The following is a 115,343-nucleotide window of genomic DNA, read 5'->3' as shown; positions in this document are numbered from 1 at the left end:
GATCGTTCCTGTATTTAATGCAGAAGATCATCTTATGAGAACTATTACTTCTATTTTAAATCAAACGTACTCTCATCTTGAATTGATCTTGATTGATGATGGTTCTACAGACCGAAGTTTTCAAATTTGTCAACAATATAAAAAAACAGATCACAGAATCCGTGTTATACAGCAGGAGAATTCAGGTGTTTCAGTGGCTCGAAACGTAGGGATAGATGCTTCAGTAGGAGAGTTGTTAATATTTGTCGATAGTGATGATTACATTGAAGAAAATATGATGGAAGTTTTAATAAGTTGTTCTAGTGAATCCAACGAGCTGGTTGTTTATGGATATTACATCCACAACTTGGACAAAGGGAATGAGGTTTTATTAAATTCCGGAAATAGAGAAAACAAAAAAATAACGGTAGCCGAAATGGTTTCTGATTTCTGGCGTTATTATGAGAGTGGTGTTACAAATTCTCCATGGAATAAACTGTATGTATCATCCATCATTAAAGAAAATCAGATTTACTTTCCTGTAGGTGTAAAATTGGGAGAAGACGTTGTATTTAATTTAAACTATTTTAATCAAATCAGTCATATTAAAGTGATTGATAAGTATCTTTATCATTATTTATTGTATCCAAATCAGTCCACTAGACAAGTTAACTTAAACATCAGTGAGGACATGGTTTTCTTCTTAACACAGATTGAATCCTTTATACAGCATTACAATGGATTCAAAAGTCACCCTAAAAACTTGGAACATCATCAGCAACAACTTTATAAGCATATGTTAACTGCTCTGAAAATGGCTTACCAAACGAATCAGATTACCCGTCAAGAGCGGTTGAAATATGTTGAAAAGACAGTTATTCTTTTTAATACTGTATTTCAGAATGAAATGGACTTTCCTCAAAATAAATTTGATAAATTGATGGTCCACCATTTAAAAGACCATAACTATCGGAAGATTCATCAGTTGCTGACAATAACCGAATTGGTGAAATCTAACACCAAGCGGTTAAAAAACAACAAAAGAATAGGAGGGAAAATGTGAATCTATTTTTAGATGTTTATCTAGAAAAAAATCTAGGGGATGATTTATTTGTAAGTTCCGTACTGATGAGATACCCCGAGCATACTTTTATTATTTTTACTCAGTTAGACTATTCAGAGTTCGAAGACAAATATGCTAATTTAAAAGTAATTAAAATCAATAAATATGTTAAATTTGTAATAGAAAAACTTAGAGGAACGAATCTTTTAAAAAAATGGCTAATTAAAAAATATAAGATAAATGCTTTTGTTTGTATAGGCGGCTCTATTTTTATTCAATATGAAGGATGGGAGAAACTTTTTCAAGAAAGAATGGATTTATGGGGATATATGAAAAAAAGAGACATAAAAATTTTTATTATTGGTTCAAACTTTGGTCCATACTCATCGGACCACTTTTTAAGTCGGTATGATAAAGCTTTTGATTATGTAGAAGATATTTGTTTTCGGGACAGTTATTCCTATGATTTGTTTAAACATCGGACAAATGTACGGCAAGAAGCTGACGTAATCTTGAGTTATCCGACAGAAGCATTTAAAACCGTAAAAGAAGATTCAGTTGGAATTTCTATTATAAATTTAATCGGTAGAAAGAACATTAGTCAATATCAAGATGCCTATGTCTATAAAATGGTGAGTACAATTAATCATTTTACTTTACAAGGGAAAAAAGTTTACTTGTTGTCGTTTTGTGAGCGTGAAGGTGATGAAACCAACATTGAATTCATCATGGAGCAAATAAGTGAGAGAAAACAATTGGTGGATAAAATTTATTATAAAGGCGATATTGATAAATTCTTAGTATCTTTTTCAAAAATAAAGCAAATTATTGCCTGTAGATTTCATTCAATTATTTTAGGATATCTTTTTAATAAAGAAATTTATTCACTAAATTATAGTAAAAAATCTTCTAATTTTATCGAAGACTATCAATTAAATATTCCTATGAAATCTATTGAGAATATTGAGAAATTAAACCCTGAAATAATAGATAAATCTTTTGAAAAAGCCAAAAAAAATACTGAACTGACTGTTTCAGGATCGAAACAATATTTTGAATTAGATAAATTTTTTTTAAAATAATAGTGAAATTTTAAAAAATAAAAAGTAAGGTATTAAGAGCATATATTGTAAGTGCTCTTTTTTTATAAAGACGGATAATCAAGTGTTTTATGGAGGAATACGAATGACTTTAAAGAAACATGCTTATCTTATTATAGCTCATAATGAGTTTGATATACTAAAAAGTTTGATTGAAGTTTTAGATGATGAAAGAAATGATATCTATATTCATATCGATTTAAAATCAAAATTAAGTGAAAAAGAACAAAGGAAGTTTACTGTAAATAAGAGTTCTATTTACTTTATTAATAGAACAAGTATAAACTGGGGTGGATATTCTCAGATACAGTGTGAAATAGAACTTTTAAAAGCTGCAACAAAAAAAACATACTCTTATTACCATCTTTTATCCGGTGTAGATTTTCCACTTAAAAATCAAAATGAAATTCACAACTTTTTTGAGAAAAATCAGGGAAAAGAATTTGTACATTTTGATAGGAAAAGTATACAAAAAAGTACTTTAAATAGAATAGAATTTTATTACTTTCTCCAAGATAATGTTTTTTTTTCAAAGAACAAATGGACAGGGTTTATAAGAAGGAAAATAAATAGTTTAATTATCTATATACAAAAAAAAATTAAAATAAATAGATTAATTAGTAACGACATCACTTATATGAAGGGAGCAAATTGGTTTAGTATAACAAATGAATTTGCTACATACGTAGTGTCTAAGGAAAATTGGATTTCAAAAACATTTAGAAACACACTTTGTGCAGATGAAATGTTTCTTCAGACGCTTTTATATAATAGTAAGTTTAAAAACAACTTGTATTTCAAGAAACTTAACAATGATTATTTATCTATAATGAGGTATATTGATTGGGAAAAAGGAAATCCATATACGTGGAGAGCTGAAGACTTTAATATTTTAAAAGAATCACCCTATCTATTTGCTAGGAAATTTAGTTCAAGGATAGATAGTAAGATAATTGATGATTTGAAAAATTATTTATTATCTAATGATGAATGATATATGCTCGGAAATTATATTTTTTCACTTAATTTGTGTTAATTTATTAGTGTTGTTAAATGATCATAGTATTATAATTTTCGAGGATCAATCATTATAGTATTTACTAATTGAATAAATCTTACTTCTAAATTTTTATCTCATTTTGGGCGCGTGAATCCCTTAAAAGTGGACGGATTTTTAATTCTTTTACTAACAAAGTTGCGAGATCTTTCCAAAAAATGGTAAAACAACTCTTGATAAACAAGAGAGTAACTCAATTTTAGAAATAATTTCCGACTGCTTTTCACCGCTTTACCAGCTGTAAATTTTCCTATGGTTTTAAATAGAGTGTCTTCATAAAATTAAACAAGAAATAAGCCAACAAGCTTATCACCATACGGTATGATTTTCTAGTAAGATTGGGCTATCGATTTTATAAAAAAAAGCTGTTCTATGCTTCTTTGACAACCTTTTGGCTTTGTAATTAGTGGAATAGTAAGTAACTTCCTTTACTCCCAAGCATAATCATCGCCAATCCCTATAAAAGATTCTGCTAGTTTCGAAAAAATTTTATTCATAATGTGAAAAAAATTTACAGATAATTGGAATAAATTAAATCAATCTTTATAATTATAGTATTCACTTCGTGATAAGAATTTTGAATATAAAAAGAAAAATGGTAGAATGAAATTTTTGAATGAAGAAACCTTTGCAAATAATGTTTATCCGTTTTATTAAGTATACAATCTAAATTAGTAAAAGATAGGCTAGACATGGCAGTGAATACGTTACATTAATGTAGTTAATCAAATTATTCAATGAAAATAAAAGGCATTAGCTTACTCTTTTAAAGTATAAATTCCACTTAAATAATGGAATCTATACTTTTTTTTGAAAAAAATACACATTATTCCTTCCAACTGGTAACTTTGCTTATGCGAAATTTTTCTTTACTATGTTATACTAATTGTAAACACATTGACAAGGAGTAGTAACATGAAAGTAGTCATTATAGGAGCATCTTTTGCTGGGGTAGCCACAGCTTTAGAGATACGAAAAAAACAGTCCAATGCAGAAATTATTTTGCTGGAAAAGCAGTCTACTTTAGGTTATATTCCGAATGGACTACATTTATACTGGGAAAATAAAATTGCGGACTTAGATGTAGCATACTTCATCACGAAGGAGCAATTGGAAAAACAAAATATCTGTTGTTGCTTAGAAACTGTTGTTGAAAAAATTGATTCAATCCATAAAAAAATTAACTATCTCCAACATGGAAAAGAAGCGACAATCACTTATGATAAATTAATCATTGCAACGGGTTCGAGTCAGTTGTCGCAAAAAATCAGTGGCAGTGATGGCGAGAACGTCTTGAAATACAAACGGCATCATGAAGCAGAAGATGCTCTATCTAAAGTTGATGCTAGCAAGAATGTAACGATTATTGGTGCTGGTCAGGTCGGAGTAGAAGCAGCTGATTTGCTAAGCAAGCAACAAAAGCACGTTACGCTGATTGAAAATATGGACTATGTGTTATTCAAATATTTTGATAAAGAAATGATACAGCCACTGCAACAAAAAATGCTTGAACAAGGAATAGATTTGCGTTTGAACCAAACAGTCTCTGCGATTGAGGCAGATGCTGATCAAACGGCTACGATTCGATTTGGAAATGAAATGGTTAAGAGTGAGGCTGTTATCTTAGGTGTGAATGTGAGACCGGACTTGCACTTTTTAGATGAACACATCCGACTTCATATGGACCAAACGATTGCAGTTGATCGCTATATGCGCACATCAGTAGAAGATGTTTTTGCTGTGGGCGATTGTATCCAACTCGCTTATGGAGAAGAAGAGGAAACAGTGTATATTCCACTTGTAAATAATGCTGTCCGTACAGGAATCGTTGCTGCTAATAATCTTATCCAACCCAAAATGGTTTTCAAAGGCTCTTTGCGTACGATTGGGACGTATATATTTGGGTATTATATTGCTAGCACAGGTATGACGGAAGCTGAGAGTGTATTTACGGGTCAAATGGTGAATACTTATCGTCAAGAAGTGCGGTTAACTAGTCTACCAACTAGCGATACTGTAACCATTAAATGGGTTTATGATGCAACAAGTCATATTTTGCTTGGTGCTCAGATGATTTCAACTTCGAATATGTTAGAAAAAATCAACACATTAGCGTTAGCCATTCAAACGAAACAAACCTTGGAAGATTTGCAGCAAAAAGATTATTTCTTCCATCCCTCGTTTTCCCAAATGATTTCGTCTACCAACTTTGTTTCGTGGGCAGAAGTGAGGGATGACGGAAATGAAAATTGAATACTTCTTGGAGAAAAATGAAATCAGAGAAGTTACGATTTTTAAACAACTCGTACTAAACGGTGGGAAACTCTCTTATGCGGATATGTTAAACTATCTATCCGTTGCTAGAGCTTCACTGGATAAAGACTTGGAATCCATCTCTTTTCGAATTCAATCTCTTGAAGATCAAGTACAGGTCAACTATGATGGACAATACATTTCCTTAACCATGAGCGATGAGTTTTCTTTGCCGCAAATTCATCAACTCTATTTGAATCAATCCATCAAAGTGAAACTGGTTCGGTTTTTATTTAAGCATCAGGAGTTCTCGATTACTCAATTGACACAAAAATTGATGATCAGCGATTCATCCTTATTTCGTAAAATTAAAGAATTGAATAGCTATTTAAAAGAGTTTGGTGTCAAAATCCGTAATGGACAGTTGCACGGTGAAGAGTTGCATATTCGGTATTTCTATTTTCAATTTTATAGCTATATCGAGGATAAAGAATCCCTTATGAATTCATATAACGACAAGCAGATCACTCAAATGGTACAGGCGATGGAAAGTTCCTTGCAAGTTACGATTGAACCAGAAAACAAACAACGTCTAAATGTTTGGATGCTCATTAGTAAAAATCGCATTACGAGCAAAGAGAAGAAGTATGCACATTTACGCGAACTGATGCAACCTTACTTAAAAGATTCACTATATCAAAAAATTCGGATGATGGTTTTGCGTTACTTTAGTCGTTATTCTATTGAAGTCGATGAAGAGGAAGCTATGCTACACTTTGCTTTTTTATTAGCTTTTCCTATACTGAGTGAACACGATTTTCATGAGTATACGTTGGAGCGTGACCGTCGTGCACCTATTGCGACAATGGATGCGTACATTGTGGAAACCATTATTATCCAATATAAATTCCGCAAATTGCCTTATATGTTGGAACGTGATATGCACTACCATCTTTCTCATATTCACACAAAACTGTACTTCTTCCAAGGAGATATGGAAATTTATGATTATGAAGGAATGTTGGCTAAAGAAAAACAATTTACCGGCAGAGATCTCGTTTCATTTGCAGAGACATTGATTGCTATCAGTACAACTAAATTTGGCATAAAAGAAGTCGAAGACAATAGTTTATTGAAAATAGGATTGCTAAAATACATCAGTTTACTGGCGATTGTTACGTTGAAGATGACGACCATTTTGCAAGTGGGAATTGATTTGAAAATGGAAGCTATTTTTACGGAGACACTGAATCAGTTGCTTATACTGAATATGAGGCATATCAATGGCATACATGTTGAAGCTTATCAGCCAGGTAAAGTGTACGATCTCATTCTCACTAATGAGCAACCAGTTGATAAGGACCTTTACGGTAAATCTAGGGTATATGTTCTCTCTGAAATTCTATCTTCTTTCGATATGAGAAATATTCAAAAAATCATTCAAGAATTCAATTTATAGAACAAGCTCAGTGAAAATACTGCAGCTTGTTCTTTTTTTTCCTGACGCAAAATTTATTCGAAAAGACAAATCCTCTCAAAAAATTTCAAAAACTAAAAAAAGATGACGTTTTCTTTCGAAGAAAAACGGTTACAATAAGTTTATCAAGAAATCGCTTGCAAAAGCATAGGAGGAAATTTAACATGACAGAGAAAAAATACATTATGGCCATTGATCAAGGAACAACGAGTTCAAGAGCAATTATTTACGATAAAAAGACAAACACAATCGGGAGCTCACAAAAAGAGTTTACTCAAATTTTTCCACAAAGCGGTTGGGTAGAACACAACCCGAATGAAATCTGGAATTCAGTGCAATCGGTTATTGCTGGTGCATTTATTGAATCCGGTGTCAAACCTGCAGAAATCGCTGCAATCGGAATTACGAACCAACGTGAAACAACAATCATTTGGGATAAAAAAACAGGTCGTCCGATTTACAACGCGATTGTTTGGCAATCACGCCAATCAGCACCTATTGCGTCTAAATTAAATGAAGATGGACATTCTAAAATGATTCATGAAAAAACAGGTTTGATTATTGATTCTTATTTCTCAGCTACTAAAATCCGCTGGATCCTTGACCATGTAGAAGGCGCACAAGAACGCGCTGAAAAAGGTGAGTTGATGTTTGGAACTGTGGACACATGGTTAGTATGGAAATTAACAGGTGGAGATTCATTCGTTACAGACTATTCAAATGCCAGCCGTACAATGTTGTTCAACATTCATAAATTAGAATGGGATCAAGAAATTTTAGACTTATTGAATATTCCAAGCGTTATGATGCCAGAGGTGAAATCCAACTCAGAAGTTTACGGAAACACAACGAACTACCATTTCTATGGAGCGAACATTCCAATCTCAGGAATGGCTGGAGACCAACAAGCTGCTTTATTCGGTCAAATGGCTTTTGAACCTGGAATGGTGAAAAACACATACGGTACGGGTTCATTTATCGTCATGAATACAGGAGAAAAACCACAATTATCAGAAAACAATTTGTTAACAACGATTGGATATGGAATCAATGGTAAAATATACTATGCTTTAGAAGGAAGTATTTTTGTATCAGGATCGTCAATCCAATGGTTGCGTGACGGATTAAAAATGATTGAAAATTCAGCCGACTCAGAAGCACTTGCTAAAGCGTCTAAAAACGACAACGAAGTATTTGTGGTACCAGCCTTCACAGGACTTGGAGCACCTTACTGGGATTCAGACGCACGTGGATCAGTATTTGGATTGAACCGTGGAACAACGAAAGAAGACTTTGTTAAAGCAACTTTACAATCGATTGCTTACCAATCACGCGATGTTATTGATACAATGAACAAAGACGCGGGTATTGATATTCCATTATTGAAAGTAGATGGCGGAGCTGCAAACAACGACTGGTTATTGCAATTCCAAGCAGACATCTTAGGTACCAAAGTTCAACGTGCACACAACTTAGAAACGACTGCTTTAGGTGCAGCTTACTTAGCTGGTTTAGCAGTTGGATTCTGGGAAAGCATGGATGAAATCAAAGACATGTATGAAGAAGGTGGTATCTTTGAACCGCAAATGCCAGATGCAGAACGCGAAAAATTATACAAAAACTGGAAATTAGCTGTTAAAGCTACACAAGTGTTTAAACCAGAAGCTTAAAAGGAGGAAACGATTTATGGTTTTTTCAATTGAACGAAGAAAACAAGATATCAAAGCATTAAAAGAAGAAACATTAGACGTTTTAATTATTGGTGGAGGGATTACAGGTGCTGGGACTGCTTTGCAAGCCAGCGCCTCTGGTCTTAAAACGGGGCTTGTGGAGATGCAAGACTTTGCTGAAGGAACCTCTTCACGCTCGACCAAGTTAGTTCACGGTGGTTTGCGCTATTTGAAAAACTTCGATGTGGAAGTTGTAGCGGATACCGTTCAAGAACGTGCTGTCGTGCAAGGAATTGCACCACACATTCCAAAAGCTGACCCAATGATTTTGCCAATCTATGATGAACCTGGTTCAACGTTTTCTATGTTCTCTCTAAAAGTAGCGATGGATCTATACGATCAACTAGCTAGTGTTACTGAAACAAAATATGCGAACTACACATTAACAAAAGAGGAAGTTCTAGAACGCGAACCACAACTGAAAAGTGAAGGTTTATTAGGTGCAGGAGTTTACTTGGATTACCGCAACAACGATGCTCGTTTAGTGATTGAGAACATCAAACGTGCTGCTGCAGATGGCGGACACATGCTTAGCCGTATGAAAGTTGTCGGTATTCTACATGATGAAAACAATAAAGCTAGTGGAGCAACAGTAGAAGACTTGTTAACGGGCGAAACATTTGACATCAAAGCTCGCGTTGTCTTGAATTCAACTGGTCCTTGGTCGGATACAATTCGCCAAATGGATGCTAAATTAGACGCTGTACCACAAATGCGCCCTACAAAAGGGGTTCACTTAGTTGTAGACAGCAAGAAATTATACGTTCCACAACCGACTTACTTCGACACTGGTAAAAACGATGGCCGTATGGTATTTGTTATTCCTCGTGAAGAAAAAACATATTTTGGAACAACGGATACTGATTACAAAGGCGACTTTGCACATCCAACTGTTGACCAAGAAGACGTTGATTATTTACTAGAAATCGTTAACAATCGTTACCCATCAGCTGAAATCACGATTGATGATATCGAATCAAGTTGGGCAGGATTGCGTCCATTGATTTCGTCAAATGGCGGATCCGACTACAACGGTGGAAACAGTAAGCCAATCAAAGACGAAAGTTTTGATAAAGTGATTTCTACGATTGAGCAATTCCAAAAAGGGGAAGTTGATCGTTATACCGTAGAAGATGTATTGAAAAACATCGAAACAGGCAATTCAGAATCAGAAGATAACCCTTCAGCGATTTCTCGTGGAAGTGCGTTGGATATTGATGAAGATGGCTTGATTACAGTAGCGGGTGGTAAATTAACAGATTACCGTAAAATGGCTATCGGAGCAATGAAAGCTGTTGTTGAGATCTTAGAAAACAATTTCAATTTATCTTATGAATTGATTGATTCTGCTAAATATCCAGTATCTGGTGGAGAAATCAACCCGCAAGAAGTGGATGAAGAAACAGAAAAATTTGCCCAAATGGGTATTGAAAAAGGCTTAAGCGAATCCGAAGCAAGTTACCTTGCTAACCTTTATGGATCGAACGCGCCGAAAGTATTTGCTTTAATTGATGAAATTGAACAGATTGAAGGATTAACATTGGCAGATACCGTAAGTTTACGGTATGCTATTGATGAAGAGATGGCTTTAACACCAGCGGACTTTTTAATCCGTCGCACAAATCATATGTTGTTTATGCGCGACACTTTAGATGGTATAATAGAACCAGTGATTGCTGAAATGGCCCGCTATTATGGCTGGACAGATGAAGCAAAAGCTGCTCACACAGTAAAATTAAACACTGCAATTGCAGAGTCTGATTTAAAAAAATTAAAAGGAGATGGAAATAGATGAGTGGAGATATGTTACAAATTTTCAGTGAGTTCTTAGGAACAATGATGTTAGTGTTGCTTGGGGACGGAGTATGTGCGGCCGTTAACTTGAAAAAAAGTAAAGCTGAAGCATCAGGATGGGTTGTCATTGCACTTGGATGGGGAGCAGCCGTAACGATCGCAGTATATGTTGCAGGATCAATGGGGCCAGCACATTTAAACCCAGCTGTAACACTTGGTATGGCTATTATTGGTAATTTTGATTGGGCATTAGTATTGCCGTTTATTATTGCTCAAGTACTTGGAGGTATTTTGGGAGCTGTTTTAGTTTGGTTAACTTACTTACCACACTTTAAAGAAACAAAAGACCAAGCTAGTATTTTAGGAACTTTTGCAACTGCTCCAGCTATTCGCAACACTGTTGGCAATATTATGTCAGAAACAATTGGGACTTTCGTATTGGTATTTGCACTTATGATGTTCGGAAAAAACACATTTACTGATGGATTAAACCCATTAGTAGTAGGGGTATTAATTCTTTCAATTGGTCTTTCTCTAGGAGGATCAACAGGGTACGCAATCAACCCTGCACGTGACTTAGGTCCGCGTATTGCTCATCAATTATTACCTATCGCAAACAAAGGAAATTCAGACTGGGGTTACTCATGGATTCCAGTAGTAGCACCAATGATTGGTGGAGCTATCGCTGCATTACTTTATATAGTTATTACTTAAATTATAATCAATAAGAAGTCTTACGTTTCTACAATTAAATTGTAGTAATGTGAGGCTTTTTTTTTTGAATAATTAAGAAATTAATTTAGTAATTTTATTTTTTATAGGATGAATTATTAGTTAAGAAAAAAATAAGAAGAACTGGACCATCTAGCTTTTTTTTAAGGTTTGATTTATAATGAGCTATAATTTAAGTGAGCAAAACTAAAGGAGAAAAATACATGATTGATTTACATTGCCATATTTTACCAGGTATAGATGATGGGGCAAAAGATATGGAAGATTCTATGGATATGGCGCGTGAAGCTGTAGCCGAAGGAATCACACATATTTTAGCTTCACCCCATTATAAAAATGGACATTGGGATAATGAAAAACAAGATATTTTGAGCTTAGTCGATGAAGTGCAGCAAGAACTAGATGCCAGAGGTATTCCACTAACTATTTTCCCTGGACAAGAAGTTCGCATCAATGGAGAATTTTTTGAAGATATTGAAGAAGATAAAATCCAATTCATTGATGAAGGAAATCAATATGTTTTAATCGAGTTTCCGACACCAACAATTCCACAATATGCTGAAACGCTTTTTTTTGAAATGCAAAGAGAAGGCATCACACCAATCATCGTTCATCCAGAACGGAATCATGCAATATTGAAAGATCCGAATAAATTATTGCCGTTTGTTGAAAAAGGAGCTTTGGCGCAAGTAACAGCTGCTAGCTACACTGGAGGGTTCGGTAAAGAGATTCAAAAAGTGAGTAAACAATTGATTGAAGCTAATTTAGTCCATTTTATTGCTTCAGATGCACACAACATTAGATCACGCTCGTTTCTTATGAAAGAAGCGTATCAAAAATTAGAAAAAGAATTCGGTTCTGAAAAAGTAGCAGAGTACCATCAAGTTACTAAAGATTTGATCAACGGGGAACTCATTTATACTGCAACACCTAAAGCGGTAAAAAAAGTTAAAGTTTTTGGGTTGTTTTAATGAGAATGTTATAGGAATTTAAATGAACGTTTATTACATGTGATGTGATAAGCGTTTTTTTGTACATTTAATGAAATATACTTTTCAAATAGTCGAAAAGTTGCCTTATTTTACCGCTGTAAAACATGGTATACTTCATGGACTAATAGTTGGAGGGCTTTATTATGAAACTAACGAATAAATCACATCAAAAAAAATGGATCTTTGGAATAGTTGTTTTTCTGATGGCTATTTTTGTCATCTTTTTTAATGCTACTCAAAAAAATAAAACGTTAGCTAAAGTGACTGAAAATTATCAATTATCCGATACATATAAGCAAGAAAGTTTGTTAGACCGTTCAAAATTTGTCACGGAACGAGATGGAGAAGTGACTGTCGTTGTCTTGGGTAGCAGTGTAACTTTTGGAAAAGGTGCGACTGAAGCACAACCGGTGTGGGGTAAGTTACTTGAAAATAATTTAAATGAGCGAGACAGCATCAAAGCAAGAGTGATCAATCACGGTTACAATGGCTATAGTACAGCCGATCTGATTTCAAGAGAAAAAATTGATGCGGTTGTCAAAGATAAACCAGATATTATACTTTTCGAGTTGTGTTTGATCAATAATAATCGTTATCCGCAAAATAATGTTGAGCAAACAAAGTTAGATATTCAATGGATTATGGATCGCTTCAATGAGGAGTTGCCGGATACACTAGTTATTTTGCAAACGGCAAATCCTACTCTTTTTAATGATGTATTCCTAGAAGATGGTAAAGTGACTTACGAACAGTATAATAATGAAATTGCTGAGTTTGTAACAGCACAACAATGGCCTTTTATTGATACCTATCATTTGATGCAAACTAAAATGGAAGACAAAAATCTAACAATTGAAGAAGTATTAGCAGATGATGTCCATCCAAATGGACTAGGTTATGGTTTGTGGTTCGAGTTGTTGAATGAACGGCTAAATGTACCGATTAAAATGATGCATTAATAAAAAAGAAAGTCTCAAGAATTCCTATTCTTGAGACTTTCTTTTTTCGGATGGAGTAACGAGCCTTAGTTCGGTTAACTCAGAGCTGTTTTCCATTTGAGTAGGCATAATAAGATTTAATTCGATTGACTCAGAGCCGATTTCCATTTGAGTGGGCCATAATAAGCCTTAATTCGATTGACTCAGAGCCATTTTATATTTGAGTAGGCACAATAAGCTTTAATTTGATTGACTCAGAGCTGCTTTCTGTTTGAGTAGAAGCAATAAGCCTTAATTCGATTAACTCAGAGCCCTTTTCCATTTGAGTAGGCACAATAAGCTTTAATTCAATCAATTAAGAACAATATTCTAATAGAATAGACCTAATTTAAATGATTATACCAAAAAGAGCTTAAGCGGGTGATACTCGTCTGGTGACGAGTATCTACGTCTTTTATAAGGCTTTTTTATTTATAATAAGAACCATGAGTGGCTCCGCAAATTTTATAATTTTTTACTAATATCTTTCGAATTCTTGCCATTGGAATAGTAGAACCGATCCAATCATACATAGCAGGAGTAGTTACTTTTGAATCAGGAAATAATAATTTGAAATCCTCTATTTGACGCAATGCTATTTCTTCGACTGGGGCTCTATGACCGCACGCTTTGCAGGAACAGGACCGTTGGGTAATTGCTATATCAGGGGAGCCGCATTCGATACACCATAATCCTTTTTTGAGGAGATCATAAGTATAATTCGGAAACTTCTGTTGAAAAGCGGATTCGTTCTGGTGCTCTTTTATCATTTTATCTGCAAAATAATGATGTTTTTTCGATAGTGGCAAAGCACGCTGGTTCATTCGAGAAAAGTGCTCTCGGATTTGTGTAGGAAAAATGATTGGGCTGCCGGTTGGCGCGTTATATAGTGTGAAAGCAGGATTTACAAAAATGAGTGCAGGATCAAACGTCAGATTAACATTCCATTTACTCAATAGTTGCCGCATCTTTGTAGAAGTCTCATCTAATTTATTCAATGGATTCCCAACTTCTTTGCCGGAAAATGTCAAGAGGTGGTGCGAGTTGAATTGAAAATTTCCTTCATAATTTTTAACCTCAAATAACAAGACTTTGTCGCCCGTCAGAATCAATGAATCAACTTGAAATGTGCTTCCTTTTTCTGTAAAAAGTAAATCATTCAGCACCAGTGCGTCACCGTCTAAACATTCTTCCAATAGCGAATCAAATAAGACTTCTCCTTCAAATCCTTTTTGCATATTCAACAAATGAAGTGTCTCTTCATCAGAAAGTAACATCCTTTTATCCAGAGCTTCCAAAATACGCAAATAGTTTGATTTTTTTCGCTTTTTGACTGTTATCATATTTTTCTCCTCCTCTTTATTAAGTTACGCAAAAAATAAAAATACAATTTCCTATTTCTATCTATAACAGTAACCCTTCAAAGTAGTTATTGAAATATTAGGGATTTGTCTTTCTAACAAGGTAAGCTATACTAATAAAGAAGACTTGGTTTCGCTGTGTGATTATTAAAAAGATGGAAATAGGAGATTAGTTATGAAAAAACGTGAATTTGTAGTGCAAGATATTTTAAGTAAAATTTATCAAGAACATTATTCGGATGGTAAGTTGCCTACGCAAAGAAGTTTAGCTACTCAATATGAAGTTTCGCGATATACGATACAAGAAGCTTTCAATAGCTTAAGCGATATTGGAGTGATTAAAGTCGTTCAAGGATCAGGAACCTTTATCCGTAAAGATGCTAAACAAAATCCTTTAATTTATAACTCGTTGACAAGAAATTCCTATAATAGAATTAGTTCAAAAATAGTTTTTTTGGAGAAACAACCTGCTTTAGAAGAGGATCGTCAGATTTTTGAATTAGATGATGAACAATATGTTTGGGTCTTTCAGCGTATTCGTATTGTAAACTATAAAATAACACAAATTGAAACGTCGAAATTACCTGTTTCTCTCTTCCCTGATTTAACTTCTAGTATTGTTGAGAATTCTATTCAAAAGTATGTACAGCAATCAGGATATGATATTTCACATTATATAACGAGTTACACTCCTGTTTTAATCACTAAGAAACAAGCTGAATTATTGCTTTGCAAGAAAGGTACTCCAGCAATGAAAATCATCAACCGTGGTATTTTGAAAAGTGGACAAGTTTATGAATACAGTGAAGTAACAGCCATAGATTATTCATGTACCTATATTATCCCGTTTAATAAAGAAAGTCACCAGACAAGGCAAAATGATTGAACACAAATAGCCTACTACATATACAGATGTAGTAGGCTATTTGTACTGTATTTTTTGATTAAGGTGTAACGATTGTGCCATCAGGAGTACGACTTTGTGTCCATTCATGAGGACGGTACTCAATTGGATATTCTTCAGCTAATTCTTCATTGAAATCAACACCGATCCCAGGTTTATCAATAGGATAAAAGTAGCCTTTTTCAGCTACTGGTACATGTGAAAAGAGGCTGGCTGTGTTTTCAGGAACTACTATATCTTCTTGTACAGCAGCATTATGAAGATGGATGTTCAAGTGCGTATTTACAGCAATACCAATGGGTGTAATATCAGATGGAGTGTGCCATGCCATCCGTATCCCCATAGCATCACAAAAATGAGCTAATTTGATTGCAGGCGTGATTCCGCCTAATTGTGAGACGTGTGCACGCATATAATCTATTTCACGGTTCTTAACTAGAGACTGCCATTCCATTGGATTATTAAATAATTCGCCGGTAGCAATTGGCGTAGACGACTGAGAACGAATCTGTTTTAGCCATTCATTTTGATCAGGTGGCAATAAATCTTCTAAGAAAAATAAATTAAATTCTTCAGATTTCTTAGCAAATTGAACGGCTTGGTTAGGATAAAGACGTTCATGGACATCATGGAGCATTTGGAATGAGTTGCCATATTTATTTCGAATAGCAGCAAACATTTTCAAGGTTGTATCCATGTATTGGTATTGATCGAAATAGGAACCTTCAGAAATATTTTTAGGCGTATTCAATTCAGTAGCTGGCCCGCCATAGAAACCTAATTGACAGCGGATATATTGATAACCTTCAGCAAGGATACTGTCGATCTCTCCATAGAGATCTTCTAAATTATCTGCAACAGCATGAGTATAACTGGCAATTGCGTCTCTAGATTTCCCACCTAGCAATTGATAAAGTGGCATATCGCATAATTTTCCTTTAATATCCCAAAGAGCCATATCCACTCCGGAAATGGCATTGTTAATTACTGGTCCGTTTCTCCAGTAAGAATTAACGGTCATCATTTGAAACAAATCTTCAATATTATTAGCATCTTTACCAATTAATAAAGGTTTTAAATACTCGTCAACCATACCTTTGACTGCTAATGGGCGTTGTTGGAAAGTTGCACAACCATAACCAGTAACCCCTCTGTTTGTTTCTACTTTTACGACTACTAAATTATGGCGATCTGGTTTGATGGTATAGCTTTTGATAGCTGTGATTATCGTTGGTTTCATGTCCAAACCTCGTTTCTTTTTTTTAAGACTACATGTATATTGAAACATGTAATAGGAACGACTGTCAATTTGGTATGAAAAGATAGGGATATATGAATAAAAACCAGTCCAATTATAAAAAATAAATCAAGAAACGCTGTTACATCAAAGGATAATAGGTGTTTTTCTACTTTTAGGACTGTTTTTATAATTTGGGATATTGTGCTATTATTCAAGTTGTAAACGGAAACAAAAACTAATCAAAGAAAAAGGGTGGGGAATCAAGTGAAAAAAGAAGAGGTTGCAAAACAAATTGTTCAATATGTTGGTGGCAAAGAAAATATCAATAACGCTTGGCATTGTATGACTCGTTTAAGATTTAATCTTAAGGATAAAGAAAAAATAAACTATAAAGAATTAGAAAAGATACCCGGTGTTGTTGGTACAAAATACCAAAGTGATCAATTGCAAATTGTTATTGGGACAAATGTAGTTGATTATTATGAAGTATTAGTTAAGGAATTAGGTATTGAAAATGAAACAGATAGCAACAGTAGTCAAGGTAGTGAGAAAAAAGGATTAGTTTCTCTATTTATGGATACGGTTTCTGGCGTTTTTGGTCCAATTGTTCCGGCAATTGCTGGAGCTGGTATGATAAAAGGATTGATGGCTGGTTTAGTTGCTTTGAATGTTATTTCTAATGAAACACCGACTTTCCAAGTAATTGATATGTTAGCTAGTGGAGTATTCACGTTCTTACCATTTTTTGTAGCGGCTTCTGCAGCACGCATTTTTAAAACCAATCAATATCTAGCTATCGCAATTGCTGCAACATTGCAATTTCCGACAATGACTGCAGCTGCAACAGCTGGAGAAATTTCGAACTTCATGCTTTTCGGTATCCTTCCTGTGCCCGTATTTAACTATGCTGGAACGGTCATTCCTATAATTTTTGCCATTTTAGCTTTGAGCTATATTTATCGCTTGGTTGACAAAGCCTTGCCAGAAATCTTACGCACCGTATTTACGCCGACAATTTCATTATTTGTTGGAGGATTATTTGCTTTAACGGTAATAGGACCTATCGGAATCTATGCGGGTAATCTCCTTGCTGATGGAGTAAGTTGGTTGTTTACCATTTCGCCAATTTTAGCTGGTGTGGTAGTTGGGTTAATCAGACCAATTGCGATCCTTACGGGTTTACATCATGCTATGACGCCAATTGCGTTACAAAATTTTGCTAATCAAGGTTACGATATGTTAATGCCAATGATGTTTATGGCTAATATGGCTATAACTGGAGCAACGATTGCATTATATAAAAAAGTTCAGACAAAAGAAGAAAAGTCGATTATCCTATCAGCAGCATTTTCAGGTTTGTTAGGTATAACTGAGCCCGCTTTATTCGGGGTATTAACTAAGTATAAAAAAGCGTTTCTTGCAGCGACTATTGGTAGTGCAGTTTCTTCTGCTTTCATAAGTTTCTTTGGAGTAAGAATATATGGTTACATTTTATCTAGTATCTTCAGTTTACCGGCATATATTGGACAATATTTTATTTATGCAGTGTTAGGAATTGTTATTGCAATCGGAATTTCATTTGCCATTACTAACTTTTTAGTACCAAAGCAAGCAGTAGAATACACTTCAAACGAAGTTCAACTGAATGCCGTTACTGATGGCTTTTATGTTCCTTTAGAAGATGTGGATGATGATGTATTTTCAACAAAAATGGTTGGTGATGGATATGCTATGAAATCGACATCAGGAGATATTTATTCTCCAGTTTCTGGTACAGTTCAAACTATTTTCCCAACAAAACACGCAATTGGTTTAGTAACAGAAAATGGACTTGAAATTCTTGTTCACATGGGAATTGACACAGTGAGTTTAGATGGAGAAGCATTTGAAATCTTTGTCAAAGTAGGAGAATCAGTAACTTCTAGAACGAAAATTGCTCATGTTGATTTAGAAAAAATTAGACAAGCGAAAAAAGATGATACGATCATTGTTGTCGTAACCAATATGGATAAAGTTGAAAGTTTATCTGGTCAACATGATCTTGAAGGTGAACATCTTGCAGGAAGTACATTAGGAAATGCTACTTTATCTTAAAAATAAAGAATGATTTTAAAGGGGTTAAAGAATGAAAAAAGTGAATATTTTGCAACGAATAGAAAAAGCGGGAGTCATAGCTGTTCTTAGAGGCGAGACAAAAGAAGAAGTTTTAGAAACGAGTCATGCGGTGATTAAAGGTGGAATTAAGAGTATAGAATTAACCTTTACTGTTCCTGAAGCCAATGAAATTATAAAAGAACTAGCCGTTCACTATAAAAATCAAGCTGAAGTTGTCATAGGAGCTGGAACGGTTCTAGATGCAACAACAGCACGACTAGCTATTATGGCTGGTGCTCAATATATTGTCAGTCCAAGTTTTAATCCGGCTACTGCAGAAATGTGTAATCTTTACCAAATCCCTTACTTGCCAGGCTGTATGACGATTACTGAAATGGAAACGGCTCTTAAAAGCGGTGTTGATATTGTTAAATTATTCCCTGGAAGTGTGTACGGTCCTAGTGTTGTCAAAGCGTTCAAAGCACCATTGCCTTATCTAAATATCATGCCTACTGGTGGAGTAAACATAGATAATATGGCAGAATGGTTCAATGAGGGCGTAGTGACTGTTGGAGTTGGTGGAAACTTATTGGAGCCAGTAAAAAGTGGTGATTTTGATAAAGTAACAGAATTATCAAAACAATATATGGATAAATACTACGAAATAAAAGGACAAAAATAATATGGGGAAAGTTGTAACACTGGGCGAAATCATGATGCGACTCTCAACAAATCCTGGAGAACGTCTTGCACAAGCTCAACAATTTGAGGTCTGTTATGGAGGCGGAGAAGCCAATGTTGCTATTTCGCTTGCTAACTATGGTCATGAAGTATCTTTTGCCAGCAAAGTTCCCAATAATGCTTTAGGCCAATCCGTTAAAAAATTTCTGAATAATTATGGAGTATCCACTACTCATTTACTTTTTGGCGGTCAGCGTCTAGGATTGTATTACATGGAAGCAGGGGTAGGAAAGCGATCAGCAAATGTAATTTATGATCGATTGGGTTCAAGTTTTGGCGATATGAAAAAGATTGAATGGGATATAAATGCTCTTTTTGATGATATTGATTTATTTCACATCTCTGGAATTACTTCTGCACTTTCGAAAGAATGGAAGAATCTGACAGTAGATTTAATCAAAGTTGCTAAAAAAGCTGGAGTTAAGATTAGTTTTGATATCAACTACCGTTCTAAGATGTGGAGTTTAGAAGAGGCAAGAGACACAATTAAATTAATTCTACCATATGTTGATTACTGTTCAGCTGGAGATATGGATGCCAGATATATTTTAAATATTCCTAAGTATAGTGGAGAGATAGACGGTAAAGATGAAATGGTTTATTACTATCAAGAAATGCAGAGACTGTTTCCTAATATTGAAGTTTTTTATTCAACCAAAAGAATGATCCATTCAGCAACTGAAAATGATTTAATCGGTAATTTATGGATGGATAAGAAATATTATGAATCTGATTGTCATAATATAAATCCTATTGTTGACCGTATAGGAGGAGGCGATGCCTTTTCCGGTGGAATCTTGCATGGTCTTTTATGCCAACACGATCCTCAAGGGATTATAAATTTTGCAGCAGCAGCATCTGCATTGAAACATACAGTCTATGGTGACTGTAATCAATTTAGTGTCTCTGAAGTAAATAATTTTTTAGAAACAGGAAATGGGAAAATAAATCGTTGAAGACAAAATTTAGTTAGAGGATAGATTAATAAGTAATACAAAAATTTTGGTTCTAAGAAAGTGTAAACAATAACTGGTCATATATGGATATCTATCATTTGATGCAAAATAATTATAACCATCTAGGTAGCTTAAATTATAGCATTTAAATTGAACTGATAAATGAACGATTGAGTGTTCCCTGAAAATATTACACTCATATTATAAAGAAACTCAAAAAGGCAGTCACTTTTGACTGCTTTTTTGAGTTTCTTTAGTTTCATTGTTTGAACATGGTTTCCGTTCATCAAAAATCCTTTAACTCCTGTTTGAAGAGTCTTTTTTATATTTAATCACAAAGAAAAATGTGAAATAAAAGAGTATGAAAAATATAATTCAAATTGTGATGACCCATAGTGGATTATCAGCTATCCCGATGTTTTCAAGATAATCAATCATACTTGCGCACCATGAAAATCCAAGACGTACATTAAACAAATAAAGAATAACACCTGCTAAACCAGTTAAAAAGTAAGTACCAGCTCCAGAACTCATCACTGTTTTAGTTTGGTTTTTGTCATATCTAGCAGTCTTGTAAATTGCTAATGCAATAGCTGGAACTCCGAACTTCATTACTAAGTAGAATCCGCCAATGAAGTAAACCACTGTTGGATCTCCATTTAAGAAACGTGTAATTTCACCATGAACTACTTCACCAGAAGCGATAGTGTAGGAACCCATACCAAAATAGATGTACGTGTTTAATACATGATGAAGTTCAATAGAAATCAAAGGAATTCCTTTTTATAATCTATCATTTTTTATTTTTATTATTTTAAGTTATGATGTGTTAGATAGAATAGTTATATAAATGTTATGTAGGCTTCATTAAGATAGGAAATTATTTTTACTAATAAGTAAATTAAACATAGGAGAGTGAGAAAGTTTGTCAGAGGCTAATCTCTTTTTTAAGAAATTATTGGTTAAACGAAAAAAATTGAGTACATTAGAGTCTCAAGTATTAGAATACATGTTGAGATATCCAAATAAAGTATCAGAACTAAACATAGAGGACTTTGCTAACACTATCTATGTATCGACTGCTACTGTTAGCCGTACATGTAAGAAATTAGGTTTTAAAGGTTACCAACAATTAAAATATGCTTTAGATCAGTACAAAGGAATAAAAGAAGAGAAACATCAAGAAAAACAAGGAGTTGGAGAAATAGCTAGACACGTTAGTCGTTTTAAAAACGAAATGAATCAAACGGTGAATGCTTTAAATACAGAAAATATATTACAAGCAGTTGATTTATTAAATGCCAGCCAATTAGTGGAGTTTTTTGGTGTAGGAGCGTCTTTTTCATTTTGCAGTGAGACTGCAAGAAAGCTGACATTTGCAGGGAAAATAGCTTCTGCTAGAAATGACTGGGATGAGTTAAGAGCAGTTGCTAATCATTTAAAGCCTACAGATATTGCTATTTTAATATCTCATAGTGGTGAAACCTTACATCTGATAGAATACGCTACTATTTTAAAACAGAGGCGTGTACCAATGATTCTTTTAACAGGTACGCAAGGCAGTCAAATAGAATCTTTTGCTGATTTAACCCTTATGGCTTATTCAGAAAGTCATTATTACGATGAAATTGATATGAGTTCTAGATTTACTCTTAATTTGTTAATGGATCTAGTAATCATTGAGTACATCAAGCAACACAACAAATAAATAGTTGCTTTTTGTATGTCCTTACATTTCTTGTAACACTTTTCAAAAATTGTGTAAACGCTTGCTAGAGGCGTGACGAAAAGGTATCTTGAAGATACAAAAGAGTAAGGGAGAGAAAATAATGAAAAAGGGTAAGGGAAGTTTTTGGGAGTTTTTTCAAGGCTTAGGCAAAACATTCATGTTGCCGGTCGCTTTATTAGCGTTTATGGGATTGATGTTGGGAATAGGCAGCTCATTTACAAGTGCAACGACTCTTGAAATTATGCCTTTTCTTAACAATGAGTATTTGCAAATATTCTTCCGTTTTTTATCTACTATAGGCGGATTTGCTTTTACGTATTTACCTGTCTTGTTTGCAATGGCGATTCCTTTAGGACTAGCCCGCTATGATAAAGGAGTAGCAGCGTTTTCTGGACTAGTTGGATACATCATCATGAACTTATCCATTAATTTTTATCTAACTGAAGCCAATATCTTGGCTGATCCAGAATTTTTGAGAGAAGCAGGGCAAGGAATGGTAATGGGCATCCAAACGATTGAAATGGGTGTTCTAGGTGGGATTATTGTAGGTATTGTTGTTTCATCGCTACATAAACGGTTCTCTGAGATTCAATTACCAGATGCATTCGCATTTTTTGGTGGAGCTAGGTTTGTGCCAATCATTACATCTTTAGTTTTAGGTGTAGTTGGTCTGCTGTTGCCAATGATCTGGCCAATATTTGGAGCAGCAATTACAGGTATTGGAAATTTAATTCAAAGTGCTGGGAGCTTTGGCCCATTCTTGTTTGGTGCTGGAGAAAGACTGTTATTACCAACTGGATTACATCATATTCTAGTATCTATGATTCGTTTTACAGAAGCTGGTGGAACACAAATTGTAGATGGCAATACTGTCTCAGGTGCATTAAATATTTTTTATGCTCAATTGCAAGAAGGACTTCCGATTAGTGCCGATGCTACTGCTTTTCTATCACAAGGGAAAATGCCGACCTTTATGTTCGGTCTGCCTGCTGTCGCATTAGCCATGTATAAAACAGCTAGACCTGAAAATAAATCGGCAATTAAAGGGTTATTAATTTCTGGTGTTTTAGCAACTTTTGTAACTGGGATTACCGAACCGATTGAATTCTTATTCTTATTTGTCTCTCCATTATTGTACTTATTCCATGTGATTATGACTGGATTAGGTTTTATGGTAATGGCTTTACTGAACGTTAAAATCGGAAATACCGATGGAGGAATTTTAGACTTCCTTATTTTTGGTGTATTACAAGGAAACCAAACAAAGTGGTATTTGGTCTTGTTAGTAGGAGCAGCTTGGTTTGCTCTCTATTATTTCGTATTTAAATTTGCTATTGAGAGATTTAACTTAAAAACACAAGGAAGAGAACTCGTTAATAAAGACGATACAAATTATTCAGAAGAAGAGTTAAGCCATAAGAAAAAAGGTAAATATGATGCTCCTGTTATTCTATCTGCTTTAGGTGGTACCGAAAATATTGCTTCATTGGACAATTGCGTTACACGGTTAAGGTTAGTGGTTCATAATATGGATGAAGTTGATGAAGAAGTATTAAAGGCTAATGGAGCATTGGGAGTGATGAAATTAGACGACCAGAATCTTCAAGTCATCATTGGAACACAAGTAGCTTCATTAAAAAATCAATTAGAACGATTAATCTAACGAAAAGGGTGCGGTAGTGTTGGAAAAAAATGAATTTGATGAATTAATTGACAGGAAAGGAACGTACTGTACGCAGTGGGACTATATAGAAGACCGTTTTGGGGTGAATGATTTATTGCCCTTTACTATTTCTGATATGGATTTTGCTGTCCCTAATGTTATTAATGACGCGCTAAAGAAGAGAGAGTCTCATCCAATATACGGCTATACTAGATGGAACCATATTGACTTTAAACAATCAATTGTCTCATGGTATAAAGAACGATTTGCAACCCAAGTTGATTTAGAGTGGATCGTCTATTCACCTTCTGCCATTTATACTATCTCACGCTTAATTGAATTGAAATCGGATGTAGGAGATCAAGTAGTCATTCAAACACCAGCCTATGATGCTTTTTTTAAAACGATTCGTACGAATAAACGAGAGATAGTAGAAAATCCACTTTACTATGTTAACGGAGTTTATTCAATAGATTTTGACGACTTAGAGCAAAAATTAGTTGATGAAAAAACTACGATTTTCTTATTGTGCAGCCCTCAGAATCCAACAGGTAGAGTTTGGACAAAAGAGGAGTTAACTAGAATGATTGAGTTGTGCGATCGTTACCATGTATTCTTGATTTCCGATGAGATTCATATGGATATTGTTCGAGAAACTTATCAACATCTTCCAGTTGTTTCATTGGCCACAAAGTTGGAACAAATAGCTATCTGTTCTTCCGCAAGTAAAACGTTTAATACTTCGGGTCTGATAGGTTCCTATGCCTTGATCCCAGATAAAAGATTACAAGAAGATTTTTTAGAAGTATTGAAAGATAGAGATGGTTTGTCATCTGCGAGCATTATGGGTATTGAAAGCATCATGGCAGGTTATAGTAATGGACAAAATTGGGTAGACGAATTGAATGAGTATATTTCAAATAATCTAAATGTCGTAGCTAATTACTTAAAATCACAGATTCCAGAAATTAGGTTTACCATTCCAGAATCAACATTCTTAGCCTGGATCGATATCAGTGGATTGCCTTTCGAGATGGAAGAGTTGCAACAGGCTCTTATCGAAATTGGAGAAGTCGCTATTATGGACGGATCAATCTATGGAATACAAGGAAAAGACTTTCTTCGAATGAATATTGGTTGTCCACGAAAGAAAGTAATGGATGGTTTAGAAGGATTAAAAAAAGCTGTGGATTATTTGAAAATGAATAAAAATCAATTATGAATAGACAAAAGCAAACAGTTGAAACAGCAAGAAGCACCTACCACAATTTTGTATGTGGTAAGTGCTTCTTTGTACTTTCTGATCCAAAGGTAATCACCTGAAGTAAGTAGAGTTCTATCCGTCATTCAAGACAAAATTTGGAATAATTGTTAATCTATCGTACAAAATTGATAAGAAAATTGAGTCTATTATTAGTTATAGAGGTTCTTCCTCATAATCCGGTATACAAATTTGAGCAAATGCTGAAGTATCAGTGTTCTAGCTCATTATTGGATAAGAAATCGAAAGGGTTTATTAGCTAGACCCTTTCTAGCTAATAAAAGATTGTAGAAATTGCCTTTAATTTATCGTTAGATGGGTGTTACCTCATAATTGGGATAAAAAAAGAGTTTACATTATGAGGTAGTTTGTCATTTAATCGAAAAATAGCTTAAATTACGTATAGTATATATGAAAAATAAAATAAAAATAGGAGTGGTAGATGGATGGCTTTTAAAGAGAGAGAAAAACCGTTTCGATTATTAGTCATGGAGTCTTTGGCGAATCGAATGGATTTGTCAAGAGACGACCGCAATAAATATGCGAATTGGGTCAAAGGATACAGTGGGGAAATGAAGTTTGATTCTATAACTGAACAATTGAAATGTGAGTGTCTAGTTTTAAACGATTTGTATTTAACAGTGAGAGGGAAGAAATTCCAACTGGATACTTTGGTGATTACTGCAAAGTGCCTTTTTGTATATGAAGTGAAAAATTTTGAAGGCGAATATTATTATGAAAATGACAAACTGTACTTTGAACGAACTAAAAAGGAGGTGTTTGATCCTCAATATCAAATCAAAAATGCGGAATCAGCGTTGCGTCAACTAGTGGATCAAATGGGATATAATTGGAATATTAAGAAATTCGTTGTCTTTATAACTAATGACTTTACTTTGTTTCAAGCTCCAAGAAATAGTGGAATAGTGTTGCCGGGGATGTTGAAATCGCACTTTTCAATGGTTAATGAGATTTCGGGAAGGTTAAATCAGAATCATTACCGTTTTGCAGAAGAAATCAAACCAATGCATATGGAAGATTTTTCTTTACATAATGTACCTTATTATGAAAATGAGCTGTTAAAGAAAGGAGTTACTTGTTTTTATTGTGGTTCTTTTATAGAAGTATTCAAGAAAAATAGGACATGTATATGTAAATATTGTAGCAAAGAAGAGAAAGTCTCACAAACCATTATTCGACATGCACAAGAATATATACGATTATTTCCAGAGCAAAAAATTACTACAGCAGCTATTTGCAATTGGTGTGATAATCGGTTGTCTATTTGTCGAATAAGATATATTTTCAACAAACATTTAACAGCTAAAGGAACAGGTAGATGGAGATACTACGAATTTAAAAAATTAGACTTATTTGGGATTATTGAAGTTAATTGATGAGTACGGTTACTTTTTCTGTTGCATTAATTTCTATTTATGATATTATTATTGAGTAAACGATTACTCAAATGAAGTGAGGTAGCTATGAAAAAGCAGCTTTCTATAAAAGATATTGCAAAATTAAGTAATGTATCTACTGCGACGGTATCAAGAGTTTTGAATGATAACGGAAGATTTTCAGAAGAAACTAGAAAAAAGGTATTAGATGTCGTAAAAGAATTTGGGTATTCTACTAACTCTGTAGCAAAAACGTTGCGTGAGCAGAAGTCACATACAATTGGCATGATTGTCCCAGATATCAGTAATGAATTTTTCTCTTCTTTGATCACACAAATTGAAAGTTATTTCTTTGATAAAGGGATTTCTACTATTATTTGCAACACGAACAAAGATGCGGAAAAAGAAAAAGCTTATTTGAAATCGCTTGATTCTAAATTAGTGGACGGGCTTATTTGTATCTCTGGACAAGAGGAAATTGATGAAACACAACTTTCAAGAGATATTCCGATTGTGTGTATTGACCGTAAACCTAAAGTAGCTAGTAATATAGCCATTGTAGGTTCGGATCATTCTGAAGGTGGTTATAAGGCAACCCGATTTCTACTTGATAAAGGTTGTAAAAGAATTTTACTTTTAACTAAAGACAATAATACAACATCTAGTAATGATCGAATCGCTGGCTATAAAAAAGCACTCAAAGATGCCAATTTAAAACTGGAGTCTGAATTAATCATTCATGCATCTTCAAGTAGTTTATCGAAATTTGAAATTGCTCAAAAATCTATTGAAGAAGTTTTAAATAGAGGATTGGTATTTGATGGTGTATTTGCTACAAACGATTGGTTGGCATATGGGGCGGTTCAAACATTGAAGAAGAATCACATTTCAATTCCTGATGAAGTGAAAGTTGTTGGTTTCGATGATGATAGTATCTCTAAGTATACTTCTCCAAGTATTACAACGATTCACCAAGAAACGAATGAAATTGCTGAAAGAGCTGCTGATATACTTTATCAATTGATGACCAAACCAGATACGACATTAAATAATCATGATATCAAAGTATCTACCAGACTAATTGAAAGAGAAACGACATAAAAATCGTTTTTTGTCTATTGAGTAATCGTTTACTCAATAAAATGATTTTCTTTAAATTAAAACCCTAAATAAGAAATAAAATGAGATTATCTTTTTGCTTTTGAGTAATCGTTTACCCAAAGGCAGGAATTTGAAATTGAAAGGAAGAAAATAATGGAAAAATTAATTTGTCCATCTATGATGTGTGCGGATTTTGGCTCTTTAAAAGATGAGGTAACGAAATTAGATCAAGCAGGAGCGGACGTTTTTCATATTGATATAATGGATGGTGTTTATGTTCCTAACTACGGTATGGGGTTGCAAGATTTTGAATTTATTCGCAAGGCTACTAATAAAATAGTGGATGTTCATTTAATGGTTAAAAATCCAGCAGATTATGTCGAAAAATTTATTGATATGGGAGCGGATATTATTTATTTTCATCCTGAAACAGATCAGCATCCGGCAAGAACGCTTGATAAAATACGAGCTAAAGGAAAGAAAGCAGGAATTGCTATCAACCCAGGAACGTCTATCGAAACCGTTCAAGAATTGCTTTATCTAGCAGATTACGTCTTAGTAATGACAGTGAATCCTGGATTTGCTGGACAAAAGTATTTAGACTATGTAGACCATAAAATTAAAAAACTGAGTTCTATGAAAGTTGAATATGATTTTGAATTAGTAGTAGATGGAGCCATTTCAAATGAACGAGTGGAAACATTGAGTTCACTTGGTGTAAAAGGTTTTGTATTGGGCACTTCAGCTTTATTTGGAAAAGAAGAAAGTTATCAAGAAATCATTAAAAACTTAAAAGGAGAGGGTAAATAATGAAACTAGCAATCGGCGGAGATCACGTAGGACAATTATTAAAACCAGAAATTATCAGCTATCTTGAAGAATTGGGACATGAGGTAAAAGATTATGGTCCATTTACAACTGAGAGAACAGACTATCCAAAATATGCTGAAAAAGTAGGAACAGAAGTAGCTAAAGGTAATTTTGATGGCGGAATTTTGATTTGTGGAACAGGCGTAGGAATCTCAATTGCTGCTAATAAAGTAAAAGGAATTCGTGCAGTTGTTTGTAGTGAACCTTATTCTGCAAAATTATCAAAAGAACACAACAATACAAATATTTTGGCATTTGGCTCTCGTGTGGTTGGATTAGACTTGGCTAAAATGATTGTAAAAGAATGGTTAGATGCAGAATTTGAAGGCGGCCGTCATGGAAATCGTGTAAATATGATTGAAGATATTGAATGTCGTTATATAGGAGAATAAGTTTTTAGAATTTTTATAAACCATTTAAATTGAGTTGTGACTGTTAAACCCCATTGCAGTCACAATTTACTAGTTTATTGTTGATGAAAAATAATACATATAAATAGTTGATTAAATATCTATTTGAAACTATTTGAAATAATATGAAATTAATTGATAAATAATGATTGATTTTGAAATTAAATGATGCTAAACTAAATTTATCAAACGAAGCGGAGGACTTAAATATGAAATTAGCTACTCGAATAAATTCATTTTTACCAGTATACGATAACGATTTAAAACAAGTTTTTTCAAAATTTAATGATCTAGGACTTACCCATGTTGACTTGAACTATCCAGAACACATGACAGGATTTTCTAGTGAGGAAATGAAAGCGTTGTTAGATGAAAACGATTTAAAAGCAAATGGTGTAGCCTTGCGTTTCAGAAATGAATTTATCAATGGTGAATTAGGAAATTCAGATGAAACAATTGCTCAAAACGCTTTAGAACTTTGTAAAGAAGCTGCTGATTACTGTAGAGAAGTTGGCGGGGAAGTTGTCACAATCTGGTTAGGTTTTGATGGATTTGATTACAGTTTCCAAATCAATTATCAAAAAGTATGGAATCAACTTGTAAATGCATTTAAAGAAATAGCAAACTATGCACCTGATTTGAAAATCAGCATTGAATACAAACCATTTCAACCTAGAGCGTATGCCTTTATCGATAGTATGGGTGTTGCCGGAATGATGTTGAATGATATTGACCGTGAAAATGTTGGGGTCACACTTGATTACTGTCATATGTTAATGAAACATGAGAATCCAGCTTTTGGTGCTGAAATTTTTGGTAGTCGCAATAAATTGTTTGGCGTTCATATTAATGATGGTTATGGTCTCAACGATGACGGTTTAATGATTGCTACGTCAACACCATTCAAAACACTAGAATTTCTGTACTATGTTAAAAAGCATAACTATGATGCACCATTTTACTTTGATACATTCCCAATCATTGAACACGCAGTAAAAGAATGTGAACAAAACATTAAGATGATCAAATTATTAAATGGTCTGATTGATAATGTTGGTTTGGATCAAATTCAAGATATTATTGACCGAAACGATGCAATTGGAGCAAGCGAACTTATGATGAAATTTTTATCAAATAACTAGTCTCAATAAAAAAAAGAGGTGTGAGGAAATATGGTAATGAATTATAAAGATGGTGCTAAAGATATAATAAACCTTATTGGAGGGAAAGAAAATATCTCTGGCATGACTCATTGTGCTACCAGATTACGGTTTAATTTAAGAGATACATCGAAAGCAGATACAGCAGCAATAGAAAAAGTTGATGGCGTGGTAAACGTCATCAACAAAGCTGGACAATATCAAATCTTAATTGGAACGAATGTACCAAAATTATATGCTGAAATAGAAGAATTAGTTGGTGAGACTAAATCAGCACCAACTAATACTGAAAAAGCTGATAGATCAGCACAAGGCATAATTGGATCCGTTTTCTCAGCTATTTCAGGTATATTCGCTCCTTTATTACCAGCTTTAGCAGGTTCAGGTATTTTAAGAGGGTTGCTCTTATTAGTTGTCCAGTTAGGTTGGTTAAGTGAAGCAAGTGGGACTTACCAAATATTGTCAGCGGCTTCAATGACCGTGTTTTATTTCTTACCAGTGTTACTTGCCTTTACATCAGCTAGAAGATTTGGGGCAGATATTTATATTTCAGCATTAATCGGTGCGGCGTTATTGCATCCTGATTTTATTGCCTTACTAGGAGATGTTGGTAATGGAGCGACAACCACGTTCTTGGGTATTCCAACTGTATTAATGAATTATAATTCAACAGTGGTTCCGATTATTCTTTCTATCTGGATTTTCTCATACCTATATAAATGGCTTGATAAAGTGATTCCAGAAACACTTAAACTGGTTGTATTGCCTTTAATATCAATTGTCATTATGGTACCGTTGACAATTATTGTAATTGGTCCTTTAGGTGTTTATGGTGGAGAAGCAATTGGAAGTGTAGTTAATTGGTTGATTGCAAGAAGCAGTATTCTTGCCGGAATCGTGGTCGGTGGTGGCTGGTCTGTTCTAGTTAGTTTAGGCATTCACTGGGCAGTTAACCCAATCATGATCAATAACATTGCGACTTATGGTATGGATTACATCGTACCGTTTACCTTTGCCTGTAACTTCGCAACCATTGGTACAGCATTAGGTGTACTTCTAAAAGCGAAAGATTCTGATATTAGAAGTTTCTCAATTACTGGGATGGTTACGATTGCTTTATCAGCAATTATTGAACCGACTGTGTTTGGTTTATTGCTTAAAAATAAAAAGCTGTTCTTGGCACAAATTATTGGTGGAGCAGTGGGTGGAGCATACCTAGGTTTGACTAACGTATATGCAAATGCATTTGTTTTTGGAAGCGTTACTACTTTCCCAGCATTTGTGGGTGAGAATCCATCAAACTTCATTAATGCTATGATTGGTCTGGCTATTTCATTAGTTGTAGCAGCTGTCATTTCGTACTTTGTTACAAGAATTGATGAAAAACTAATCAAAAACTAAAATAATTTAAGATAATCGTTATAAAAGCTTGTCACCTTGTCATTTATATGAAATGATAAGGTGACAAATTTTTTTTACTGAGGTGTGTTTATAATGATTCCGTATGAGAGAAAAAAAGTGATTTTAAACAAATTAAACGAGCAAGATATTGTTATACTGGATGAATTACAAAACGTATTATCCGGCGTATCGGTTTCGACTATTCGTCGAGATTTAAAAGATTTAGAAAAGGCAGGTCACGTAACATTATTGCCTGGCGGTGCTGCAAAATTATTTTCCCGCTCTACAGATGTTCCAATTACAAAAAGAACGACTTTAAATCGTAATGAGAAAAAAGAAATTGCCTTGTTGGCAGTTAAAGAAGTTAAATTAGGCGAGACAATATATGTAGACTCAGGATCAACCGGTGAAGAATTGCTATTAGAGTTAGCAAAGAAAAAAATAACCTTGATTACTTCGGTTACAAATTTCAAAATCCCTCTTCAAGATGTAGAAGCGCAAGTCTATTCTCTTGGTGGTTTTGTCAATTTCACAAACAATTCGCTTAAAGGCGATTTAACCGTGCAGAATATTGATTATTTTAATTTTGATCGTGCGTTCATTGGCGCAAATGGAGTGGATAGTAAATTTGGCTACACCACACCTGATTTAAGTGAGGCACTTAAGAAAAGAAAAGTAATTGAAAAATCGCAAGAAGTTTACTTTGTTTGTGATTCCAGCAAATTCCATGAGGTCTATATGTCTTCGATTGCACCTTTATCAGATTCAGTTCTCATTACGGATGAAAGAGATGAAGCAATTGAAAAGAATCTTAAGCAATTAATCTGCTGAGTTTTTATTACTAGGTACTTATAGCTTTAAAAATTAATTTAAAGGATGGTTAAGAATAAATCTTAGCTATCCTTTTTATATTTCTTGATTTTATGAGAGAGTTGGTTCTTTGAACATATAGTAGTTAAAATTATCAATAGACAAGCAACCATATATTTACTCTAAATTAACTTTAGAGAATAAAAAACATTAATTATAGTAGACAGTGGACAAATAACTTATAATAGCATCCTGTTTGTCCAAAACAGTAATGAATGGAAAAATAGCGAGTATCTGTATTTAGTTTATTCTGTTCTTTGAGTGTTCTATTCGTCCAGGTGTCAAAGGTATGATATGATTTAGGTAAAGACAGAAATTTTGGAGGAAAGACAATGAAAATGACTCTTTATCGAACTATTAATGTGAAAAGCCCTGAAAAAATAATTACTTTACAGAAACCTTTTGAATCAGGCAATGTCCCACAAAAAGGAGACCTTATTAAAGATTCTATGTTTGTGGATCCTGATGAAATTGAGGTAATTTCAGTAGATAAAAATGAAGCAGAACAAACGGTTGCTATCCATTTAAGACCAATAGAAATGAACTATGCGACCGATGAACACAATCAAAACATGGTGAATGCTTATAAAGTAAACGGTTGGACAAGTGACGTGTACTAAATGATTTAAAGATAAAAGCTGCCTAGAGATTTTTTCTCTAGGCAGCTTTTTACGTTTATGCTAAAATTTCATCTTTGATTTGATCAACAGGGTAACTTGAATAAAGATTTAAAAAGTTTTCTGGATCCTTTAATACTAACTCTTTTAAGTTTTGTTTATTTAAGCTGTCAAGAATACGAACGGCTCTATCGATGAGTCCTGGTTCAGATAGATCACCGATTTTTTTCATACAGACTTCTTTGCGAACCAAGGCAGTCGCCAACATAACCGCATCATCCATCTGAGCACTTTCAGATTCCATTTGCTTGATGTAAAACAAAGTTTGTTCGTATTTTTGATCCATCATTAGTAGATTTGTTAAATGCAGTAAGAAACTGATTTTTAAAGTCCTTACTTCATCAAGATGTTTGTATTGAGTTAATGTTTCAAGTGCTCTTTCAGTGAGTAGAGCAGCAGTATCACTGTCAAATAAATACAAAATATTATTGATGATGTGCAGTTCAGCTAAGTACCATTTATCCAGTATTTCCATCCTATTCCACACTTCTTGAGCATAATCTTTAGCTTTAGCTAAATTTTGTTCCTCAAATAATACTGCATATCCACGACAAGCATTTAAAATATCGAGAGTCAACTGATCGTAGCGTTCCTGCACCAATTTTTCGCCCTTTTCAATGATCTCATAAATTAATTCAAGTGTTGGATTTTTATTTAATTGTTTAAATAAATAAAGGATCGTTTCTTTCTGTCCTAATTCAAAATCATTTAAAAGGTAGCTGAATTCCTCATGAGACATATCCATATGATCTAAAATAGCGAGATATTTGGAAAGGGTAGGAGTGATATCATTATTTTCAAACTTTGTATACGTTGAACGAGCCATGGTATGATCCGAAATTTCATTTTGTGTATAGCCTTTATTTTCTCTGATCTTTTTTAATGTTGAGCCAATGGGAATATTTATGTCAGACATATGACAACCTCCTAGAAATAAGTCCAGTTATTATTGTAACGCTTTGTGGCAAAGCAGTGTATAGTCGGTATACTTGATTCAAAGCAATTAGTTTAACTAGGAAAGAAAAAGCGTTTAAAGTAATAATAAGACGTTTACCACCTGCACAGAGGAAGAAGGAATGACGTATTACAAATAAAGAACATTTAACCAAACCAACAAATCTTCCACAACTGCAGTATTTTTATGTGATTAAAGGAAAAGATCAAACGATTCGACTAGATATAGAAGAATCGGACATTTTTCTAAATGCCGATGGTGTATTAGATTGTCCAATTGATACGGTGTTGCGCAAAAATCAGTATTCGTTTGAGGACTTAAATAGTTGGTTTGCTAAAGAAATTCAATTCATTGCCGTTAACAATGGTATTGAGCAAATTCTTCATACCATTCAATTAAATGTGAACCTTTAAACGACTTCAGATTATTTTAGCATAAAATCCTATAATAAAAGATTAAAAATTCATAAAATGCTTTGTAAAGCGAATCCATTATGAACAAATTATGACAAATCCAAAAAGTCCTTGTCTTCGTTATAAAAAGGATTTATTATTTTTAGTGAAAATGATCTGTTTTATCATTTGTTTATGAATAAAAAAAATAAATATTCATAAATATTTTGAGAGATGAATCTCAAAATAGAGAGAGCAGCTATTAAACAATTAAAATTTCTGTTAAAACTGAGAGAACTGATCTCGGTTTTTTTTTGTCTATTTGGTGTCAATTGTGGTAAAAGGATTGATTAACTGTTGGATTGCGCTAAACTAGCTAAGGGACCATTAGATTACATAGAGAATGGAAGATACATAAAAAATGATATTAAAAGGTATAAGATTTCTGCTGATGGTAAGTTTACTGGTGCTTATATATTTTGAAAGTCCATCGGTATTGGCAGCTACAAACAATGAGACAGAATCAAGTGAAGCAGTAGAAAGTGTTCCATCAAATGAATTCAACGAACCTGTAGAAATCCAAAAACCTATTCCAAAGAATGAGGCGATTGTGAGTGAACAGGTATCCATTGAACCTAAAATAGCTCATGCTGGTGAGCAACGATCATTCAGTCTGACGCTACCGGAAGAATTAAGGTTTGAAACGATTGTTTTAAGTTATTTGGCTGGTGACACAAAAATAGAAACAACCGTTGTATTAACCTATGATACTGAATTAAAACAGTATGTAGGGCAATTGGAGACGACTAAAGAGACAGCTATCGGACAGTGGTTATTGACAAAAGTGGTTGGAATTGATGAAAACGAAGTCCCAAGTGTATTGGAAACGAGATCTTTAGCAAACGAAGATCCAGAACTAAAAGCAGGCGATTTTGAAGTGCTTGCACACCCAGCTTCTCTAGTAGATCTTACGTCGATTAAAGTTGAACCAAAAGCCGTTAAAGTGGGCGAAAAGCTTCAGTTTAGTTTGCATTCAGTTGGAAATGAACGGTTGACTAATGTAACAGTTGTTTATCGCTTGTTGCCTAAAGATGGTGAATCAATAGATCAACAGTTGCTGCTCTCTTTAACATTTAATGAAGCAACAAAAGTCTATGAAGGAGAATTGGCTTCTATCACCAATGAGTTAATGGGCGATTGGGTGATTGATCACCTAAGTGGTAGTGATGAGCAAGGCAATCCATTTAGCTTATATAACCAATTTGTCATTGGATTAGATAAAGAACAGTTACAAAAACAAATTGATGAACTAAACAAACAACTACTAGCACAACAAACAGCAGAGATAGAAGACACAGACGAACAAGAAAATAGAGACGTATTGCTAGAAAAGATTCAACAACTGGAAGCAATGATAGAAGAAAAAGAAAAATTACTCCAATCAGATCTTTCGATGGGGAATTTTACTATAGAAAAACAGTTGAAAGAAGAACTTGATGCAGTGGATGAAGAGACGCCTATATCAAGTGAAGAAGAAAGTAGTGCATTAGAAAAAGAAGCAGAGTCAAGTTTGAAAGAGTCTAAAACGGACGTTAGTAAAGAAGAACGGACAACAGAGTTGAAAGATACACAAGAAAAGACTAATGTGAACAGCTCCCAAAATGAAAATCAAGATTCAACTAAAGAGTCTGCTCAAGCGATAGATGCAACATCCGTTTCAGAAGAAAATGTAACAGACGAAAAAAAGGAAGCAACCGCATTTTCGAAAAGTTCCTTATTTATTGTGTTGGCTGCTTTTGTCATTATTAATGGATTTATATTTAAATTTTAAAAAAGTAACGATGGCTTTCAAAGTCTCTTTAATAAGAGATTTTGGAGGCTTTTTAGTCTAGTTTGGTTTCTTGTCGGTTTTATGAGTAAGCCTTATTCTATAAGGGTACAAGGCCTTGTAACACCAGTACAAAGGATTTGAACTAGATGATAAGAAGACTAAGTGAAGAAAATGAAAAAGGTTTTTTTGATCAGCATTCAGGAATCGTCTATGGGGTATTGAAGAAATTAGGTGTGAACCGCAATCATTCAGACTACGATGATTTTGTGCAACAAGGTTTGCTGAAATTGGTAGAAGCGTACGAAACGTTTCCAAAAGATTTAGAGCAGGCCGAATATCTGTATCAATTTACTGGTTTTGCATACACTAAGGTTCGTTGGAAAATGTTGGATTTGTTAAGGAAACAACAGCGAAAATGGGAAAGTGAAATGCCTTGGCCAGAAGATTTTGTTAAGCAGCAGCCAGATACTCATTTGCCATTCGAACAAGCGTATCAAGAGATGGATTTATTGAAAGAAATGCTGCCATTGCTCACTAAAAACGAACAAGCCTATTTAGTAGACACGGTAGTCACTCGTTTATCGGTTACAGAAATTGCTAAAAAGCAAGGAGTGAGTCGGAAAACAGTCTATCAATGGAAAAAGAGAGTAGCTGAAAAGTTAGCGCATTTTTTACTTATCTTGAAAGACTAACAGAACGTTGAATGATAAAAACAGCTTATGCGAATCAAAAATACTCGCATAAGCTGTTCGTTTTAGTCATGGAAATAGGTTGGTTTAAACTTTAAACTTAGAGAAAAATCTTCTCTAATCTCATCAATATACGGATTCCCTTCTCCGAGAATTGTTTCAAGCGATTCATTTGCACGATAGATGGTTAAATAATTGATAAGTGATTCTATTGGAGAAAGTACGGATAGGAAAGTAGAAGCTTTTACACGCCTTTGCACAATATTTAGCTCATCCGTAAATTGAGGTGTGTGGGTAAAGTGTAAAAGTCCAACGATCTCATCAATGACATTTTGCTGAAGAAAAGAAAGTTTAGCGGATCGTTCTACTTGTTCATTAAAGCTGCGAGCTGAAATTAAAAGCTTCAACTCATGGCCGTCTCGAAAATAAACGTGTATACTATTTCCTTTTTTATCTTCTACAGCATCAAGCGCATGATGGAGCCCATACCAGCTGGTAGAATCGTTGGATGAGCCTTTCTCAGGTACAAATATTTGATAGCCTGAGACAAACGGACAGCGGTGATGAAAACCTAAACTTTTACCAATCGATTGAACGGTCTGGTAATTTATCGGACGTTTACTGAAGTAACGGTTCATAATGGTACGAGAATGTTCCTTTGTTTTTAAAGGTGGTGTTCCTAATTGGAAAACAATGGTATTAAATAAAGTGTCTTTGACATCACGAATATCTTTTATGTAATAGGTGTTTTCATTCAATAAAATATGGGAATGTTCAAAACTCATAGCTAACAAGGCGGAAAGAGTCGTGTCTGTAATCAACAAAGGCTTGATCGGTATCCGAGTAAATGACGTTTCATAATAGTAATGCGAGTCACTTTTTTCGTTTTGAAGAGGCGTATAGTCAGTTGTCGCTATTCTTTTATTAAATTGATAATAAGTCGTTCTCAAATTATTATAATATTCTTTGTGCTGATTACAGTCAAAATCTTCTTTCATCCTGCTGGCCCCATTTCATGTGTCAATTTGTTAAAAGCGTAACATAACTTAATTGTAAACGCTATCATTTAGAGAAACATTAACTAATCAATTATTCTAATTAAATTATCACTGTTTTTTAATTGTTTTTCATTAATCTAGCCTGTATTTCCTCTTAGGCAATACAATTGCAAAACTTAGATGATAAAGTTTAATTGTATCTACTCAAATGACAAATGATTCTGAGTTAGTCGAACTAAGGCTCGTTGCATCAACTCAAATGAGAAATGGATTTGAGTTAATCGAATTAAGGCTCGTTGCATCGACTCAAACGAGAAATGGATTTGAGTTAATCGAACTAAGGCTCGTTGCATCAACTCAAAGAAGAAATCGATTTGAGTTAGTCGAACTAGGATTCATTGTGCTTACTCAAATGAGATTCTACTTTAAGTCGGCCAATAGTATCTTAATTTGCTAAAATTATTAATAAAAGTAGCATGCTTTAAAAATTGGGAAATGACAGTCAAGATGCTTTTACAATTATTTTTTTCAAGCGTATACTGAATGAAAGAGATGAGGAGGTATACTCATGAAAAAAATTGTTACGCATCTTTGGTACGATAAAGAGGCTCTTGAAGCAGCAGAATTTTACACAAATTTATTTGATCATTCTTCTATTGATAGTGTGGTAACTCTTAATGACACTCCTTCTGGATCGGCAGAGAGCATTGTGTTCACGTTAGCTGACCAAACTTTTATGTCCATTTCAGCTGGTCCAATATTTAAGTTGAATCCATCTGTTTCTTTGCAAGTCGTTTGTAAAACTTTAGCGGAAGTAGATCATTTATGGAAGCAACTATCTAAGGGAGGTTCCATAATGATGCCGCTTGATGCTTATCCATTTAGTGAAAAATATGGCTGGACAGAGGATAAGTACGGCCTCTCTTGGCAAATTATGTATTTGCCCGATCAATTAATTTCACAAAAAATCACTCCAACTCTGTTATTTACAGATGAACAGTATGGTAAAGCAAAAGAGGCAATCGAATTTTACACGTCAGTCTTTACTAATGCTGCCTTTGACGGGTTGAATTATTATAGTGAGGATGATGAACAAGGTCAAGGTGGAAAATTGATGTATGGAACGTTTAATCTGGAAGGACAAAATTTTGTAGCGATGGATAGTGCCGTTGCACATGGATTTGAATTTTCTGAAGCCATTTCTTTTCTAGTCAACTGCGATACACAAGAAGAAATTGATTACTTTTGGGAAAAACTTTCTTTTGTGCCTGAAGCTGAGCAATGTGGCTGGTTGAAAGATAAGTTCGGATTCTCATGGCAAATTTCACCAACGATCATGAATGACATGATGAATACAAAAGACCGTGTACAATTGGACCGTGTGACACAAGCTTTCCTTCCAATGAAAAAAATGAACATTGCCGAATTAAAAAAAGCGTATGAAGGGTAAAAATGAAACGCCAAACTTTTTATAAGATTGGCGTTTTTGTTAAAGGAGATGGTAGGATGAGACGGATTGTTATGAACTTAGCCATGAGTTTAGATGGATTTATCGCCAATGAAGATGGCAGCTTTGAATGGATCAAAGGGTACGAAGACAATACGTTAAATACAGACAATCCATACAATTATGAAGCATTGTTAGAAGATATTGATATTGTTGTGATGGGGAAAAGGTGTTATGAACAAGATATGCATTTGGAATTTAAAGCGAAAACCGTTTATGTAGTTACTCATTCGACGATCACTGATTATGATAACATTAAGTTTTGTGGCGAAGACATCATTGAGGTCATCAAGGAAGAGCAACGAAAGACTGGTAAAGATATTATGCTATTTGGTGGCGGAAAACTCATCAATACCTTTTTACAAGCTGATTGTATTGATGAGTACATTATTGGGCTGATCCCAGTTATTCTAGGAACAGGCCGTCCGTTGTTTTATGGCGGGTATCCACCAATTGAGTTAAAGCTGGAAGAATACATGGTGGATAAAGGAATCGTTATTTTGAGGTATGTGAACAGATAAGTGAGTATTACTTATAGGCATTCAATTGAATGCTTATTTTTTTTGAAGAGCAATGTATATTATTGGTAGGATTGAGGGAAATGGACGAATAATCATAAAAATAGGACAAATGATTGCAAAATAGGGGTTGGTTTGTCTAAAATAGTAAAGTAAGTAGTCATTAGGTTGTAAATTAAATAAATAATTTGGAAAAATCAAAAGAAAACGCTTGCACATATTTTAAATAGATGGTAAGATTCATGTGTAATCGGTTCCACAAAAACTTTTAAAAGAGCGAGGGATAGCATGACAACGATAAAAGAAGTTGCAAAATTAGCAGGTGTATCGGTAGCTACTGTTTCTAGAGCATTAAACAATAGTGGCTATGTCAGTGAAGACGCTCGAAAAAAAGTGGAGGCAGCCGTTAAAGAATTAAATTTTTATCCTAATGAGGTAGCAAGATCTCTCTATCAAAAAAAATCAAAACTAATTGGCTTACTGTTGCCAGATATCGCAAATCCTTTTTTTCCTTTGATTGCTAAAGGAGTAGAAGACGGCGTGAATCAACGAGGCTATAGCTTGTTACTGGGAAATGTGGAAGAGGATCTTGAAAAAGAAAAAGATTATTTGAAAATTTTTTCGCAAAATAACATTGCTGGAGTCATCTCAGCGGTTCAAGGCAATACGAAAGATTTTCAACATATGCCATTTGTTTTATTAGACCGAGTGAAAAGCGACCATGATTTTGCTGTTCATTCAGATGATTACACAGGTGGAATGATGGCTGCTGAAGCGATCGTAGCCAGAAGTCCAAAAGAAATCATCATTATGGTGGGTCCAAAGGAAGTGCCCAGTTCAGCTGTTCGTTTAGCTGGAAATAAAAAAGTATTGCAAGAAAGTCACTTAGATTATCAAGTATTTCAAACGACTAGTTTTCAATTAGAAGAAGCAGAGGAAACGGCAGAACAGTTTTTTGGAAAATTTCCTAATGCGGACAGCGTGATTGCTTCAAATGATGTTTATGCAATGGCAGTCATGAAAGAAGCACTTAAAAGAGGTCGTCGTATTCCAGAAGATTTTCAGATTATTGGCTATGATGATATGCCGTTTAGTAGAATGGTTTATCCAGGATTAACGACAATCGCTCAACCGGCTTATGAAATTGGGTATAAGGGTGCAGAACTGTTGTGTGATATTCTTGAAAAAGGATTTGTTGAAAACAGCCGCATTCAATTGCCCGTAACGTTAAAAATTAGAGAATCAGTTAGAAAGAAGGATGAACATGAGTAAAATTACTGTAATTGGCAGTATCTCTACAGATTTTGTAGTGACAGCTGATATAAGACCAGAAGTCGGTGAAACCATTACCGGCAATGATTTCAGTACAACATTTGGTGGGAAAGGGGCCAATCAGGCTGTAGCAAGTGCTCGACTAGGCGGAGACGTTTATATGGCTGGAACTGTTGGTAATGATTTATTTGGAAAAGAATTGATTCAGAATCTGATAGGGAATAATATTCATGTAGACTATGTGGAACCCGTTACACAAGTGCCATCTGGATCAGCTCATATCACAATTGTGGATGGAGACAATTGCATTGTTTATGTTCCAGGAGCGAATAACGCGATTGATACAAATAGAATTGAAAAATTAATTGCGTTAATTCAATCAAGTGACATCGTGGTTGTACAAAATGAATTGCCACAAGAAGTTGTTGAAAAAATTATCGAGGTTTGTTTTGCTCAAAACGTTAAAGTTATTTACAATCCGGCTCCTGCTAGATTTGTCAGCCAAAGCATTTTAGAAAAGGCTACTTATCTGACACCAAACGAAAGTGAGTTCAAGTTGTTATTTCCGATGATGACCCTGTCTGAAGGTTTAGCTCACTACCCAAATCAATTGATTGTGACGATGGGCTCTAAAGGTGTTTACTATCATGATGGAACAAGTGAGAAGCACGTTTCTTCTTACTCGGTAGACCCGATAGATACAACAGGCGCAGGAGACACCTTTAACGGAGCATTTGCAGTAGCCCTTACGGCTGGTTTAGATATGGACTCCAGTATTCGTTTTGGGAACTTAGCTGCTTCATTATCGATTCAAAAATTTGGCGCTCAAGGCGGAATGCCTACGCTAGCAGAAATGAAAGAGAGTGAAAACTATGAAAAAACATGGAATATTAAATAGTGATATAGCAAAAGTCTTATCCGATTTAGGGCACACAGATAAAATCGCGATTGGTGATGCTGGGTTACCTGTACCAAATGGCGTGAAAAAGATTGATTTAGCTTTAACGTTAGCTGAGCCTTCTTTTTTATCGGTTTTAAAAGTCGTCTTAAGCGATATGAAAGTTGAAAAAGTGGTATTAGCTGAAGAGATAAAAGAACAAAATGCCACACAGTTAAGGGACATAAAAGCAACATTAATAGATGATGAACAAATAACTTACGTGAGTCATGAAGCATTTAAAGAACAGTTGAAAGATGTAAAAGCGGTTATACGAACAGGAGAAGCAACACCCTATTCCAACATAATATTGCAATCAGGTGTTTTATTTTAGGAGGTGTGTCAGATGGAAGTAAAAATGACAGGCATTAGAAAAAGTTTTGGCAGCAATTCTGTCCTCAGAGGGGTCGACTTCGATATTCATGCTGGTGAAGTTCATGCCTTGATGGGTGAAAATGGAGCTGGGAAATCAACTTTGATGAATATCTTAACGGGATTGCACAAATCAGATGCTGGCGAAATTAGTATCAATGGTGAAAAGAAGCATTTCGATAATCCAAAAGAAGCAGAAGAACACGGGGTAAGTTTTATTCACCAAGAAATGAATACTTGGCCAGAAATGACGGTACTGGAAAACTTGTTTATTGGTAAAGAACTTAAGAACAAAATGGGTTGGATCAAAACAAAAGACATGCGTAGTCTTGCGGAAGCTACATTTAATGATCTAGGGGTCCACATTGATTTGGATGCAGAGGTCAAACAACTTTCAGTAGGCCAACAACAAATGATTGAAATTGCCAAATCATTGATGACAAATGCTCAAGTCATTATTATGGATGAACCAACAGCAGCGTTAACAGAAAGAGAAATCGATGTATTGTTCAAAATTATCGCAACGTTGAAACAAAAAAAAGTAGCTATTATTTATATCTCACATCGGATGGAAGAAATTTTTAAAATCAGTGATCGCATTACCGTTATGCGAGATGGCGTATCGATTGATACAACATTGACCAAAGAAACCACAAATGATGAAGTGGTACGCAAAATGGTTGGACGTGACTTGGAAGACTATTACCCAAAGAAACACTCTAAAATTGGAAATATTGTATTTGAAACAAAGGGATTAACACAAGAGAATCGTTTTGAAAATATTTCATTTACCGTAAAGTCTGGCGAAATTGTTGGATTCTCAGGTTTGATGGGTGCCGGAAGAACCGAAATCATGCGCAGCTTGTTTGGAATCGATGAATTGGATCAAGGCGAAGTTTATCTTGAAGGAGAAAAAATTACGATCAAAAATCCAAGTATGGCGATTGAAAAAGGGATCGGTTTTTTAACAGAAAATCGAAAAGAAGAAGGATTGATCTTAGATTATTCGATTCGAGACAATATCAGCTTACCATCGATTGATGGATTTAGTAAAAAAGGGCTGATTGATACACATGCAGAAACCGATTTTGCCCAGTTATTGATGGAACGTCTTCATGTTAAAGCAGAGGATCAATTTGATAGCGTTTCCAGTTTGTCTGGTGGAAACCAGCAAAAAGTTGTCTTAGCTAAATGGATCGGTATTGGCTCAAAAGTATTGATTTTAGATGAACCGACTCGTGGTGTGGATGTTGGAGCGAAACGAGAAATTTATCAACTGATGAATGAATTAGCGGATAGAGGTGTAGCCATCATCATGGTGTCAAGTGACTTACCAGAAATTCTTGGAGTTAGTGACCGAGTGATCGTAATTCATGAAGGTCATGTCGCAGGGGAATTAACTAAAGCTGAAGCTACAGAAGAAAAAATAATGAAACTCGCTACGGGAGGGTACTAACATGGTAGAAGCAAATGTAGAAAAGAAAGAAAAGAAAACGGGAACGCCAAAAAATTATATTGGAAAACTTGGGCCATTCCTTGCATTAATCGTATTAGTGGTATTAGTAACGATTGTAAATCCAAGTTTTATTGCACCAACGAATCTATTGAACCTATTAAGACAAGTTTCAACGAATGCGTTAATTGCTTTTGGGATGACATTTGTCATTATTACAGGTGGGATTGATTTATCAGTTGGGTCAACGTTAGCTTTAAGCAGTGCTTTAATGGCAGGCTCGATTGCAGCCGGTATGGATCCAATATTGGCAATGATCTTAAGTTTGGTAGTAGGAACGGTATTCGGAGCTGTTAACGGCTTATTGATTACTAAAGGAAATATGGCTCCATTTATCGCAACCCTTGCAACAATGACGATTTATCGTGGATTGACACTGGTTTATACAGATGGGAATCCAATCACGGGTATTGGCGACAGCTTTATTTTCAAATTTGTTGGCCGCGGGTATTTATTTGGTATTCCATTCCCAGTCGTATTGATGATCATTAGTTTTATCTTATTGTTTATCCTGTTACACAAAATGACTTTTGGTAGAAAAACATTTGCGATAGGAGGGAACGAAAAAGCATCATTTATTGCGGGTATCAAAAATGATCGCATCAAAACAGGTATCTACGCTTTATCTGGTTTGATGGCTTCACTAGCTGGTATCATCATCACATCTAGGTTAGACTCTGCACAACCGACAGCTGGTACATCTTATGAAATGGATGCCATTGCTTCTGTAGTATTAGGTGGAACAAGTTTATCTGGTGGACGCGGAAGATTAGTTGGGACCTTAATTGGAGCTTTGATTATCGGAACATTGAATAATGGAATGAATTTATTAGGTATATCAAGTTTTTACCAACAAGTCGTTAAAGGGATCGTCATCATCATCGCAGTATTATTAGACAGAAAAAACAAAAAATAGGAGGAATGACAAAGATGAAAAAATTAGTCGGTTTAGCAACAGTAGCAACGTTACTTTTAGCAGGTTGTGGGGCAGCAACTTTGGAAGGCGAAAACAAAACTGAAAGCGGTCCAGTGGAAGAAAAGGAAACCTCAGAATTAGTTGTGGGTGTATCCATTTCTACATTAAATAATCCGTTTTTTGTTTCACTAGAACAAGGAATTACCGATTTGGCTGATGAGCAAGATACAACCGTAAAAAGTGTCGATGCTCAAGATGATACAGCGAAACAAACTAATGATATTGATGACTTGATCCAACAAGGAGTAGATATCTTATTGATCAATCCAGTCGATTCAGCTGCAATCACACCTGCTGTTGAATCTGCAAATGCTGCTGGAATTCCAGTCATTACGATTGATCGTTCGAGTGATGGTGGAGAAGTAGTAACGCTAGTCGCTTCTGACAACGTTGAAGGTGGCGAAATGGCTGCTAAATACATTGAAGAGATCTCAGGAACAGATGCAAATACGGTTCAACTAGAAGGCGTTCCAGGAGCTTCTGCTACTAGAGAGCGTGGAGAAGGATTTACAAACATAGCTGAAGAATCATTAAACGTAGTAGACAGTCAAACGGCGAACTTTGACCGTGCAGAAGGATTAACGGTTATGGAAAATATGTTACAAGCTAATCCAGACATCCAAGCTGTCTTTGCACAAAACGATGAAATGGCGTTAGGTGCTATTGAAGCCATTCAATCTGCAGGAAAAACTGGTGAAATCCAAGTTGTCGGCTTTGATGGAACTGAAGATGGAATCAAAGCAGTAGAAGCGGGTACCTTGAGTGCAACTGTTGCTCAACAACCTAGTGAAATGGGTAAATTAGCAATGCAAGCAGCGTTTGATTACTTTGCTGGCGAAACAATTGAAGAGTACATTGCTTCACCATTAGAATTGGTTAAGAACGAAGAGTAGGATAAAGGGGAAAAGTTTTGAGACTACTGTCTCAAAACTTTTTTGTTTTTTAAAGCGGTCGTCCTTAAGGTACAATTGAGCGTACTTCAATGAACGGATAAGAGTTCATGTCTCGTTGTGAACTTCGCAGAGAACTACTCGAATCGGTATCGTTCATAAGGTTTTGTAGTAGTGAAAGAAGAAAAATAAACGTATTAAGCTTTCGGTATAATGGAAGTTTGGTCTAGCTTTTTTATAAAATGATTGTTACTATTAAAAAAACAAAGAGTGAAAAGTCAATCTTATTAAACTATGGGAGGCATAATGATGAGTGTTGTTTCTGGTCAAATTGATTCTTCAGAATTAGGATTTAAGATTTCTTATAAAGCCATTTTGCCAGAGGAACGAACAGGGCCGTATCCTGTTTTGTATCTCTTACATGGATTATCAGACGATGATTCCAGTTGGTTGTATCAGTCATCAGTAGCACGATATGCGGCGGAGTACAATTTAGCTATTTTTATGCCGCAAGTCCATATAAGTTTCTATACAGATATGTATATGGGGGCAAATTACTGGAGCTTTTTAACAAAAGAGTTCCCTATGAAAATGAAAAACTTATTTAACATTTCTCATAATAGTGAAGAGACCTTTGTTGCCGGTCTATCTATGGGTGGCTATGGCGCAATAAAATGGGGATTAACGTATCCAGATGAAGTAGCTGGAATTGCGGCTCTTTCGGCTGCTGTAGATCCTTATAGGATATGGCAAGATGATCCAGATAGAGATAGCCTTTTCAAACCAATATTTGGGTCAAAAGAGTCGTTTGTAGGATCTGAAAATGACTTGTATGCCTTGCTAAAACAAGTAAATAAAGAAACTATTCAACCGGCCATTTTACAAATTTGTGGCACAGAGGATTATCTCTATGCAGACAATTTGAGATTTAAAAAAGCTCTTCAAGAGACCTTTTCCGATTATACCTTTAGTGAAAAGCCAGGAGAACATAACTGGGCATTTTGGGACCAAGAAATACAAGTTGTATTGAAATGGATTCAAGAAATAACAGCAAAAAAAAGAAGCTGAGATTTTCTCAACTTCTTTTTTTGCTGTTATAGAATTTTATGAAGACGTGTTGCCATCACGATAAGGTTCTACTGCTTAGAAAATTGGCCGATGTGAAAGCGAGAAGGAAAACGAATGCCATTTCAGGATGAATGTTCATTTAAATAGGCGAAATGAGTCTTAATTTGGTTAACTCAGAATTATTTTCTATATGAGTAAGCACAACAAGCGTTAATTCGTTTAACTCAAAACGAATTTCCATTTGAGTAGACGGAACAAGCCGTAATTCGTTCAACTCAAAACCAATTTCTATTTGAGTAGATGCAACGAGCGTTAATTCGTTCAACTCAAAACCAAATTCTATATGAGTAAGCACAACAAGCGTTAATTCGCTTAACTCAAAACGAATTTCCATTTGAGTAGATACAACGAGCCTTAATTCGTTTAACTCAAAACCAATTTCCATTTGAGTAGATACAACAAGCGTTAATTCGTTCAACTCAAAACTAATTTCCATTTGAGTAGATGCAACGAGCGTTAATTCGTTTAACTCAAAACCAATTTCTATTTGAGTAGACGGAACAAGCCGTAATTCGACTATCTTAGAACCTTTTTTCTTTTATTGCACTAAAAATTTGGGGTAGTCAACAGTTTCCAAAAACAATCTAAGTGAAAGCAACATTTGATTGAATTTAGTAGTGCTTATCTGTATACTTGAAAAATCATATTAGGTGAAAAAAGTATTGAGTTCATAGTTGGACATAAAGGATGTGTGGAAATGACTCTTGAAAATAAAAAATTAACAAAAGTTTTTTCTTGGTTGGCAGTATTGCTATGGATGGGTTTGATTTTTTATTTTTCTCATCAAGTTCAACAACAGTCCTGGGATTTAAGCCATACGGTATTGGGCATTAGTGTACAAGTTATTAAAATTGCTCAAGTTCTCATAGTCATCGGTTTGGCTGGTTTTGTTCTTATAAAATTAAAAAAACGAGGTATGACAATCGGAATAAAAGAATTATTGCTTATCCTCATCGCAGCCTATTTGTTGTATACATTATCTATTGGATTGCGACATATGCTTGTTCCACCAAATTTGCATCATTTTATCCGAAAAAATGCTCACTTTTTTATTTATTTGGTATTAGGAGTTTTAGTGAAAGTAGCTTTAATGAATAGTGGTATAAGAGGGTTTAAAGCAATTGGAATTGGGTTAGCGATTTGCGTCGGTTATGCTTTTTCAGATGAGTTCCATCAATCGTTCGTTCCAGGAAGAGGCGCTCAATTAAGTGACGTAGTAATCGATAGTTGCGGTGCAGGAATAGGAATGGTGTTGCAGATTTTATTCTTCAAATTTTTGTCAAAAAGAGAAAAAAACAATGTTCCAGAAAATAATTAAAAATAAGTATAAAAAATAAGCTCGGCGAGATGCCAAGCTTATTTTTTTTGATCATTTGTCCAGTTTACAGCAAATGATCTGTTTGGTTCCAAGCATTTAAAGTAAAGTGACCATCAGCGTAGCCTAATTCAGTAATACTAGTATTTGCTAAGGGTTCTTGTGAACGAAGGTCTTTTAATTCCATTCCAATCAGCGATAATAGGGTCGTTGTCCATGTAATGCTATGGCCAACAAATAACAGATCTTTATTAGGAAACTGGTCAATTGAACGATGGATCGCTTTGCTGCCTCTAGTGATTAATTCAGAATAGGTTTCTCCATTAAATTCACTCGGATCATACAAATCAGGACGATGGCGTAAATGATAAAAGGTGTCAGGAGAAGTTTCCTTCCAATGTGGAATAAAAGCACCTTCCCATGATCCATATCCGAATTCTTTCAAGTCATTTGTGTAGTGGATAATAAAATCTTGTTCGAATTGAGAGGCAATCAAACGAGTTGTTTCGACAACGCGTTTTTGAGGACTGGCAATAATGTGTTTAAATCCAATATCCTTCAGACATAATCCTGTCTTTTTAGCATCCTCTAAACTTTGCGGCAATAGAGGAGAATCAATATCTCCACCTTGAACGCGATCAGCCAGATTGTATTCGGTCATTCCGTGGCGTACAAAATATAAGCGTTTCATGTGAGTCCTCCATTTTTTTGAAATATAATTTCATTTTAACATAAATAAATCAGTAAAAAAGCCTAAATTTCCACTGTTTTTTAAATGAAATTTTAAAATATAACACTAGTCTATTGAATGAAATGTAAAGGTATACATTTGAAACGCTATGTTACACTAGTGTGTGATAGTTTTTTATAGACGATTGGTCTATTTTTTTATAAAATGGAAAAAGGTATTGAAATTATATTTTAACATGTTATCATTAGTCATGTCATTAAAACGATTTCAAAGGAGTGGTGCTATGTTTGGGTTATCTGTCTTTCTTGGAGATGAGTTAACGATTGAAACAAAAAACTATCTACAAAAAATGAAAGACAGCGGTTTTGAAGGCGTATTTTCTTCATTACATATCCCAGAAGAGGATGCGTCTCAGTATGTCACACGCTTGAAGATGCTGGGTCAATGGACACAAGAGTTGAAAATGCAATTGATGATTGATATTTCAGGAGACGCTTTAAAAAAAATCGGGTTTTCATTTGAACGACCTGAGGAAATGCTGGATATCGGAATTACAGGTTTGAGAATGGATTATGGCATAACAAACCAAATCAGTGCTCAAGTTAGCCACTCAATGAAAGTTGCTTTTAATGCCAGCACCATTACGCAAGAGGATGTCGACGAACTGAAGGAATGTAATGCAGATTTCAATCAAATGGAAGCGTGGCACAATTATTATCCGCGTCCAGAAACTGGGTTAGAAAAAAAACAGTTTATTCGCAAAAATCAGTGGTTAAAAGCATTAGGATTTAAAGTCATGGCTTTTGTTCCAGGAAACGAAAAGTTAAGAGGACCCTTGTTTTGTCAGTTGCCAACGCTAGAAAAACAACGAGGAGCGCATCCTTTAGCTAGTACGATCGAGTTGTTAGAAGAATGTGAAGTTGATGATGTTTATATTGGTGATCCAACAATTGATGACAGAACACAAGTGCAATTTTTTTATTATATTAAAAAGAAAACGTTATTATTCTCAATTATAGAAGAACCAGAAACACACTTCTTATCCGTCATCGTTGGAAAGCATCAAAATCGTTGGGATCCAGCACGAGATGTCATCCGAAGCGCGGATGCACGATTTAAAACGGTTCCGACTATTGAACCACAGAGCACTAATGATCGAGTAAAAGGAAGCGTTACAGTAGATAACAAGTTATACGGTCGATATATGGGAGAGATTCAAGTAGTCAAGCGATCATTATTTAAAGATGACAAAGTAAATATTGTGGCGCATGTTATTCCAGAAGATATTCCGTTGATAGATTGGTGTAAAGAAGGTCAATTATTTGAACTTCAACCGATACAAGACAATGAAAGAGGTTAAGGAAATGAATTTAGACAAATTAACGACAGAAACAAGAAATACACAAACAATGAACTTAGATGAGCTTTCAACAAGTGAAGTCATGTCTTTAATGAATCAAGAAGATCAAAAAGTGGCTCTAGCAGTTGAAGAAGCGTTACCTACGATCACAAAAGTAGTCGAAGCTATTACTGAATCCTTTAGCAAAGGTGGCCGTTTAATTTATATGGGTGCTGGAACAAGTGGACGTCTGGGTGTTTTAGATGCTGCTGAATGTGTGCCAACCTTTAGTGTGGATCCAAGTATGGTTCAAGGATTGATTGCAGGTGGAATGAAAGCAATGACAGTTGCTGTTGAAGGAGCGGAAGATTCAAAAACGCTCGGTGCAGAAGATTTAAAAGCCATTCAATTGAATGATACAGATGTTGTTGTAGGTATCGCGGCAAGCGGGCGTACACCATATGTTATCGGTGGATTAGAATACGCAACTAGTGTTGGAGCAACAACGGCAACTATTTCGTGTAATAAGAATGCTGAGATCAGTCAATTTGCCCAAATGCCGATTGAAGTAGATGCTGGTCCTGAAATTTTAACAGGTTCTACACGATTAAAAGCTGGTACAGCTCAAAAATTAATTTTAAATATGCTGTCAACTGGAGCAATGATCGGTTCTGGAAAAGTTTATCAAAACCTAATGGTAGACGTAAAACCGTCAAATAAAAAATTAGAAGAACGTTCAAAACGCATCATCATGCAAGCTGCAGAATGTACGTATGAAGAAGCAAGTGAAGCGTTTGAAGCAGCTGATCATCAAGTGAAGTTAGCAATCGTGATGATTCTTACACATTCAGACAAAGATGTAGCAGAACAAAAATTAACAAAAGCTAAAGGGTTCATTCGTGAAACCTTATCATAAACCAGGAGGGTAAAAATTATGGCTGAAACAAAAGAGCAACGCATCGCTAGACAGATTTATGAGCAAGTTGGAGGTATGAATAACGTTGATTCTGTTATTCACTGTATGACTCGCGTTCGTATGGACATCAAAGATAACGATAAAGTGAATTTTGAAGGATTGAAAAAAATTGACGGCGTAATGGGTGTTGTTGAAGATGATACATTACAAGTTGTTGTTGGACCTGGTACAGTAAATAAAGTAGCCAATCAAATGGTGAGTATGGCGGGTGTTCGTTTAGGCGAAAAAATTCCTGCTGGAAAATCTACGGTTACAGCATCTTCTGGCCGTTCTGAAGCTGAAAAACAAGCAGCAGCGAAAAAAGCTGAGTTGAAAAAGAAAAATAATACACCGTTCAAACGTGTGTTAAAAGATATTGCAAATATTTTTGTTCCGTTGATTCCAGCATTTGTAGGAGCCGGAATTATCGGTGGTATTGCTTCTATATTTGGGAATATGTTAGTTGCTGGAACCATCAGTGGAGCAAACTGGGAGAATATCGTTGTTGTACTAAATATCATTAAAAACGGATTGTTCCTGTACTTGAATGTGTATGTAGGGATCAATGCTGCAAAAGTTTTTGGTGCTACAGAAGGTTTAGGTGGAGTTATTGCTGGAGTGATTTACCTTCCCGGAATGAACATTGAAGCACCGTTAACGAACATCTTTACTGGTGCCCCTATGGCTGGTGGACAAGGTGGAATTATCGGCGTTATCCTAGCTGTTTACCTATTGTCATTAGTAGAAAAAAGCTTGCACAAAGTTATTCCGGATTCAATTGATATTATTGTAACACCGACGATTTCTTTATTAACTATTGGATTAGTAACGATTTTCTTGATCATGCCAATCGCGGGTGCTGTTTCATCTAGTTTAGTAGGCGCCATTACTTGGGTATTAAATGTTGGTGGAGCATTTGCTGGATTTGTTTTAGGTGCATTGTTCTTACCTATGGTTATGTTTGGTTTACACCAAGTATTAACACCAATCCATATTGAAATGATTGCTTCTCAAGGTATGACATTATTATTACCAATTTTAGCAATGGCTGGAGCTGGACAAGTGGGAGCTTCAATCGCTTTATGGGTTAAATGTCGTAAAAACAAACAATTAACAAACATGATCAAAGGTTCATTGCCTGTTGGTATTTTAGGAATTGGCGAACCCTTGATCTATGCTGTAACATTGCCTTTAGGTCGCCCTTTTATTACTGCTTGTATTGGTGGCGGAATTGGTGGAGCTGTTATCGGAATGTTTGGTGGAATCGGCGCAACAGCAATTGGACCAAGTGGAGTTGCTTTGATTCCATTAATCGCTAATGGTCAATGGTGGGGTTATGTTGTCGGATTATTAGCAGCTTATGCTGGTGGATTCGCAGCAACTTACTTCTTTGGAGTTCCGAAGTCAGCAATGGAGCCAACTGAATTAGTAGGATATGATTCAGATGAGTTTGAAGCTGAAAGTATTGTTGGTTAATTCTATTCAACTACTGTAAACTAATAATAGCATTTAAAAAGGCATGTAAGTCTAGCGATTTGCATGTCTTTTTCATTACGAAAAATATCTTTCAGTATTTCTTAAAGACTACGGAGGTCGCAAGTTATGCAAAACAATGTTTTACTAAAAATTAGAGAAAAGATCGTTGTTTTACCACAATCTGAAAAAAAAATCGCTGAAACGATCCTTAAAAATCCAATGAAGGTTATTCAAATGAGTGCTATTGACTTGGCAACGGAAGCAGAATCAAGTTCTGCTGCTGTCATTCGGTTTTGTCGATCAATTGGAATAAAAGGTTTTACTGAACTAAAACTACAGTTATCAGCAGATTCTCAAGGAATTAAAGACAATCTATACACGGATATTTTATCCGATGAAAATTTAGAGCAAGTAAAAAAGAAGTTATTGATCAATACCAATCATCTTTTTGAAGAAACCAACCATGTATTGGATACAAAACTAATTGAACAAGTAAATGAGCTGTTGCATAAAAGTTCTGTAGTATACTTATACGGACTAGGTGCTTCCCACATCGTCGCCTCAGATATTCAACAAAAATTTAGTCGGATGGGTAAAATAATGGTTTGTTCACTTGACCAACACTTATTAGTTACTTCAATGGCGGTTTCTGATAAGCCTGCCGTGTTCTTTGGTGTTTCAAATAGCGGAGAAAAGAAGGAAGTATTGGCGTTATTGATGATCGCAAAAGAACTTGGATTAAAAACAGTATCGCTTACAAGCAATACTGAAAATCCTTTAAGTAGTGAAGCAGATATTGCATTAAAAACAGCCTTTGCTCATGAAGCTCCTCTAAGAAGTGGAGCAACAATATCTTTGTTGACTCAAATGTATGCCGTAGATATTTTGTTTTATGATTATGCTTCCAAACACTACGATTTAACGGTAACAAACTTAGAAAAATCAAAGGCTGCTATTCAACGATATAACCAAATGTTCGACTAAATGAATGGGAATAATACTAAAATAGGAATGTGACTCAGTCAATTATGGCTTGACGATCAATCCTTTTTCACTTTAAAGAAATGGCTTGAGAACATATGCTGCAAAGTAATCCTCTACTGATTTTTCTGAATTAGTGGTATGATAAAGTAGATATATTTTTTTGTTATTGAAACAAGTGAGGAGTGGCTAAAGGTGGAAAAAAGAAAAATTTCAACTTTTTTTAGTGTTTATCTAAATGAAAAAGAAGTTGTTTTGCATTATGCGAACACAAAAGAGCTTGCTCAAGAGTTTCAATTTAAAATGGAAGAAGATGCGCTGCAATTCTTTCAAGCTTGTTTGGATATTGAAAAATCGATTGAAAATTTATCAACACAGAAACAAGAAAGCACTCATAATCAATGGGTAAAACAAGCGTTAAAAGGAGTAGACTATGAATACAAAGAGTATTAGTACTCTACTGATTTAAAGGAATAGTTAGATGGAGGAGAACAAATTGATTAAGTTAATTGCAATTGATATGGATGGAACATTATTAAATGAACAACATTTGATTACGGATAAGGTTAAAAAGTCAATAACCAAAGCAAGCGAAGCAGGTATTAAAATTGTTTTATGTACAGGAAGACCTGTTCAAGCGGTTTATGAGTATCTTAAGGAATTAGAGTTGCCACAAGATGAAGAAGGCTATGTTATCTCATTAAACGGTACAGTCGTACAAAAGACTACGACCTGGGAAATTGTGTATTCGCATGAATTAGATCATAAGCACTTAAAGCAAGCTGAACGATTAATTGAACCCTTTGAGATGAATTTTACATTTTTTGATGAAAAGGAGTATTATTACACAGGTGCACCAACGGAAATGCTACAATTTGATGCCGATCTTTTAGATATGGAAAAAGTCCATTTGCCATTAGAAAATTTACCACATGATCTGACTATTTTTAAAGCAATGTATGTAGCGACAGAAACGGAACTTGACCGTCTAGCTTCATCTTTGCCATCTTTTATCGCTGAGAACTTTTATCCTATCAGAAGCTTATCGTATGTTCTAGAATTATTGCCGAAAGATGCGAATAAAGGCGAAGCATTGACAGGATTGGCTACTAAACTTGGATTTTCTATGGAAGAAGTAATGGCGATTGGTGATGGAGAGAACGATTTAGATATGATGAAAGTAGCTGGTACAAGCGTTGCTATGGGCAATGCGGTAGACTCTATTAAACAAGTTGCTAAGCATGAAACTAAATCTAATCAAGAAGATGGCGTGGCCCATGCAATTTATGAATGGGCATTACAAAATTAATTAAATTTAGTTTATAAAGTTCTTTTAGTAAACTAGTTAGAGAAATTCAAAATGAAAGAGCTCTAAATCAAAGTTTTTTCTTTGGTTTAAAGCTCTTTTTTTCGTTGTATGGAACTTTATGTATGGCTAAAAAATCCGATTGGAAAATAAAAATGGTTTCATTTGATAGCCCTTTCTAAAAGACTTATACTAAAAGTGTAAAAAAATTATAGGAGGGATAGAATGCAAGAACAATTAGTGAAGATTTCAGAAAAAATGTTTGAGTGTCAGCGCGTATGTAATGAATGTTTTGATGCTTGTCTAGAGGAAGATCATGTTCAAATGATGGTAGAATGTATAAGATTAGATAGAGAATGCGCTGATATTTGTGCATTTGCTTCAACAGCAATAACCCGTGAAAGTGCTCTAACAACAGACTTAATAGCTTTATGTGCGACTATCTGTCAGGCTTGCGGAAAAGAATGTGAAAAACATGAACATGATCACTGTCAAAGATGTGCAAAGGTTTGTTTGGAATGTGCAGAATTGTGTAGAAGGTATAAATAATCAATTGATTTTTTAATATAAAATTTAAAAATGTACAACTCTAATTTCCTGTATTCAAGCCTTTTTATTGGAGTTGTACATACTTTTGTCACAAAATAAAACTTTTTAATTAGAATTTAATTATAAAAAGTAGCGTTAATAAATAGTACTTGCTATACTCTGGATATCAAATTGATAGTAGATTCATTAAAAAAATTTACTAACAATTTATTTAATGAATACTTCGTTTAATTCCCTAAAGTAACACCTCAGATTTATCCTAGGTCATCCTGACCGCCATACCTTTGAGATTCATTAGATTTATTTAAGTAACACTCTAGTAATTTTTATATTAGTTGAATATATTTACCTTGTTACAAAATAAGAAAGAGTATCTATGTTTAGTGACATGGTCTATTTATAAAATAGTAAAAAAGGAGGAGTTTGAAAAAAATTGCTTTTTTATTAAAATTAAAATGTGAATTTAATAACTATTTTTTAAGATAATTATATTAATAAAAATAAAATAGGATGAAATCTGTTGATAAACAAGTATTCAATTGGTTAATTTATTTTTTTAAAAAAAATTAAATTAATATTTTTTTCACAATTTGTTGTTACTATTTGTTTGTGAATTATTCATCAAGTAATTTATTTTATTTTTAGAACCACACCTCAACACAACCACATAAAAGGTGGCTTTAAATAATTTTATTTTATGAAACACTAAAAAATTTATTTAAATGACTCTTTTTTTAGTTCCTCTTTGATAAACCTACTTTTAACCTCGCTTTACTTTCTTAAATTTCCTCATAATTAATTAAAACCAGCCTCAAATTTGTCATATCTGATTCCTAAAATATACTAGAAAAAGAGTGATTTTAGTTTATTTAGACTGCATATTTTTATAAAAAAATTATAAAGGAGTAGTTTATATGGAAATTAATTTTACAGAACATTATGGAAAATTATATGAGTCAGTGGAAAATGGAGAATTAAAGATTTTTAATTTCGAAAATGAGTATGGAAAAATTAAAAATATGTTTATAAAAAAAAAAATCCCTTTCCAATTAGAAAATAAAGATTATTTTGATATTGTAACACCTTATGGATATGGGGGTCCCGTTATTCAAGAAGCAACAGATGAAGAAAAATTATTATCAGGATATTTTGAAGCCTTTTCTAAATATTGTCAAAAAAATGATATTATAACAGAATTTATACGCTTTGATCTGTTTGAAAACACACAAGTAAGGGAGTCTTTTTACGGGGATACCTCATTAGTCGGCAACTGCATTGTAAAAAATTTGAAATTACCTATAGAAGAGGATGTTCGAAAAAAGATTTTTAAAGATGCTAGAATCGCTAAAGAAAAAGGTGTAAAAATCATTATGGAGCAAACGGGTGAGCACATTGATGATTTTTTAGAAGTTTATTATTCAACAATGAATCGTAACGGAGCAGAAGAATATTATTATTTTGATAAGCCATTTTTTGAACAAATCCATGAAACGATGAAAGATCAATTTCTATATGCATTTGCTATTGTCGATGAAAAAGTTATTGCAGCTTCTTTAATTTTAATAGGAGAAGAAAGGGCGTTTGGTTTTTTAGCAGGAACAATAAAAGAATTTTATAGTTACCATCCTGAAGTTTTGATTCAACTAACTGTTATGCAATGGTTAAAAGATAGAGGTGTTGAAAAGTATATTTTAGGTGGAGGGCATAATGGCGAGGATGGTATATACATGCATAAAAAAGGGTATGCAAGACATGGAAATCACCCATTTTATATTGGCAAAAAAATACACGATCCATTAATTTATGAAAAGTTAGTTCAACTACGCCAAACAATTGGAAAAAAGAACACCAAGACTTCTTTTTTCCCAGCATATCGTGCTTAAAAGTGAGAGTATATGGCGATAATAATAACTGATTAACAAAGAAATTTAAGTCTTCTTTTACTACTATACAGTTTACTGATAGGCAAAAAGAATAAAGGAGAGAACAGTATGATAAATTACTATCTTATTAAATCACTGACTGAATGGGTTTTTGCTGCTATATTACTCTTACTAAGTTTGCCAGTCTTATTGATTTTAGGTATTTTAATAAAAATTGAAGATCCTACTGGTCCTATCTTGTTTATTCAAAAACGTATTGGAAAGAATAATAAAATTTTCAATGTGTATAAATTAAGGAGTATGAGTAACCCAAAATCGATTAATGGAGTACAACTATCTTATGACGAACGTATGTTGAAAATCGGAAAAATCATTCGGAAATTAAGCTTAGATGAATTGCCACAACTAATCAATATTTTAAAAGGAGATATGAGTTTTATTGGTCCTAGACCTTTACTTGTGGAATATTTGCCTTACTATAATAAAAATGAGTTGCGTCGGCATAGTGTAAAACCCGGTATTAGTGGATGGGCACAAGTAAATGGGCGAAACTATTTAAGTTGGGAAGAACGGTTTGCCTTGGATTTAGAATACGTTGAAAATTGTTCATTTATTTTTGATTTAAAAATATTATTTATGACAATCCAAAAGGTATTAATGAAAGCAGATATTGTTGAGAATGAAGACGATTATATTATTGCTTTTGATGAGTACCGCAAAAGACAATTAGAACAAGAAAAAACAACGAATAATTTTCGACTATTAGTTACTCATCAAGATTCTTATGGCACCATTCCATTAATGAATAATAAAAAAACTGAAATGCAGTAAACAAAAATTAGTCATCGCGGATTCCAAAAAATTCTGATGTAGATTAACAATAGAAAGAAGGGAAGTTATGGCAAATAGAGAGAGAATTTTATTGTCTTCACCACATATGTCTGGAAATGAAAAAAAATATATTCAAGAAGCATTTGATTCTAATTGGATTGCACCTTTAGGATCAAATGTTACTAAATTTGAAAAAGAATTGGCTCAATACACTAACAGTAAAGGTGCTTCTCTAACTAGTTCAGGCACGGCTGCTATCCATTTAGCACTAGCTTGTTTAGGAGTAGGAAAGGGAGACAGTGTATTTTGTTCGAGCTTTACATTTATTGCAAGTGCTAATCCAGCACTATATTTAGGAGCAGAATTAACATTTATAGATTCTGAACCAAACAGTTGGAACATGTCACCACAAGCCTTAGAACGAGCTTTATGTGATGCAAGCCTAGAAAATCGACTACCAAAAGCAATTATTGTAGTGAATCTCTATGGTCAAAGTGCAGATATGGAAGAACTTTTAGAAATCGCAGATCTATTTGGAGTTCCAATTATCGAAGATGCTGCAGAGTCATTAGGAGCAGAATATAAGCACAAAAAAAGTGGAACATTCGGAAAAATAGGAATCTATTCTTTTAACGGAAATAAAATAATCACAACTTCTGGTGGAGGAGCTTTAGTGAGTGATGATGAAGAAATGTTGTCTAAAGCTTTTTTCTTAGCTACTCAAGCAAAAGATGTCGCGCCCTATTATCAACATTCACTTGTTGGATACAATTACCGTATGAGCAACGTTCTTGCAGGAATTGGAAGGGCTCAACTGGAAGTGTTGGACGAAAGAGTAGAAAAAAGAAGAGAAATATTTCAAACATATTACCAAGAGTTAGATTCAATTGAAGAAATCCATTTTATGCCTGAAATCAAACATTCCAAATCAAATCGTTGGTTAACCACGCTTGTTATTGATCCATTTATGACAAAAATTACTCCTTTTGAATTTATGGATAAAATGAATCAAGCAAACATCGAAACACGTCTTCTATGGAAACCCCTCCATTTACAACCTCTTTTTAAACATTCCAAGTTTTATAAACACAATGAAAGAACAACAGCTGTATCAGAACTGCTTTTTAAAATGGGAATATGCATTCCTTCTGGTTCAAATATGTCTGAAGAAAATCAATTAATAGTGATAGAGGAGATAAAAAAAATTCTTGTTCCTGATACTCAAGAAGAGGTTTTATGGAAAAAAGTTCAATTAAGTTAATTGTAAAGCAATCAATTCTAATCATTAGTTGTGTTGTATAACTAACAGCATTGGAGGAAACTATTATGGAAAAAGTATTGATTTTAGCATCAATTGCACCAATGATCGAAAGCTTTAATGTACCAAATATAAAATTGCTGCAGGATGAAGGATATGAAGTTCATGTTTTAGCAAATTTTAAAGACGATAATAAAGAAGCGAATGAGCGGAACCAGCATTTTAGAAATCAACTAGAGCAACAAGGAGTAAAAGTTTTCGATGTTGCCATTAATCGCAACCCATTTAAAATTACAAATTATTCTGCATATAGAAAAATTAAACAAATCATTGATTGTGAGAACTATGCGTTTATTCATTGTCATTCGCCGATTGGAGGCGTCTTAACTAGGCTTGCAGCTAGAGAGTCTCGGAAAAGACAAACTAAAGTGGTTTATACGGCACATGGATTTCATTTTTTTAAAGATGCTCCCCTAAAAAACTGGATGATGTATTATACAGTTGAAAAATGGCTTTCTAGATATACAGATTGTTTAATTACTATTAATGAAGAAGATTACCGAACAGCACTTGATAAAAACTTTAAAGCCAAAAAGATTGAAAAGATTAGTGGAGTAGGAATCAATAAAAATAAATTTAAGCCAATAGATTCAAATTTGAAAAATCAAAGAAGAAATCTACTTGGATACAACAAAGATGATTTTTTGTTGATCTACGTTGGGGAACTAAGTAAAAGAAAAAATCAGAAATTAGCTATCAATATGATGAAAATTGTTAGTCAAAAAATACCAAAATCAAAATTATTGTTAGTTGGAGATGGTGAATTAAGAGAACAATATGCTCAGCAAATAAAAGATTTGCAGTTAGAAAATCATGTGTTCTTACTAGGTTATAGAACAGATGTTAATCAATTGATGAGTATAGCAGATATCGTTATTTCTACTTCAACTCAAGAAGGGTTACCTGTTAATCTTTTAGAGGCAATGGGAACTGGGCTTCCAATAATAGCTACAGATTGCAGAGGAAATCGTGATTTGATTCATCATGGTGAAAATGGTTATTTGGTAGGTTTAAACGACAGTGAAAGATTGGCAGCATATGTTGATAACTTATATTATTCTAGCAAAATGAGAAATGATTTTGGATTAAAAAGCTTAGATTATATAGACGCTTACTCGGTTGAAAGAGTAATGAGCCAAATGACTCAAATTTATCAAAAGGTAAATCATGTTCAAGATTTATCAGCTGTAAATGAAGGGAAAACAGTAAAAGTTTTTACAAAATGAGAAACTTTTTAAAAATGGGTCTCATTGGAGGTGGAAAATGTGGCAGAAAATGCTTTGGCATTAGATAAAAAGCGAGATACTTCATTTGTCATGATCATGGTGTTTATCATGTCTTTCTTTTTAAATCAATCTAATGTGCTATTTGGAATCAACTTATCTTTGTCAGACTTTATTATTGTAGGAATACTGGCTATCTTGATCATTAAGAATGAAATAGAATTGCCGCTTATGAATATTGTCGTTTTTAGTACATTTTCAATTTTTATTTTATTTTATTCTTTATTCATTATTCCCAATCAATATATGATTGCAGCGGATCCAATATCTACTCTAATTGATTATACTAAGCTACTAGTTGTCTTCCTTTATTACATCATAGGGTTTAATCTTTCTCGTTTAAGACTAACAACTACTTTCCTAAGAGGATTTGTTGTAGGAGCTGTTGGAATTGGGTTTATAGGCATCCTGATTTCATTTGTTCCAATTCCTTATTTGTCTTCTATCATGTTATTTGGAGAAAGTCGATTGATCGGTTTTATGAACGATCCAAATTTTTTCGCTGTTATCCAATGCTGTGCATTGAGTATTCTTTTACGGATAAAACCTTTAAATCCAATTGTTCGACTTGGAGCAATCGGAATTGTTTTTCTGTCAATTATTAGTTCTGGTTCAAAGTCAGCCATTATATTAGTTTTTCTGTATAGTGGTTATTTTATATTAACAAACGTTTTAAAAAGTAAAAAGACAACACCATTGAAGGTGGCAAGTTCATTACTTTTAGTATTGGGTTTGTTACTAATCATTCCAAATCTATTAACTTACACCGATGAATTAATGGAATTAATCATAAATCGATTTCCGATTTTTTCTAGAGTAGAACTATTGTTTACTGACTTTTCATCTGCTGTTTCTGATGGTGGATCAGGTAGAACACAGGTATGGCAAACAGCGGTGCATATAATCAAGTCGTCACCGTTATTTGGAATTGGATTAGGGAATTATATTCCAATTGCGGAACAATTTGTCAACAATCCAAATGTCGCTCACAATACTTATCTTCAACTTTCAGCAGAATGGGGGATCGTACTAACCGTCTTATTCTTTCTATATATTGGAACTATAGTATTTGCAACCAAACCAGGTCTATTTGCAAATACTCAAGACAATCAAAACTGGCAAATCATTCGAGATATTTTAATAATTTTTCTAATCGCTTCTGTATCAATTTCCTTAAATAATGCTCGGATTTTTTGGTTAGTATTTGGAATGAGTGTTTTCCAAGCAAAGTCTACTCCTTCGGTAAAAAATCATGAAAGGAGTAAAAAGTGATGAAAATATCTGTTGTAATGGGCATTTATAATTGTGAAAAGACATTAAAAGAAAGTATCGATTCTCTTTTGAATCAAACGTTTGAATCTTTTGAAATTGTATTATGTGATGATAGATCAAGCGATGGTACCCTAAAAATAGCAAAAGAATATGCAATGAAATATCCTCAAAAAGTTCGAGTGATTCAAAATACAAAAAATAGAGGTTTAGCCTACTCGTTAAATAGGTGTATTGAGATTGCAAAAGGTGAATATATTGCACGAATGGACGCAGATGATATTTCATATAAAGATAGACTGAAAAAACAAATGGATTATTTAGAAAATCACCCTGAATGTGTGCTTGTTGGCAGCCAAGCTTTTTTATTTAATGAAAATGGCATTTGGGGAGTGCGAAAAACAAAAAGATACCCACAAAAAAAAGATTTTTTATTTGGGTCACAATTTATCCATCCTACCATTATTATAAAAAAAGAAGTTCTTAACCAAGTCGGAAACTATACGGTTTCAAAAGCGACTCTAAGAGCAGAAGACTATGATTTATTTATGCGGTTATATGCTGCTGGATTTGAAGGTCACAATATGCAAGATATTTTGCTTAACTACAGAGAAGATAGTACAGCATTTAAAAAGAGAGTATATAAATATAGGTTTGGTGAAGCTATAGTAAGGTACAAAGGGTTCAAAAAAATGAAGCTAATGCCATTAGGTCTAATTTATGTATTCAAACCATTAATAGTAGGATTAATTCCTCAAAAAGTTTTAACTCTTTTACGGCATCAGGATTTAGATAGTAATCAATTTGATGATACCATTCATCCTACAGTTTAAAAATTTCATCTTGAAAGGAGAGCAATCATGGTCGCTGTATCTGTCATTATGCCTATTTACAATGTTGCTGATGGATTAAAAAAATCAATTCAATCTTTCTTGAATCAAACGTATAGGGATTTTGAATTAATATTAGTTAATGATGGGTCTACAGATGATTCTGGTAATATTTGTGATGAATTTAAAAAAACAGATAGTCGAATACAGGTTATCCATCAAGAAAATGCAGGTTCTGGTTTGGCACGAAATGCTGGTCTTGATCGAGCAGCAGGTGAGTATATTTACTTTGCAGATCCTGATGATTACGTAGAAATTGAGTTGATAAAAGATAACTTGAAAATTGCTAAGGAAAATGATGCAAATGTTGTCGTATTTGGATATTATCTTGAAGAAATAAATACAAAAGGAAAAAGAATAAAAACAACTCACCTTCCCAAATTATCTGTCCTAAAAACAAAAGAAGATTTTAGAAAAAGTTTTAGGGCATTTCGATCATTGGATTCGAATGTACTGTGGAATAAATTCTACAGGCATCAATATTTAGTTGAAAATAATTGTCGTTTTACTGATCAACGAGTCGGACAAGATGCTTTATTTAATCATCTAGTTTATCAAAATTTAGAAGACATTTATTTTAATCAAAAACCTTATTATCATTACGTTTCTAGAATCGGATCAGCTGTTAATCATTACCATCCAGATCGATTTCTTTTAGAATATACTATTGCAGAACATTTCGAAAAATTAATAACTATATGGCATTATGAACAAGTCTATCAAGACTTAATTAGTTTAGCGTATTGGAGAACACTTTATGTAGAATTAAACAACTTAATTTTAGAGGATTGCCCACTTAGTGACTATGAAAAGAAACAAAAAATTTCCTCAGCATTACACCATCCAAAAATCCAACAAATTTTATTTTCCTCAACTTCCTCATTAGAAAAAAAACACCATATTAAGTTGTTAACTTTTTTATTAAAAAATAATAAGTATTCCCTTACGCTGAAAATTATGAGAGCTAAAATACAAATCAGTAAGCGATACTATTACACTTTCAATACATTAAAAAAAATAGTAGGAACATGAAACAAACAACTAATAATCACTATAGTGGTAGCACATAAATCTCTAATTCATAAAGCTAACTAAGTTAATAAAATTGAGGTGCTTAAAATGACATCAAGTGTTGGAAAAAATTTGTTCTATCAGTCGTTGTTTCAAGGGATTAAAATTTTAATGCCTATTGTTACCATTCCAATTATTTCAAAGGCATTAGGAGCACATGGACTTGGAATCTATTCTTTTACAAATTCAATAGCAGAGTATTTTATTCTGCTTTCTGGATTAGGAATTACTTTATATGGAAATCGTGAAATTGCAATGGTAAGAGAAGATAAACAAAAATTAGACGAAACTTTTTCTGAATTGGTCAGCTTGAAATTAGTGACAACTGCGGTTTCATTTGTTTTGTATTCAATTGTAGTCCTAATTTTTCTTCATAGGGATTTTTTGTATTACACTATTCAATCATTGCATATTATCGCTGTACTATTTGATATTTCTTGGTTTTTTATGGGAATCGAAGACTTTAAAAAGGTGAGTCTAAGCAATTTAACTGTTCAAATAGCTGTATTTTTTGGGATTATATTTTTTATTAAAGATTACAATGATTTACCATTGTATCTACTCTTACAAGCATTAGGAAATCTTTTTTCTCAAGTCATAATGTGGGGCTTTATTTATAAGAAAATATCGTTTCGCATTGTATCTATAAAAAAGATGAGGAAACATTTGTTTCCGATGGTTGCCTATTTCTTTCCTCAAATCGCTGTTATTTTTTATACGACTCTAAGTAAAACTATTCTGGGTATATTAGATAGCCAAACAGCTGTTGGAATTTACACAAATACACTCAATTTAAGTACCATCATTATTACTATGATCTCGACAATTAATTTAGTAATGCTTCCTAAAATGAGTAATCTCTTCTCGAAAAATAAAATTGATGAAATAAATCAAACATTACACAGCTTAATTCATGCTCAATTATTTATTTCTATACCTGCAGCATTTGGAATAAGTGCTTTAGCTTCAACCTTGGTTCCATGGTTTTTTGGTAGTGACTTTGAAGCATTAAAAATTTTTATACCCGTTATCGCACCCGTAATTATTATTATGCCAGTTGGAATCGCAATTAGTAACCAATATTTGCTCCCAAGAGGAAATACAAAAATATATGCTTTATCTACCTTTGGCGGAGCAACGATCAGTATATTGCTTAATTTTACTCTTATTCCACTAATAGGTGTTTTAGGTTCTATCTTAACCAGTTTAATTGTAGAAACGTTTGTTACTGTCTTCCGCTTGGGTTACTTGACTAAGCAGACTAACTTTAAATTTGATAAGAATCTAATTCTAAAAATGGTTGCTTCAGCGGCATTAATGGCACTAGTGATTAAGGTAACGACCAATGGCATGAATAACACATTTGTAACGACCCTAATTCAGATTATTATTGGTGTCATAACTTACGTTAGTTGTTCATTAGTATTAAAAGTACCTTTTTTAAAAGATCTATTTATGATGATAAAAGGAAAAATTTATCATTCAAGAAGGTATAAAGTCAAAAATTAGTCATGCATTTAATAAAACGTTGTAGAAAGTAAATAGGAATTTAAATATACGGTTCATTAGGAGGAATATATAATGATGAATACAATTGGAATGATAGATTTATTTAAAATGTTGAAGAAACGTTGGTGGGTAATCTTATTGTTAAGTTTAATTGGTATTGCATTTACATCTGTCCTAACAATTTACGTCCTTACCCCTAAATATTCTGCTACAACTCAAATTTTGGTTAGTAGACAAGATGTAGATACACAATCTATAGAATTAGGAGAAATTGAAACGAATATCCAAATGATCAATACTTACCGAGATATCATAGAAGATCCTGTTGTAATTGACAAGGTAGTAGAAGAATTAGGAAATACATTGTCTGATGATGAGTTACAGCAAAAAGTTGATGTGATTACTCAGGATGATTCACAGATTTTTGGTATAAAAGTAACCGATACAGATCCAAACCGTGCTGCGGAGATTGCCAATCTCATAGCTACTACATTTCAGGAAAATATAAACAATATCATCAATGTTGAAAATGTAGCTATTCTCTCAAAAGCTAAAGCAGACCCTACTCCAGTTTCCCCTAATTTACTATTAAATCAAGTAGTAGGTGTGCTAGTTGGATTTCTTTTAGGTATGACTGTATCTATTGTTTTAGAGACAATGGATAAAAAAGTACGCGATGAAAAAGTTATTACTGAAAAATTAGGTTGGATCCATCTAGGAAATATTAGTGAAATGGCCAAGTCAGAAACAGCAATTGAAAAAAAAGAAATTGATTATACTGTATCAGCAAATCATACTAAAAAAGCTTTAGGAGGAGATTAACGATGTTTAAAAAAAGGATAAATGAGCAAAAATGCGAACAAAAAAATCTTATTACATTAATTGATCCCTCTTCTGCTATTTCAGAAGAGTTTCGAACACTGAGAACGAATATTCAATTTTCTATGATAGATAAAGAATTGAAAACGTTAATGGTAACATCTTCAAAACAAGGTGAGGGGAAATCTACAATTGTTGCTAATTTAGCAATCGTTTTTGCTTCTCAAGGAAAAAAAGTATTACTTGTAGATGCTGATATGCGTAATCCATCACTTCATAAACTATTTAAAGTACGAAATCGACAAGGTTTGACAAGCATTCTAACAACCAAAAATAGACAACTAACTGACCTTTTACACAAAACAAATCAAGAAAATTTAGATTTATTAACAAGTGGCATTTTACCACCAAATCCATCCGAATTACTAGCTTCTCATAGAATGTCTCAATTTATTGAAGCAGTAAAACAAGAGTATGATTTAATTGTTTTTGATATGCCACCAGTTAATGTTGTTACAGATGCTCAAGTGATGGGAAATAAAGCAGACGGGACTGTTTTTGTAATTCGAAAAGATATTGCAGATTTAAGTGAGGTTTTAAAGGCTAAAGAATTATTGGACTTAGTACAAGCAAATGTTATAGGTGCTGTATTTAATAGTAAAGAACGAATGAAAGGTTTAAACGCTGGTTACTATGCAAAAGAAAAAGATCTTGATAGTGGTAGGTAAAAGTTACTAAGGAAATTCAACCGATCATTAATAAAGTGAAAAATATTAGGAGTGATTAAAATGATTCGAACAATTCTAAATAAAAAAGTACTTTATTTGTTATTAGATAGTTCTGTGATTCTTTTAGCCGGTGTAATAGCCTATTTCTTTTTAAATCCTTATGTAGCACTTCCTATGTCTTCATATTTATTTATGGTTGCGTTAGGAATAGGAGGATATAGTATTTTAGCTGGATATTTTGGAATTTGCGCTACGTTATATCGCTATACTAGTATCAAAGATATACTCATAATCTTCATTTCAATTACATTATCTTTTGGACTGACAACAACACTTGCTGTTTTATTGTTAGAAGAAATGAGTTTTCGATATAGTTTATTGATTTACCTTACTTCTTTGCTATTAGTTAGTGGGGGACATATGCTCTTTAGGATTTTTCATGATTATAAAAAAAGAACCTTCCCTAGGAAAAACACAGCGAAGAAAATTCGGACGTTAGTCGTTGGTGCAGGAGATGGTGGGAATTTATTCATCAAAAATATTCAAAAAAGTTCAACAGAAATAAATATAGTTGGTATCGTTGATGATGATAAGACTAAAAATGGTATGAGATTATACGGTGTACCTATTTTAGGAAGTGTTTCGGATATCCCAGCACTTACAAAGGAATTAGATGTAGAACTAATAACGATAGCTATTCCTTCATTAGAACCTAAAAATCTTGAAAATATTTTAGGGATTTGTAATGACATCAATTTACCGGTCAATCTAATGCCGTCAATTGAAGATGTGATGAATGGAAAGTTAATGGTTAGTCGTTTTAGAGAAATTGATGTTGTCGACTTATTAGGAAGGGATGAAGTAACACTAGATACTAAACTAATCTCAGAAGATCTATTTGGTAAAACAATTTTAGTCAGTGGAGCTGGTGGGTCTATTGGTTCAGAAATTTGCCGAATCGTAGCTACATTTTCTCCAAAGAAAATTATTTTATTAGGACATGGCGAAAATTCGATTTATCAAATCCATCGTGAATTGAATAAAAATTTTGTCGGAAAGATCGAAATTATGCCAATCATAGTAGACATACAAAACAGAGCAAGAATGTTTGATATCATGGAAATGTATAAACCTGATATTGTTTATCATGCAGCTGCCCATAAACATGTTCCGATGATGGAGTCAAATACAGTTGAAGCGTTAAGAAACAATGTCTATGGTACAAAAAACATAGCTGAAGCAGCCAAAGCAGCTAATGTAGGAACTTTTATTATGATTTCTACTGATAAAGCAGTGAACCCGCCGAATGTTATGGGAGCTACAAAGCGTATTGCTGAAATGATTGTGACGAGTTTAAACGAAGAAGGGAAAACAAACTTTGCAGCTGTCCGTTTTGGAAATGTATTGGGCAGTCGGGGTAGTGTAGTTCCTTTATTTAAAGAACAAATAAAAGCAGGTGGACCGGTGACAGTAACAGACTTTAGGATGACACGTTACTTCATGACGATTCCAGAAGCTAGTCGTCTAGTGATCCAAGCAGGTACTTTAGCAAAAGGTGGAGAAATCTTTGTCTTAGATATGGGTCAACCGGTTAAAATTGTTGATTTAGCTAAGAAAGTAATCAAATTAAGTGGATTTAGTGATGATGAAATTTCAGTAGTTGAAACAGGTATTCGTCCAGGAGAAAAATTATACGAAGAATTATTGATAGCTAGTGAAAATACTGGTGAAAAAGTATATGATAAAATTTTTGTTGGAAAATCAGTAAGGCGCTCACTAGATGAAGTGATGTCATTTTTAAAAACATTAGATGGATGTAGTGAAGATTTATTAAAAGAACGATTAATTTATTTTTCTAAAACACATCAAACAGCAGCATAACAAATTTCATATTAAAACGTTAAATAGGTTGCCTATTCTTGATTTGGTACAGAAAGGAGGAACAGTAATGTTGTCTGTCATTGTTCCAGTATATAATGTTGAAAATGTTTTAAAACGTTGTTTAAACAGCTTGAGATTTCAATCATATAGAAACCTTGAATTTATTTTAATTAATGAAGGTTCTACCGATATGAGTGGCGCTATATGTGATCGATTTGCAAGAGTAGATTCTCGGTTTAAAGTATTTCATAAAAACGTAAGAGATCATTCTGAAGCTTTAAATATCGGTTTACTTTCAGCTAAAGGGGAATACATTAGTTTTATTGATCCAATGGATCGAATAGACGGTTTGATATTCGAAAAGTTGCTATTAACAATCATTAAAACTAAAGCAGATATAGTCATAGCTAATTATGGAGAAGAGTTAGATCAAGATGATAAAGAATTAAAGGAACCCTTAAGTAACATTATTTGGACTAAAGAGACAGCTCTGAATAATATTGTTGACCATTTTCGACTAAAAAGTTTTTTATGTAACAAACTTTTTTCCATCGACTTATTCAGAGTTGATCCAGTGCTAGAGTTTAATTCGACATTAGGCATTTTTGGAGATCTGTTGATGTGTGTACAATGTATTTTAAAAAGTAATAAGATTATCTATGATCCTAACTTACAGTACCATTATATAGGCTATAGGCATAACACTTTTTTTAATGGAATTACTAAAGAAAGACTTTCTGGTCCTAAAGCATTGATGGAGATCATTGATTTAACAAAGCAACTAGATAATTTTGATGTTTCATCATTAAAAGATATTTATGTCAATTATTCGATTCAATTATTGATGCAGCTTCTAAATGAGAAGAATCAAACCTATCATCAAATTGAAGAAGTAAAGCGAAATTTATATCGGTTTTCCATAAACGAACTTAACAGCCTGAATGTTAAAATGTCATGTATAATAGCTAGGAGGATGTCGATAGTTTATCATAATTTCTGGAAAATGAGAAATAGACCCTTAGATTAAAATTGTCGTGTCAGTTTACATTCCCCTCAACTAATTCGATATTAAAAGAAATCTTGTTTGAATTAATTTCACATACTTCGTTTGTTTTACTTGAATATTCTAAATTTTCAAGTAAAATAGGATGTGAATCTATCTATTATCTTTTTTTAAAAGTTGATAGGTAAAAACAAGAAGGAGTTGACCTATCATGGCAACTAATCAAAGAGAAACGGTTATTATTGGAGCTGGTCCAGGAGGTTATGTTGCAGCAATTCGAGCAGCACAACTTGGCCAAAAAGTTACCATTATTGAAAAAGAATACATCGGTGGAGTTTGTTTAAACGTTGGTTGTATCCCTTCTAAAGCATTAATTACTGCTGGACATCATTTTCACAATGCGCAACATTCTGAGGTTTTTGGCATCACAACTTCTAATGTAACGTTAGATATTACAAAAATGCAAAACTGGAAAGATACGAAGGTAGTAAGCATGTTGACACGCGGTGTTGAAGGTTTATTGAAAAAAAATAAAGTGGAAATTATTCGTGGAACAGCTGTTTTTACGGATAAAAATCATTTAACTGTTGAAACTAAAGATGGACCTCAAGATCTTGAATTTAAAAATGTTGTCATTGCTACAGGAAGTTCACCATTAGCAGTTCCAGAAGTTCCATTTGGCGGACGTGTTGTGGATACAACGGGCGGTTTGAACATTAAAGAACTTCCGAAACGGTTAGTAATTGTAGGCGGAGGTTATGTTGCTACTCAATTAGCTTTTGCATTTAATAACTTCGGCTCTAAAGTAACCATTCTTGAAAAGGAAGATAGCATCATCAACTTCTTTGATAAAGATATGGTGAAATTGGTTAAGAAAAGTTATGCAGATAAAGGCGTAGATGTTATTGAAGGTGTGAACATAACTAAATCTTCACAAATAGACGACTTAGTAACCGTCACTTATGAAAAAGATGGCAAAGAAGAAACGATCGAATCAGATTATGTACTAGTTTCTGTAGGGCGAGTGCCCAATACATCTAAATTAAATTTAGAAGCTGTTGGCGTTAAATTATTAGAAAATGGTAGAATCGATGTAGATGAATCACTGAGAACTGGTGTTGAAGGCGTTTATGCAATTGGAGATATTACTCCCGGACCAGCATTTGCTCATAAAGCAAGTCATGATGCAAAAATCGTAGCAGAAGTTATTTCTGGTAAAGATTCAGTTGTGAATTATAAAACGATGCCGATTGCTGCTTATACAGAACCTGAAATAGCTTCAGTAGGTATGTCAGCTGATGAAGTTAAAGGTAACAAAGAATATAAAGTTAGCAAATTCTCGTTAGCAGGTAATGGACGTGCATTATCATTAGATGCGGCTGAAGGATTTGTCCGTATGATTACTGAAGAAAAAACAAATAAAATTGTGGGAGCTCAAGTTATTGGAGTAAGTGCAGGGGATGTTATTGCTGAATTAGCATTAGCGATTGAATTAGAAATGGTCGCTGAAGATATTTCATTAACCATCCATGCTCATCCATCACTTGCTGAATCTGTAATGGATACAGCTGAATTAGCTTTAGGATTACCAATCCACATGTAAAATGACAAACTAAAAGCTTGTAAGTAAAGGATTTCCTTTACTTACAAGCTTTTTTGTATTTAAATAATGTTAAAGAGAAATTGCTGCTCTTCGTCAAAGGGTTTTGATAGAATAAATTGAAATTTTTTCCGGAATGAACGGGTTTGCTTGTGAAGCCATGGGAATGACTGAAGTCCGCAGTTTTAAGGCTTTCAAGTCTCAAATAAAGCCTAATCGCTGAAGCGCTAACGCTTTATAATTCGCATTGAATCCTCGACACGGCTACAAGCAAACCCAATCTCTCCAGAAATTCGGTGTCATTCATTTAACTAGGTTATCAATACTAAAAATTATAGAATCAAAAATAGTGGACGCTTAAAGGAGGAAAATATGGCTGAGAAAATAGAAATTACATATCCTATAAAATGGATCGGATTGAAACCAGAACGTTTTCGAAAATATAGAACATGGATCAATAATTTTCGACCAGGTATTTGCGGGACTTATGTTGGAGCAGTGATTTTGCATGACTCTTTTAAGCAGAAATACGGAATAGATTTAGAAAAACAGAAATTGATTGCTGGATTAAAAACAGTTATTGAGGATACCTTTCCATATAAAGGAACCTTTCCTTGGGATGTTTGGCATGGATTGGATTGGGTACTAAAAGATAACCCTGATTTTTCTGTTAAGATGCATTTTGTTCCTGAGCGTAAAATAGTTTCACTATTAAATAGGAAGAACCCGGTCCCGATAGCAGTTGGTACGGCCACTTTATTTGGCAGTCCTTATAAAAATCATTGGGTAGTGGTTTATGCATATGGTTACGATCAAGTGGGAAAATTATTTTTTAAAGCATATGATAATCATGGAAGATATACGGCAATTTTGCCAGCCTCACAAACGATTGGTTGTGTATGGATAGAACCGAATTAGACGACAAATAGATAGAAAAAGTCCAATAGGTATGAAGTATTTCCTTCCTACCTATTGGGCTTTTTGATTAATTAAGAATAAACTTTATAGGTTTACTCAACAGTTACGCTTTTAGCTAAGTTTCTTGGTTTATCAACATCGTTACCACGGTGTAAGCTTGTGTAGTAAGCAATAAGTTGAGTTGGAATAACACTAACTAATGGAGTTAATAAGTTGTGCACTTTTGGCAATACGTAGGCATCGCCTGATTGATCTAGACCATCCATAGCGATGATCATGCTATGAGCTCCACGAGAAATAACTTCTTGTGCATTTCCACGTGTGTGTCCAGCGGTTGCTTCATCCGTAATAATTGAAATAACAGGAGTACCTTCTTCTATCAATGCAATTGTTCCATGTTTCAACTCGCCAGCTGCGAATCCTTCTGTTTGAACATAAGAAACTTCTTTTAATTTAAGTGCAGCTTCCATAACAACGTAGTAATCAATACTGCGTCCAATATAAAATGCGTTACGACTGATGCTTAGATGTGTAACAGATAATTGTTCGAAAATTTCTTTTTCATCAATGATTGATTCAATTGCTGTAGCAGCAATACCTAGTTCATGTGCCATATCTACATCTAATTCTAATCCTTTTTTGCGACCGGCAAGCTCTCCAAGAATTGCAAGAACAGCAATTTGAGCTGTGTAAGCTTTTGTGGAAGCAACAGCGATCTCTGGGCCAGCGTGCAACAATAAAGTATATTTTGCTTCTCTAGAAAGAGTAGATCCTGGGACATTTGTCAATGTTAGAGAAGGGAAGTTCAAATCATTTATTTTGACCAATACTTGACGACTATCAGCTGTTTCCCCACTTTGAGATAAGAAAATGAAGAATGGTTTTTCAGTCAATAAAGGCGTATTGTAACCAAATTCACTAGATAAATGAACTTCTGTAGGAATGTTTGTTAAGTTTTCAATAATTTGTTTGCCAACCCATCCAGCATTGTAACTTGTGCCACAAGCGATGATGTAGATGCGGTCACTTGCTGTCATTTCTTCAAGAATTGCTGAATCAATTTCTAGTTGGCCATTGTCATTTTGATAATTTTGAACAATTTTACGCATAACAGCGGGCTGCTCATCAATTTCTTTTGCCATGTAGTGAGGGTAAGTACCTTTACTTAAATCATTTGCATCTAATAATGCAGTATATGAAGCACGAGTGATTACGTCACCAGCTAACGTTTCAATTTTGATGTCGTCTACCGTTAGAGTAGCAATTTCACCATCCATCAGTTCGACAAATTGATTCGTTTCTTGAATCATTGCCATGGCATCACTACAAATAACATTAAAACCATCACCTCTACCTAATAGAAGAGGGCTTTTATTTTTCGCTGCATAAACAACATCTGGATTTTCATTGTCAATTAAAGCTAAAGCATATGATCCTTTTAATGCGACAATTGCTTTCTTGAATGCATCAATGGTTTCTAATCCTTCTTCTTCAACATACCAAGCAATCAATTGTACAATGATTTCAGTATCTGTATCGCTATGCAACATTGTATCTGTAAGAAAAGCATCTCTTACTGCTTTGTAGTTTTCGATTACTCCATTATGAACAAGGTTAAAACGACCACTATTTGATTGATGAGGGTGAGCGTTTTCTACACTTGGTACACCATGAGTTGCCCAACGAGTATGTCCAATTCCTGTTTTTGCAGGAACGTTATGGTCTACTTTTTCTCTTAAAGCAGCAATACGTCCTTTTTCTTTAAATAAATGTCCGTTATCTTGTTCATCCATTACGTAAATACCAGCTGAGTCGTAACCACGGTATTCTAACATTTCAAGTCCTTGTAATAAAATATCTTTTGCATCTTGTCTTCCAATATATCCTACGATTCCGCACATGTTAAATTCCTACTTTCTTTTCTTTAAGATAGAGTTTCATATTGAAGTCAACTTCTTTAGTTTTTGTGTTTGATGATAAAATACGTATAAATGTGATTTTTGATTGTATAACTTTAAATTGGTATATACACTAAAAAAGTTAATAAACTGTCAAGCAGCTTAATAATAAGGGATTAGAAAAATAAAGTCAACACATTTATCGAAAGTGGTCTATTGGTCTATATCAGTTTAATATTGACCATACTTAGCAAGATGTTAAGGCTGTTGAAGTGACAAGCAAATGTTATCGGTGCTTTTGACAAAGTATGCGGTGACAAACTCATTGCTAAACTCTGTTGTAATCGGATACAAACCGCGTTAAGATTAATCTAACAAAAAGTTAGAGGAGGAGTTATCGTGGAACAAACAGAAAAAAAAGGAGCGAAAGCTACCGTTCAACGCATAGGTAGTTATTTAAGCGGCATGGTTATGCCAAATATCGGTGCATTTATCGCTTGGGGAATTATTACGGCTTTATTCATTGAGAAAGGCTGGTTTCCAAATGCTGATTTAGCTACAATGGTTGATCCAATGTTAAAATATCTGTTGCCAATCTTGATTGGGTACACAGGAGGTAGTATGGTATATGGTCAACGTGGAGCAGTCGTTGGTTCGATTGCAACAATTGGAGTTATCGTAGGATCTGAAGTTCCTATGTTTATTGGTGCTATGGCTTTAGGACCTTTAGGCGGATATTTAATTAAGAAATTTGATGATATTTTTAAAGATAAAATCAGAGCTGGTTTTGAAATGTTGGTCAACAACTTTTCAAGTGGAATTATTGGATTTGGCTTAGCTATTATTGCTTTTTATGCGGTAGGACCTTTTGTAACCGGATTAACAAATCTTCTTGCAAATGGTGTGGACTGGATCGTTAACGCTGGACTATTGCCTCTAGCAAATATTTTTATTGAACCTGCAAAAATTCTATTTTTGAATAACGCTATCAATCATGGTATATTGACACCATTAGGAATTGAACAAGCCGCAGAGACAGGGAAATCTATTCTATTCTTACTAGAAGCGAATCCTGGTCCTGGTTTAGGTTTACTATTAGCTTATTCATTCTTTGGAAAAGGAGCTGCTAAATCATCTGCTCCTGGTGCTATTTTAATTCAGTTCATTGGTGGGATTCATGAAATTTACTTCCCGTATGTATTGATGAAACCCGCTTTATTCTTATCTGTAATTGCTGGTGGGGTTGCCGGTACGTTTACAAACACAATTTTCAATTCAGGCTTAGTTGCCGCAGCTTCTCCTGGTTCAATTATTGCTATCTTAGCATTGACTCCACGAGGAAGTTACATTGGTGTTATCTTAGGAGTAGTAGTTGCTGCAGCAGTATCGTTCTTAGTTGCAATGGTGATTTTGAAATCAGATAAATCAACTGAAATTGACGAACTTGATAGTTTCGATACAAAAGTTAAAGAAACTCAATCACTTAAAGCTGAGTCAAAAGGAACAAACAAAGGAACTACTGCTCAAACAACTGTTACAGATGATACGGCAACAGTTGGGCAAAAAGAAGTTAAAAGAATTATCTTTGCATGTGATGCTGGTATGGGATCTAGTGCAATGGGCGCATCCATTATGCGTAAAAAGGTAAAAGACGCCGGGTTGGATATTTCAGTAACCAATTCATCTATCAATAATTTAACAGATGAAGATGGCCTATTGGTTATTACGCAAAAAGAACTGACAACGCGTGCGAAACAAAAAACACCAGGTGCTACACAAGTTTCCGTTGATAATTTCTTGAATAGCCCTAAATATGAAGAAATTGTCGAAAATTTAAAAAATCAATCATAAGCAGATTATCTAGACAATAAGATGCATATAAAAAGGGATAAAAGCGGTGAGTGCTGATTCACTGCTTTTATCTGTTTAAAGTTTGTCCAGAAACGAGATGAAAGAATTGTATATTTCCAATAGGGAAAAAAAGATTATTGAAATCTTGCTTGAACAAAAAAATGGTGTTGCCTTAGATTATTTAAGTGATGAATTACAGGTCAGCAATCGCACGATCTACAGAGAACTGTCAAGTCTTGAAAGTACATTGGCTCAGTATCAAATCAAATTGATACGTGAATTGGACATTGGCTATCGACTAGTTGGTAAGCCAGCTCTGCTTAGAGAGTTACAGCAGCAATTATATGCTTCACCAGAAGAGTTTACTGCTCAACAACGACAAAGTGCTTTAGTAATCAAACTTTTGATGCAAGAAAATGAAGTGAAAATGGAGTCTCTAGCCAGAGATCTTCAAGTAAGCATCAGTACGATTCAAGCAGATCTAGTTTCAATAGAAGAAGTTTTTCAAGCGTACCAAATTGAGATTGAACGTAAAAAAGCGAAGGGTATTCAAGCAATGGCCTCTGAAACCAATCGACGGTTGATTATCAGTGGGCTGATTCATAGTGAAATCAATGAGTACGATTTTTTTCAATTATTGGAAAATGAAACGAAAGCACAGGCTAAAGAATGGGGTGTTGAACAAAACCCATTTTTAAAACAGTTAACTAAAGAAGATCTGTATCACGTGTATACTGTGGTTAAACAGTTTGGTCAACACTATTTTGATGAAGTTACAGATAGTCAATTGCAGCGATTAGTTATTTTGCTATGTGTCTCTATCATGAGATTACGAGAAGGGTATCAAATTACATCTTTTAAAATGACTACTTTCCTAACAGATAAGGATCAAACAAAAAGTACGGAAACAGCTACAGCTATTTATAAATTTATGCAAAAGCTTTATGGAATAGATATTCCTAAAGAAGAAATCCAATTTTTAGGACTTCAAATTCAAGGGTTAAATGTTCCATTACGCAATGAGTTTTTCTCACAGGAATATGATGCAGATTTAGGCTATAAGGTAAGAGAGTTGATTCGTCTCGTTTCCAATGAAATGGACTGGAACTTTAATCAAGATGAGACGCTTTTTCAAGATTTATTGGCTCATATTACAGCAGCACTCAAGCGAGCCATTGCACCCATGCCAGAGAGCAATAATCCTTTGTTGGATAAAATTAGTACCCAGTATAGTCAATTGAGTTTTACGGTTAAAGAAAATTTGGTGCATCTGTTTCCATTGATCCATTTTTTGCCAAATGAAATTGTCTATATTGTGATTCATTTTGCTTCAGCTTATGAGCGACAACCTAAAATACAAGAATTAAAAGCACTGGTCATTTGTTCAAGCGGGGTTGGTACAGCAAAAATATTAGAAAGTCGCATTCGAAAACACATTCCTGAAATAACGGTTATTGAAATTTCCAGAATCTCAAAACTTCATCGAATTGATTTCAATGAATTTGATTTGATTTTGTCGACCATTTTTTTACAAGGTTTTGAAACAGAATATAAAGTAGTTACACCGCTATTGATGGATAATGAAATCAAAAGCATCCAATTGTATGTTCGCCAGATTATCGCTGAAAAGATAAAAGGGAAAGTTAGAAAAGAAACGTTAGTCCTTACCCCTCAAACAGACAAATCTGAATTTAAAGAATTTTATCAGAAATTAACGCTTACGAATGGTGTGTTAGAAAATTTTGATTTGCATCAAACTGTTGGAATGATGGAATTAACTTCTATTCTTTCGGCCATTTGTGAAAGTTTAGAAGGCGAATTTTTAACAGATGGGAAGCACGTCGCTACTAAACTAATGGAGCGAATGGAACTAGCTCCTATTGGACTTCCTAATACAAACATGGCATTATTTCATTGTATTGATGCAACGATCAAACAACCATTTTTTTCCATCTATGAATTGCCGAATGCTATGGATGTGCTTGGAATCGATCGGAATCCAGTACACATGAAACGAATTTTAATGATGCTGGGCCCAGATCCTTTAAGTGAAGATGCGCAGGAAGTTTTGGGTTTTATCAGTTCGGCGATTGTTGAAAGTGATTTGACTATGGAAATTTTTAATTCGGGCTCTGAACCGTTATTAAATAATTATTTAAGCAGTTTATTTTTAGAAAAATTAAAGAAATAAGGGAGAGAATAAATTATGGCTATTTTAGAAGAAAGCAGTATTCAATTAAATCAAACATTTAACACAAAAGAAGAAGCTATTCGCGCCGCGGGTAAAATTCTAGTAGAAGGTCAATACGTAAAAGAAGGCTACATTGATGAAATGCTGAAGCGTGAAGAGAATGTTACAACTTATATGGGGAACTTCATTGCTATTCCTCATGGAACAGAAAATTCAAAAGATTTAATCACTCAATCAGGTATTTCAGTTGTTCAAATTCCAGGTGGCGTAGATTTTGGTACTCCTGAGGAAGAAAAATTAGTAACGGTTGTGTTCGGAATTGCTGGAGTAGGGAATGAACATTTAGACATCCTTTCAAAAATTGCGGTATATTGTTCAGAAGTAGAAAATGTTGTTAAATTAGCAGATGCATCTTCTGAACAAGAAATTAGAGAATTACTAGAAGGGATTGAATAATATGTTAGCCATTCATTTTGGTGGAGGAAACATTGGTCGAGGATTTATTGGAGAAGTTTTAAATAAGAATGGATTCAAGATTGCTTTTGTGGATGTAAACAAAGAAATTATTGATGCTTTAAATGACAAACATGAATATACAATTGAATTGGCCCAAGAAGGTACCCCTCAAATCAAGGTAAACAATGTTTATGGTATCAATAATGGGACTCATCCAGAAGAAGTCATTGCAGCATTTGAACAAGCTGATATCGTAACGACTGCTATTGGTCCCAAAATTTTACCGTATATCGCACCTTTAATCGCTAAAGGGATTCAAAAAAGACGAGCTGGACAATCAACTCAACCTATTGATGTAATAGCATGTGAAAATATGATTGGCGGAAGTACATTCCTTAAAGAGGAAGTTTCAAAACATTTAACTAAAGAAGATATGGATTACTTGGAACACTATATTGGATTTCCTGATGCTGCAGTGGATCGTATTGTGCCTTTACAATCTCATGAGGATAAATTGTTTGTATCCGTTGAAGGGTATAAGGAATGGGTCATTGATGAATCTAAACTTAAAAATATGGATCTACGCTTACAAGGGGTTCATTATGCACCTGAATTAGAACCATTTATTGAAAGAAAATTGTTTACCGTAAATACGGGACATGCAACTACAGCCTATGTAGGGAAGTATGAAGGATACAAGACAATTGACGAAGCGTTAAAAGATGAAAAAGTGAAAAAACAAGTAGAGAATGTTTTGGCTGAAACAGGAGCCTTGATGGTTGAAAAATGGCAGTTTGATGCTGAAGAACACAAAGCGTACATTACTAAAATTCTTTCTCGTTTTATGAATCCTTTTATCTCAGACGATATCACGCGTGTGGCTAGAACGCCCATGCGTAAGTTAGGATATGACGAACGATTTATTCGCCCTATTCGAGAAGCAAGCGAAAGAGGACTTGAAACGGACTCTTTGATTAAAACTGTTGCTAAAGCTTTAGTTTATCGTGACAGCAATGATGAGGAAAGCCAACAATTAGAAAAACTGTTGGAAGATAAGTCTGTTGAAACGGTTATTCGTGAAGTTACGCAACTAAAAGATGAAACAGTTATTGAAAAAATAGCTGATGAGTATACAAGATTAACGAAGTAAACTAACCAATTTTTAGTATGGATAACTTAGTTTCATCACTTACATGAAATTTCAGGAGGAATAGGAATTGCTTGCAGCCATGGTACCGCCTGAAGACTAGTAGGCTTCAGGCGGTACCATGGCTCTATACAAGCAAATCTGTTTATTCCAGAAGTAATTTCTTTTATAGCACTAACATCATTTATTAAACAAAAAAAACAGTTGAGCAAAATATGCTCAACTGTTTTTTTTATCCAATAGAATGTTCGTTTCTAACAACTGCTAATTTTTCTTTGACCATACTGAGAACTTTTTCAGCATCTTCTAACTTTTCTAAATCGTATTGATTAATATCGATCACTAGAGTAGCACTTTTATCGTAAGCGTTAAACCAGCTATCGTATTGGCTATGAAGATGAGTATAATAGTCTAACAACCCACTATTGTCTTCGATTTGCTCAAATGTACGACCACGTTTTTCAATTCTGTTCAAAACAGTATCTAAAGAGCCACGTAAATAAATGAGTAAATCGGGAGATTTTTTAGGCATATTGTCTAATTCTTCCATCATATTATCCAATAAATCTAGATACGTGTCCATCTCAGCATCGCTCATATTTCCTTCTTCATAATTGATTCGAGTAAACAAGGCATCTTCGTAAATCGAACGATCTAATACATTATTTTCATGTTTAAAGGCAGCTTTAATGCTTCTAAAACGAGTATTTAAAAAATAAATTTGTAGTGAGAAAGCCCATCTTTCAGGATTTTCATAAAATTTTTCTAAAATCCGATTATCATCCACACTCTCGTAGAAAGCCTCGCTTCCTAATGCTTCTGAAATGAACTTTGTGTAGGTGCTTTTACCAGCACCGATCATACCAGCTAAAACAATCACAGCTTTGTTTTCTCCCTTCATCTAACGGCCACACTCCTATCAAAGACCGATGTCTTCTTCTTTCTTTTGCGTATTTTAGTATACCATATATTAAAGGGATTGTTCGGGTAATTTTGGAAAGTTGAATGAAAGAAATGAATCAACTAAATAATTTTTGACATGTTTTTGGGCCAGTGATGCCATCTGCTAAAAGCCCAAAATTAAGTTGAAATTGTTTGACTGCCTCTGTTGTTTTTGGACCATATTGTTTATCTGGCGGACCTAATTTTAAATGATAGTTACCTATTAAAAAAGCTTGGACTACGTAAACATCCCATCCAAAAAATCCATTTTTTAGAATTCTCATTTTTGAAGCAGATTCAGGTCCCCAATAGCCATCGGGTTTGGAACCAATTGTTTTTTGAACTAGACAGATTAAGCTTTGTTTTGTTACTGGTCCAAAAAGACCATCTTGTTTGATCCCAAGAGTTTTTTGAAAAGTCTTTATGATCGCAAATTGGGAAAGGGGAGCTAGATTTGAAAAATTTGTTGAAATGATTAGCTTTTGACCAATTAGGATGGTTTCAGAAGATAATAGATTGATCGTTTTCAACCATGTAAGGGTAGTATGGTATTTTTTAGCAATACTCCATAAGGAATCGCCTTTCACTACAATATGGTACAAGTGATTTGGTTGTGTAGGAGAAGAGGGCGATAAAACTTCCTGTTGAGTAGTGGTGGATAAGTCATGCGCAAATTGTGTAAGAGAAATACCGTTTTGCATGAGATACGCATCGGGATCGGTATGAGTGGTACCTCCTAAATTATTGGAGATCCAATGATGTGTTTTAATGCCTTTTGATGCAAGAGTAGTACCCGTATTTAATGAGTTAGGGACTCCGGCTTCCTTAGCAAGTTTTTTTAATAACCATACATAGGCTAGATAATCTTTTTTAAACCAAACTGTATTCGATGTGCGTGCTAATTCTACTTGAGCATATGCATGGGGATTGGCGTTTTTCCCAGCCCCATACTGAACTTTCCCTGTTTGAGCAATCTGAATGATTCTTCCGCCTCCACCAACCCAATGACTTGTGAAGGAACCATTTTTTTGAGCCATTCGCTTCATGTAAGCTATCTCGTTTTCTAAAGAAAGTGATCCTGTATTATTTGCGTTCCCAGATTCATGGGCAATAACAAAGCTTTTACTAATTAAGGTTTTCTGATTGATTGTTAAAAGCTGTTTTTCAATGATATAAGTCATTTCTATCCCTCCTGTAATCATTAAATAGGGCGAGACTGTTGTCCCACCCCATTTTTAATGATTAGTTAAATCAGACTTGATAATGCTTCACCCTAATGATTGTTCGTTATTATTCTACTTCAAAGATATCATTTACTACACGTTCGACGTAGCGGGCTCCTGCTACAGCAGCGTAGGGATTTGCACCTTCAATTTGAAATATATTTAATGAGATGATTGAGTTCATCGCTTGCTGAGCTTCTTCTGTCGTTAAAGTAAGAATTGGATCTTTTACACTCAGTGTTTTTGACTTTCCTAAACTAGTAACGAATCTTAATTCCAATGATTTTGCCATTTTCATTTCCTCCTTAGTAAATAAACTGATTTAAGTGACTATTCTTTTCATTGCTTAGCGGGTATAAGTGTATTCTTCAACCATAACTGATTGTACATAAGGTAAACTTGTTAAAGATTCTAAAGCTGCAGAAAAACCTTCTACTTGTTCATCTGTAACAGAGTTGATCGTGTTAGAATAGCTGCGTTTTACCGTTTTTTCATTTGCAGCGTCTTCAAAATGTACTTCAATTGCTCCTTTTGTCCATTCTTTTTGCATCATTTATTCCTCCTTATAATATAAGTTGCTGTGTAAGTTTTTGTCATGACATCTTACATCTGTAATAACGTTTAGAAAGAATAGTGTGTTACTTAGTAAGGGAAAAACTATCTTTTTTGTTCATAGAAAGGGCACAGGAGTAAATACCTACTGCTGCTTCATATGATTCCTTTTAAAGGTTTATGTCGTTCTTATCCGGATATACCAATCTTTTTTATAATCTGTTAAATTCCTACTTTAAAATCAAAATAATGAACTGAATTTTGGTAGAGAAGGTGCTTTTAAACAGTCAATTTTCTAATTTAAAAAGAAGTAATTTAAACGTTTACAAATCTTTTGTTTTAGTGGATAATAAGTGAATTATCAAAAGACTATTCTTTTACTTGCGAAATAGTTTTTAATTTTGTAAACTTAAAAATAAAGAGCGTTCTTTAATTATACTAAATTGCTGAACATGTCTAAGCCAGTCGAAAAAGGAGGTTAATATGAATTTAACAAAACTTGTCCAAGTATATGTCATGAATCAGACTATTGGTAGTCCAATTTTCATTTCAGATATTATGCACTACATAGAACAATTTGTTGATGATACAAAGAAGTGTCATCAAATAAGAAAAAATGTGAATGTTATTCTAATGAGAATGGTAAAAGATGGGAATTGTTTAAAACGTTTTGGAACTGGAGTCTATTACCGAGATGACTTAGATCAAACAGAAGAAACTGGAATTGATAGTATTGAACTAATCAAACGAACTTATATAGCTGATAAAAGCGGGAACATATTTGGATACCTTACTGGAGAAGCTTTTTTACATAAATTAACCCTTATTGAAAATCCCTCGAGCGAAATACTGATTGCAACAAATGCAAAAAGAAATGGCAATATTGAAACAACGGACATGGAGTTTAAATTGGTTAACCCTCCTACAACTGTGTCTCGTGAAAATTATCGGTATCTACAAATGTTGGATTTAATAAAAAATGATTTAATAAATGGAAATAACCTCCAATATAGCTTTGCATTGACACATTTTATGAATGATCACCATCTAAAGGAAGCAAACCTTGTAGCATTGGCTGTGGATTTTTATAGTCAGAAAGTCGTTCTTAAAGTTGCCGAATTTATCAGTAATAAAGTTTACATGGAAGAACAAAAAGATGAAATCATTATTACATTAGATACTACAAAGCAAAAAGAATTGTATGAGAATGATTAAAGGATGCAGTTTAAATTTAATTCATACCTCTTAGTAAAGGCTTCTTCTTTGCTAGTGGTATGAATTTTTGCTATCATGAATATAAATTAAGGATGACTAAACATACAAAAATAGTTATCACGTAGCAAAAGGTTAAACTGTTCAGCGTTACTATATGAAATGGAGTGTGAGTTCAAATGGATAGAAGAGTTGAAGGAACATATACATCAAAAGAAGAAACGGTAAGTGCAGTAGAAAGACTCATTAATGAGGGATATGCATCAGAGGAAATTATTATTGTGACCAATGAAAAACATGAAAAAGAATTAGAGGATTTAACCCTTGTAGAGGTTGATGCGGTCAATCCTACTGAAGGATTGTCTCTCTGGGAAAAATTAAAGGAGTCTTTTAGTTTTGGTCGATACAATTCGGATGAAATTTCCAATCCTCTAGAAGAATATGGTGTAGAGGGAGACATTGGTGAGCATTATACAGAAGCTTTAGAAAGTGGAGAGATTGTTATTCTTGTTAATAGTGCTGGTCCATCAAAAATACAACAGTTATCCCAAGTAAATGAAGAAGTGCTAAATGAAAATAATGAAAGTGAACGTGACGTTATTGCAGCAAAAAATCCTGCAAAGGCTCCTACTAAAGAAAAAATGGATGCTATGCCTGGTGAAGAAGAACAATATGATCCAACTAAAGCACAATCGTCTAGAGAAGATATCGAAGGAAACCCTGATACATCTCCAGACAAACAAACTATCAATTCAACATCAGAGGAGTCTATCAGTCCGATTACGTCAAACCAAGAACAAGATGGTAGTACAGTGTCATCAGTAAATGAAGAAGTTAAAGGTTCTTCTCTTGAAAAAGAGCCAGAATTAACCGGTGACGAATCTACAGTAGTAGCTGAGAATGAAGGACATGTATACCCTGATAATATCAGCCAAGGAGTTGTAGATGGAGGAGATTCTTCTAGCAGCCAAGGAATTGAAAAATCAGAAGAATCAAAACCTGAATTGAATACAAAACAACCCGAAAGCGATGCGTATTATAGTGATAATTACGAAGAAGCTGGCGGAAAAACGATCAAAAAAGATGACGAAGATAAGTAAAAAAGATTGAGACTTAGGTCTCAATCTTTTTTTTATTGACAGAGAATTAGTATAGGTACTTTAAATAGTGTTCCTGAAAGACACAGATTTCTAATGGTTTTATGGACTTTTACAAACAAAATTGCCCATTCCATAAGAAATTTAATGCAAAGAAGTCTTCTTATTTGTATTCGTTTTTTTAAGTTGTTATGCTTAATTTGTAGAGAAAATTTAGGAGGAATGAGAAATGACAAATTCTGATAAAGAAACTCAAAAACCAAAGAAAAATTATTTGATTAATGATGACAGTAAGAATCTTAATCCTGAACCACAAACAGAAGACCCAAATTACAAAGCAGCGGGTAAACTTAAAGGTAAGACAGCCATCATTACTGGTGGAGATAGTGGGATCGGGCAAGCTGTAGCGATTGCTTTTGCAAAAGAAGGTGCAGATGTTGCTATTGGTTATCTAGAATCAGAAGATGATGCAAATTACACAAAAAATCGAATTGAAAAAATTGGTCAAAAAGCTTTAGTATTTAAAGGTGATGTAGGACAAGAGTCTTATGCTACAGAAGTAGTGTCGAAAGTAATTGAGGAATGGGGTCACCTAGATATCTTGGTCAATAATGCCGGTGAGCAACATGTTCAAGAGAAAATTGGTGATATAACCGCAGAACAATTGGATCGAACATTTAGAACCAATATCTTTAGTCAGTTCTACTTTGTGAAAGCTGCGATGCCACATTTGTCAGAAGGTGCATCAATCATCAATACAACATCTATTACAGCTTATCGTGGAAGTGAGCACCTATTAGATTACTCAGCTACTAAAGGTGCCATAACTGCTTTCACCAGATCTCTTTCTCAAAATAGTGAAGTGATCGATAAAAAAATTCGCGTAAATGGTGTGGCTCCTGGTCCAATATGGACTCCACTTATACCAGCTACTTTTACAGAAGAACAATTAGAGGACTGGGGTAAAGGTGGAGCAATAGAAAGAGCTGGTCAAGCTTTTGAATTGGCGCCAACATATGTCTATTTAGCCAGTACTGACTCTAGTTATGTTTCTGGTCAAGTGTTGCATGTTAATGGTGGAGTAATCATAAACGGCTAAAATAGTTTCTTAATTTTTTTAAAATTGCAACTAAATACACTTTTAGTCTGATTACAAGTCGTCTATTTTGAAAACTTATTTTTCATTTGGTACAGTTAATTATAGAAATAAAATGTTTGATTTTAATCCTCTTGATTAATTAGCTAAACCACAAAGAGGATAAAAAGAAGAGGAGCGTGTAAAGGATGAATAAAGTAGTTATCGGTTCATTTTCAAATGTACAAGAAACAACGGCTTGTGTAGAACAATTAATCGCAGAAGGCCATTCAACAGACAGTATAAAAATTGTGACGACTAATCAAGATCCTGCAACGATTCAAAGTCAAACAGGTGTAGAAATCGATAAAGTTTCAGCCGAAGAAAAAGAATCTTTCTGGGATAAATTTAAACATTTATTCGCTGATACAGATGAAGATTTGGTATTAGAAAATTTTGGTGTAGACGAAGCTAGTGCAGAGCAATACAATGAGTCTTTGGAAAAAGGTGAATACATTGTACTTGCTGATAAAGATAAAGCCTCAACTTCAAAAACCAATCTAACTAAAGAAACTTCTGGAACTGTTGGCCAAGCTGGTCAAGGTGTACGAGAAGTCAGGAATGCTTCACAACCGACTGATGAAGTGAGTTATGCAAATGATGGAAATGACTATTTAAATAATGCAGAAGTTCCATTAACAAATCAGTTTATCGAACAAGATGAACTTGATGAAAGCCTCACAGTGAAATCTGATTTAACGGATACGACAGTTCCTGAAACGATTGAGGAAGATGAAATTATGGTAGAATCGATTAGACAAGAGAATAAACCTAGATTGCAAGATAATCAAGATAACGAATCAACAAATGGTGCATTTAGTAAAGATCAAGATCGAAGAGATGATACAAGAGATGTTGTATCTCCAAAAAGACAACCGTGGTCACATAAAAACTTTGATCCTAATGACAATCCGTTGCAAGGAAAACCTACAGAAGATAAATTAAAGTATGAAGATCATGTCGGACCTAGTTCGCCAAACGAAGAGGAAGTAGATTTGCCAATTTTTGATGGCAGTACTTTATCAAATCAACCGTTTAGCGATCCAAGAGAAGAGTTCAGAGACTAAATACTAGAATTAAAAGTGATTCAGACCTAGGTCTGAATCACTTTTTTTATTGAAATCGTTGAATGACAATTTTCGAACATGTGTTTGTAGTTGGTTTATGTTATAATAGTGAAACTGAAGTAGGAGGGTGAGGCTATGATCTATAAACCCAATAATGGAAATGATGACTCTTCAACATCTACATTACCCAAAATTACAAAAATTGAAGCGCAAAAAAGAAAAGGGCGCTACAATATTTATTTAGATGGAGAATATGCTTTTCCTGTTGATGAATCTATTTTAATTAAGCATATTTTGCATAAAGGAATGGAGATCTCAAAAACATTCCGTCAAGAATTAGAGATAGAAGATGGGTATCGCAAAGCTTATACGAGAGCACTCGTTTATTTAAACTATTCTTTGCGTTCAATAAAGGAAGTGAAAGATGATCTGGTTGCTCATGAATTTACTAGCGAAACTGCTGACCAGGTGATCGAACAATTAAAAGAACAAGGCTACTTAAACGATTTAATGTATGCTGAAAGTTACACAAGAACCGCTGCAAATGTTAGCGGAAAGGGGCCTTACGTGATTAAAAGAGAATTGAAAAAACGTGGAGTTAAAGATGAAACGATTGAAGAAGCAATGGAGCAATATCCTTTTGATCAAATGGTAGAAAATGGTGTTGCCTTAGCGGAAAAAGTTATGCGCCGTTCTTCGCAACATTCATCAAGAGAAACGAACAATAAAATCCGTCAAAATTTAATGCAAAAGGGATTTCAATCTGATGTTATCACCCAAGTGTTGGAAGAAATTAATACAGAAAAAGAAGTAGACGATGAGTACGAGGCATTAAAAACACAAGGTGATAAAATTTGGCGCAAGCAAACGAAGTTAACAGGAGCTAAAAAGATTCAAAAAGTTAAAAGCGGATTATTTCAAAAAGGATTTGCTGGGGATTTAATTACGCAATACATTAACGAAAAAGAAATGGAAGAAGAGGAAGAATGACATTAAATGAATCAAGTTTAGATGAAACAAATAAAAATGAAATTTATGGTATTCCTATGTGGCCACAAGAAAAAATCGATCGATTTAGAGAAACTCTTTTAAGTTGGTACGATTTAGAAAAACGAGATTTACCTTGGCGAAAAAACAATGACCCGTATCGTATTTGGGTCTCTGAAATCATGTTGCAACAAACAAGAGTAGATACCGTTATTCCGTATTATTTAAACTTTATGAACACTTTCCCAACCATAGAAGCATTAGCACAGGCACATGAAGATGTATTGTTAAAAGCTTGGGAAGGATTGGGGTATTACTCACGAGTCCGCAATATGCAAGCTGCAGCTCAACAAATCATGAACAATTATGATGGAGAAATGCCAACTGATCCTAAAGAAATCGGCAAACTAAAAGGGATAGGACCTTATACAACTGGCGCGATTTCGAGTATGGCTTTTGGGCTTCCTGAACCAGCTGTAGATGGAAATGTGATGCGCGTGTTAAGTCGGTTATTTGAAATTGAAGCGGATATTGCTAAGCCTGGCAATCGTAAAATTTTTGAGGCTATCATGCGAGAGTTGATCGATCCATATAAACCTGGAGATTTTAATCAAGCATTTATGGATTTGGGTTCAAGTATCTGTACTCCTAAAAACTATCATCCGGAATTAAGCCCTGTTAAAGAATTTAATCAGTCGTATCAAAACGGCACTTGGGAGAATTATCCCGTAAAAAGTAAAAAGAAAAAAGCAAAGCCGGTTTATTATATAGGAGTAATCATTAAAAATTCAAGTGGTTCATTTTTACTAGAAAAGCGGCCTGAAACTGGTTTATTGGCTAATATGTGGACCTTTCCAATGATTGAGGAAGAATTAGTGATTCAAGAGACAGGAATTGCACATGGAACATTGACTCAGATCGACGATGAAGAGCGAACAGAACAAGTGATGACAAAGGTCCTAGCAGAATTGGAAAAGAACTACCAAATTAAGCCAACTTTAATGGAAGCACCCTTTGTTGAAGTTCAGCATATTTTCAGTCATTTGAAATGGTTTGTCGCTGTTTATTATGGTCAGATACTAATAGATGAATCTGCCGATATTCCTAAAAACTGTTATTGGGTAAAACCTTCTGACTTTGACCAATATGTATTTCCAGGTCCTCAAACTAAAATGTGGCAGAGTTATTTGACAAAATTTAAAAGCTAATTTGATAAGAATAGACTAAAGATCCTTTTTTCAGGAGCAAATGAAAAAAGGGGTCTTTTTTTTTAGTTTTTGAAAGTTTCATTAAGGGTTGATTCTCATTTTTTTTTCATTATTTATTTGGTTTTATACTATAAAGATAAAGAGTTGTGATATAATAAGTACGAGTCGAGTGTTCATTCACTCTCTGGTTTATTATTTACTAAATTCTTACGATTTTTATGTGAGAAAAAGAAAGTTGGGTTAGGGATGCATATTCCAAAAGAAGGAGAATACATCACAATCCAAAGCTATAAACATGATGGCAGTTTGCATCGCACTTGGAGAGATACCATGGTACTTAAGACAAGTGATCAATCGTTAATAGGAGTGAATGATCATACTCTTGTAACGGAATCGGATGGCCGAAGATGGCTAACGCGAGAACCAGCAATTGTTTATTTTCATAAGCATTATTGGTTCAATATCATTGCAATGATAAGAGATAATGGTGTTTCTTACTATTGCAATCTCGCTTCGCCTTATGCATTAGATGAAGAAGGCCTGAAGTATATTGATTATGATTTAGATATCAAAGTCTTTCCAGATGGCGAAAAACGCTTATTGGATGTAGATGAGTATGAAGATCATAGCATAAAGTGGAATTATCCTGATGATATTGACCATATTTTAAAAGAAAACGTGAAAATTTTAGTGGATTGGATCAACGAAGAAAAAGGTCCTTTTTCACAAGATTATGTTGACATATGGTATAAACGCTATCAACAGTTATCACATAAGCAATGACCTTTTACAGGATAAGATGACAGTAATTTCTCTAAGATAGATAGAAAAATAGTAAAGAGGTTCCAACATATTGGAGCCTCTTTACTATTTTAGTGAAAATGTATAGTGGCTTTGAATAAATGTATGGTAAAATAATTAAGGGTTCAATAACAAATGAAATTATTCCAGAAAAAATCAAGTATCAATAAGGAGTGAAAAAGGTGTCTAAAAAAAGTGGGTTTATTATTTTTTTACTAGTCATTTTAGCTGGAGGAGTTGTTTTTTTTGGCATGAGCTACTCAAAAAAACAGCAAGAACAATTAATGTCAGTTGCTGAACAAACGGATCAAAAAACAGAAGAAGTAACGAAAGAAGATGTAACTGCACAGATTGCTGGTTATGAAGAAAGTCGTAATGAGCTCTCTGTACTAGAATACTTGAAGTATGTCGGTTTATTAAAAGATGAAGTTTCAATTAGTTTTTATGGAGATATAGCTCAAGAAGAGCCATGGGTTTCTGAAATAGATGCATACATAAAAGACCAGATTGGCAGCACTATAAAAGTCAATCATTTGCCTTATACCGACTACAATTCTTATCAATTAATCAGCGAAAATAAAGTAACGGATCTTGCTCAAACAAATCCAGATGTTGTGTTTTTTCAATTGACACCTTATGCTGATCAAGAATTAGACATCGCTTTAACTGATTCAAGTGATTATTTAGAAATGAATTACGCTGCAATAAAAGATGTCTTGCCTGAAGCTTTGATTGTCTTTGTGTCTCCTAATCCAAGCAGCAGTGAAAAAGGAAACACTAATTCAAGAACACTTGATTATATTTCCTATTTAAATGAAATGGTATCAACAGTTGAATCTAATGAATGGCTAGGGTTTAATCTTCATGATAGTTACCTTGAAAAACTTGAGGCTGACGGGATTTCGTTGGAGAATACTTTAACAGAGAATGGCAAATCATTGAATGATGAAGGAACTGCTGTATACCGTACTTTATTCGAAGAAGCTTTAAATCAAAAGAGAGATACTACCAGCGGAATTTAATTAATGTATTTAAAAAGCAGTTGAGCGTATATGCTCAACTGCTTTTTTTACTATTTTTATTGTTCAATATGTTCAATGTTAGAGATGTCTGTATCTGGATTCCAATCGTTTCCTTTATAGCTGCTGATTAAAATATTTAAATGCTCTAAATATTCCTCATATTTTAAAATACTGGACATAATATGAATAACCGCATTACTTTGACCATAGTCATCGTGCAAGTATTCTTCCAAACTTGCTTCATCAAAGAAGGACTGCATAAATTCTTTTCTGAGCGGGGCTTTATACGCAATAAAGTTTACACTATCTGGTGAAACACGACCGTTAAATTTCAACAGAATTTGTTCATGGGCTGTGAGTAAAGTCTCCAGACGTTCTCGTATCAAAATACGCAAATCTTTTGGGAAATGATTAAATGAATTTTCATATTTATGAAACGTGTAAGACAAATTATAAGCTTCTCTTGTTGTTGCAATGATTTGTCTGTAAACTACTACCTTACGCATTTTTTGAATGCGGTCTTTTTTCCTCGTAGTCACTCCTTCATCTTTGAATAATGAAAGATAGACATCCATCCGATTGAGCTCTGACTTAATCCATTTTAAATCTTTTTTTAGAATAGGGTATTGACTGTTTTTTCGAACACTTGCACGTAAAAACTTCATGATTTCAGTCGTTGAGTAGTCGGTAACGTGATACAATTTTTCTTCATACTTTGGAGGGAACAAAATGGTGTTCACCAAGAAAGCGATAAAAACTCCCATAATGGTAGCTGCAACTCGTATAGTGGCATAAAGAATAAAATTATCTTCAGTAGTTTCCATAATCACAATCAACGTTACGGTAGCTAAACCAATCACACTGCTAAGATTCATCTGATTTAAAATAGCAATCAATAGACAAGCGGCTAGACCCACAACGAAAAAATGGTTGCCTAAAGTTAATGTGATGCATATAGCAACTAAAGCACCGATCAAGTTGGCGATAATGCGATCTTTAAGGGTATTGATGGATCGTTTGACTGAAGGCTGCAATGCGAAAATAGCTGATATAGCAGCTAAAACACTGCCAGATGGAAAGTTTAATAATGCAGGAATAGCTAATGCAAGCGCAACAGCTATTCCTGTTTTGAGCGTTCTTGCTCCAATTCTCATAAAATAGTTTCACTCCGTTTTATTGATAGTTATACTTGTATGATAAGCTACTTAGAGTCAATAAGCAAAGAATTTATAGTGAATAGTTTGAAAATTAAGATAATAGTATAACAATCAGCTGTGCTTTTAAGAAAGTTTGGAAAAAGCTTTATCAATCGCTTTTTTAGTTTCATCAATGTCTTCTTGCGTATGCATAATGGTTAAAAACCACGCCTCATATTTACTTGGTGCAAGATTGATACCTTCATCCAACATGGATTTAAAAAACCTTCCAAAACGTTCGGAGTCCGTATTTTTTGCATCTGCATAATCTTCAATTGGATGATCCGAGAAATAGACGGTTAATGACCCACCAATTTGGTTCACAACTGTTGGGATGTTATATTTTTTACCAGCCGCAAGAAGAGCATCTTTTAATTGAATAGCAAAGTCAGCCATTCTTTCATAGATTCCAGGTTCTTGTAAAACTTCTAAACAAGCAATTCCAGCTTGCATAGAAAGTGGGTTTCCAGACATTGTACCAGCTTGATAGGCAGGCCCAAGAGGAGCTACAGTATCCATGATACGTGTTGGTCCACCGTATGCACCAATTGGCAATCCTCCACCAATGGATTTTCCAAATGCTGTTAAGTCAGGAATAACACCCAACATATCTTGAGCGGCACCGTAATGGAAACGGAAGTTGGTGATAACTTCATCATAGATAACTAAGGCTCCATGTTCATGAGTGATTTCATTGACGGCTTCTAAAAATCCAGGTTTAGGGGCTACCATACCAAAATTTCCGACGATTGGTTCCACTAAAACAGCTGCGACTTTGTCTCCTAATTTTTCCATAACTGCTTTGTAAGATTCAATATCATTGTAAGGTACAGTGATCACTTCTTTTGATGTACCTACTGTTACTCCACCGGAATCTGTCGTACCTAGTGTAGAAGGACCGCTACCAGCCTCAACGAGAACGAGATCAAAATGACCATGGTACTGACCGGTAAATTTAACAATCAATTCACGATTTGTGTACGCACGAGCAACACGAACGGTTGTCATAACGGCTTCAGTTCCAGAATTTGTAAAACGTACTTTATCCATTGAAGGAATAGCAGTGGTTAACATTTTTGCAAAAGTCACTTCATGTTCAGAAGGTGTACCAAATAACACACCTGTATCTGCAGCTCTTTTTATTGCTTTTGCAATATGAGGATGATTGAATCCTGTTATAATCGGTCCAAAAGCTGCTAAATAGTCAATATAGCGATTGCCATCAACATCATATAAATAGGCGCCATCCCCGCGCGCCATGGTGACCGGATTTCCTCCACCAACGCCTTTAAATGAGCGGCTCGGACTATTCACTCCTCCAACAATAACTTGATTGGCTTCACGAGCTAACCGATCGCTTTGAGTATGGTTTAACATAAAATAATTGCCTCCTTAAAAGTAAAATCATTTCTATTGTAATGCTCCTACCATAGAAGTGCAATATTTCCCTTGGCAGCGGATAAAAGGATTTATTTGCAAAGTTAAGATAGAAAAGTTATCATTAAAGTATAATACAGTTATTATAAGATAATAATCACTATTAAGTAATCATTATGAAAAATATAAGCAATGAAAGTTTTTTATTTATTAAATTTGAAAGGGGGAGAATTATGACCTCAAATCATTTAGTAGCTCATTCGATTGAGAAATTAAAACGCGCGCATATACGCATTACTCCACAGCGTTATGGTATTTTGGAATATTTAATCGAGAATGATAATCATCCGACCGCGGATGAAATTTATCAGGCTTTAGCAGCAAGATTTCCTAATATGAGTGTGGCAACCGTTTATAACAATTTACGATTATTTACTAAAGTAGGTTTTGTAGATGAAATGAATTATGGAGACGCTTCAAGTCGTTTTGATTTTACTTCTGCACAGCATTATCATGCCATTTGTGAAGAATGTGGAAGAATCGAAGACCTTTATTATCCAGGACTAGAGGATATTGGTGACGTAACGACTACTCTGACTGGTTTTAAGGTTAAGAGACATCGATTAGAAATTTACGGTATTTGTCCTGAATGTCAATTGAAATTAGAGGGAAATGAAAAATTGTAAGTAATTAGGATAAATAAAAAAACACCTTTTGGTGCTTTTTTATTTTGCGTAAGATTAAAGATTATTAAGGGAACATTGACACAAAAATAAATTCTCTATACTATTAGCTTTACAATGTAAGATACAAATAGATTATACAAATAGGTATGAGACTAGGTAAGAGAAAGGAAACGGTATGACTACACTTAATGATGTTGCAAAAAAGGCGAATGTATCAAAAATGACGGTATCCAGAGTGATCAACCATCCCGAACAAGTGACTGATGAATTAAAAGAACTTGTTTTTGAAGCAATGGAAGAACTTAACTATCGTCCAAATGTTGCAGCAAAAGCATTGGTTAATAACCGTACACAAATCATAAAATTATTTATCCTTGAAGAAATGGACACAACGGAACCTTATTATATGCATTTGTTAACCGGTATTGCGCGGGAACTAGACAATCGTCATTATTCTTTACAATTGGTTACTAAAAACAATTTTGATATAGGCGCATGTGATGGATACATTATTTGCGGTATGCGTGAGAGTGATTACAATTGGATAAGCGGTGCAACAAAACCCGTTGTTTTATTTGGTGAAAATCGACATGGTTACGATTTTGTTGATTCGAACAATAAAGAAGGAATTGCGAAAGCAACACAATACGGCATTGATTTAGGGTATGAGAACATTATTTTTATTGGGATGGATGTAAAAGAACCCTTTGAATATTCACGTGAGAGTGGATATATAGTTACTCTTCAAAAAAATAAACGCCTGCCAGAAATTCATCGTTTTGAAAATCGTTCGCGTTATGCTGCAGAGTTTATTAGAGAAAACTGGAATAAATTCAAACCCAATACACTCTTTATTTGCAGCTCAGATCGATTAGCAATTGGAATCCAAAGAGGAATTATCAATATGGGTGGAAGCATACCTGCTGATTTTGGCATTATTGGATATGACGGCGTTTTTTTAGATCAGATTGCTTTTCCACAATTGACTACAGTAAAACAACCCGTTATTCAAATGGGAGAAGCTTGTGCTAAAATGGTGTTAAATAAGATTGAACAAAAAAATGCACCTCAAGGAGAACTTTTTTTTACTCCAGAATTAATTGTTAGAGGAACAACTATGCAAAAATAACCTTTTTTTAAATTAAAAAAAATTCATTAAGAAAGAAGTTTGAATATGACTAAAGCTATGATTATCGTAAATCCTTCTTCGGGTGGAGAAAAGGCAGAAAATTATACAGATAAATTGAAAAGACAATTTGAAACGAATTATTCTGAATTTGTTATCAAAAAAACAAAAAAATCAGGAGATGCCAAAGAGTTTGCGGAAGAAGCAGCTTTAAGAAAATATGATGCTGTTTTTGCAATGGGTGGAGATGGGACAGTTAGCGAGGTAGTGAATGGATTAATGCTCCATGAATCTGAAACAGTATTAGGCATTATTCCAACTGGGACTGTCAATAATGTGGCTCGAGCTATAGGTCTACCAATGGATCCAGAAAAAGCTATTGACTCATTAAAACAGTTGAGCATTAAGAAAATCGATGTGGGAAAAGTGAATAACCGTTATTTTATCAGTTCGACTTCGGTTGGTCCTATACCTGAATCGGTTCAAGAAGTAGATGTAGATATGAAAACAAAATTCGGCGTTTTTGCTTATTTGATTGAAGGAATAAAAGCATTGAAGAATGATGAAACGTATACCTTCGAACTAGATATTGATGGAGACAAATGGATAGCTGACTACAGTATGCTTTTGATTGCTATGAGCAATTTTGTTGGTGGAGTAGGCACTGTTATTCCTGAAGCAGAGGTTGATGATGGAGCTCTCCATTTAGTAACCTTGAAAGAGACAACAGTAAAAGAAAAATTAAGTTTAGTGCCAGAATTATTTCAAGATACAGATTACACAAAAGATCAACTGGAACACCGTTCGTTTAAAAAAGCAACGATTCGTTTATTAGAAGATAAAGAAACCAAATGTACTGTTGATGGCGATAAGGGGATAGCCTTCCCACTTGAACTTGAAGCGGTCCCGCATTCATTGAAGGTTTTTGTGTAGTAATTAATAATGGTCCTATACTATTTGGAGTGAAAAATTTATTCACCAAATAATATAGGGCCATTTACTTTGCGTTAGAACTAGCGAAAGCCTCTATCCGACATTCTTCTCTGAATTTTTTTAGGAAATAGTGAGTAGGTGGCTTCTACTCGACATTCTCATTTGATATTTCTTAAAAAAAAGAGACTAGTAGGTATCTACTCGACATTCTCATATGATTCTATTTAAGAAATATACGCTAGAAGGTCCCTACTCGACATTGTCGCTCGAATCTCTTTAAGAAATAGTGACTAAAGAGCTACTATTCGACATTTTAATTCGAATTTCCTTAAGAAATATACCATAGAGAGTTTCTACTCGACATTCAAATCCGATTTTTCTAACTAAATATGCATAATCTAAAAAAACGCCAGAAGTAAAAAAACTTCTGGCGTTTTTTGTATTATTATCAGGAGAATTCCTTTTAAATAATTTTTTCAGTCGTTTGAGAGAGCAAACCTGTTTCGTAAAATTGATCCATATCTTCTTTAGGGACCATACTGCCGCCTGTTGCCCAAGCAATATGTGTAGCTTGATCCATTTTATCTGATAGTTCATGTTTTTCTAAATATCTTTTGCCTTCTTCAGATTGGCATAATCTTAAAGCGCCTGGAACGCCTGCTAAAGCTGCGGGTTCTAAATAGATTTTTTCTTTATCAATAAGAGCACTTAGTAAACGGTTTGTTTCAAAGTCATCAATAGTATAAGAACCGCTAAAAAAATGTTTCATAATACTAGCAACTAGTTTTGATGTACGAGGTACAGCTAGTCCATCGGCTACGGTCAAACCATCTAAGCCAAAATCTTTAACAGATACTTCATCATATTTTTGAGTCATTAACCCTACTGTCATAGAAGGAACGTGTGTAGGCTCTGCAAAAAAACAATGAACATTGTCTCCATAAATTTGCTTCAATCCGAAAGTGATACCGCCTGGTGAGCCACCAATGCCACATGGTAAGTAAACAAATAAAGGATGATTTTCGTCTACCAGAATGTTTTCTTGAATCAATTGTTTTTGTAACCGATTAGCAGCAACTGTATAGCCTAAAAACAATTCAATTGAATGTTCATCATCGACGTAATAACTCATCGGATCTAAATTAGATTGCTGACGTCCTTTTTCTACGGCATTTGTAAAGTCAGACTCATGTTCAATAACCGTAACTCCACGAAAACGCAATAAATCTTTTTTCCATTGCTTTGCTTCCACGGACATGTGTACCGTGACGTCAAAGCCTAACTTAGCACCGACAGTACCTACGCTGATTCCCAGATTTCCAGTAGTACCTACCGCGATTTTATAATTTGAAAAGAACGCTTTGAACGGCTCACTTGCAAATAAGGCATAATCATCTGTATAACTGGTAATCAGACCATGTTCTAACGCTAGATTTTCTGCATGCTTCAATACTTCATAAATGGCTCCTCTTGCTTTTATGGTTCCAGCAATCGGTAGTGTATCGTCTCGTTTTAATAAAAAAGTTCCTGGAATAGAAGAATGATAAACTGTTTCAAGGTATTCTTTCATAGAAGGAATGGAAGACAAAGGAGATTCAATGATTCCATTGGATACTTCGGTTTCTGGAAAATCAATCCTTAAGTAGGCTGCAAAACGGTTTAAGCGTTCTTCAGCATCATTCACATCATCTTTTGTATAGGGAACTAAGGACGAAGCTTCTTCAAATGGAATTTTAGCTTCGTTGATCCAAAAGATTTCTTTTAAAGAAAGAAGATCTTCTAATTGGGGGATTTCTTTTTCCCATGTATCCACAGTTTTACCAGCAACACTAATACTCGTCATCATTATACCTCTTTCTACTAGGCAGTTACGCCTGTTGCAATTACTGAAAGAGTAACACTTTTAGCATTTGAAATCTAGAAAGATCCTGATTTTTAAGGGAATTATTAGAAAGCCTCAGCATATGATTCTGCTTCGTTTAGTTTTAAATTTAAGTTAAAGCAAATGAAAGAAACTAATCTCATTGGAGGACACTAGAATAATCTACAATCATTAAAGTGGCAATCCTTTTTATGAATACATACAATAATTACTATAAGCAGTTATCCATTTATAGAGGAGTGGTAGGAGTGCAAGAGAATAATTGGTGGAATGAAGCAATCGTTTATCAAGTATATCCAAGAAGTTTTAAGGACACAAATGATAATGGTGTAGGAGATCTTAAGGGAATCATCAGCCGTTTAGACTACATTCAGCAATTAGGTGTGACAGCTATTTGGCTCAACCCCATTTTTACTTCACCACAAGTCGATAATGGGTATGATGTCTCTGACTATTACACGATTGATCCGATTTTTGGAACCGTTGAGGATGCAGTGGAATTAATCGAAGAAGCACATAAACGCAACATGAAAATTATTTTTGATTTGGTTGTCAATCATACTTCTGACCAACATATTTGGTTTCAAGAAGCCTTAAAAGGCCCAGAAAACCCTTATCGTGATTTTTACATTTGGGAAGATGCGCGAAAAGGTGGTCATTTGCCAAATAATTGGGTCTCTGTTTTTGGGGGTTCAGTCTGGGAAAAGGAACCTGCTGGTGACCAGTACTATTTTCATTTATTTAAAAAAGAAATGCCAGATTTAAATTGGGACAATCCAGAAGTGGAGAAAGCGATTTTTGATGTAGGAAAATTTTGGTTGGATCATGGAGTGGATGGCTTTCGGTTAGATGCATTTATTCATATGGATAAAGCCGATGATTTTTTTCAAGTGGAAATGGAAAATGGTCGGGAATTGGTATCTGCTCAAAAAATAAATGCATTTCTACCCAATATAAAAAATTACGTTCAAAAATTATCAATGGATTTGCATGAAGTTAAAGAAGATATATTTATCTTAGGAGAAGCAGCTTCAGCGAATGTTGATTTAGCATTTGAGTATACAGATCCTGCTAATAATATGTGCGATGCCATTATCTCCTTTTTAATTTTTCCTGAAGATGAGTCAATGAAAGATCCTCGGTTACCTTTTAATATGCAATCAGGGCGATTGGATAAAAAGGCATTCAAAAGAGTCATGAATGAGTGGCAAAATAAAATGGATCCGTACGGCGGCCCAATTTTATACTGGAACAATCATGATATGGCACGGGCGTTATCTCGCTATGGAAATTTAAAGGAACACAGGGATAATAGCAGCAAAATGTTGGCAACGTTAATGTATCTTCAAAAAGGGATACCGTTTATCTATAACGGAGAAGAGATTGGGATGCGGAATTTACATTATAGTGACCGTGCACAATTTGATACACCAGGCGCTGTATCTTTTTATGAAAAAGCAAAACAACTAGGGTATTCTGAAGAACACATCTTAAACGAGCTGAACCATACTGGACGTGATGTTAGTCGAGGAGCTATGCAATGGGATAACTCTGAGTACGCTGGGTTTTCATCAACTAAACCTTGGAGCGGTGTAAATGTGGAAGAAAAATACAATGTGGCGGAACAAGAAAGAGATTCAAACAGTATCTTAGCCTATTATAAAAAGCTTTTAAAATTAAAAAAAACAGCTATTTTTACAAAAGGATCATTCAGATTACATGAGACAAAAGATACATTATACATTTATGAACGAAACTATGATGGGCAACGGGCAATTGTCTGTTGTAATTTAACGGACACACAAGAACACCTGCAAGAAGAAGGTGTTTCAACACTTGGTTGGAAAGTTATTTTACAAAATGAAGGCAATGCTATCGATAAGGATGCCATTACATTTGCTCCATATGGGACGGTCGTTTTTATGTATGAAGATCTATTAGCTGACGAAACAGCAAAAAAAGAATAATTTCCAACTAAAGAAGTTGTTACCGGTAACAATGCACTTTTTATTGTAAGTGCTTTCTAAATTCTGTAAGCTAATAATTGAAAAAGGAATTTAGCAAAGTCAAAGGTGGTATGTTCTTCATGCAGGATAAATGGTGGGAAAATACAGTTGTGTACCAAATTTACCCTAAAAGTTTTCAAGATACAGATGGTGATGGAATCGGTGATTTAAAAGGAATCATTCAACGATTGAATTACATTCAGTCGTTAGGAGTGAATATGATTTGGTTGAACCCCATTTTTGTTTCTCCACAAGTTGACAATGGTTACGATGTTGCAAACTATTACGCCATTGATGATCATTTTGGTACCATGGCAGATATGGAGAAATTAATTGATGAAGCACATAAACGCGGGATAAAGATTATGCTTGATTTTGTATTAAATCATACATCTGATCAACACCCTTGGTTTCAAGAAGCTTTAAAAGGGCCAGAAAATATATACCGAGATTATTATATTTGGCAAGATCCGTTAGAACAACGATCTGTACCAAATAACTGGGGTTCATTTTTTGGCGGGTCTGTTTGGGAAAAAGAACCTAAAGGAAGTTCTTTTTACTTTCATTTATTCGCAAAAGAGATGCCTGATTTGAATTGGGAAAATCCTGAAGTGCGTTTAGCAATGGCTGATTGTGCTGAATTCTGGTTAAACAAGGGAATTGATGCCTTACGGTTAGATGCGTTTATTCATGTAGAAAAAGAAAATGGATTTCCAGATGTTGGCACAGCTAGTAAAGATGAAATTGTATTGGCAGAAAATTATTATGCTAATCTACCAAAAGTCATTGACTACATGAAAGAGTTTAGTCAACGCATTCGAAAAAATCATCCCGATGTTTTTTTAGTCGGTGAAGCGGCATCAGCAAGTCTTGAATTAGCAAAAAAATACACAGATCCAGCAGATGAAGTGTGCGATAGTGTGATAACCTTCCGGTATTTTCCAGAAATAGAAGAGTCAAAAGATGAACGACTTCCATTAAGCCTGCAACATGGAAAATTAGATCTCGAAAAATTCAAACAAACCATGTCCGAATGGCAAAAGGGATTAGCTGCAATTGGCGGACCAGTTTTGTATTGGAATAATCATGATATGGCACGAGCAGTATCACGTTTTGGTGACGTTGAAGATTATCGTGATAAGAGTAGTAAAATGTTGGCCACATTAATGTATCTGCAAAAAGGCATTCCGTTTTTGTTAAATGGTGAAGAAATTGGGATGAAAAACTTAGAGATCAAAAATATCGACCAGTTTTCATTACCCGGGGCGGATATTTTTTATCAACAAGCACTTGATTTAGGGTATCCAAAAGAATTTGCCTTAGAGCAGTTGAATGCACGAAGTAAAGATGTCAGTCGTGGAGTAATGCAATGGGATGACTCGAACTATGCTGGATTCTCAACGCATCGCCCATGGAGTGGCGTGAACCATGAAGAAAAATACAATGTAATGGATCAAGAGTCAGACGCGAACAGCATATTGCATTACTATAGAGCAGTATTGAGATTAAAGCAGAAGACTGTATTTATCGAAGGTGACTTTAGGTTGTTGGAAACCAATTTGGAAACCTATTGTTATGAACGGATTTGGAAATCCAGTAAAGCAATCGTGTGTTGCAATATGTCAGAGAACAAACAAACGATTACACTTGAAGATTTAACAGCACAGCCCTACACAGTTGCATTGACCAACGATGGCAACATTCTGCAAGAAAACCAATTAAATTTGAGTCCATATGGTGCTGTAGTTCTATTAATGGACCTATAAAAAGTAATTTATTCGTTACTAAATAAAAAAAGAATTGAGGAAATAACGATGGAAACAGCAGCAATTTATCACAGACCAGATAGTGAATACGCGTACTTATATAAACCAGAACAGTTTCATATCCGTCTAAGAACAAAAAAAGGTGATGTAAAAAAAGTTAGTTTGATCAGCGGAGATCCTTACTCTCATGGAACAGAAAAATGGTATGAAGAAGATAAACCAATGAAATTGATTTTAAGTACGGATGTCCATGATTATTGGATGATGGAAACCTACGTAAAAACAAAACGTATCGCTTATTGTTTTCATGTTGAAGGAACTGATGGTATAGAAGTCCTTTATGGAGATCGTGGTGTATTTCCGTTTACAGATCACTACTTAGAAGATGCCAATACCTTTTTTAGAATGCCTTACTTACACGAAGTCGACAGAGTAAAAACACCGGAATGGGTAAAAGAAACCGTATGGTATCAAATTTTCCCAGAACGGTTTGCTAATGGAGATACAACGAATGATCCTGAAGGAACGTTGCCGTGGGGCAGCAAAAAAAATCCTGGACGAGATGATTTCTATGGTGGTGACTTGCAAGGGGTAATCGATCATTTGGATTACCTAGTGGATTTGGGAGTCAACGGTATTTACTTTTGTCCGTTGTTTAAAGCTAAATCAAATCACAAATACGACACAATTGATTATTATGAGATCGATCCTGATTTTGGCGATAAAGAACTGTTTAAAAAGGTTGTTCAAGAAGCACACAAACGTGGTATTCGAGTCATGCTGGATGCTGTTTTTAACCATTTAGGAATGGATTCGATGCAATGGCAAGATGTTCTTGAACATCAAGAACATTCTCGCTATAAAGATTGGTTCCATATCAATCAGTTTCCAGTTGAATCACTGGCTGATTTATCGGTTGAAGAACTCGAGAATGTTAGTGAATTAAGTTATGATACTTTCGCATTTACAGGACATATGCCCAAGTTAAATACCAGCAATCCAGAGGTCCAAGACTTTTTATTAGATGTGACTACGTATTGGATCAAAGAATTCGATATTGATGCTTGGCGTTTAGATGTTGCGAATGAAGTTGATCATCATTTTTGGAAGAAATTTCACCAAGCTTCGGTAGATGTAAAAGAAGACTTTTATATCTTAGGAGAAATTTGGCATTCTTCGCAAAGCTGGCTTCAAGGTGATGAATTCCATGCTGTGATGAATTATGCTTACACACAAACGATTGAAAATTTCTTTATGAAAAAAGACATTACGGCAAGTAAAATGGTTGCTGGATTAAATGAACAATTGATGTTGTACCGCAATCAAACGAATGAAGTTATGTTCAATATGTTGGATTCTCATGATACTGCTCGATTATTGACTATCAGCAAAAACAACCAAGAATTAGCTAAGTCAGGATTAGCCTTTATGTTTGCACAACATGGATCGCCATGTATTTATTATGGAACTGAAATCGGTATGGACGGGTTTAACGATCCTGATTGTCGTAAATGTATGATTTGGAATGAAGAAGAACAAGACAGTGATATGCTTGCTTTCACTAAAGAAATGATCGCATTTAGAAAAAATAACCAAGAATTGTTAAGTTATGGAGCAATAGAATGGTTTGACATTCGTGATGATGAAAAAGTTGTTGGAATGAAAAGGACCAATGGTGATGAAGAACTGATTTGCTACTTTAATCAAGGCGAGCAAGATCTAGAACTTACGTTAGAAAGAACACCGGAGACCTTACTACGGAACTTAGCTTTTGTAGACAATAAATTATTATCAGTCAAAAAAAATGGCTTTGTTATTTATAGAGCTTAAAAGAATAATAGAACTAGGCATAAGACTTAGTTCTATTTTTTGCGTTCAAATGGTAACGTTTGCAAAAAAATCGCGGAAGTAAGATAATAAAGTTAACTGAGAAGGAGGAGATTACAGTGGAGAAAAGGGTTTGGAAAAATATAGTGTTAGGTTTGGTATCGGCTAGTGCGTTAGTATTGGCTGCTTGTGGTAGTGGGGAAGAGACAACTGGAACGGATTCGTCAACGGGTGGGGACGGAGAGGCTTCAACTTTAAAAATAGATGTAGATCCTCGATACATTGATTATGTTAATGAAATTATTCCAGCTTTCGAAGAAGAACACAATGTAACGATTGAAATTTCTGAACGAGACATGTTCGATGGACTAGAAGCTTTGCCACTGGATGGACCTGCTGAAATTGGATCTGATATTTTGATTGCTCCGTATGATCGAGTAGGTATATTAGGTCAACAAGGTCATATAGCAGAGGTTACTTTACCAGATGATGGACGCTATGATGAATTAGATCAAAGACAAGTTACGCTTGATGAAAAAATTTATGGTGCACCTTTTGTTATTGAATCATTAGTAATGTATTACAATAAAGATTTAATTGACCAATCACCGGAAACGTTTGAAGACTTAGAAGCATTGTCAGAAGATGATCAGTATGCTTTTGAAAATGAAGAAGGCACAAATACTGCTTTCTTAGCTAACTGGACAACTCCGTATCAATACATTGGTTTACTTTCTGGATATGGGGGTTATGTCTTTGGGGAAGAGGGTACGGATCCAACAGATATTGGGTTAAATTCACCTGAATCTGTTGAAGGTATCACCTATGTAACAGACTGGTATCAAAATGTTTGGCCTCAAGGAATGCTAGATGCAACTAGTTCAGAAGACTTTATGAATGAACTATTTACTAGTGGTAAAACGGCCGCTGTCATCAATGGACCATGGGGTGCAAGTGGCTATGATGATGCAGACGTGAATTATGGTGTTTCAACAATCCCGACGTTACCGAATGGAGAAGAGTATGAACCTTTCGCAGGAGGTGTAGCGTGGGTAGCCAGCAAATACTCGAAAAATCCTGAATTAGCCCAAGAGTGGTTGGACTATGTCACGAATGCAGAAAATAGTGAAACGTTGTATGAGTTGACTTCAGAAATTCCAGCTAATCAAGAAGCTAGAACCGTTGTCAGTGAATCAGGCAATGAATTAACAAAAGCAGTTATTGAACAATTTAATACAGCCGTACCGATGCCCAACATCCCTGAAATGAGCGAAGTATGGACCGGTGCTGAGACAATGATTTTTGATGCTGCATCTGGAAATAAAACTCCGCAACAAGCTGCTGATGATGCGGTTCACTTAATTGAAGAGAATATTACACAGAAATACCAAAACTAAACGACAAAAGACAATACTGTTTTTAGAGCAACCGCTCTTTGGACAGCATTGTCTTGTTTTTTGAGGGTGAAAACACCTAATTAAATTTCTGTTACCGGTAACATCGAGAAAACGTTTGCAGAAAGCGGTTTGATACCTGATAATAAGGATGTAATTAAAAATAACTCATATTTGAGGAGGATACATAAAATGAAGAAGACAGGTTGGAAAAAATATGTTTTAGGTTTGGTATCTGCTAGTGCACTAGTGCTTGCAGCATGTGGAAGTGGGGAAGAAGCTACAGAAACAAGTTCGTCAACTGGAGGAGAAACTGCAGGAGGAGATTCAACGCTACAAATTTCTGTCGACCAAGGGTATGTAGATTATGTTGAAGATATTAAAGGTGCTTTTGAAGAAGAGCATGGGGTTACTATTGAAGTAACGGAACGCGATATGTTTGAACAATTGGAAGCGTTACCTCTTGATGGTCCGTCTGGAAATGCACCTGATATTATGATGTCTGCTTATGACCGTATGGGATCATTAGGACAGCAAGGACACATTGCTGAAGTTACTTTAGGTAATGACGATCAATACGATGATACAGATAGAGCTCAAGTAACGCTAGATGGAAAGACTTATGGTGCACCATCTGTAATTGAAACATTGGTATTATACTACAATACAGATTTATTGGATGAAGCACCTCAAACATTTGCAGATCTAGAAGCATTATCAGAAGATGATCAATTTGCTTTTGATGGAGAAGAAGGAAAGAATACAGGATTTTTAGCTAAATGGACGGACTTTTACTTTACTTATGGTTTAGTTGCTGGTTATGGCGGATACGTTTTTGGTGAAGATGGAACAGATCCAACAGATATTGGTTTGAACAATGAAGGTGCTGTTGAAGCTATCGAATATGCTACTGACTGGTTCCAAAATACATGGCCACAAGGTATGCAAGATGTAACAAGTGCGGATGCTTTTATTACAGATCAATACTTAAATGGTAAAGTTGGCGCATTTATTGGTGGACCTTGGCAAGCAGCTAGCTTAAAAGATGCTGGCGTTAACTATGGTGTTTCTACTATCCCAACATTAAACAACGATGAAGCCTATGAAGCATTTGGAGGCGGAAAAGGATGGGTTGTCAGCAACTATTCTGAAAATAAAGATGTTGCTCAAGAATGGTTAGACTATGTAACAAATACTGAAAACCAAAATAAATTCTATGACGCAACAAATGAAGTACCTGCAAATCAAGAATCACGTGTTTACGCGACAGAACAAAATGATGAATTAACAACAGCTGTAATCAACCAATACAAAGATGCACAACCAATGCCAAACATTCCTGAAATGGCTGAAGTTTGGACGGGTGCTGAAAACATGTTGTTTGATGCAGCTTCAGGAAATAAAACACCTCAAGAGTCAGCTGATGATTCTGCTAAATTGATCAAAGAATCAATCGAACAAAAATACACAAATTAAATCATAACTAAAATTGAACAGGTTTCGGCAGAGGATGCAATTGTTCTCTGCCGAAAAATGTTAAAAGAAAAAGGAGGAGTTTAAAATGTCTTCTCAGACAAAACCTCAGAATGGGAAAAACGAAAAAAAAGCAATGTTGTACTCAATAATACCAGGTTTAGGACAGCTTTATAACGGACAACGGTTTAAAGGAATTGTATTTTTAGCTATTTTTGTCGCATTTATTGTCGAGATGATCGTTTTTGGTATTGATGCATTTAACGGACTTATTACTTTAGGAAGCACTCCAATGGAAGATCATTCATTATTTATTATGATAGAAGGAACACTTCAACTCATCATAACGATTATCTTCTTAGCCTTTTACGCATTAAATATATATGATGCTAAACGTGTAGCTAACAGTTGGAATAATGGACAAAAAGTTAATGTGACCGCTAAAGAAGTCATGTGGAATGTCTATAATGCAGGTTTTCCTTACTTATTGATCATACCTGCTTACTTAATGATGGCCTTTACCATTATTTTCCCCGTGTTGGTTACATTATTTATGGCATTTACAAACTATGATTTTTATCATATTCCACCAGCATCTTTGATTGACTGGATCGGTTTGAAAAACTTCGTAAATATTTTCTTCCTAAGTACCTATAGGGATGCATTTACGTCTGTTTTCAGTTGGACGATCATTTGGACATTCAGTGCGACAACCTTACAAATTGTTATCGGAATTTTCACAGCAGTTATAGCCAATCAATCCTTTATTAAAGGGAAACGATTCTTTGGTGTTATCTTCTTACTCCCGTGGGCGGTACCTGCTTTTATCACAATTTTATCTTTTTCAAACATTTTTAACGATAGTATCGGAGCAATCAATACTCAAGTTATTCCGTTAATAAATAATTTGCCCTTCGTAGAAATAGGAAGAATCGCTTGGAAAACAAATGCATTTTGGTCTAAGATGGCTATTATCATGATTCAAGGCTGGTTAGGGTTCCCGTATATTTATGTTATGACAACAAGTATTTTGCAATCTATTCCAGAAGATTTATACGAAGCTGCCAAAATAGATGGAGCTAGCGCGTTTCAGCGTTTCAGAGAAATTACAATGCCGATGGTATTCATGGTAGCTGCTCCAACGTTTATTACACAATACACTGGAAACTTCAATAACTTTTCAATGATCTATCTCTTTAATAATGGTGGGCCAGGAAGTGTCGGTGGTGGTGCAGGTGCTACAGATATCTTGATATCCTGGATCTATAAATTAACGACCGGAACTTCGCCACAATATTCAATGGCAGCTGCAATCACCTTGATCATTTCAGCTTTAGTTATCACTGTTTCCTTGTTAGTCTTCAAGAAAACAAATGCATTTAATATGGAGGATGCATAATATGAATAAATTAGTTAAATCTCAAAAGACTTCTCGTTTCCTTAGTCAATTTTTCACTTACGTCTATATGATCGCTTTGGCGATCATTATCATCTATCCGTTACTGATTACAGCTAGTTCTGCATTTAAATCTGGTAATATAACGGCGTTCTCATTAGATCTAAATTCAGAATGGACGTTATCTAACTTCACCCGTTTATTTCAAGATACGCTGTACGGCACATGGTATAAAAATACTTTGATGGTAGCTGTTTCCACTATGGTCATTCAAGTAGCATTGGTTACGATTGCTGGATATGCCTATAGCCGTTACAACTTTTTGGGAAGGAAAAAAAGTTTGATGTTTTTCCTTGTTATTCAAATGGTGCCAACAATGGCTGCATTAACTGCCTTTTATGTTATGGCATTACTTTTAGAAGCATTGGATCAATTTTGGTTCTTAACTATGTTATACATTGGTGGAGGAATACCGATGAATACGTGGTTAATGAAAGGGTATTTTGATACAGTTCCAAAAGATTTGGATGAGTCAGCTAAGCTAGACGGAGCTGGACATTTTAGGATTTTTTGGCAAATCGTACTTCCGCTTGTACGTCCCATGATTGCTGTGCAAGCACTTTGGGCATTTATGACTCCATTTGGTGATTACATGCTGGCTAGATTCTTGCTAAGAAGTCCAGAGAAAATTACAGTCGCAGTAGGATTACAAACGTTTATTAGCAACCCGCAAGACCAAAAAGTAGCTTTATTTGCAGCTGGTGCGATTTTGATTGCTGTTCCAATATCTGTATTGTTCTTCTTACTACAAAAGAATTTTGTTTCTGGTCTGACTACTGGAGGAACAAAAGGATAATCATCTCAATATATGAACTTTAAAAAGAAAAGAAGTGAAACAATGAAAACTGATGCATTCCCGTTAAATTATTTTAAAAGTATTTGGTCTCCTAGAAAAGTATTTAAAAATCGGCATCAACTAAATTGGTTTCAAATTTTTGTTGTGTTGCTTTTTGTTAATAGTTTATTGATGATTCCAGTATCATTAAATTATATGAAATTGGATACTTTTCCAGTTGAAGGAACGTTACCTGGTTCATTTGGCTTAATAGATGAAGCAGTCGTTTTAAAACTACAAGAAGGTCAATATAAGAATGGAACATTAACGTTACCAGAATCATTTATGCTTTCATCTGAAAATGGTACGGTTAGTGGTTTGTTGACAGAAGACGAGATGACAGAAGCACTAAAGTCTGAAAATGCACTGATTTTTCAAAAGGACGAATTCCTGATTAAAGAAGGCAGTCAGGATGTCTCAACTATTCCATATACAAAAGATTTCGATCTAACAAAAGTCACGAATGGGAATGAATTAAAAGATGCCCTTTCGCGACAATGGTTTATCAAAAACAAAGGATATACTATAGCAACATTGATGTTTCTTGTATTCACCATTACATTGATTAGTACGTTCTTTCTAACGTTTGGATCAGCTATCTTTTTGTATTTGACAAGAAAAAGTCAATTTTCTTCTATTAAAACCTATAAAGAATCGGTCAATCTTTTAATTAATTGTATCGGATTGCCATCATTCATAGGGCTGTTGATCGGGTTGATTCAATTTGACATCATTATTCTGCTAATGATTCAATCGGTAGGATTAGTGATTATGCTTCTGTTTGTTTTTTACCAAACAAAATTTAATGATGCAACGAATGAGAAAAATCTAAAAAAGCATTTGGAGGTAAAAGCACATGATTAAGCGTTTATTTGATGTTGACCCATGGAGAGTAAAGTCAACAAACTTAGATAGAACAGATAAAAGACTACAAGAAAGTTTAACATCCATTGGAAATGGGTACATGGGGATGCGGGGAAACTTTGAAGAAGGTTATTCAGGTGATTCTCATTTAGGAACGTACCTTGCAGGTGTCTGGTTTCCGGATAAAACGAGAGTCGGCTGGTGGAAAAACGGTTACCCAGAGTATTTTGGAAAAGTGATCAATGCCACAAATTTCATTCCTGTCGAATTAATGGTAAACGACCGCAAAGTTGATTTGGCGATCGATGAAGTAAAAGACTATGAAATAGATTTAGACATGAAAAAAGGCATTTTGTATCGCTCATATACATGGGTTGAAGGAGAAAAAGAAATCCGTTTTACCTTTAAGCGTTTTGTGAGTGTTGCGACAAAAGAATTAGCAGTTGTTGAAGTTACAGCTGAAGTCTTAAAAGGCGATGCAACAATCATTTTCATACCGAAGATGGACGGCAATGTTAAAAATGAAGACAGCAACTATGAAGAAAATTTTTGGTTGGAAATGAAACGTGTTTCAGGTGAAAAAAGTAGTCTAACGACTAAAACGATTGAAAATCCTTTTGGAGTAGAACAATTTACTGTAACAACTATGATGGAAAGTAGTGCAGAAAATTATGAAAGAAGAGAATTTTCTGAAGGATTTATGCAAGTGGAAGAAAAAATCACTTATAAATTAGTTGCTGGTGAGAAAGCCAAAGTGACGAAATATGTCAGTGTGTTGACAAGCCGTGATGTGCAACCTGAAAATCAAAAGGCAGTAGCTGCAGAAATCTTGGATCAAGCTCTCGCATTAGGTGTAGAAGCAGTAGAAGCAGAGCACATAGCAATCTGGGAAGAACGTTGGCACAAAGCCGATGTGGTGATTGAAGGAGATGCTGAAAGTCAGCAAGGAATTCGATTTAGCATATTCCAATTGTTTTCTACTTATTATGGTGAAGATAACCGTTTGAATATTGGTCCAAAAGGTTTCACGGGCGAAAAATATGGCGGAGCTACTTATTGGGATACGGAAGCTTTCATTTTGCCTATGTACTTATCAGTAGCTGATGAAAAGGTTTCAGAACAATTGCTTACTTATCGACACAATCAACTACCAGGTGCGTTTCATAATGCTAAACAACAAGGCTTGCAAGGAGCTTTGTATCCAATGGTGACATTTAATGGTATCGAGAGTCATAATGAATGGGAAATTACTTTTGAAGAGATTCATCGAAACAGCACGATTGCGTATGCAATCTATAATTACACGAACTATACTGGTGATGAAACTTTCTTAACAACTAAAGGGATTGAAATGTTGGTTGCAATCTCACGTTTCTGGGCTGACCGTGTGCATTTCTCTAAACGAAATAATCACTACATGATTCATGGCGTTACAGGTCCGAACGAATATGAAAACAATATTAACAATAATTGGTACACAAATACGATGGCGGCTTGGACTTTACGCTATACATTGGAAAGTCTAAAAAAAGTTTCTCCAATTGTAGTAAATGAATTGTATCTAAAGGATGAAGAAATGTCTAAATGGGAAGACATTATTGAAAAGATGTATTACCCACACGACGATGAATTAAATGTCTTCGTGCAACACGATACCTTTTTAGACAAAGATTTGCTGACAACTACTGACCTTGATCCTACTGAAAGGCCCATCAATCAACATTGGTCATGGGATAAAATTTTACGCTCTTGTTTTATCAAGCAAGCGGATGTCTTACAAGGTATTTATTATTTGAACGACGAGTTTACTTTAGAAGAAAAAGAAGCCAACTTTAATTTCTATGAGCCAATGACGGTTCATGAGTCTTCACTTTCTGCATCCATCCACGCTATTTTAGCAGCAGAACTTGGCAAAAAAGAAAAAGCGGTTGAATTGTATGCACGTACAGCTCGTTTAGATTTAGATAACTACAACAATGATACTGAAGATGGACTGCACATTACTTCAATGAGTGGCGGATGGTTGGCTATTGTTCAAGGATTTGCCGGTATGCGTACATTCAATGGTAAACTGATTTTCAAACCTTTTTGTCCGGAAAACTGGACAGAATATAACTTTATGATCAAGTACCGCGGACGTTTGCTTCATATCTCGGTGACACAAGAAACTGTGAGCGTCCGTTTAGAAGAAGGCGAGCCGCTTGACCTTACTTTATATGATCAAGAAATGGTGTTGTCAGATGTAGTTGAAAGTCCGATTCGGTTTTTCCAGACAATTAAATAACAAAATGTTGAATTTAAAAAAGCAATCAATAGAAAGCTATCAAATTGATAAATTCATTTGATAGCTTTTATTATTGTTAAAAAGGAGCAGTTAGCAAATGATTAAAGGATTTATTTTTGATTTGGATGGTGTTTTGACAGATACTGCTGAGTATCATTACCAAGCTTGGAAAAGAATGGCAAATAAATTAGGTATTCCGCTTGACCGTGAAATGAATGAGCAACTAAAAGGGATCAGTCGAATGGATTCTCTAGAGCGCATCTTAGCAATAGGCAATCAAACGGAAAAGTATTCTGTTGAAGAAAAAGAACAATTAGCAAATGAAAAAGATGAAGATTACAAAAAGTTGATCTTAAGTGTTACACCTAATGATTTATTGCCCGGAATAGCAGATTTACTAGCAGATCTAAAAAAAGAAAACATTCGATTAGCGTTAGCATCTGCCAGTAAAAATGGACCAGTCATAATGGAGAAACTTGGAATAGCAGATTTATTTGATACGGTAGTTGATCCTGCATCATTAGCTAATGGAAAACCGGATCCGGAAATTTTTATTAAAGGTGCAGAACAATTACAGTTAAAGACAGAAGAATGTGTAGGTGTGGAAGATGCTCAAGCTGGCATTGAATCAATTAATGCGGCCGGGATTTTTTCTGTAGGTGTAGGTACAAAAGAGATGATGAAAAACGCTGATTATGCTGTGTCAGATACAAGTGAGTTGAAATTAAGTGACATTTTAAAAAAAGCAACTAACTAAGGAGTGATCGATAGTGGAAAAAAAATGGTGGCATAGTTCTGTTGTATATCAAATCTATCCTAGAAGTTTTCAAGATAGCAATGGAGATGGAATAGGCGATATTCAAGGTATTATTCAACGCTTAAGCTATTTAGCTGATTTAGGGATAGATGCTATCTGGTTAAGTCCAGTTTATCAATCTCCTAATGATGATAATGGATACGACATTAGCGATTATCAAGCAATTTCTCCAGAATTCGGAACAATGGATGATATGGATGAGCTCATTCAAAAGGCCAATGAATACGGAATTCGGATTGTTATGGATCTAGTTGTCAATCATACTTCTGATGAGCATTCTTGGTTTATAGAATCACGAAAAAATAAAGACAATGGATATCGAGACTATTATATTTGGCGGGATGGACAACCCAGTGATATGCCTCCTAATGAGTTAACGTCCATCTTCAGTGGATCGGCATGGGAGTTGGATAAACAAACCAATCAATATTATTTGCATTTATATAGTAAGAAACAGCCGGATTTAAATTGGGAGAATCCAAAAGTTCGCAATGAAATTTGGCAAATGATGAATTTTTGGCTGGATAAAGGGATCGGTGGATTTCGAATGGATGTCATTGATCTGATTGGAAAAATTCCAGATGAACTCATTACTGGTAATGGTCCAATGTTGCATACATACCTTCAAGAAATGCATCAGAAAACATTTGGTAAGCTAGACGTTTTAACAGTAGGCGAGACTTGGGGAGTAACGACTGAAGATGCAAAATTATATTCCGCACCTGAACGCAATGAATTATCGATGGTCTTTCAATTTGAACATATTGGCTTAGACGAACAACCTGGTAAACCTAAATGGGATACAAGACCCTTGGACTTTATTAAATTAAAACAAGTTTTTACAAAGTGGCAGTTAGCGTTAGATGGAGACGGCTGGAATAGTTTATTTTGGAACAATCATGATATTCCACGCATTGTATCTAGTTGGGGCAATGATTCTCCACAATATCGTGTCGTTTCCGCCAAGATGTTTGCGACTTTCTTACATTTTCTTAAAGGAACGCCTTATATCTACCAAGGTGAAGAAATAGGGTTAACGAATACACCAATCTCTTCTATAGAAGAAGTAAATGATATAGAAAGTATTAATATGTACAATGAACGAATGCAGCAAGGTTACAATAAAGAAGAGATTATTCGTGCTATCAATAAAAAAGGACGAGATAATGCTAGGCGTCCGATTCCATGGGATGAGTCTTTAAATGGAGGATTTAGCACTGAGATTCCTTGGTTGGCGCTCAACCCTAACTATCAAGATTTGAATGTTAAAAAAGATCAACAAAACGAAGAATCCATTTTTAACTACTATAAAAAGTTAATTCGTTTAAGAAAAGAACACGAACTGATTGTATGGGGTGATTATAAAGAATTGTTGCCAAATGATCCCCAACTTTTTGTTTATGAAAGAAGTTATCAAGGTGAAACATGGCTAGTCATTATTAATTTTTATGAGAAACCAACTATATATAAAGATGATGACCGGAAAGTTGAGACTATTGTAATCAGTAATTATATGGATAGTAGTAAAAAAATAGATAAGTTAGAATTACGACCATTTGAATCGGTTGTTTATAAGTTAAAGAAAAGTCACTAACGCAACTAAAAATAAAAAGCGAACAAAAATCTTTTTTTATTTACAATAGTTCCGATGTGAAAAGCGCTTTGAATATATATACGTCTTTTCACGAATTGCAAATAAATAAATGTTCGCTTTTGTATTTTTTTTGTAAAGAATGTAAACTTTATGGTTGACCATCTGGGCTAGACTTGTTATAGTAATTGATGTTGCAAGTAGTTTAACACTGGCAATAAAGAAAAAAATATTCTTAAATAAATCAATATTTCATTTGACAGTCTGTTACAGATTGTGGTAATCTAATAAATGTCGCTAAGCTAAATGCAAAAAACGTTTTTGGATATTTATTCAAAAATAAAATAAAAAAGCTTGACGAAATTTAAAAACTATTGTATTATTTAGAAGTTGTCAGAAACGCGACAACAAGCTTTAGACCTTTGAAAACTAAACAAAGTAAGACGAACCAAATGTGAG

The 115,343-nt window shown here is 34.5% G+C and carries 103 protein-coding genes (1 of these 103 running past the window's edge); 86 read left to right on the top strand and 17 right to left on the bottom strand.

What is annotated here, in order from left to right; all coding sequences use genetic code 11:
• The 10 genes from ABS916_RS10595 to ABS916_RS10550 form a co-directional block, all read left to right on the top strand.
• A protein-coding gene (locus ABS916_RS10595) for a glycosyltransferase family 2 protein (RefSeq protein ID WP_350451866.1) crosses the window boundary here: on the top strand, positions 1–1,042 show its 3' portion. 20 nt of this gene lie to the left of the window's left edge; the window shows 1,042 of its 1,062 coding nt (coding positions 21–1,062); its start codon lies beyond the left edge, outside the window; its stop codon occupies positions 1,040–1,042.
• Positions 1,039–2,124: a polysaccharide pyruvyl transferase family protein gene (locus ABS916_RS10590; protein WP_350451865.1), complete on the top strand. Its 1,086-nt coding sequence runs from the start codon at positions 1,039–1,041 to the stop codon at positions 2,122–2,124. The genes ABS916_RS10595 and ABS916_RS10590 overlap by 4 nt, the downstream gene beginning before the upstream one ends.
• Before the next feature lie 103 nt (positions 2,125–2,227).
• A complete protein-coding gene (locus ABS916_RS10585) occupies positions 2,228–3,136 on the top strand; it encodes a beta-1,6-N-acetylglucosaminyltransferase (protein ID WP_350451864.1) in 909 nt (302 codons plus the stop codon).
• A gap of 978 nt (positions 3,137–4,114) precedes the next feature.
• Entirely contained in the window at positions 4,115–5,452 is a 1,338-nt protein-coding gene (locus tag ABS916_RS10580) for an FAD-dependent oxidoreductase (protein WP_350451863.1), read from the top strand.
• Positions 5,442–6,911, top strand: coding sequence for an AcpB/EbpR/MafR family transcriptional regulator (locus tag ABS916_RS10575; protein ID WP_350451862.1), 1,470 nt, complete (start codon positions 5,442–5,444; stop codon positions 6,909–6,911). Before ABS916_RS10580 ends, ABS916_RS10575 begins: the two co-directional genes overlap by 11 nt.
• 182 nt (positions 6,912–7,093) lie before the next feature.
• Positions 7,094–8,599 carry a glycerol kinase GlpK gene (gene glpK / locus ABS916_RS10570; protein WP_350451861.1) on the top strand — a complete coding sequence of 502 codons (1,506 nt, stop codon included), beginning with the start codon at positions 7,094–7,096 and terminating at the stop codon, positions 8,597–8,599.
• A gap of 16 nt (positions 8,600–8,615) precedes the next feature.
• Complete coding sequence (gene glpO / locus ABS916_RS10565) at positions 8,616–10,454, top strand: type 1 glycerol-3-phosphate oxidase (protein WP_350451860.1); 1,839 nt, start codon at positions 8,616–8,618, stop codon at positions 10,452–10,454.
• Positions 10,451–11,167, top strand: a complete 717-nt coding sequence (locus ABS916_RS10560; protein WP_350451859.1) for an MIP/aquaporin family protein — start codon at positions 10,451–10,453, stop codon at positions 11,165–11,167. Before glpO ends, ABS916_RS10560 begins: the two co-directional genes overlap by 4 nt.
• A gap of 221 nt (positions 11,168–11,388) precedes the next feature.
• Positions 11,389–12,156 (top strand): tyrosine-protein phosphatase, encoded by a 768-nt coding sequence (locus ABS916_RS10555; RefSeq protein WP_350451858.1) that lies wholly within the window; start codon positions 11,389–11,391, stop codon positions 12,154–12,156.
• 164 nt (positions 12,157–12,320) lie between these two features.
• Positions 12,321–13,136, top strand: a complete 816-nt coding sequence (locus tag ABS916_RS10550; protein WP_350451857.1) for an SGNH/GDSL hydrolase family protein — start codon at positions 12,321–12,323, stop codon at positions 13,134–13,136.
• Positions 13,137–13,160: 24 nt separating this feature from the next.
• On the opposite strand, the gene ABS916_RS10545 is transcribed toward ABS916_RS10550, so the two are convergent.
• From ABS916_RS10545 to ABS916_RS10535, 3 genes are all read right to left on the bottom strand, one after another.
• Positions 13,161–13,283: a hypothetical protein gene (locus ABS916_RS10545; protein ID WP_350451856.1), complete on the bottom strand. Its 123-nt coding sequence runs from the start codon at positions 13,281–13,283 to the stop codon at positions 13,161–13,163.
• 46 nt (positions 13,284–13,329) lie between these two features.
• Positions 13,330–13,470 carry a hypothetical protein gene (locus ABS916_RS10540; RefSeq protein ID WP_350451855.1) on the bottom strand — a complete coding sequence of 47 codons (141 nt, stop codon included), beginning with the start codon at positions 13,468–13,470 and terminating at the stop codon, positions 13,330–13,332.
• Positions 13,471–13,582: 112 nt separating this feature from the next.
• A complete protein-coding gene (locus tag ABS916_RS10535; protein WP_350451854.1) occupies positions 13,583–14,497 on the bottom strand; it encodes a nuclease-related domain-containing protein in 915 nt (304 codons plus the stop codon).
• A gap of 193 nt (positions 14,498–14,690) precedes the next feature.
• Between ABS916_RS10535 and ABS916_RS10530 the strand changes: the two genes are divergently transcribed.
• A complete protein-coding gene (locus tag ABS916_RS10530) occupies positions 14,691–15,401 on the top strand; it encodes a GntR family transcriptional regulator (RefSeq protein ID WP_350451853.1) in 711 nt (236 codons plus the stop codon).
• Between the two features lie 58 nt (positions 15,402–15,459).
• Here ABS916_RS10530 and ABS916_RS10525 read toward each other — a convergent pair whose 3' ends face one another.
• Positions 15,460–16,659: an enolase C-terminal domain-like protein gene (locus ABS916_RS10525; protein WP_350451852.1), complete on the bottom strand. Its 1,200-nt coding sequence runs from the start codon at positions 16,657–16,659 to the stop codon at positions 15,460–15,462.
• 264 nt (positions 16,660–16,923) lie between these two features.
• Between ABS916_RS10525 and ABS916_RS10520 the strand changes: the two genes are divergently transcribed.
• The 3 genes from ABS916_RS10520 to ABS916_RS10510 are packed head-to-tail and all read left to right on the top strand — an operon-like array spanning position 16,924 to position 20,450.
• The gene (locus ABS916_RS10520) at positions 16,924–18,753 is read left to right on the top strand and encodes a glucose PTS transporter subunit IIA (RefSeq protein ID WP_350451851.1); all 1,830 of its coding nucleotides are present in this window, start codon (positions 16,924–16,926) and stop codon (positions 18,751–18,753) included.
• 31 nt (positions 18,754–18,784) lie between these two features.
• Positions 18,785–19,435 (top strand): bifunctional 4-hydroxy-2-oxoglutarate aldolase/2-dehydro-3-deoxy-phosphogluconate aldolase, encoded by a 651-nt coding sequence (locus ABS916_RS10515; protein ID WP_350451850.1) that lies wholly within the window; start codon positions 18,785–18,787, stop codon positions 19,433–19,435.
• Between the two features lies 1 nt (position 19,436).
• The gene (locus ABS916_RS10510; RefSeq protein ID WP_350451849.1) at positions 19,437–20,450 is read left to right on the top strand and encodes a sugar kinase; all 1,014 of its coding nucleotides are present in this window, start codon (positions 19,437–19,439) and stop codon (positions 20,448–20,450) included.
• A 375-nt stretch (positions 20,451–20,825) separates the two neighbouring features.
• Here the strand turns inward: ABS916_RS10510 and ABS916_RS10505 are convergent, their stop codons facing one another.
• On the bottom strand, positions 20,826–21,221 hold the full coding sequence (locus ABS916_RS10505; protein ID WP_350451848.1) for a PTS transporter subunit EIIC: 396 nt from the start codon (positions 21,219–21,221) through the stop codon (positions 20,826–20,828).
• A gap of 154 nt (positions 21,222–21,375) precedes the next feature.
• Between ABS916_RS10505 and ABS916_RS10500 the strand changes: the two genes are divergently transcribed.
• The 11 genes from ABS916_RS10500 to ABS916_RS10450 all read left to right on the top strand — a co-directional run bounded on the left by ABS916_RS10500 (position 21,376) and on the right by ABS916_RS10450 (position 32,932).
• A complete protein-coding gene (locus ABS916_RS10500; RefSeq protein ID WP_350451847.1) occupies positions 21,376–22,158 on the top strand; it encodes a MurR/RpiR family transcriptional regulator in 783 nt (260 codons plus the stop codon).
• A 121-nt stretch (positions 22,159–22,279) separates the two neighbouring features.
• On the top strand, positions 22,280–23,842 hold the full coding sequence (gene malX / locus ABS916_RS10495) for a maltose/glucose-specific PTS transporter subunit IIBC (RefSeq protein WP_350451846.1): 1,563 nt from the start codon (positions 22,280–22,282) through the stop codon (positions 23,840–23,842).
• Positions 23,843–23,861: 19 nt separating this feature from the next.
• Complete coding sequence (locus ABS916_RS10490; protein WP_350451845.1) at positions 23,862–25,064, top strand: MalY/PatB family protein; 1,203 nt, start codon at positions 23,862–23,864, stop codon at positions 25,062–25,064.
• A 485-nt stretch (positions 25,065–25,549) separates the two neighbouring features.
• Positions 25,550–26,500 (top strand): nuclease-related domain-containing protein, encoded by a 951-nt coding sequence (locus ABS916_RS10485; protein WP_350451844.1) that lies wholly within the window; start codon positions 25,550–25,552, stop codon positions 26,498–26,500.
• Positions 26,501–26,587: 87 nt separating this feature from the next.
• Positions 26,588–27,601 (top strand): LacI family DNA-binding transcriptional regulator, encoded by a 1,014-nt coding sequence (locus tag ABS916_RS10480; protein ID WP_350451843.1) that lies wholly within the window; start codon positions 26,588–26,590, stop codon positions 27,599–27,601.
• A 153-nt stretch (positions 27,602–27,754) separates the two neighbouring features.
• Positions 27,755–28,411, top strand: coding sequence for a ribulose-phosphate 3-epimerase (rpe, locus tag ABS916_RS10475; protein WP_350451842.1), 657 nt, complete (start codon positions 27,755–27,757; stop codon positions 28,409–28,411).
• On the top strand, positions 28,411–28,863 hold the full coding sequence (gene rpiB / locus ABS916_RS10470) for a ribose 5-phosphate isomerase B (protein WP_350451841.1): 453 nt from the start codon (positions 28,411–28,413) through the stop codon (positions 28,861–28,863). The genes rpe and rpiB overlap by 1 nt, the downstream gene beginning before the upstream one ends.
• A gap of 227 nt (positions 28,864–29,090) precedes the next feature.
• Positions 29,091–30,023 (top strand): sugar phosphate isomerase/epimerase family protein, encoded by a 933-nt coding sequence (locus ABS916_RS10465; RefSeq protein WP_350451840.1) that lies wholly within the window; start codon positions 29,091–29,093, stop codon positions 30,021–30,023.
• 36 nt (positions 30,024–30,059) lie between these two features.
• Positions 30,060–31,442, top strand: a complete 1,383-nt coding sequence (locus tag ABS916_RS10460; RefSeq protein WP_350451839.1) for a PTS transporter subunit EIIC — start codon at positions 30,060–30,062, stop codon at positions 31,440–31,442.
• 93 nt (positions 31,443–31,535) lie between these two features.
• A complete protein-coding gene (locus ABS916_RS10455) occupies positions 31,536–32,273 on the top strand; it encodes a DeoR/GlpR family DNA-binding transcription regulator (RefSeq protein WP_350451838.1) in 738 nt (245 codons plus the stop codon).
• A gap of 371 nt (positions 32,274–32,644) precedes the next feature.
• Complete coding sequence (locus tag ABS916_RS10450; RefSeq protein WP_350451837.1) at positions 32,645–32,932, top strand: hypothetical protein; 288 nt, start codon at positions 32,645–32,647, stop codon at positions 32,930–32,932.
• A gap of 55 nt (positions 32,933–32,987) precedes the next feature.
• Here the strand turns inward: ABS916_RS10450 and ABS916_RS10445 are convergent, their stop codons facing one another.
• Entirely contained in the window at positions 32,988–33,905 is a 918-nt protein-coding gene (locus ABS916_RS10445) for a helix-turn-helix domain-containing protein (RefSeq protein WP_350451836.1), read from the bottom strand.
• 227 nt (positions 33,906–34,132) lie between these two features.
• On the opposite strand from ABS916_RS10445, the gene ABS916_RS10440 reads away from it, so the two are divergent.
• From ABS916_RS10440 to ABS916_RS10430, 3 genes are all read left to right on the top strand, one after another.
• Positions 34,133–34,357: a Rossmann-fold NAD(P)-binding domain-containing protein gene (locus ABS916_RS10440; RefSeq protein ID WP_350451835.1), complete on the top strand. Its 225-nt coding sequence runs from the start codon at positions 34,133–34,135 to the stop codon at positions 34,355–34,357.
• A gap of 445 nt (positions 34,358–34,802) precedes the next feature.
• Positions 34,803–36,167 (top strand): hypothetical protein, encoded by a 1,365-nt coding sequence (locus ABS916_RS10435; protein ID WP_350451834.1) that lies wholly within the window; start codon positions 34,803–34,805, stop codon positions 36,165–36,167.
• 146 nt (positions 36,168–36,313) lie between these two features.
• Complete coding sequence (locus ABS916_RS10430) at positions 36,314–36,859, top strand: RNA polymerase sigma factor (protein WP_350451833.1); 546 nt, start codon at positions 36,314–36,316, stop codon at positions 36,857–36,859.
• A gap of 62 nt (positions 36,860–36,921) precedes the next feature.
• On the opposite strand, the gene ABS916_RS10425 is transcribed toward ABS916_RS10430, so the two are convergent.
• Entirely contained in the window at positions 36,922–37,854 is a 933-nt protein-coding gene (locus ABS916_RS10425) for a competence protein ComK (protein WP_350451832.1), read from the bottom strand.
• A gap of 208 nt (positions 37,855–38,062) precedes the next feature.
• Between ABS916_RS10425 and ABS916_RS10420 the strand changes: the two genes are divergently transcribed.
• The 10 genes from ABS916_RS10420 (at position 38,063) to ABS916_RS10375 (ending at position 46,907) form a co-directional block, all read left to right on the top strand.
• Positions 38,063–38,311, top strand: coding sequence for a hypothetical protein (locus tag ABS916_RS10420; RefSeq protein WP_350451831.1), 249 nt, complete (start codon positions 38,063–38,065; stop codon positions 38,309–38,311).
• A gap of 111 nt (positions 38,312–38,422) precedes the next feature.
• Positions 38,423–39,304, top strand: a complete 882-nt coding sequence (locus ABS916_RS10415; RefSeq protein WP_350451830.1) for a VOC family protein — start codon at positions 38,423–38,425, stop codon at positions 39,302–39,304.
• Between the two features lie 2 nt (positions 39,305–39,306).
• Positions 39,307–39,882: a dihydrofolate reductase family protein gene (locus tag ABS916_RS10410; RefSeq protein ID WP_350451829.1), complete on the top strand. Its 576-nt coding sequence runs from the start codon at positions 39,307–39,309 to the stop codon at positions 39,880–39,882.
• 285 nt (positions 39,883–40,167) lie between these two features.
• On the top strand, positions 40,168–41,151 hold the full coding sequence (locus tag ABS916_RS10405; protein WP_350451828.1) for a LacI family DNA-binding transcriptional regulator: 984 nt from the start codon (positions 40,168–40,170) through the stop codon (positions 41,149–41,151).
• Positions 41,144–42,049, top strand: coding sequence for a ribokinase (rbsK, locus tag ABS916_RS10400; RefSeq protein WP_350451827.1), 906 nt, complete (start codon positions 41,144–41,146; stop codon positions 42,047–42,049). Before ABS916_RS10405 ends, rbsK begins: the two co-directional genes overlap by 8 nt.
• The gene (gene rbsD / locus ABS916_RS10395) at positions 42,024–42,422 is read left to right on the top strand and encodes a D-ribose pyranase (RefSeq protein WP_350451826.1); all 399 of its coding nucleotides are present in this window, start codon (positions 42,024–42,026) and stop codon (positions 42,420–42,422) included. Before rbsK ends, rbsD begins: the two co-directional genes overlap by 26 nt.
• A gap of 12 nt (positions 42,423–42,434) precedes the next feature.
• Positions 42,435–43,916: a sugar ABC transporter ATP-binding protein gene (locus ABS916_RS10390; RefSeq protein WP_350451825.1), complete on the top strand. Its 1,482-nt coding sequence runs from the start codon at positions 42,435–42,437 to the stop codon at positions 43,914–43,916.
• Between the two features lies 1 nt (position 43,917).
• Positions 43,918–44,889, top strand: a complete 972-nt coding sequence (locus ABS916_RS10385; protein ID WP_350451824.1) for an ABC transporter permease — start codon at positions 43,918–43,920, stop codon at positions 44,887–44,889.
• Between the two features lie 14 nt (positions 44,890–44,903).
• Complete coding sequence (locus ABS916_RS10380; RefSeq protein WP_350451823.1) at positions 44,904–45,842, top strand: D-ribose ABC transporter substrate-binding protein; 939 nt, start codon at positions 44,904–44,906, stop codon at positions 45,840–45,842.
• A 306-nt stretch (positions 45,843–46,148) separates the two neighbouring features.
• Entirely contained in the window at positions 46,149–46,907 is a 759-nt protein-coding gene (locus tag ABS916_RS10375; RefSeq protein ID WP_350451822.1) for an alpha/beta hydrolase, read from the top strand.
• A gap of 139 nt (positions 46,908–47,046) precedes the next feature.
• On the opposite strand, the gene ABS916_RS10370 is transcribed toward ABS916_RS10375, so the two are convergent.
• A complete protein-coding gene (locus ABS916_RS10370) occupies positions 47,047–47,403 on the bottom strand; it encodes a hypothetical protein (protein ID WP_350451821.1) in 357 nt (118 codons plus the stop codon).
• A 261-nt stretch (positions 47,404–47,664) separates the two neighbouring features.
• Between ABS916_RS10370 and ABS916_RS10365 the strand changes: the two genes are divergently transcribed.
• Complete coding sequence (locus ABS916_RS10365) at positions 47,665–48,285, top strand: VanZ family protein (protein WP_350451820.1); 621 nt, start codon at positions 47,665–47,667, stop codon at positions 48,283–48,285.
• Positions 48,286–48,349: 64 nt separating this feature from the next.
• Here the strand turns inward: ABS916_RS10365 and ABS916_RS10360 are convergent, their stop codons facing one another.
• The gene (locus ABS916_RS10360) at positions 48,350–48,973 is read right to left on the bottom strand and encodes a histidine phosphatase family protein (protein ID WP_350451819.1); all 624 of its coding nucleotides are present in this window, start codon (positions 48,971–48,973) and stop codon (positions 48,350–48,352) included.
• Positions 48,974–49,256: 283 nt separating this feature from the next.
• Here ABS916_RS10360 and ABS916_RS10355 point away from each other — a divergent pair, with 283 nt between their 5' ends.
• The 21 genes from ABS916_RS10355 (at position 49,257) to ABS916_RS10255 (ending at position 72,582) form a co-directional block, all read left to right on the top strand.
• Positions 49,257–50,333, top strand: a complete 1,077-nt coding sequence (locus ABS916_RS10355) for a DUF871 domain-containing protein (protein ID WP_350451818.1) — start codon at positions 49,257–49,259, stop codon at positions 50,331–50,333.
• A gap of 4 nt (positions 50,334–50,337) precedes the next feature.
• Positions 50,338–51,228, top strand: coding sequence for an N-acetylmuramic acid 6-phosphate etherase (gene murQ, locus ABS916_RS10350; RefSeq protein WP_350451817.1), 891 nt, complete (start codon positions 50,338–50,340; stop codon positions 51,226–51,228).
• Between the two features lie 18 nt (positions 51,229–51,246).
• On the top strand, positions 51,247–52,743 hold the full coding sequence (locus ABS916_RS10345; protein WP_350451816.1) for a PTS transporter subunit EIIC: 1,497 nt from the start codon (positions 51,247–51,249) through the stop codon (positions 52,741–52,743).
• Between the two features lie 126 nt (positions 52,744–52,869).
• On the top strand, positions 52,870–53,727 hold the full coding sequence (locus ABS916_RS10340; protein ID WP_350451815.1) for a MurR/RpiR family transcriptional regulator: 858 nt from the start codon (positions 52,870–52,872) through the stop codon (positions 53,725–53,727).
• Between the two features lie 192 nt (positions 53,728–53,919).
• Positions 53,920–54,177, top strand: coding sequence for a hypothetical protein (locus ABS916_RS10335; protein WP_350451814.1), 258 nt, complete (start codon positions 53,920–53,922; stop codon positions 54,175–54,177).
• Between the two features lie 43 nt (positions 54,178–54,220).
• Positions 54,221–55,033 carry a Cof-type HAD-IIB family hydrolase gene (locus ABS916_RS10330; protein WP_350451813.1) on the top strand — a complete coding sequence of 271 codons (813 nt, stop codon included), beginning with the start codon at positions 54,221–54,223 and terminating at the stop codon, positions 55,031–55,033.
• A gap of 222 nt (positions 55,034–55,255) precedes the next feature.
• Complete coding sequence (locus tag ABS916_RS10325) at positions 55,256–55,579, top strand: four-helix bundle copper-binding protein (protein ID WP_350451812.1); 324 nt, start codon at positions 55,256–55,258, stop codon at positions 55,577–55,579.
• Positions 55,580–56,493: 914 nt separating this feature from the next.
• A complete protein-coding gene (locus ABS916_RS10320) occupies positions 56,494–57,462 on the top strand; it encodes a GNAT family N-acetyltransferase (RefSeq protein WP_350451811.1) in 969 nt (322 codons plus the stop codon).
• Between the two features lie 108 nt (positions 57,463–57,570).
• Positions 57,571–58,293 (top strand): sugar transferase, encoded by a 723-nt coding sequence (locus ABS916_RS10315; RefSeq protein WP_350451810.1) that lies wholly within the window; start codon positions 57,571–57,573, stop codon positions 58,291–58,293.
• 67 nt (positions 58,294–58,360) lie between these two features.
• Positions 58,361–59,554 carry a DegT/DnrJ/EryC1/StrS family aminotransferase gene (locus ABS916_RS10310; RefSeq protein ID WP_350451809.1) on the top strand — a complete coding sequence of 398 codons (1,194 nt, stop codon included), beginning with the start codon at positions 58,361–58,363 and terminating at the stop codon, positions 59,552–59,554.
• 65 nt (positions 59,555–59,619) lie between these two features.
• Positions 59,620–60,837 (top strand): glycosyltransferase family 4 protein, encoded by a 1,218-nt coding sequence (locus ABS916_RS10305; protein ID WP_350451808.1) that lies wholly within the window; start codon positions 59,620–59,622, stop codon positions 60,835–60,837.
• A gap of 39 nt (positions 60,838–60,876) precedes the next feature.
• Positions 60,877–62,166 (top strand): O-antigen ligase family protein, encoded by a 1,290-nt coding sequence (locus ABS916_RS10300; protein ID WP_350451807.1) that lies wholly within the window; start codon positions 60,877–60,879, stop codon positions 62,164–62,166.
• Positions 62,166–62,996 (top strand): glycosyltransferase family 2 protein, encoded by an 831-nt coding sequence (locus ABS916_RS10295; RefSeq protein WP_350451806.1) that lies wholly within the window; start codon positions 62,166–62,168, stop codon positions 62,994–62,996. The genes ABS916_RS10300 and ABS916_RS10295 overlap by 1 nt, the downstream gene beginning before the upstream one ends.
• 27 nt (positions 62,997–63,023) lie before the next feature.
• A complete protein-coding gene (locus tag ABS916_RS10290; RefSeq protein WP_350451805.1) occupies positions 63,024–64,085 on the top strand; it encodes a glycosyltransferase family 2 protein in 1,062 nt (353 codons plus the stop codon).
• A gap of 87 nt (positions 64,086–64,172) precedes the next feature.
• Positions 64,173–65,633: an oligosaccharide flippase family protein gene (locus ABS916_RS10285; RefSeq protein WP_350451804.1), complete on the top strand. Its 1,461-nt coding sequence runs from the start codon at positions 64,173–64,175 to the stop codon at positions 65,631–65,633.
• Positions 65,634–65,705: 72 nt separating this feature from the next.
• Positions 65,706–66,455 carry a YveK family protein gene (locus tag ABS916_RS10280; protein ID WP_350451803.1) on the top strand — a complete coding sequence of 250 codons (750 nt, stop codon included), beginning with the start codon at positions 65,706–65,708 and terminating at the stop codon, positions 66,453–66,455.
• Between the two features lie 2 nt (positions 66,456–66,457).
• On the top strand, positions 66,458–67,180 hold the full coding sequence (locus tag ABS916_RS10275; protein ID WP_350451802.1) for a CpsD/CapB family tyrosine-protein kinase: 723 nt from the start codon (positions 66,458–66,460) through the stop codon (positions 67,178–67,180).
• Between the two features lie 60 nt (positions 67,181–67,240).
• Complete coding sequence (locus tag ABS916_RS10270) at positions 67,241–69,061, top strand: polysaccharide biosynthesis protein (RefSeq protein WP_350451801.1); 1,821 nt, start codon at positions 67,241–67,243, stop codon at positions 69,059–69,061.
• A 67-nt stretch (positions 69,062–69,128) separates the two neighbouring features.
• The gene (locus ABS916_RS10265; RefSeq protein ID WP_350451800.1) at positions 69,129–70,088 is read left to right on the top strand and encodes a glycosyltransferase family 2 protein; all 960 of its coding nucleotides are present in this window, start codon (positions 69,129–69,131) and stop codon (positions 70,086–70,088) included.
• Between the two features lie 187 nt (positions 70,089–70,275).
• Entirely contained in the window at positions 70,276–71,667 is a 1,392-nt protein-coding gene (gene lpdA, locus ABS916_RS10260; protein ID WP_350451799.1) for a dihydrolipoyl dehydrogenase, read from the top strand.
• Between the two features lie 369 nt (positions 71,668–72,036).
• A complete protein-coding gene (locus tag ABS916_RS10255) occupies positions 72,037–72,582 on the top strand; it encodes a dihydrolipoamide dehydrogenase (RefSeq protein WP_350451798.1) in 546 nt (181 codons plus the stop codon).
• Between the two features lie 92 nt (positions 72,583–72,674).
• Here the strand turns inward: ABS916_RS10255 and glmS are convergent, their stop codons facing one another.
• Positions 72,675–74,483, bottom strand: coding sequence for a glutamine--fructose-6-phosphate transaminase (isomerizing) (gene glmS, locus ABS916_RS10250; protein WP_350451797.1), 1,809 nt, complete (start codon positions 74,481–74,483; stop codon positions 72,675–72,677).
• Between the two features lie 396 nt (positions 74,484–74,879).
• Here glmS and ABS916_RS10245 point away from each other — a divergent pair, with 396 nt between their 5' ends.
• The 4 genes from ABS916_RS10245 (at position 74,880) to ABS916_RS10230 (ending at position 80,128) form a co-directional block, all read left to right on the top strand.
• Positions 74,880–76,331, top strand: a complete 1,452-nt coding sequence (locus ABS916_RS10245; RefSeq protein WP_350451796.1) for a PTS mannitol transporter subunit IIBC — start codon at positions 74,880–74,882, stop codon at positions 76,329–76,331.
• 97 nt (positions 76,332–76,428) lie between these two features.
• Positions 76,429–78,522, top strand: a complete 2,094-nt coding sequence (locus ABS916_RS10240) for a BglG family transcription antiterminator (protein ID WP_350451795.1) — start codon at positions 76,429–76,431, stop codon at positions 78,520–78,522.
• Positions 78,523–78,537: 15 nt separating this feature from the next.
• Positions 78,538–78,978 (top strand): PTS mannitol transporter subunit IIA, encoded by a 441-nt coding sequence (locus ABS916_RS10235; RefSeq protein WP_350451794.1) that lies wholly within the window; start codon positions 78,538–78,540, stop codon positions 78,976–78,978.
• A 1-nt stretch (position 78,979) separates the two neighbouring features.
• Positions 78,980–80,128, top strand: a complete 1,149-nt coding sequence (locus ABS916_RS10230) for a mannitol-1-phosphate 5-dehydrogenase (protein ID WP_350451793.1) — start codon at positions 78,980–78,982, stop codon at positions 80,126–80,128.
• A gap of 229 nt (positions 80,129–80,357) precedes the next feature.
• Here the strand turns inward: ABS916_RS10230 and ABS916_RS10225 are convergent, their stop codons facing one another.
• From ABS916_RS10225 to ABS916_RS10210, 4 genes are all read right to left on the bottom strand, one after another.
• Entirely contained in the window at positions 80,358–81,026 is a 669-nt protein-coding gene (locus ABS916_RS10225; protein WP_350451792.1) for a deoxynucleoside kinase, read from the bottom strand.
• A gap of 118 nt (positions 81,027–81,144) precedes the next feature.
• Positions 81,145–82,248 carry a peptidoglycan-binding protein gene (locus ABS916_RS10220; RefSeq protein ID WP_350451791.1) on the bottom strand — a complete coding sequence of 368 codons (1,104 nt, stop codon included), beginning with the start codon at positions 82,246–82,248 and terminating at the stop codon, positions 81,145–81,147.
• A gap of 109 nt (positions 82,249–82,357) precedes the next feature.
• On the bottom strand, positions 82,358–82,582 hold the full coding sequence (locus tag ABS916_RS10215; protein ID WP_350451790.1) for a DUF2922 domain-containing protein: 225 nt from the start codon (positions 82,580–82,582) through the stop codon (positions 82,358–82,360).
• Positions 82,583–82,636: 54 nt separating this feature from the next.
• Complete coding sequence (locus ABS916_RS10210; RefSeq protein ID WP_350451789.1) at positions 82,637–82,840, bottom strand: DUF1659 domain-containing protein; 204 nt, start codon at positions 82,838–82,840, stop codon at positions 82,637–82,639.
• A gap of 485 nt (positions 82,841–83,325) precedes the next feature.
• On the opposite strand from ABS916_RS10210, the gene ABS916_RS10205 reads away from it, so the two are divergent.
• The 8 genes from ABS916_RS10205 to ABS916_RS10170 all read left to right on the top strand — a co-directional run bounded on the left by ABS916_RS10205 (position 83,326) and on the right by ABS916_RS10170 (position 91,371).
• Positions 83,326–84,057, top strand: coding sequence for a hypothetical protein (locus ABS916_RS10205; RefSeq protein ID WP_350451788.1), 732 nt, complete (start codon positions 83,326–83,328; stop codon positions 84,055–84,057).
• A gap of 176 nt (positions 84,058–84,233) precedes the next feature.
• On the top strand, positions 84,234–85,154 hold the full coding sequence (locus ABS916_RS10200) for a general stress protein (RefSeq protein WP_350451787.1): 921 nt from the start codon (positions 84,234–84,236) through the stop codon (positions 85,152–85,154).
• A gap of 226 nt (positions 85,155–85,380) precedes the next feature.
• Positions 85,381–86,250 carry an SDR family oxidoreductase gene (locus ABS916_RS10195; RefSeq protein ID WP_350451786.1) on the top strand — a complete coding sequence of 290 codons (870 nt, stop codon included), beginning with the start codon at positions 85,381–85,383 and terminating at the stop codon, positions 86,248–86,250.
• A gap of 185 nt (positions 86,251–86,435) precedes the next feature.
• Positions 86,436–87,353, top strand: coding sequence for a YflT domain-containing protein (locus ABS916_RS10190; protein ID WP_350451785.1), 918 nt, complete (start codon positions 86,436–86,438; stop codon positions 87,351–87,353).
• A gap of 135 nt (positions 87,354–87,488) precedes the next feature.
• Positions 87,489–88,343, top strand: a complete 855-nt coding sequence (recX, locus tag ABS916_RS10185) for a recombination regulator RecX (RefSeq protein ID WP_350451784.1) — start codon at positions 87,489–87,491, stop codon at positions 88,341–88,343.
• Positions 88,340–89,548 (top strand): A/G-specific adenine glycosylase, encoded by a 1,209-nt coding sequence (gene mutY / locus ABS916_RS10180; protein WP_350451783.1) that lies wholly within the window; start codon positions 88,340–88,342, stop codon positions 89,546–89,548. Before recX ends, mutY begins: the two co-directional genes overlap by 4 nt.
• Before the next feature lie 246 nt (positions 89,549–89,794).
• The gene (ntdP, locus tag ABS916_RS10175) at positions 89,795–90,331 is read left to right on the top strand and encodes a nucleoside tri-diphosphate phosphatase (RefSeq protein ID WP_013711011.1); all 537 of its coding nucleotides are present in this window, start codon (positions 89,795–89,797) and stop codon (positions 90,329–90,331) included.
• A gap of 200 nt (positions 90,332–90,531) precedes the next feature.
• A complete protein-coding gene (locus ABS916_RS10170; protein WP_350451782.1) occupies positions 90,532–91,371 on the top strand; it encodes a hypothetical protein in 840 nt (279 codons plus the stop codon).
• A gap of 56 nt (positions 91,372–91,427) precedes the next feature.
• Here the strand turns inward: ABS916_RS10170 and ABS916_RS10165 are convergent, their stop codons facing one another.
• Together ABS916_RS10165 and ABS916_RS10160 are read right to left on the bottom strand one after the other, a co-directional pair.
• The gene (locus ABS916_RS10165) at positions 91,428–92,525 is read right to left on the bottom strand and encodes an FUSC family protein (protein ID WP_350451781.1); all 1,098 of its coding nucleotides are present in this window, start codon (positions 92,523–92,525) and stop codon (positions 91,428–91,430) included.
• Positions 92,526–92,651: 126 nt separating this feature from the next.
• A complete protein-coding gene (locus ABS916_RS10160; RefSeq protein ID WP_350451780.1) occupies positions 92,652–93,944 on the bottom strand; it encodes a glutamate-1-semialdehyde 2,1-aminomutase in 1,293 nt (430 codons plus the stop codon).
• A gap of 233 nt (positions 93,945–94,177) precedes the next feature.
• Between ABS916_RS10160 and ABS916_RS10155 the strand changes: the two genes are divergently transcribed.
• The 3 genes from ABS916_RS10155 to ABS916_RS10145 all read left to right on the top strand — a co-directional run bounded on the left by ABS916_RS10155 (position 94,178) and on the right by ABS916_RS10145 (position 96,689).
• On the top strand, positions 94,178–94,630 hold the full coding sequence (locus ABS916_RS10155; RefSeq protein ID WP_350451779.1) for a Fur family transcriptional regulator: 453 nt from the start codon (positions 94,178–94,180) through the stop codon (positions 94,628–94,630).
• Positions 94,631–94,805: 175 nt separating this feature from the next.
• A complete protein-coding gene (locus ABS916_RS10150) occupies positions 94,806–95,759 on the top strand; it encodes a LacI family DNA-binding transcriptional regulator (RefSeq protein WP_350451778.1) in 954 nt (317 codons plus the stop codon).
• Positions 95,760–95,804: 45 nt separating this feature from the next.
• Positions 95,805–96,689: a diacylglycerol/lipid kinase family protein gene (locus ABS916_RS10145; RefSeq protein WP_350451777.1), complete on the top strand. Its 885-nt coding sequence runs from the start codon at positions 95,805–95,807 to the stop codon at positions 96,687–96,689.
• Between the two features lie 463 nt (positions 96,690–97,152).
• On the opposite strand, the gene dsdA is transcribed toward ABS916_RS10145, so the two are convergent.
• A complete protein-coding gene (gene dsdA, locus ABS916_RS10140; protein WP_350451776.1) occupies positions 97,153–98,532 on the bottom strand; it encodes a D-serine ammonia-lyase in 1,380 nt (459 codons plus the stop codon).
• A gap of 287 nt (positions 98,533–98,819) precedes the next feature.
• Between dsdA and ABS916_RS10135 the strand changes: the two genes are divergently transcribed.
• The 11 genes from ABS916_RS10135 to ABS916_RS10085 all read left to right on the top strand — a co-directional run bounded on the left by ABS916_RS10135 (position 98,820) and on the right by ABS916_RS10085 (position 114,887).
• Positions 98,820–100,538, top strand: a complete 1,719-nt coding sequence (locus ABS916_RS10135; protein ID WP_350451775.1) for an alpha-glucosidase — start codon at positions 98,820–98,822, stop codon at positions 100,536–100,538.
• Positions 100,539–100,657: 119 nt separating this feature from the next.
• A complete protein-coding gene (locus tag ABS916_RS10130) occupies positions 100,658–102,343 on the top strand; it encodes an alpha-glucosidase (protein WP_350451774.1) in 1,686 nt (561 codons plus the stop codon).
• Positions 102,344–102,391: 48 nt separating this feature from the next.
• Positions 102,392–104,173, top strand: a complete 1,782-nt coding sequence (locus ABS916_RS10125) for a glycoside hydrolase family 13 protein (protein WP_350451773.1) — start codon at positions 102,392–102,394, stop codon at positions 104,171–104,173.
• A gap of 116 nt (positions 104,174–104,289) precedes the next feature.
• The gene (locus ABS916_RS10120) at positions 104,290–105,567 is read left to right on the top strand and encodes an extracellular solute-binding protein (RefSeq protein WP_350451772.1); all 1,278 of its coding nucleotides are present in this window, start codon (positions 104,290–104,292) and stop codon (positions 105,565–105,567) included.
• Between the two features lie 189 nt (positions 105,568–105,756).
• Positions 105,757–107,040 carry an extracellular solute-binding protein gene (locus tag ABS916_RS10115; RefSeq protein WP_350451771.1) on the top strand — a complete coding sequence of 428 codons (1,284 nt, stop codon included), beginning with the start codon at positions 105,757–105,759 and terminating at the stop codon, positions 107,038–107,040.
• Between the two features lie 85 nt (positions 107,041–107,125).
• A complete protein-coding gene (locus ABS916_RS10110; RefSeq protein ID WP_350451770.1) occupies positions 107,126–108,436 on the top strand; it encodes a sugar ABC transporter permease in 1,311 nt (436 codons plus the stop codon).
• 1 nt (position 108,437) lies between these two features.
• On the top strand, positions 108,438–109,289 hold the full coding sequence (locus tag ABS916_RS10105; protein WP_350451769.1) for a sugar ABC transporter permease: 852 nt from the start codon (positions 108,438–108,440) through the stop codon (positions 109,287–109,289).
• 42 nt (positions 109,290–109,331) lie between these two features.
• Positions 109,332–110,192, top strand: coding sequence for a DUF1189 family protein (locus ABS916_RS10100; RefSeq protein ID WP_350451768.1), 861 nt, complete (start codon positions 109,332–109,334; stop codon positions 110,190–110,192).
• Positions 110,185–112,476 carry a maltose phosphorylase MdxK gene (gene mdxK, locus ABS916_RS10095; RefSeq protein WP_350451767.1) on the top strand — a complete coding sequence of 764 codons (2,292 nt, stop codon included), beginning with the start codon at positions 110,185–110,187 and terminating at the stop codon, positions 112,474–112,476. Before ABS916_RS10100 ends, mdxK begins: the two co-directional genes overlap by 8 nt.
• Positions 112,477–112,573: 97 nt before the next feature.
• Positions 112,574–113,233: a beta-phosphoglucomutase gene (gene pgmB, locus ABS916_RS10090; RefSeq protein ID WP_350451766.1), complete on the top strand. Its 660-nt coding sequence runs from the start codon at positions 112,574–112,576 to the stop codon at positions 113,231–113,233.
• Between the two features lie 13 nt (positions 113,234–113,246).
• The gene (locus tag ABS916_RS10085; RefSeq protein WP_350451765.1) at positions 113,247–114,887 is read left to right on the top strand and encodes a glycoside hydrolase family 13 protein; all 1,641 of its coding nucleotides are present in this window, start codon (positions 113,247–113,249) and stop codon (positions 114,885–114,887) included.
• Positions 114,888–115,343: the final 456 nt, after the last annotated feature.

It is taken from the genome of Carnobacterium sp. (assembly GCF_040274945.1).
Classification (GTDB): Bacteria; Bacillota; Bacilli; order Lactobacillales; family Carnobacteriaceae; genus Carnobacterium_B.
Note: the sequence above shows the minus strand (reverse complement) of the source record. Positions and strands in the feature narration are given on the sequence as shown.

Bases quoted from the DNA above. Each gene is read 5' to 3' on its own strand.
- rpe (WP_350451842.1), top strand. From the start codon at position 27,755: ATGGAAAAATTAATTTGTCCATCTATGATGTGTGCGGATTTTGGCTCT.
- ABS916_RS10145 (WP_350451777.1), top strand. From the start codon at position 95,805: ATGACTAAAGCTATGATTATCGTAAATCCTTCTTCGGGTGGAGAAAAG.
- ABS916_RS10225 (WP_350451792.1), bottom strand. From the start codon at position 81,026: ATGAAGGGAGAAAACAAAGCTGTGATTGTTTTAGCTGGTATGATCGGT.
- ABS916_RS10325 (WP_350451812.1), top strand. From the start codon at position 55,256: ATGCAAGAACAATTAGTGAAGATTTCAGAAAAAATGTTTGAGTGTCAG.
- ABS916_RS10355 (WP_350451818.1), top strand. From the start codon at position 49,257: ATGTTTGGGTTATCTGTCTTTCTTGGAGATGAGTTAACGATTGAAACA.
- ABS916_RS10445 (WP_350451836.1), bottom strand. From the start codon at position 33,905: ATGTCTGACATAAATATTCCCATTGGCTCAACATTAAAAAAGATCAGA.
- ABS916_RS10340 (WP_350451815.1), top strand. From the start codon at position 52,870: ATGCAAAACAATGTTTTACTAAAAATTAGAGAAAAGATCGTTGTTTTA.
- ABS916_RS10460 (WP_350451839.1), top strand. From the start codon at position 30,060: ATGAATTATAAAGATGGTGCTAAAGATATAATAAACCTTATTGGAGGG.
- ABS916_RS10320 (WP_350451811.1), top strand. From the start codon at position 56,494: ATGGAAATTAATTTTACAGAACATTATGGAAAATTATATGAGTCAGTG.
- ABS916_RS10545 (WP_350451856.1), bottom strand. From the start codon at position 13,283: ATGGAAATCGGCTCTGAGTCAATCGAATTAAATCTTATTATGCCTACT.
- ABS916_RS10295 (WP_350451806.1), top strand. From the start codon at position 62,166: ATGAAAATATCTGTTGTAATGGGCATTTATAATTGTGAAAAGACATTA.
- ABS916_RS10585 (WP_350451864.1), top strand. From the start codon at position 2,228: ATGACTTTAAAGAAACATGCTTATCTTATTATAGCTCATAATGAGTTT.
- ABS916_RS10115 (WP_350451771.1), top strand. From the start codon at position 105,757: ATGAAGAAGACAGGTTGGAAAAAATATGTTTTAGGTTTGGTATCTGCT.
- ABS916_RS10305 (WP_350451808.1), top strand. From the start codon at position 59,620: ATGGAAAAAGTATTGATTTTAGCATCAATTGCACCAATGATCGAAAGC.
- ABS916_RS10220 (WP_350451791.1), bottom strand. From the start codon at position 82,248: ATGACTTATATCATTGAAAAACAGCTTTTAACAATCAATCAGAAAACC.
- ABS916_RS10450 (WP_350451837.1), top strand. From the start codon at position 32,645: ATGAAAATGACTCTTTATCGAACTATTAATGTGAAAAGCCCTGAAAAA.
- glpK (WP_350451861.1), top strand. From the start codon at position 7,094: ATGACAGAGAAAAAATACATTATGGCCATTGATCAAGGAACAACGAGT.
- ABS916_RS10555 (WP_350451858.1), top strand. From the start codon at position 11,389: ATGATTGATTTACATTGCCATATTTTACCAGGTATAGATGATGGGGCA.
- ABS916_RS10215 (WP_350451790.1), bottom strand. From the start codon at position 82,582: ATGGCAAAATCATTGGAATTAAGATTCGTTACTAGTTTAGGAAAGTCA.
- ABS916_RS10390 (WP_350451825.1), top strand. From the start codon at position 42,435: ATGGAAGTAAAAATGACAGGCATTAGAAAAAGTTTTGGCAGCAATTCT.
- ABS916_RS10270 (WP_350451801.1), top strand. From the start codon at position 67,241: ATGATTCGAACAATTCTAAATAAAAAAGTACTTTATTTGTTATTAGAT.
- murQ (WP_350451817.1), top strand. From the start codon at position 50,338: ATGAATTTAGACAAATTAACGACAGAAACAAGAAATACACAAACAATG.
- ABS916_RS10525 (WP_350451852.1), bottom strand. From the start codon at position 16,659: ATGAAACCAACGATAATCACAGCTATCAAAAGCTATACCATCAAACCA.
- ABS916_RS10465 (WP_350451840.1), top strand. From the start codon at position 29,091: ATGAAATTAGCTACTCGAATAAATTCATTTTTACCAGTATACGATAAC.
- pgmB (WP_350451766.1), top strand. From the start codon at position 112,574: ATGATTAAAGGATTTATTTTTGATTTGGATGGTGTTTTGACAGATACT.
- ABS916_RS10240 (WP_350451795.1), top strand. From the start codon at position 76,429: ATGAAAGAATTGTATATTTCCAATAGGGAAAAAAAGATTATTGAAATC.
- ABS916_RS10385 (WP_350451824.1), top strand. From the start codon at position 43,918: ATGGTAGAAGCAAATGTAGAAAAGAAAGAAAAGAAAACGGGAACGCCA.
- rpiB (WP_350451841.1), top strand. From the start codon at position 28,411: ATGAAACTAGCAATCGGCGGAGATCACGTAGGACAATTATTAAAACCA.
- ABS916_RS10130 (WP_350451774.1), top strand. From the start codon at position 100,658: ATGCAGGATAAATGGTGGGAAAATACAGTTGTGTACCAAATTTACCCT.
- lpdA (WP_350451799.1), top strand. From the start codon at position 70,276: ATGGCAACTAATCAAAGAGAAACGGTTATTATTGGAGCTGGTCCAGGA.
- ABS916_RS10230 (WP_350451793.1), top strand. From the start codon at position 78,980: ATGTTAGCCATTCATTTTGGTGGAGGAAACATTGGTCGAGGATTTATT.
- ABS916_RS10510 (WP_350451849.1), top strand. From the start codon at position 19,437: ATGGGGAAAGTTGTAACACTGGGCGAAATCATGATGCGACTCTCAACA.
- ABS916_RS10200 (WP_350451787.1), top strand. From the start codon at position 84,234: ATGGATAGAAGAGTTGAAGGAACATATACATCAAAAGAAGAAACGGTA.
- ABS916_RS10210 (WP_350451789.1), bottom strand. From the start codon at position 82,840: ATGCAAAAAGAATGGACAAAAGGAGCAATTGAAGTACATTTTGAAGAC.
- ABS916_RS10480 (WP_350451843.1), top strand. From the start codon at position 26,588: ATGAAAAAGCAGCTTTCTATAAAAGATATTGCAAAATTAAGTAATGTA.
- ABS916_RS10430 (WP_350451833.1), top strand. From the start codon at position 36,314: ATGATAAGAAGACTAAGTGAAGAAAATGAAAAAGGTTTTTTTGATCAG.
- ABS916_RS10155 (WP_350451779.1), top strand. From the start codon at position 94,178: ATGACCTCAAATCATTTAGTAGCTCATTCGATTGAGAAATTAAAACGC.
- ntdP (WP_013711011.1), top strand. From the start codon at position 89,795: ATGCATATTCCAAAAGAAGGAGAATACATCACAATCCAAAGCTATAAA.
- ABS916_RS10575 (WP_350451862.1), top strand. From the start codon at position 5,442: ATGAAAATTGAATACTTCTTGGAGAAAAATGAAATCAGAGAAGTTACG.
- ABS916_RS10100 (WP_350451768.1), top strand. From the start codon at position 109,332: ATGAAAACTGATGCATTCCCGTTAAATTATTTTAAAAGTATTTGGTCT.
- ABS916_RS10345 (WP_350451816.1), top strand. From the start codon at position 51,247: ATGGCTGAAACAAAAGAGCAACGCATCGCTAGACAGATTTATGAGCAA.
- ABS916_RS10255 (WP_350451798.1), top strand. From the start codon at position 72,037: ATGGCTGAGAAAATAGAAATTACATATCCTATAAAATGGATCGGATTG.
- ABS916_RS10455 (WP_350451838.1), top strand. From the start codon at position 31,536: ATGATTCCGTATGAGAGAAAAAAAGTGATTTTAAACAAATTAAACGAG.
- ABS916_RS10420 (WP_350451831.1), top strand. From the start codon at position 38,063: ATGACAAATGATTCTGAGTTAGTCGAACTAAGGCTCGTTGCATCAACT.
- glmS (WP_350451797.1), bottom strand. From the start codon at position 74,483: ATGTGCGGAATCGTAGGATATATTGGAAGACAAGATGCAAAAGATATT.
- ABS916_RS10205 (WP_350451788.1), top strand. From the start codon at position 83,326: ATGAATTTAACAAAACTTGTCCAAGTATATGTCATGAATCAGACTATT.
- mdxK (WP_350451767.1), top strand. From the start codon at position 110,185: ATGATTAAGCGTTTATTTGATGTTGACCCATGGAGAGTAAAGTCAACA.
- ABS916_RS10375 (WP_350451822.1), top strand. From the start codon at position 46,149: ATGAGTGTTGTTTCTGGTCAAATTGATTCTTCAGAATTAGGATTTAAG.
- ABS916_RS10360 (WP_350451819.1), bottom strand. From the start codon at position 48,973: ATGAAACGCTTATATTTTGTACGCCACGGAATGACCGAATACAATCTG.
- ABS916_RS10370 (WP_350451821.1), bottom strand. From the start codon at position 47,403: ATGGAAATTAGTTTTGAGTTGAACGAATTAACGCTTGTTGTATCTACT.
- ABS916_RS10485 (WP_350451844.1), top strand. From the start codon at position 25,550: ATGGCTTTTAAAGAGAGAGAAAAACCGTTTCGATTATTAGTCATGGAG.
- ABS916_RS10150 (WP_350451778.1), top strand. From the start codon at position 94,806: ATGACTACACTTAATGATGTTGCAAAAAAGGCGAATGTATCAAAAATG.
- ABS916_RS10290 (WP_350451805.1), top strand. From the start codon at position 63,024: ATGGTCGCTGTATCTGTCATTATGCCTATTTACAATGTTGCTGATGGA.
- ABS916_RS10530 (WP_350451853.1), top strand. From the start codon at position 14,691: ATGAAAAAACGTGAATTTGTAGTGCAAGATATTTTAAGTAAAATTTAT.
- malX (WP_350451846.1), top strand. From the start codon at position 22,280: ATGAAAAAGGGTAAGGGAAGTTTTTGGGAGTTTTTTCAAGGCTTAGGC.
- ABS916_RS10365 (WP_350451820.1), top strand. From the start codon at position 47,665: ATGACTCTTGAAAATAAAAAATTAACAAAAGTTTTTTCTTGGTTGGCA.
- ABS916_RS10310 (WP_350451809.1), top strand. From the start codon at position 58,361: ATGGCAAATAGAGAGAGAATTTTATTGTCTTCACCACATATGTCTGGA.
- mutY (WP_350451783.1), top strand. From the start codon at position 88,340: ATGACATTAAATGAATCAAGTTTAGATGAAACAAATAAAAATGAAATT.
- ABS916_RS10315 (WP_350451810.1), top strand. From the start codon at position 57,571: ATGATAAATTACTATCTTATTAAATCACTGACTGAATGGGTTTTTGCT.
- ABS916_RS10560 (WP_350451859.1), top strand. From the start codon at position 10,451: ATGAGTGGAGATATGTTACAAATTTTCAGTGAGTTCTTAGGAACAATG.
- rbsK (WP_350451827.1), top strand. From the start codon at position 41,144: ATGAGTAAAATTACTGTAATTGGCAGTATCTCTACAGATTTTGTAGTG.
- ABS916_RS10535 (WP_350451854.1), bottom strand. From the start codon at position 14,497: ATGATAACAGTCAAAAAGCGAAAAAAATCAAACTATTTGCGTATTTTG.
- dsdA (WP_350451776.1), bottom strand. From the start codon at position 98,532: ATGACGAGTATTAGTGTTGCTGGTAAAACTGTGGATACATGGGAAAAA.
- ABS916_RS10195 (WP_350451786.1), top strand. From the start codon at position 85,381: ATGACAAATTCTGATAAAGAAACTCAAAAACCAAAGAAAAATTATTTG.
- ABS916_RS10405 (WP_350451828.1), top strand. From the start codon at position 40,168: ATGACAACGATAAAAGAAGTTGCAAAATTAGCAGGTGTATCGGTAGCT.
- recX (WP_350451784.1), top strand. From the start codon at position 87,489: ATGATCTATAAACCCAATAATGGAAATGATGACTCTTCAACATCTACA.
- ABS916_RS10580 (WP_350451863.1), top strand. From the start codon at position 4,115: ATGAAAGTAGTCATTATAGGAGCATCTTTTGCTGGGGTAGCCACAGCT.
- ABS916_RS10415 (WP_350451830.1), top strand. From the start codon at position 38,423: ATGAAAAAAATTGTTACGCATCTTTGGTACGATAAAGAGGCTCTTGAA.
- ABS916_RS10380 (WP_350451823.1), top strand. From the start codon at position 44,904: ATGAAAAAATTAGTCGGTTTAGCAACAGTAGCAACGTTACTTTTAGCA.
- glpO (WP_350451860.1), top strand. From the start codon at position 8,616: ATGGTTTTTTCAATTGAACGAAGAAAACAAGATATCAAAGCATTAAAA.
- ABS916_RS10190 (WP_350451785.1), top strand. From the start codon at position 86,436: ATGAATAAAGTAGTTATCGGTTCATTTTCAAATGTACAAGAAACAACG.
- ABS916_RS10105 (WP_350451769.1), top strand. From the start codon at position 108,438: ATGAATAAATTAGTTAAATCTCAAAAGACTTCTCGTTTCCTTAGTCAA.
- ABS916_RS10425 (WP_350451832.1), bottom strand. From the start codon at position 37,854: ATGAAAGAAGATTTTGACTGTAATCAGCACAAAGAATATTATAATAAT.
- ABS916_RS10110 (WP_350451770.1), top strand. From the start codon at position 107,126: ATGTCTTCTCAGACAAAACCTCAGAATGGGAAAAACGAAAAAAAAGCA.
- ABS916_RS10285 (WP_350451804.1), top strand. From the start codon at position 64,173: ATGACATCAAGTGTTGGAAAAAATTTGTTCTATCAGTCGTTGTTTCAA.
- ABS916_RS10165 (WP_350451781.1), bottom strand. From the start codon at position 92,525: ATGAGAATTGGAGCAAGAACGCTCAAAACAGGAATAGCTGTTGCGCTT.
- ABS916_RS10410 (WP_350451829.1), top strand. From the start codon at position 39,307: ATGAAACGCCAAACTTTTTATAAGATTGGCGTTTTTGTTAAAGGAGAT.
- ABS916_RS10550 (WP_350451857.1), top strand. From the start codon at position 12,321: ATGAAACTAACGAATAAATCACATCAAAAAAAATGGATCTTTGGAATA.
- ABS916_RS10515 (WP_350451850.1), top strand. From the start codon at position 18,785: ATGAAAAAAGTGAATATTTTGCAACGAATAGAAAAAGCGGGAGTCATA.
- ABS916_RS10275 (WP_350451802.1), top strand. From the start codon at position 66,458: ATGTTTAAAAAAAGGATAAATGAGCAAAAATGCGAACAAAAAAATCTT.
- ABS916_RS10265 (WP_350451800.1), top strand. From the start codon at position 69,129: ATGTTGTCTGTCATTGTTCCAGTATATAATGTTGAAAATGTTTTAAAA.
- ABS916_RS10160 (WP_350451780.1), bottom strand. From the start codon at position 93,944: ATGTTAAACCATACTCAAAGCGATCGGTTAGCTCGTGAAGCCAATCAA.
- ABS916_RS10235 (WP_350451794.1), top strand. From the start codon at position 78,538: ATGGCTATTTTAGAAGAAAGCAGTATTCAATTAAATCAAACATTTAAC.
- ABS916_RS10125 (WP_350451773.1), top strand. From the start codon at position 102,392: ATGGAAACAGCAGCAATTTATCACAGACCAGATAGTGAATACGCGTAC.
- rbsD (WP_350451826.1), top strand. From the start codon at position 42,024: ATGAAAAAACATGGAATATTAAATAGTGATATAGCAAAAGTCTTATCC.
- ABS916_RS10280 (WP_350451803.1), top strand. From the start codon at position 65,706: ATGATGAATACAATTGGAATGATAGATTTATTTAAAATGTTGAAGAAA.